The sequence below is a fragment of the Microvirga sp. genome, assembly GCF_014699075.1.
In the GTDB taxonomy this organism is placed as follows: domain Bacteria; phylum Pseudomonadota; class Alphaproteobacteria; order Rhizobiales; family Beijerinckiaceae; genus Microvirga.
In genome coordinates this window covers 55,752-167,088 of the sequence record NZ_JACXAB010000005.1, presented here as the reverse complement: position 1 = coordinate 167,088, position 111,337 = coordinate 55,752, and the positions used below count along the sequence as shown (strand labels likewise).

The 111,337-nt window shown below is 64.3% G+C and carries 115 protein-coding genes (2 of these 115 only partly in view); 60 read left to right on the top strand and 55 right to left on the bottom strand.

Translation table 11 applies throughout. The features are described 5' to 3' along the window. On the bottom strand, positions 1-189 hold the 5' portion of the coding sequence (locus IC232_RS10485) for a DUF6894 family protein (protein ID WP_190844870.1). It extends 39 nt beyond the left edge of the window; only the first 189 of its 228 coding nucleotides appear in the window; it begins with the start codon at positions 187-189; the stop codon falls past the left edge of the window. 203 nt (positions 190-392) lie between these two features. On the opposite strand from IC232_RS10485, the gene IC232_RS10480 reads away from it, so the two are divergent. After that, complete coding sequence (locus tag IC232_RS10480) at positions 393-626, top strand: hypothetical protein (protein ID WP_190844869.1); 234 nt, start codon at positions 393-395, stop codon at positions 624-626. A gap of 12 nt (positions 627-638) precedes the next feature. Here the strand turns inward: IC232_RS10480 and IC232_RS10475 are convergent, their stop codons facing one another. Next, positions 639-950, bottom strand: coding sequence for a hypothetical protein (locus tag IC232_RS10475; RefSeq protein WP_190844868.1), 312 nt, complete (start codon positions 948-950; stop codon positions 639-641). Between the two features lie 238 nt (positions 951-1,188). Between IC232_RS10475 and IC232_RS10470 the strand changes: the two genes are divergently transcribed. The 3 genes from IC232_RS10470 to IC232_RS10460 all read left to right on the top strand — a co-directional run bounded on the left by IC232_RS10470 (position 1,189) and on the right by IC232_RS10460 (position 2,273). Further along, the gene (locus IC232_RS10470) at positions 1,189-1,335 is read left to right on the top strand and encodes a hypothetical protein (protein ID WP_190844867.1); all 147 of its coding nucleotides are present in this window, start codon (positions 1,189-1,191) and stop codon (positions 1,333-1,335) included. Positions 1,336-1,432: 97 nt separating this feature from the next. Then, entirely contained in the window at positions 1,433-1,681 is a 249-nt protein-coding gene (locus IC232_RS10465) for a DUF6894 family protein (RefSeq protein ID WP_190844866.1), read from the top strand. Positions 1,682-1,892: 211 nt separating this feature from the next. Then, complete coding sequence (locus IC232_RS10460; protein WP_190844865.1) at positions 1,893-2,273, top strand: hypothetical protein; 381 nt, start codon at positions 1,893-1,895, stop codon at positions 2,271-2,273. Between the two features lie 45 nt (positions 2,274-2,318). On the opposite strand, the gene IC232_RS10455 is transcribed toward IC232_RS10460, so the two are convergent. Continuing rightward, entirely contained in the window at positions 2,319-2,615 is a 297-nt protein-coding gene (locus tag IC232_RS10455; protein ID WP_190844864.1) for a hypothetical protein, read from the bottom strand. A gap of 171 nt (positions 2,616-2,786) precedes the next feature. Between IC232_RS10455 and IC232_RS10450 the strand changes: the two genes are divergently transcribed. Beyond that, the gene (locus IC232_RS10450) at positions 2,787-3,023 is read left to right on the top strand and encodes a BrnA antitoxin family protein (protein WP_190844863.1); all 237 of its coding nucleotides are present in this window, start codon (positions 2,787-2,789) and stop codon (positions 3,021-3,023) included. Between the two features lie 18 nt (positions 3,024-3,041). Here IC232_RS10450 and IC232_RS10445 read toward each other — a convergent pair whose 3' ends face one another. Then, complete coding sequence (locus tag IC232_RS10445) at positions 3,042-3,590, bottom strand: sigma-70 family RNA polymerase sigma factor (RefSeq protein ID WP_190845053.1); 549 nt, start codon at positions 3,588-3,590, stop codon at positions 3,042-3,044. Beyond that, positions 3,580-3,819, bottom strand: coding sequence for a NepR family anti-sigma factor (locus IC232_RS10440; RefSeq protein ID WP_190844862.1), 240 nt, complete (start codon positions 3,817-3,819; stop codon positions 3,580-3,582). Before IC232_RS10440 ends, IC232_RS10445 begins: the two co-directional genes overlap by 11 nt. A gap of 246 nt (positions 3,820-4,065) precedes the next feature. Between IC232_RS10440 and IC232_RS10435 the strand changes: the two genes are divergently transcribed. From IC232_RS10435 to IC232_RS10415, 5 genes are all read left to right on the top strand, one after another. After that, positions 4,066-4,416 carry a HigA family addiction module antitoxin gene (locus IC232_RS10435; protein WP_190844861.1) on the top strand — a complete coding sequence of 117 codons (351 nt, stop codon included), beginning with the start codon at positions 4,066-4,068 and terminating at the stop codon, positions 4,414-4,416. Beyond that, positions 4,406-5,908, top strand: a complete 1,503-nt coding sequence (locus IC232_RS10430; protein ID WP_190844860.1) for an ATPase domain-containing protein — start codon at positions 4,406-4,408, stop codon at positions 5,906-5,908. Before IC232_RS10435 ends, IC232_RS10430 begins: the two co-directional genes overlap by 11 nt. Next, positions 5,905-6,993 carry a sensor histidine kinase gene (locus tag IC232_RS10425; protein WP_190844859.1) on the top strand — a complete coding sequence of 363 codons (1,089 nt, stop codon included), beginning with the start codon at positions 5,905-5,907 and terminating at the stop codon, positions 6,991-6,993. The genes IC232_RS10430 and IC232_RS10425 overlap by 4 nt, the downstream gene beginning before the upstream one ends. A gap of 201 nt (positions 6,994-7,194) precedes the next feature. Continuing rightward, the gene (locus IC232_RS10420; protein WP_190844858.1) at positions 7,195-7,941 is read left to right on the top strand and encodes a Crp/Fnr family transcriptional regulator; all 747 of its coding nucleotides are present in this window, start codon (positions 7,195-7,197) and stop codon (positions 7,939-7,941) included. Next, on the top strand, positions 7,938-8,189 hold the full coding sequence (locus IC232_RS10415) for a hypothetical protein (protein WP_190844857.1): 252 nt from the start codon (positions 7,938-7,940) through the stop codon (positions 8,187-8,189). Before IC232_RS10420 ends, IC232_RS10415 begins: the two co-directional genes overlap by 4 nt. A 33-nt stretch (positions 8,190-8,222) precedes the next feature. Here the strand turns inward: IC232_RS10415 and IC232_RS10410 are convergent, their stop codons facing one another. Next, positions 8,223-8,486, bottom strand: coding sequence for a hypothetical protein (locus tag IC232_RS10410; RefSeq protein WP_246812143.1), 264 nt, complete (start codon positions 8,484-8,486; stop codon positions 8,223-8,225). Positions 8,487-8,911: 425 nt separating this feature from the next. On the opposite strand from IC232_RS10410, the gene IC232_RS10405 reads away from it, so the two are divergent. The 4 genes from IC232_RS10405 (at position 8,912) to IC232_RS10390 (ending at position 15,933) form a co-directional block, all read left to right on the top strand. Continuing rightward, a complete protein-coding gene (locus IC232_RS10405) occupies positions 8,912-9,652 on the top strand; it encodes a Crp/Fnr family transcriptional regulator (RefSeq protein ID WP_190844856.1) in 741 nt (246 codons plus the stop codon). Then, positions 9,649-9,894, top strand: a complete 246-nt coding sequence (locus IC232_RS10400) for a hypothetical protein (protein ID WP_190844855.1) — start codon at positions 9,649-9,651, stop codon at positions 9,892-9,894. Before IC232_RS10405 ends, IC232_RS10400 begins: the two co-directional genes overlap by 4 nt. Before the next feature lie 199 nt (positions 9,895-10,093). Continuing rightward, positions 10,094-13,492, top strand: coding sequence for an ATP-binding protein (locus IC232_RS10395; RefSeq protein ID WP_190844854.1), 3,399 nt, complete (start codon positions 10,094-10,096; stop codon positions 13,490-13,492). After that, positions 13,489-15,933, top strand: coding sequence for an EAL domain-containing protein (locus IC232_RS10390; RefSeq protein ID WP_190844853.1), 2,445 nt, complete (start codon positions 13,489-13,491; stop codon positions 15,931-15,933). The genes IC232_RS10395 and IC232_RS10390 overlap by 4 nt, the downstream gene beginning before the upstream one ends. 15 nt (positions 15,934-15,948) lie before the next feature. On the opposite strand, the gene IC232_RS10385 is transcribed toward IC232_RS10390, so the two are convergent. From IC232_RS10385 to IC232_RS10360, 6 genes are all read right to left on the bottom strand, one after another. Continuing rightward, positions 15,949-16,668 carry a lysophospholipid acyltransferase family protein gene (locus IC232_RS10385; protein WP_190844852.1) on the bottom strand — a complete coding sequence of 240 codons (720 nt, stop codon included), beginning with the start codon at positions 16,666-16,668 and terminating at the stop codon, positions 15,949-15,951. A 142-nt stretch (positions 16,669-16,810) separates the two neighbouring features. Continuing rightward, entirely contained in the window at positions 16,811-17,113 is a 303-nt protein-coding gene (gene rpsU, locus IC232_RS10380; RefSeq protein ID WP_190844851.1) for a 30S ribosomal protein S21, read from the bottom strand. 85 nt (positions 17,114-17,198) lie between these two features. Then, a complete protein-coding gene (locus IC232_RS10375) occupies positions 17,199-17,393 on the bottom strand; it encodes a hypothetical protein (protein ID WP_190844850.1) in 195 nt (64 codons plus the stop codon). Between the two features lie 16 nt (positions 17,394-17,409). After that, the gene (locus tag IC232_RS10370) at positions 17,410-17,778 is read right to left on the bottom strand and encodes a DUF6481 family protein (protein ID WP_312895143.1); all 369 of its coding nucleotides are present in this window, start codon (positions 17,776-17,778) and stop codon (positions 17,410-17,412) included. 44 nt (positions 17,779-17,822) lie between these two features. Then, a complete protein-coding gene (locus tag IC232_RS10365) occupies positions 17,823-18,023 on the bottom strand; it encodes a hypothetical protein (protein ID WP_190844848.1) in 201 nt (66 codons plus the stop codon). A gap of 107 nt (positions 18,024-18,130) precedes the next feature. Next, the gene (locus tag IC232_RS10360; RefSeq protein WP_036357668.1) at positions 18,131-18,340 is read right to left on the bottom strand and encodes a cold-shock protein; all 210 of its coding nucleotides are present in this window, start codon (positions 18,338-18,340) and stop codon (positions 18,131-18,133) included. Between the two features lie 562 nt (positions 18,341-18,902). Between IC232_RS10360 and IC232_RS10355 the strand changes: the two genes are divergently transcribed. The 3 genes from IC232_RS10355 (at position 18,903) to IC232_RS10345 (ending at position 22,061) form a co-directional block, all read left to right on the top strand. Continuing rightward, positions 18,903-19,049 (top strand): hypothetical protein, encoded by a 147-nt coding sequence (locus IC232_RS10355; protein WP_190844847.1) that lies wholly within the window; start codon positions 18,903-18,905, stop codon positions 19,047-19,049. Between the two features lie 129 nt (positions 19,050-19,178). After that, positions 19,179-20,564: a Trk system potassium transporter TrkA gene (trkA, locus tag IC232_RS10350; RefSeq protein WP_190844846.1), complete on the top strand. Its 1,386-nt coding sequence runs from the start codon at positions 19,179-19,181 to the stop codon at positions 20,562-20,564. 6 nt (positions 20,565-20,570) lie between these two features. Then, positions 20,571-22,061 (top strand): TrkH family potassium uptake protein, encoded by a 1,491-nt coding sequence (locus IC232_RS10345; protein ID WP_190844845.1) that lies wholly within the window; start codon positions 20,571-20,573, stop codon positions 22,059-22,061. 24 nt (positions 22,062-22,085) lie between these two features. Here the strand turns inward: IC232_RS10345 and IC232_RS10340 are convergent, their stop codons facing one another. Beyond that, complete coding sequence (locus IC232_RS10340) at positions 22,086-22,490, bottom strand: hypothetical protein (RefSeq protein ID WP_190844844.1); 405 nt, start codon at positions 22,488-22,490, stop codon at positions 22,086-22,088. Between IC232_RS10340 and IC232_RS10335 the strand changes: the two genes are divergently transcribed. Continuing rightward, entirely contained in the window at positions 22,489-23,244 is a 756-nt protein-coding gene (locus IC232_RS10335; protein ID WP_190844843.1) for a sulfite exporter TauE/SafE family protein, read from the top strand. The two genes, IC232_RS10340 and IC232_RS10335, sit on opposite strands and share 2 nt — an antisense overlap. Positions 23,245-23,254: 10 nt before the next feature. Here IC232_RS10335 and pepT read toward each other — a convergent pair whose 3' ends face one another. Both pepT and IC232_RS10325 read right to left on the bottom strand, forming a co-directional pair. Continuing rightward, positions 23,255-24,490: a peptidase T gene (gene pepT / locus IC232_RS10330; protein WP_190844842.1), complete on the bottom strand. Its 1,236-nt coding sequence runs from the start codon at positions 24,488-24,490 to the stop codon at positions 23,255-23,257. Positions 24,491-24,630: 140 nt separating this feature from the next. Beyond that, positions 24,631-26,313, bottom strand: coding sequence for a cache domain-containing protein (locus tag IC232_RS10325; protein ID WP_312895140.1), 1,683 nt, complete (start codon positions 26,311-26,313; stop codon positions 24,631-24,633). A gap of 281 nt (positions 26,314-26,594) precedes the next feature. On the opposite strand from IC232_RS10325, the gene IC232_RS10320 reads away from it, so the two are divergent. After that, a complete protein-coding gene (locus IC232_RS10320; RefSeq protein ID WP_190844841.1) occupies positions 26,595-27,527 on the top strand; it encodes a 3-keto-5-aminohexanoate cleavage protein in 933 nt (310 codons plus the stop codon). 35 nt (positions 27,528-27,562) lie between these two features. Here the strand turns inward: IC232_RS10320 and IC232_RS10315 are convergent, their stop codons facing one another. Continuing rightward, entirely contained in the window at positions 27,563-27,955 is a 393-nt protein-coding gene (locus IC232_RS10315; protein WP_190844840.1) for a GFA family protein, read from the bottom strand. Positions 27,956-28,104: 149 nt separating this feature from the next. Here IC232_RS10315 and IC232_RS10310 point away from each other — a divergent pair, with 149 nt between their 5' ends. The 3 genes from IC232_RS10310 (at position 28,105) to IC232_RS10300 (ending at position 31,457) form a co-directional block, all read left to right on the top strand. Next, positions 28,105-29,304, top strand: coding sequence for an ABC transporter substrate-binding protein (locus IC232_RS10310; protein ID WP_190844839.1), 1,200 nt, complete (start codon positions 28,105-28,107; stop codon positions 29,302-29,304). 74 nt (positions 29,305-29,378) lie between these two features. Continuing rightward, a complete protein-coding gene (locus IC232_RS10305) occupies positions 29,379-30,155 on the top strand; it encodes an SDR family oxidoreductase (protein WP_190844838.1) in 777 nt (258 codons plus the stop codon). A gap of 129 nt (positions 30,156-30,284) precedes the next feature. Next, entirely contained in the window at positions 30,285-31,457 is a 1,173-nt protein-coding gene (locus IC232_RS10300) for an ABC transporter substrate-binding protein (protein WP_190844837.1), read from the top strand. Between the two features lie 78 nt (positions 31,458-31,535). On the opposite strand, the gene IC232_RS10295 is transcribed toward IC232_RS10300, so the two are convergent. From IC232_RS10295 to IC232_RS10240, 12 genes are all read right to left on the bottom strand, one after another. Further along, on the bottom strand, positions 31,536-33,356 hold the full coding sequence (locus IC232_RS10295; RefSeq protein ID WP_190844836.1) for an HWE histidine kinase domain-containing protein: 1,821 nt from the start codon (positions 33,354-33,356) through the stop codon (positions 31,536-31,538). Between the two features lie 365 nt (positions 33,357-33,721). Then, positions 33,722-34,411: a helix-hairpin-helix domain-containing protein gene (locus tag IC232_RS32345; protein WP_246812142.1), complete on the bottom strand. Its 690-nt coding sequence runs from the start codon at positions 34,409-34,411 to the stop codon at positions 33,722-33,724. A 338-nt stretch (positions 34,412-34,749) separates the two neighbouring features. Further along, positions 34,750-35,685 carry a DUF5996 family protein gene (locus tag IC232_RS10285; RefSeq protein WP_190844835.1) on the bottom strand — a complete coding sequence of 312 codons (936 nt, stop codon included), beginning with the start codon at positions 35,683-35,685 and terminating at the stop codon, positions 34,750-34,752. An 88-nt stretch (positions 35,686-35,773) separates the two neighbouring features. Next, on the bottom strand, positions 35,774-36,052 hold the full coding sequence (gene minE / locus IC232_RS10280; protein WP_190844834.1) for a cell division topological specificity factor MinE: 279 nt from the start codon (positions 36,050-36,052) through the stop codon (positions 35,774-35,776). After that, positions 36,049-36,858 carry a septum site-determining protein MinD gene (minD, locus tag IC232_RS10275; RefSeq protein WP_190844833.1) on the bottom strand — a complete coding sequence of 270 codons (810 nt, stop codon included), beginning with the start codon at positions 36,856-36,858 and terminating at the stop codon, positions 36,049-36,051. Before minD ends, minE begins: the two co-directional genes overlap by 4 nt. Positions 36,859-37,167: 309 nt before the next feature. Then, positions 37,168-39,345, bottom strand: a complete 2,178-nt coding sequence (locus tag IC232_RS10270; protein WP_190844832.1) for a hypothetical protein — start codon at positions 39,343-39,345, stop codon at positions 37,168-37,170. Continuing rightward, complete coding sequence (locus IC232_RS10265; RefSeq protein ID WP_190844831.1) at positions 39,336-39,761, bottom strand: hypothetical protein; 426 nt, start codon at positions 39,759-39,761, stop codon at positions 39,336-39,338. The genes IC232_RS10270 and IC232_RS10265 overlap by 10 nt, the downstream gene beginning before the upstream one ends. Positions 39,762-39,974: 213 nt before the next feature. Beyond that, positions 39,975-41,117 carry an IS630 family transposase gene (locus IC232_RS10260; RefSeq protein ID WP_190844830.1) on the bottom strand — a complete coding sequence of 381 codons (1,143 nt, stop codon included), beginning with the start codon at positions 41,115-41,117 and terminating at the stop codon, positions 39,975-39,977. Between the two features lie 39 nt (positions 41,118-41,156). Next, positions 41,157-41,564, bottom strand: a complete 408-nt coding sequence (locus IC232_RS10255; protein ID WP_190844829.1) for a hypothetical protein — start codon at positions 41,562-41,564, stop codon at positions 41,157-41,159. A gap of 151 nt (positions 41,565-41,715) precedes the next feature. Beyond that, positions 41,716-42,774: a hemerythrin domain-containing protein gene (locus IC232_RS10250; protein WP_190844828.1), complete on the bottom strand. Its 1,059-nt coding sequence runs from the start codon at positions 42,772-42,774 to the stop codon at positions 41,716-41,718. 146 nt (positions 42,775-42,920) lie between these two features. After that, complete coding sequence (locus tag IC232_RS10245) at positions 42,921-43,826, bottom strand: calcium-binding protein (protein ID WP_190844827.1); 906 nt, start codon at positions 43,824-43,826, stop codon at positions 42,921-42,923. Between the two features lie 180 nt (positions 43,827-44,006). Then, the gene (locus tag IC232_RS10240) at positions 44,007-44,144 is read right to left on the bottom strand and encodes a hypothetical protein (protein ID WP_190844826.1); all 138 of its coding nucleotides are present in this window, start codon (positions 44,142-44,144) and stop codon (positions 44,007-44,009) included. 279 nt (positions 44,145-44,423) lie between these two features. On the opposite strand from IC232_RS10240, the gene IC232_RS10235 reads away from it, so the two are divergent. After that, positions 44,424-45,428 (top strand): threo-3-hydroxy-L-aspartate ammonia-lyase, encoded by a 1,005-nt coding sequence (locus tag IC232_RS10235; protein WP_190844825.1) that lies wholly within the window; start codon positions 44,424-44,426, stop codon positions 45,426-45,428. A 111-nt stretch (positions 45,429-45,539) separates the two neighbouring features. Here IC232_RS10235 and IC232_RS10230 read toward each other — a convergent pair whose 3' ends face one another. Together IC232_RS10230 and IC232_RS10225 are read right to left on the bottom strand one after the other, a co-directional pair. Beyond that, entirely contained in the window at positions 45,540-46,211 is a 672-nt protein-coding gene (locus IC232_RS10230) for a hypothetical protein (protein WP_190844824.1), read from the bottom strand. Positions 46,212-46,270: 59 nt separating this feature from the next. Then, positions 46,271-47,053, bottom strand: a complete 783-nt coding sequence (locus IC232_RS10225) for a class I SAM-dependent methyltransferase (RefSeq protein WP_190844823.1) — start codon at positions 47,051-47,053, stop codon at positions 46,271-46,273. A 211-nt stretch (positions 47,054-47,264) separates the two neighbouring features. Here IC232_RS10225 and IC232_RS10220 point away from each other — a divergent pair, with 211 nt between their 5' ends. The 5 genes from IC232_RS10220 (at position 47,265) to IC232_RS10200 (ending at position 50,930) form a co-directional block, all read left to right on the top strand. Continuing rightward, on the top strand, positions 47,265-48,401 hold the full coding sequence (locus tag IC232_RS10220) for an ABC transporter substrate-binding protein (RefSeq protein ID WP_190844822.1): 1,137 nt from the start codon (positions 47,265-47,267) through the stop codon (positions 48,399-48,401). 5 nt (positions 48,402-48,406) lie between these two features. Then, positions 48,407-49,471 (top strand): FecCD family ABC transporter permease, encoded by a 1,065-nt coding sequence (locus tag IC232_RS10215; RefSeq protein WP_190844821.1) that lies wholly within the window; start codon positions 48,407-48,409, stop codon positions 49,469-49,471. Next, positions 49,465-50,235 (top strand): ABC transporter ATP-binding protein, encoded by a 771-nt coding sequence (locus IC232_RS10210; RefSeq protein ID WP_190844820.1) that lies wholly within the window; start codon positions 49,465-49,467, stop codon positions 50,233-50,235. The genes IC232_RS10215 and IC232_RS10210 overlap by 7 nt, the downstream gene beginning before the upstream one ends. 115 nt (positions 50,236-50,350) lie before the next feature. Next, a complete protein-coding gene (locus IC232_RS10205) occupies positions 50,351-50,611 on the top strand; it encodes a PilZ domain-containing protein (RefSeq protein WP_190844819.1) in 261 nt (86 codons plus the stop codon). Positions 50,612-50,663: 52 nt separating this feature from the next. Continuing rightward, positions 50,664-50,930: a hypothetical protein gene (locus tag IC232_RS10200; protein WP_190844818.1), complete on the top strand. Its 267-nt coding sequence runs from the start codon at positions 50,664-50,666 to the stop codon at positions 50,928-50,930. A 362-nt stretch (positions 50,931-51,292) separates the two neighbouring features. On the opposite strand, the gene IC232_RS10195 is transcribed toward IC232_RS10200, so the two are convergent. Together IC232_RS10195 and IC232_RS10190 are read right to left on the bottom strand one after the other, a co-directional pair. Further along, entirely contained in the window at positions 51,293-51,583 is a 291-nt protein-coding gene (locus tag IC232_RS10195; protein ID WP_190844817.1) for a hypothetical protein, read from the bottom strand. A 117-nt stretch (positions 51,584-51,700) separates the two neighbouring features. Further along, complete coding sequence (locus tag IC232_RS10190) at positions 51,701-51,943, bottom strand: DUF3297 family protein (protein WP_190844816.1); 243 nt, start codon at positions 51,941-51,943, stop codon at positions 51,701-51,703. A 176-nt stretch (positions 51,944-52,119) separates the two neighbouring features. On the opposite strand from IC232_RS10190, the gene kynA reads away from it, so the two are divergent. Further along, positions 52,120-52,944 (top strand): tryptophan 2,3-dioxygenase, encoded by an 825-nt coding sequence (gene kynA, locus IC232_RS10185; protein WP_210335312.1) that lies wholly within the window; start codon positions 52,120-52,122, stop codon positions 52,942-52,944. Between the two features lie 16 nt (positions 52,945-52,960). Next, the gene (locus IC232_RS10180; RefSeq protein WP_190844815.1) at positions 52,961-54,154 is read left to right on the top strand and encodes an aminotransferase class V-fold PLP-dependent enzyme; all 1,194 of its coding nucleotides are present in this window, start codon (positions 52,961-52,963) and stop codon (positions 54,152-54,154) included. 3 nt (positions 54,155-54,157) lie between these two features. On the opposite strand, the gene IC232_RS10175 is transcribed toward IC232_RS10180, so the two are convergent. The 4 genes from IC232_RS10175 to IC232_RS10160 all read right to left on the bottom strand — a co-directional run bounded on the left by IC232_RS10175 (position 54,158) and on the right by IC232_RS10160 (position 56,673). Next, the gene (locus IC232_RS10175; RefSeq protein WP_190844814.1) at positions 54,158-55,138 is read right to left on the bottom strand and encodes an aldo/keto reductase; all 981 of its coding nucleotides are present in this window, start codon (positions 55,136-55,138) and stop codon (positions 54,158-54,160) included. Positions 55,139-55,236: 98 nt separating this feature from the next. Continuing rightward, a complete protein-coding gene (locus tag IC232_RS10170; protein ID WP_190844813.1) occupies positions 55,237-55,482 on the bottom strand; it encodes a hypothetical protein in 246 nt (81 codons plus the stop codon). 77 nt (positions 55,483-55,559) lie between these two features. Beyond that, the gene (locus IC232_RS10165; RefSeq protein ID WP_190844812.1) at positions 55,560-56,342 is read right to left on the bottom strand and encodes an ADYC domain-containing protein; all 783 of its coding nucleotides are present in this window, start codon (positions 56,340-56,342) and stop codon (positions 55,560-55,562) included. Between the two features lie 70 nt (positions 56,343-56,412). Further along, positions 56,413-56,673 (bottom strand): hypothetical protein, encoded by a 261-nt coding sequence (locus tag IC232_RS10160; protein WP_190844811.1) that lies wholly within the window; start codon positions 56,671-56,673, stop codon positions 56,413-56,415. A gap of 201 nt (positions 56,674-56,874) precedes the next feature. Here IC232_RS10160 and IC232_RS10155 point away from each other — a divergent pair, with 201 nt between their 5' ends. After that, positions 56,875-57,351: an AAC(3)-I family aminoglycoside N-acetyltransferase gene (locus IC232_RS10155; RefSeq protein ID WP_190844810.1), complete on the top strand. Its 477-nt coding sequence runs from the start codon at positions 56,875-56,877 to the stop codon at positions 57,349-57,351. A gap of 23 nt (positions 57,352-57,374) precedes the next feature. On the opposite strand, the gene IC232_RS10150 is transcribed toward IC232_RS10155, so the two are convergent. After that, the gene (locus IC232_RS10150; RefSeq protein WP_190844809.1) at positions 57,375-58,553 is read right to left on the bottom strand and encodes an NAD(P)/FAD-dependent oxidoreductase; all 1,179 of its coding nucleotides are present in this window, start codon (positions 58,551-58,553) and stop codon (positions 57,375-57,377) included. A 194-nt stretch (positions 58,554-58,747) separates the two neighbouring features. Between IC232_RS10150 and IC232_RS10145 the strand changes: the two genes are divergently transcribed. Then, positions 58,748-59,185, top strand: coding sequence for a YqaA family protein (locus IC232_RS10145; RefSeq protein WP_190844808.1), 438 nt, complete (start codon positions 58,748-58,750; stop codon positions 59,183-59,185). Here IC232_RS10145 and IC232_RS10140 read toward each other — a convergent pair. Continuing rightward, positions 59,182-59,421, bottom strand: a complete 240-nt coding sequence (locus IC232_RS10140) for a hypothetical protein (RefSeq protein WP_190844807.1) — start codon at positions 59,419-59,421, stop codon at positions 59,182-59,184. The two genes, IC232_RS10145 and IC232_RS10140, sit on opposite strands and share 4 nt — an antisense overlap. An 88-nt stretch (positions 59,422-59,509) precedes the next feature. After that, positions 59,510-60,100 carry a cation transporter gene (locus tag IC232_RS10135; RefSeq protein WP_190844806.1) on the bottom strand — a complete coding sequence of 197 codons (591 nt, stop codon included), beginning with the start codon at positions 60,098-60,100 and terminating at the stop codon, positions 59,510-59,512. A gap of 416 nt (positions 60,101-60,516) precedes the next feature. On the opposite strand from IC232_RS10135, the gene ilvD reads away from it, so the two are divergent. The 4 genes from ilvD to IC232_RS10115 all read left to right on the top strand — a co-directional run bounded on the left by ilvD (position 60,517) and on the right by IC232_RS10115 (position 64,848). Further along, entirely contained in the window at positions 60,517-62,346 is a 1,830-nt protein-coding gene (gene ilvD, locus IC232_RS10130) for a dihydroxy-acid dehydratase (RefSeq protein ID WP_190844805.1), read from the top strand. A gap of 231 nt (positions 62,347-62,577) precedes the next feature. Then, entirely contained in the window at positions 62,578-62,874 is a 297-nt protein-coding gene (locus IC232_RS10125; protein WP_190844804.1) for a hypothetical protein, read from the top strand. A 137-nt stretch (positions 62,875-63,011) separates the two neighbouring features. Beyond that, positions 63,012-63,329, top strand: a complete 318-nt coding sequence (sugE, locus tag IC232_RS10120) for a quaternary ammonium compound efflux SMR transporter SugE (RefSeq protein ID WP_190844803.1) — start codon at positions 63,012-63,014, stop codon at positions 63,327-63,329. 25 nt (positions 63,330-63,354) lie between these two features. After that, positions 63,355-64,848 carry a sensor domain-containing diguanylate cyclase gene (locus IC232_RS10115; protein WP_190844802.1) on the top strand — a complete coding sequence of 498 codons (1,494 nt, stop codon included), beginning with the start codon at positions 63,355-63,357 and terminating at the stop codon, positions 64,846-64,848. A gap of 14 nt (positions 64,849-64,862) precedes the next feature. Here the strand turns inward: IC232_RS10115 and IC232_RS10110 are convergent, their stop codons facing one another. The 3 genes from IC232_RS10110 to IC232_RS10100 form a co-directional block, all read right to left on the bottom strand. Then, the gene (locus tag IC232_RS10110; protein ID WP_190844801.1) at positions 64,863-66,233 is read right to left on the bottom strand and encodes a glutamate--cysteine ligase; all 1,371 of its coding nucleotides are present in this window, start codon (positions 66,231-66,233) and stop codon (positions 64,863-64,865) included. 212 nt (positions 66,234-66,445) lie between these two features. After that, on the bottom strand, positions 66,446-67,585 hold the full coding sequence (locus tag IC232_RS10105) for a carboxylate-amine ligase (RefSeq protein ID WP_190844800.1): 1,140 nt from the start codon (positions 67,583-67,585) through the stop codon (positions 66,446-66,448). Between the two features lie 172 nt (positions 67,586-67,757). Next, positions 67,758-68,504 carry a 16S rRNA (uracil(1498)-N(3))-methyltransferase gene (locus IC232_RS10100; RefSeq protein ID WP_190844799.1) on the bottom strand — a complete coding sequence of 249 codons (747 nt, stop codon included), beginning with the start codon at positions 68,502-68,504 and terminating at the stop codon, positions 67,758-67,760. A gap of 206 nt (positions 68,505-68,710) precedes the next feature. Between IC232_RS10100 and IC232_RS10095 the strand changes: the two genes are divergently transcribed. The 7 genes from IC232_RS10095 (at position 68,711) to lpxK (ending at position 74,372) form a co-directional block, all read left to right on the top strand. Beyond that, positions 68,711-69,181, top strand: a complete 471-nt coding sequence (locus IC232_RS10095) for a hypothetical protein (protein WP_190844798.1) — start codon at positions 68,711-68,713, stop codon at positions 69,179-69,181. 18 nt (positions 69,182-69,199) lie between these two features. Then, on the top strand, positions 69,200-70,129 hold the full coding sequence (ubiA, locus tag IC232_RS10090; protein ID WP_190844797.1) for a 4-hydroxybenzoate octaprenyltransferase: 930 nt from the start codon (positions 69,200-69,202) through the stop codon (positions 70,127-70,129). 105 nt (positions 70,130-70,234) lie between these two features. Then, positions 70,235-71,041, top strand: a complete 807-nt coding sequence (locus tag IC232_RS10085) for an inositol monophosphatase family protein (protein WP_190844796.1) — start codon at positions 70,235-70,237, stop codon at positions 71,039-71,041. Between the two features lie 59 nt (positions 71,042-71,100). After that, on the top strand, positions 71,101-71,334 hold the full coding sequence (locus IC232_RS10080) for a DUF4170 domain-containing protein (protein WP_190844795.1): 234 nt from the start codon (positions 71,101-71,103) through the stop codon (positions 71,332-71,334). 10 nt (positions 71,335-71,344) lie between these two features. Then, positions 71,345-72,079, top strand: a complete 735-nt coding sequence (locus IC232_RS10075; protein WP_190844794.1) for a lysophospholipid acyltransferase family protein — start codon at positions 71,345-71,347, stop codon at positions 72,077-72,079. Next, positions 72,076-73,365 (top strand): 3-deoxy-D-manno-octulosonic acid transferase, encoded by a 1,290-nt coding sequence (locus IC232_RS10070; protein ID WP_190844793.1) that lies wholly within the window; start codon positions 72,076-72,078, stop codon positions 73,363-73,365. Before IC232_RS10075 ends, IC232_RS10070 begins: the two co-directional genes overlap by 4 nt. Next, positions 73,365-74,372: a tetraacyldisaccharide 4'-kinase gene (lpxK, locus tag IC232_RS10065; protein WP_190844792.1), complete on the top strand. Its 1,008-nt coding sequence runs from the start codon at positions 73,365-73,367 to the stop codon at positions 74,370-74,372. Before IC232_RS10070 ends, lpxK begins: the two co-directional genes overlap by 1 nt. An 8-nt stretch (positions 74,373-74,380) precedes the next feature. Here lpxK and IC232_RS10060 read toward each other — a convergent pair whose 3' ends face one another. Both IC232_RS10060 and xseA read right to left on the bottom strand, forming a co-directional pair. Beyond that, the gene (locus tag IC232_RS10060; RefSeq protein WP_190844791.1) at positions 74,381-74,602 is read right to left on the bottom strand and encodes a DUF2093 domain-containing protein; all 222 of its coding nucleotides are present in this window, start codon (positions 74,600-74,602) and stop codon (positions 74,381-74,383) included. 186 nt (positions 74,603-74,788) lie between these two features. Further along, positions 74,789-76,363, bottom strand: coding sequence for an exodeoxyribonuclease VII large subunit (xseA, locus tag IC232_RS10055; RefSeq protein WP_190844790.1), 1,575 nt, complete (start codon positions 76,361-76,363; stop codon positions 74,789-74,791). A 183-nt stretch (positions 76,364-76,546) separates the two neighbouring features. Between xseA and purD the strand changes: the two genes are divergently transcribed. The 6 genes from purD (at position 76,547) to IC232_RS10025 (ending at position 83,596) form a co-directional block, all read left to right on the top strand. Further along, positions 76,547-77,824, top strand: a complete 1,278-nt coding sequence (purD, locus tag IC232_RS10050) for a phosphoribosylamine--glycine ligase (RefSeq protein WP_190844789.1) — start codon at positions 76,547-76,549, stop codon at positions 77,822-77,824. A gap of 148 nt (positions 77,825-77,972) precedes the next feature. Then, the gene (locus tag IC232_RS10045; RefSeq protein WP_190844788.1) at positions 77,973-78,881 is read left to right on the top strand and encodes an alpha/beta hydrolase; all 909 of its coding nucleotides are present in this window, start codon (positions 77,973-77,975) and stop codon (positions 78,879-78,881) included. A gap of 91 nt (positions 78,882-78,972) precedes the next feature. Next, positions 78,973-79,407, top strand: coding sequence for a YsnF/AvaK domain-containing protein (locus IC232_RS10040; protein WP_190844787.1), 435 nt, complete (start codon positions 78,973-78,975; stop codon positions 79,405-79,407). Positions 79,408-79,573: 166 nt separating this feature from the next. Next, positions 79,574-80,512, top strand: a complete 939-nt coding sequence (locus tag IC232_RS10035; RefSeq protein ID WP_190844786.1) for a YsnF/AvaK domain-containing protein — start codon at positions 79,574-79,576, stop codon at positions 80,510-80,512. Positions 80,513-80,863: 351 nt separating this feature from the next. After that, positions 80,864-81,319 carry a hypothetical protein gene (locus IC232_RS10030; RefSeq protein WP_190844785.1) on the top strand — a complete coding sequence of 152 codons (456 nt, stop codon included), beginning with the start codon at positions 80,864-80,866 and terminating at the stop codon, positions 81,317-81,319. A gap of 48 nt (positions 81,320-81,367) precedes the next feature. Next, positions 81,368-83,596, top strand: coding sequence for a calcium-binding protein (locus tag IC232_RS10025; protein ID WP_190844784.1), 2,229 nt, complete (start codon positions 81,368-81,370; stop codon positions 83,594-83,596). An 18-nt stretch (positions 83,597-83,614) separates the two neighbouring features. Here the strand turns inward: IC232_RS10025 and IC232_RS10020 are convergent, their stop codons facing one another. Then, positions 83,615-84,091 (bottom strand): nucleoside deaminase, encoded by a 477-nt coding sequence (locus IC232_RS10020; protein ID WP_246812141.1) that lies wholly within the window; start codon positions 84,089-84,091, stop codon positions 83,615-83,617. Between the two features lie 74 nt (positions 84,092-84,165). Here IC232_RS10020 and IC232_RS10015 point away from each other — a divergent pair, with 74 nt between their 5' ends. The 6 genes from IC232_RS10015 (at position 84,166) to IC232_RS09990 (ending at position 92,309) form a co-directional block, all read left to right on the top strand. Further along, positions 84,166-86,334: a pseudouridine synthase gene (locus IC232_RS10015; protein ID WP_190844783.1), complete on the top strand. Its 2,169-nt coding sequence runs from the start codon at positions 84,166-84,168 to the stop codon at positions 86,332-86,334. Positions 86,335-86,495: 161 nt separating this feature from the next. Next, positions 86,496-87,053, top strand: a complete 558-nt coding sequence (gene rsmD / locus IC232_RS10010; protein ID WP_190844782.1) for a 16S rRNA (guanine(966)-N(2))-methyltransferase RsmD — start codon at positions 86,496-86,498, stop codon at positions 87,051-87,053. A gap of 244 nt (positions 87,054-87,297) precedes the next feature. Continuing rightward, positions 87,298-89,286: a calcium-binding protein gene (locus IC232_RS10005; protein ID WP_190844781.1), complete on the top strand. Its 1,989-nt coding sequence runs from the start codon at positions 87,298-87,300 to the stop codon at positions 89,284-89,286. Between the two features lie 280 nt (positions 89,287-89,566). Then, positions 89,567-90,607, top strand: coding sequence for a zinc-dependent alcohol dehydrogenase family protein (locus IC232_RS10000; RefSeq protein ID WP_190844780.1), 1,041 nt, complete (start codon positions 89,567-89,569; stop codon positions 90,605-90,607). Positions 90,608-90,694: 87 nt separating this feature from the next. Next, positions 90,695-91,738 (top strand): L-glyceraldehyde 3-phosphate reductase, encoded by a 1,044-nt coding sequence (gene mgrA, locus IC232_RS09995; protein ID WP_190844779.1) that lies wholly within the window; start codon positions 90,695-90,697, stop codon positions 91,736-91,738. Between the two features lie 166 nt (positions 91,739-91,904). Further along, positions 91,905-92,309, top strand: coding sequence for a PilZ domain-containing protein (locus IC232_RS09990; protein WP_190844778.1), 405 nt, complete (start codon positions 91,905-91,907; stop codon positions 92,307-92,309). Positions 92,310-92,355: 46 nt separating this feature from the next. Here IC232_RS09990 and mutL read toward each other — a convergent pair whose 3' ends face one another. The 7 genes from mutL to ileS form a co-directional block, all read right to left on the bottom strand. Continuing rightward, a complete protein-coding gene (gene mutL, locus IC232_RS09985; protein WP_190844777.1) occupies positions 92,356-94,206 on the bottom strand; it encodes a DNA mismatch repair endonuclease MutL in 1,851 nt (616 codons plus the stop codon). A gap of 331 nt (positions 94,207-94,537) precedes the next feature. Further along, the gene (locus tag IC232_RS09980; protein ID WP_190844776.1) at positions 94,538-95,854 is read right to left on the bottom strand and encodes a glucose-6-phosphate isomerase; all 1,317 of its coding nucleotides are present in this window, start codon (positions 95,852-95,854) and stop codon (positions 94,538-94,540) included. Positions 95,855-96,064: 210 nt separating this feature from the next. After that, complete coding sequence (locus tag IC232_RS09975) at positions 96,065-97,342, bottom strand: M16 family metallopeptidase (RefSeq protein WP_190844775.1); 1,278 nt, start codon at positions 97,340-97,342, stop codon at positions 96,065-96,067. Positions 97,343-97,371: 29 nt separating this feature from the next. Further along, positions 97,372-98,703 (bottom strand): M16 family metallopeptidase, encoded by a 1,332-nt coding sequence (locus IC232_RS09970; protein ID WP_190844774.1) that lies wholly within the window; start codon positions 98,701-98,703, stop codon positions 97,372-97,374. 215 nt (positions 98,704-98,918) lie between these two features. Further along, positions 98,919-99,566 carry a hypothetical protein gene (locus IC232_RS09965; RefSeq protein WP_190844773.1) on the bottom strand — a complete coding sequence of 216 codons (648 nt, stop codon included), beginning with the start codon at positions 99,564-99,566 and terminating at the stop codon, positions 98,919-98,921. A gap of 85 nt (positions 99,567-99,651) precedes the next feature. Beyond that, complete coding sequence (lspA, locus tag IC232_RS09960) at positions 99,652-100,152, bottom strand: signal peptidase II (RefSeq protein WP_190845047.1); 501 nt, start codon at positions 100,150-100,152, stop codon at positions 99,652-99,654. Between the two features lie 119 nt (positions 100,153-100,271). Continuing rightward, on the bottom strand, positions 100,272-103,271 hold the full coding sequence (ileS, locus tag IC232_RS09955; protein WP_190844772.1) for an isoleucine--tRNA ligase: 3,000 nt from the start codon (positions 103,269-103,271) through the stop codon (positions 100,272-100,274). Positions 103,272-103,562: 291 nt separating this feature from the next. Between ileS and msrB the strand changes: the two genes are divergently transcribed. Both msrB and IC232_RS09945 read left to right on the top strand, forming a co-directional pair. Then, complete coding sequence (msrB, locus tag IC232_RS09950; RefSeq protein ID WP_190844771.1) at positions 103,563-104,066, top strand: peptide-methionine (R)-S-oxide reductase MsrB; 504 nt, start codon at positions 103,563-103,565, stop codon at positions 104,064-104,066. A 10-nt stretch (positions 104,067-104,076) separates the two neighbouring features. Then, complete coding sequence (locus IC232_RS09945; protein ID WP_190844770.1) at positions 104,077-105,246, top strand: DUF3095 domain-containing protein; 1,170 nt, start codon at positions 104,077-104,079, stop codon at positions 105,244-105,246. Between the two features lie 263 nt (positions 105,247-105,509). On the opposite strand, the gene IC232_RS09940 is transcribed toward IC232_RS09945, so the two are convergent. The 3 genes from IC232_RS09940 to IC232_RS09930 all read right to left on the bottom strand — a co-directional run bounded on the left by IC232_RS09940 (position 105,510) and on the right by IC232_RS09930 (position 108,902). Next, a complete protein-coding gene (locus IC232_RS09940; protein WP_190844769.1) occupies positions 105,510-106,454 on the bottom strand; it encodes a bifunctional riboflavin kinase/FAD synthetase in 945 nt (314 codons plus the stop codon). A gap of 220 nt (positions 106,455-106,674) precedes the next feature. Then, the gene (locus IC232_RS09935; protein WP_190844768.1) at positions 106,675-107,550 is read right to left on the bottom strand and encodes a TIGR01459 family HAD-type hydrolase; all 876 of its coding nucleotides are present in this window, start codon (positions 107,548-107,550) and stop codon (positions 106,675-106,677) included. Between the two features lie 50 nt (positions 107,551-107,600). Beyond that, positions 107,601-108,902, bottom strand: coding sequence for an EAL domain-containing protein (locus tag IC232_RS09930; RefSeq protein ID WP_190844767.1), 1,302 nt, complete (start codon positions 108,900-108,902; stop codon positions 107,601-107,603). Between the two features lie 168 nt (positions 108,903-109,070). Here IC232_RS09930 and IC232_RS09925 point away from each other — a divergent pair, with 168 nt between their 5' ends. The 3 genes from IC232_RS09925 to hisS form a co-directional block, all read left to right on the top strand. Then, positions 109,071-109,292: a heavy-metal-associated domain-containing protein gene (locus IC232_RS09925; RefSeq protein ID WP_190844766.1), complete on the top strand. Its 222-nt coding sequence runs from the start codon at positions 109,071-109,073 to the stop codon at positions 109,290-109,292. Between the two features lie 101 nt (positions 109,293-109,393). Next, complete coding sequence (locus tag IC232_RS09920) at positions 109,394-110,743, top strand: aspartate aminotransferase family protein (protein ID WP_190844765.1); 1,350 nt, start codon at positions 109,394-109,396, stop codon at positions 110,741-110,743. A 360-nt stretch (positions 110,744-111,103) separates the two neighbouring features. Beyond that, positions 111,104-111,337: the 5' end (the start) of a histidine--tRNA ligase gene (hisS, locus tag IC232_RS09915; RefSeq protein ID WP_190844764.1), read on the top strand. 1,251 nt of this gene lie beyond the right edge of the window; the window shows 234 of its 1,485 coding nt (coding positions 1-234); it begins with the start codon at positions 111,104-111,106; its stop codon lies off the right edge, out of view.

Genomic DNA, 111,337 nt, shown 5'->3' with positions numbered 1-111,337 from the left:
GCTGCCGGATGGATCGACCACGTCGAGCCGCCAGCCCTGCCACGATTCGCCCAACTGGATCGCCTCGGCGCGGATGTCCGCAATGGCCTGCAGGGCGCACGCGTGCGCCTTTTCAAGGTCGAGGATCTCGACCCCCGTATCGTCCGCGATGATCTCGTGACCGTTCACCAAATGAAAGTAGCAGCGCATCAACCATCCATGGCTCGAGCCGGCGCATGCCGCCTCAAACCCCATATCTTCCGAAATCAGCGGACCGGGATCCGATGCGGGCAATTTAGCGGGGGCCGGGTCTCCGGCCATAGAACGAGATGATGAGAAGCTTGAGGGGAATAAACAGCCCGGCCGTCCGTTATTCCTCATTACCGGTCACGGCAGGATCCAGGAGTGCCATCATGAGCGAGCAGGATCTCTACATCATCCGCCCGTCCGGTGAGGGTTGGACCCTTCACCTCGCGAAAGAGACGCTTGCCCGGTTCGATGAACGGCCAAAAGCCATCGAGGCGGCTGTTGTCGTGGCCGAAGCCTCGGCCCGCCTCGGCAAGGCCGCGGGTGTCATGATGGAAGAAGGCGACCAGCGGATCGTGGTCTGGGACGCCGGACGGGACGCTTACTCGAAGGTCTCCTGAAACCGTTCGGTCTCATGCATGAGGCTTGTCGCGGACGCCCTCCTCCGGCGGAGGCGTGCGGGCCCAGACATCGGCCGCCAGGGCCAGCATCACAGCGACGGCCTCCCCCACGGCCTTGTCGCTCGTGCCGGCGCGGGCGCTCTGAAGGACCAGGCCGAGGCGCCGCCGGCTCGGCCACGGCAAGGCGGCCAGCGTGGTCTCAAGATCCAGCCGCGCGACGGGGGATACGCCGGCACGCTGTGCGATCTCGTCGACTTTCTCGGTGAGGGCACTCAGGTGCCCGGCAACGTGCCGGGACGACAATTCAGATGTGAGCAATGGCATTGGCGTAAATCAAGAACTCAAAGGACCTGCTCCCCAGCCGCCCCGTGAGCTTGTTCAACCGCTCGGACCGGCCTCCGTTCCCCTCGGCACCCGATCCAGGGGGGCAATGGGACCGGGTTCATTGTCGCATGGTTAAACCTTGGTTTAGTCACAGGGATCAAATCTGAGCAGTATTCTCGCCACAATCGCCAACAAGGATCCACCTGCTTCGATTTCAGCCGGACGATTGCGAGGGCTCATGACCCGCAGGGATCGCGTTGTGCTTTATGGCCGCCTCGGCCTCATCCTGATGGCCTTCGCCGTGATCGGCGGGGTCGTGGCCGAACCGCTTCTTCGGCCCCTGTGGTCGTCACGGCTGACTGTGGCCAACAACAGCCCGCCGTGAGGCCAGTGCCTTCGTTGAGTGGCAATTCCGGATGCGGTCCGGAACCGAACGCATTCAGCCCGATTGGCCTCTCACCACTCAAGCTTCAGGGATATCCATGCCGCGGTACTTCTTCAACGTGCATATCGGCGGCGACGCGCTCGCCGATCCCGAGGGGCAGGATCTGCGCGATGCGGATCAAGCCTGGGAGGTGGCGCGGGCGATGGCGCAAAACCTGATGAGCACCGAGTTCGAGCAGCCGGTCAACTGGGCGGCGTCCCATATCGAGGTGAAGGACGATCTGGACGAGACCATCCTGGAGTTCCCCTTCATGGAAGCTGTCTCGTTCACGCAGCAATCCCACTGAAGCCTTCGGGTTAGCCTTGAAAGCCGGGATGGCAGCTCCGCCTGCATGTCCAGTTCCGGTATCAACCCGCTCAACGGAGCCACATCCCGGTTTTCGGAACTTACGCTTGGCCCCCCGGTTCACCCAGGCGCCCCTTTTCACGATCCAAGACGCCGCTCCGGCGGAATGTTTGCGCGCATTCCCTCAAAGGCGTCGCCTGATGGAGGCCCATATGCGGAAAGCCCTCATGCTAGCAGCGGCACTGGCCCTGATCGGAACGTCGGCCTGGAGCCAGAGCCCATCGCGGGATGACGATGATGACCGATCCGGGCGGTGGTATGACAGCCGCGACCGGTGGGATGGCGACAGGGACCGCGATGACGACCGGAATGACCGTCGCCGACGCGCCATGCGCGACCACGATGGTGAAGACCATCGCGGCGGCAACGCGCATTTCTTCGTGCGCAGCGGCGACACGCAGCTTCGCGTGGTCTGCAGCGATCGGGAATCGACGCAGGCCTGCGTCGATGCCGCGTTGAGAATGTTCGACCGGGTTCAGTCGCAGCCTCGCGCGGCAACGAGCGCGCCGACGCCTCCTGCGACATCTCAGTGAATCACGGAGGCCGGTGGTGCATGGGCTATCACCGGCCTCGAAAAATTAATCTTCGCAAACGCGGTATCGCCTGACCACCGTTTCGCCGAAGCGGTTCCGCTCGCGCCGGGTCTCGTAATAGCAGTCGCGATCACCGCGCCACCGGCGGCCGCGATCCCAGTCACGATCCCTATCCCGGTCACGCCAGTCTCTATCGCGCTCCCAGCCTCGGTCGCGCTCCTGCCAGTCGCGGCCGTTATCCCAATCGCGATCCATCCTGAGCTGCGCAGACACACCCGTGGCAAAGCTGCCGGCGAGAAGGCAGCCTGCAAGAACAGCCGATAAGCCTTTGAGCTTTGTCATAGCCAATCTCGACCTCCATAGGGGACATGGAGGTCAACCGCGATGATCAGGTCTCGTTCCTGCGGCGCTCGACCCGGCTGCCCGACTTTGTTGAAACGGCAGCGGCCTTTCCGGTTTGGCACCAGCCTGCGATCTCGCCTATTGTAGATGCATCAATCAGCGGAGACGGACATGTCGAGAGTACCGGGAGGACGCAGGCCGACCGATCCCTTCAAGGCGGCCGAAGCGGCCTTCAAGAAAGCCACGACCAAGCCCATCGAGGGACCCGCGCCGGCTCCCTCCATTCCGGGCGTCAAAGAGAGCGTCACCCTGCGGATCGACCAGGATGTGCTCGAATTCTTCCAGCAGGACGGGCCGGGATGGCAGGACCGCATCAATGCGGCCCTGCGCAAGGTGGCCGGCAAGTAGGGATCGATCCGAGCGGCCTCAGGAGGTCTGCATGAACAGCGCGGCCTTGACCAGGCGGTCGGGGCCGAGATCCTCCTGGGCATCGAGGGCCAGGAGCTCCGCCAGGCGGGTGCGGGCGCGGTTGATGCGGCTCTTGATCGTGCCGAGATTGGTGCCGCAAATCTGCGCCGCCTCCTCGTAGGACACGCCCTCGGCGCCGACCAGCAGCAGCGCCTCGCGCTGCTCGACGCTGAGCTTGGCGAGAGCCACCTGCATGTCCGAGAAGTCCAGGCGCGCGCCCTGCTCCGGCATGACTGCCAGCTTGCCAGCCAGCATCCCGTCCGGGTCGTTCACCTCCCGGCGGCTCTTGCGGATATCCGTGTAAAACTGGTTGCGCAGGATGGTAAAGAGCCAGGCCTGCATGCTCGTGCCGGGCTGGAACTTGTCCAGGTTCTCCAGACCGCGCAGGAGCGCCGCCTGCACGAGATCATCGGCATAGGTGACGTTGCCGGTGAGCGAGATGGCGAAGGCGCGCAGATGCGGAATGGCCTCCAGCATGGCCTGACGGACAGGATCCTCACTCGCCATCGCGGTCACGTTCTTTCCCGTCCAGCTGCTTCAGGAGCTGGACAAACCGATCGGGCACCGGCTCGCTCATGAGCTGGGCGTAGTAGGTCTGGAGCTGCTCGCCCAGGAAGGCCGCCACATGAGACAGCAGGGCCGGCTCCGGACCGGGATCTCCGTTGATGTTGAGAAGCTCCTCAAGCGCATCCTGCCCCTCCAGAGCATTGCCGTCGTTGGGATTGTTGTTGGACATGCTTGCTCCTTCAGACACGGCCAGGGTGCCCTGCGCGCCGGTTGCGCTCGGAGGACACCCTCTGCCTTACCTGACTGAAAGGGGGCTGCCATTAACCTACGATAAGTGTGTGTGACGGTGCTCCCGTGAACCTCCGATGATGTGACCAAGCTTGACAGCGTCGGCCGGGAATCGAAAACCGCCAGGGTCCTTGTCTTTCGCCTCCTGTCACCCATAACGCTACAGTTGGCCAACAAAGGCAGGATCATGCCCCGCACCCGAGACGCTCTTCCGGTGGCTCCGCCCCACCCGGGATGGATTCTGCGTGATCGGGTTCTGCCTGGTCTCGGCCTGTCCGTCAGCCAAGCCGCCCGCGAGCTTCGCATCGCCCGCCAGACGCTCCATCGGGTTCTGGCCGGCAGGGCCGCAATCAGTCCGGAAATGGCCGCCCGCCTCGCCCGTCTCTCGGGTACGACGCCCCAGTTCTGGCTCGAGCGGCAGCAGCAGCACGACCTGTGGCACGCGGAGCAGGCACTCACAGGCATCCTCGGGCTGATCCCGACCCACACGCTTCCGGCCGCCCTGCAGGCCGAGATCGGACTTCATCATGACCGTTAAACCTCAACCCGCCACGAAAGCGCGGACCGGGGTCGAGGGCCTGGACGACATCCTCGTCGGCGGCCTGTCGCCGGGCCACGTCTACCTGCTCGAGGGCAGCCCCGGCACCGGCAAGACCACCATCGCGCTCCAGTTCCTGCTCGACGGAGCCAAGGCCGGAGAGACAGGGCTCTACGTCACCATGTCGGAGACGGAAGCCGAGCTGCGCGACGGCGCGGGGTCGCATGGCTGGAGCCTCGGCGACAGGGTGCATGTGTACGAACTCGTCCCGCCGGAAAGCCTGCTCGACGACGAGCACCAGCAAAGCCTGCTCTACTCGTCCGATCTCGAACTCGGTGAAACCACCAAGGCGGTGTTCGAGGCGATCGACCGGACCAAGCCGGTCCGCATCGTGATCGACAGCCTGTCGGAGATCCGCCTCCTGGCGCAGAGCTCCCTGCGCTACCGTCGCCAGATCCTGGCCATGAAGCACTACTTCGCGCGCCAGGGCGCAACGGTTCTGCTGCTCGACGATCTGACCACGGACACCAACGACAAGACCGTTCACAGCCTCGCCCACGGGGTGATCCGCCTGGAGGGGCTGACGCCCAATTACGGCGCCGAGCGCCGTCGCCTGCGGGTGATCAAGTATCGCGGCCAGTCGTTCCGGGGCGGATTCCACGACTACATCATCGCGCGAGGCGGCGTTCAGGTGTTTCCGCGCCTGGTCTCCGGCGAGCATAAGACCGGCTTTGCCCGCGATGTGCTGACAAGCGGCATCGGCCAACTCGACGCGCTTCTCGGCGGCGGTGTCGAGCAGGGCTCCAGCACCCTGGTGATGGGACCCGCAGGCACGGGCAAGTCCCTCCTGACCGTGCAGTTCGCCATCTCGGCGGCGCAGCGCGGCGAGAAGGCGGCCCTGTTCATCTTCGACGAGGAACTCGGCCTGCTCATCGATCGAACCAAGCTGATCGGCATCGATCTTGATGCGCTGTGCGCCGCGGGCAACCTGTTCATCGAGCAGGTCGACGCTGCGGAGCTCTCCCCCGGCGAGTTCACCGACCGGGTGCGCACCAAGATCCGCCGCCATGGCGTGAAGACGGTGGTGATCGACGGCCTCAACGGCTATCAGGCCGCCATGCCGGAAGAAGAGTTTCTGACCCTGCACATCCACGAGCTGCTGCAATACCTCAACAGGCAAGGCGTCTCGACATTCCTGACGGTCGCGCAGCACGGCCTCATAGGCGACATGAAGTCTCCCGTCGATGTCACGTATCTGGCCGACACCGTGATCCTGCTGCGCTACTTCGAGGCCTTCGGTCAGGTTCGGCGGGCGATCTCGATCATCAAGAAGCGCTTCGGTTCGCACGAGAACACCATTCGCGAGATGCGGATCACCAACAGGGGCATTTCCCTCGGTGAACCCCTGGAGGGCTTCCAGGGAATTCTGCGCGGCACGCCGATCTTCACCGACGGCGACCGCACACAACTGCTCAAAGATCGCCCCGAATGAACGATAGTCTCCACTCGCATTCGGAATGCGCGATCATCTTCGCGCCCCATGGGCGGGATGCGGCGGTTGCTGCCGACATTCTGCGCAGCGTCGGCATCGCGTCGGAGATCTGTCCCGACATGCCGGCGCTCGTGCGCGGCATCGCGCAGGGCGCGGGTTTCGCAATCGTGACCGACGAGGCGCTCCGCAATGCGGATTTGAAGGATCTCTCCCGCTGGCTCTCGGATCAGCCCCCATGGTCGGATTTCGCCTTCGTGATTCTCACCCTTCGCGGGGGCGGCATCGAGCGAAATCCAGCCCTGGCGCGCCTGTCGGAGGTGCTCGGCAACGTCGTGTTCCTGGAGCGTCCCTTTCATCCTGGGACTCTGGTGAGCGTCGCCCGCTCCGCCCTGCGCGGGCGGCGCAGGCAATACGAGGCGCGAGCCCGGCTCGAGGACTTGCATCAGGGCGAAGAGCGCCTGCGAGCCGGTCTCGACAAGGAGAAGCGCGCAGCCGAACATCAGCGGCTGCTCATCGACGAGTTGAACCATCGGGTGAAGAACACGCTGGCGACCGTGCAGTCCATCTCGGCCCAGACCTTGCGCACGGCGGACACGAAGGAGGAGGCGCGCGATGCGCTGGAGCGGCGTCTTCTCGCCCTCTCCCGGGCGCACGACGTGCTCACCCGCGAAAGCTGGGACGGAGCCGACCTCGTCGAAGTCATCGAGAAGGCTCTCGAGCCTTACCAGATTTCGGGCGAGAAGCGGTTTCGCATCACCGGCCCGCATGTGCGCGTGACGCCGCGCATGTCGCTCGCCCTCGCCATGGCGATGCACGAGCTGGCGACCAACGCGGTGAAGTATGGCGCCCTGGCCAACAAGTCCGGCACCATCGATGTATCATGGAAGGTGACGAACGGAACCGCCCCGCCCCGACTGGCCCTGCGCTGGACGGAAACCGGCGGCCCGCCCGTCGTTCCCCCGCGCCGGCGAGGCTTCGGGTCCCGTCTCATCGAGCGCAGCCTGGCCAACGATCTCGATGGCCAGGTGGAGATCGCATTCGCGCCGACGGGGGTCGTTTGCACGGTCGACGCCCCTGTGGCCTAGCCGGCTGGAGCGCGCCTGGAACCGCTGCGAAGCTTCGAGACGCATCGTCTTTGCCCGGGTGCAGCAACGTCAAGAACAAACATGAATCAATGACAGACGTTCACATACATGGTATAGTTATTTTACCATCAGCAACCGATTTCAGGCGCTGATGGCCGAGAGATCCGATGTGCTCCCGCCTGTAGAACAGGGAGCATCATCATGCATTCACCTTTCAAACTTGGCTATAATCCGCTCATCCACAAGCTGGGGAGCATCTTCACCCTCACCGAAAACGAGCGGCATGCCCTCGAAAACTTACCGATGCAGGTTGCCGTCATCAAGGCCGACCAGGACATCGTGCGCGAGGGGGATCACCCCTCCCGGTGCTGCCTGATCCTCGACGGCTTTGCCTGCACCTACAAGGTCACGGCGGAAGGCAGGCGCCAGATCGTGGCGTTCAGCATTCCAGTCGACATCGCCGATCTCCAGAGCCTGCACCTGAACGTCCTCGACAACAGCGTCGCAACCATCACCGCGTGCGGGGTGGGGTTCATCACGCACGAGGCTCTGCGCGACCTCTGCACCTCCCATCCGCGCATCGCAGCCGCGCTCTGGCGCGACACCCTTGTCGATGCGTCCATCTTCCGCGAGTGGATGATGAATGTGGCGCGGCGCGAAGGCGCCAGCCGGATGGCTCATGTGCTCTGCGAGCTTCTGGTGCGCCTCAGAGCCGTCGGCCTTGTCGAGGACCATGCCTGCGACCTGCCGATCACCCAGGTGGAGTTCGCCGATGCGCTCGGCTTCACCACGGTTCACGTCAACCGGGTGCTCCAGCAGATGCGGACCGACGGGCTGATCGAGCTGAAAGGAAAACGGCTCTTCGTTCCCGATTGGGAGCGGTTGAAGGAGGCGGGCGAATTCGACCCGACCTACCTTCACCTGGACGATGAGGAGGCGGCCGCATGAGCCTCAATCTTCAGCCGGTGCGTGTGGGCAATGGCAGCGATGAAAAAGGCATGCTGGTCTTCGATGAAGACCAGCGCCTCGTGGCGGTGCTGACCCAGCTCTCGGACCAGTATGACGGCCTGTCCGGCCACTGGTATCTGGAAGCAGGTTTCGGCCGGTTGGATGATAGGAACCAGCCCACGTTCATCGATCTCGACGCCGCGCGGGACTGGATCGGCGAGCGCCTTGCGTCGTCGGACCCGACATGACCCGGCAACTCCGTAAAGCGGCCTCCTTCCGAATTATGTGGCCGTGCCCGTCAAGGCTCGTTGAACCCAGGCTCCGGCCTCCTCGTGCGTCGCGAACATCGGTGGAGCAACACGGACATCGCATCTGCCGAACCCTGCCTCCAGGTGCCAAAGCCCCTTGCTCTTAGGGTCATGGATTTCTCCATCGAGGCGGACGATGACGGCGGCGAGCTGGCCGTCCGCGAGGATGAGAATGCCTTCGCTGTCATGGCCGTCGATAAGCACGCGCATGGGCTGATACGAAATGGTGAAGGTCATGAGTTGAGCCTATGGGCTGGGGCGCAGGCCGATACCGCGCACCAAGAAGAACAAGGCCGCACCCATAAGCCGTCTCGCACAAGCGCTCTTTCAACCAGATGGGGTTTGAGGATTAACCTATGTTTATCGCCCGATCCGGGACAAGCCCATGGAGAACTCCGCCGGAGATGCGCCAGGCTTCGTCGGAGGGTGGGAAAGCTCCCTGGCCTGACCCTACGCCTCTGATCGTTCCAGCCGTCTTCGACATCTATAACATAGATTAATTTTTCGCATTAATCTGAGTTAGCAGATGGCGCCAACACAGGTGGGCGACAAAAATGACCCTGTGTGCGACGGCTAAGTCATCGTCAGCAAACAGTCATAGGCGCTGATGCCCGAGAGATCCGCGCGCTCCCGCCTATAGAACAAGCGAAGCCCGATCCTCTATGACCTTCCACCCCGACTACAACCCGATGATCCGCAAGATCGAGAGCATCTTCATGCTCACGGATGAGGAGCGGCAGGCGCTCCAGCAATTGCCGATGCAGGTTGTGTCCATCAAGGCCGATCAGGACGTCGTACGCGAGGGCGACCGCCCCTCCCGCTCATGCCTGATCCTGAGCGGCTTTGCCTGCACCTACAAGGTCACGAGTGCGGGCAAGCGCCAGATCGTCTCCTTCAACCTGCCGGGTGACATTCCCGACCTGCAAAGCCTGCACCTGAAGGTCCTCGACAACAGCGTCAGCACCATCAGCCCGTGCAGCGTCGGGTTCATCGCCCATGAGGCCCTGCGCGATCTCTGCACACGCTACCCGCGCATCACGTCGGCGTTCTGGCGCGAGACCCTGATCGATGCGGCCATCTTCCGCGAGTGGGTGCTCAATGTGGGACGCCGCGAGGCCTATACGCGAATGGCCCATGTTCTCTGCGAGCTGCTGGTGCGCCTCAGGGCCGTCGGCCTGACCAAGGATTACACCTGCGACCTGCCGATCACCCAGGCCGAGTTCGCCGATGCGCTCGGCGTCACGAATGTGCACGTGAACCGTGTTGTCCAGCAGTTGCGGGCTGACGGCCTGATCGAACTGAGCGGCGACCGGCTGAACATTCTCGACTGGGAGAAGTTGAAGCAGGCAGGAGAGTTCGATTCAACCTACCTTCACCTGGAGGGTAAGCAGGCCGCCGCATGACCCTCGTGCTTCAGCCCGTGCGCGTTGCCAACGGCATCGACGGAGAGGGGATGCTGGTCTTCGACAGGGAGCACCGGCTCCTGGCGGTTTTGACCCATCTCTCGACAAAGAACGAGGTGGCGCCCGGACAATGGTACCTGGAGGCAGGCTTCGGGCGGCTGGAGGGCGTCAACCACCCGACATTTGCCGATCTGGACGCAGCCCAGGCCTGGATCGGTCACCGTCTCGGGAAAAGCCACTAAGGGCTTCCGGTTTTTACAAAACAGCCCGGGAGGCTCGGCGCGATGCCGCCGCGTTCGTGACCGGGTGGAGGGCTGGCCTCCCGATCCGGCCCGTGCTGCAAAGCAGCGCATTTGACACCGTCAAACGCGGCGATATGTGTGTTCCATCGGCCGTTCCAAGGCAGCTTGCCTGCCGCCATCACATGAAATCCGGGCTTGAATGAGCACCACCTCCGATCAGGCCGCCTTGACCCTTTTCCAAGGGGCCGGCGAGGTTCGTGCCCTGGCCCGCGCCTTCGACTGGTCGCGCACGCCGCTCGGCCCGGTCTCAGGCTGGCCACAGAGCCTGCGCTCGACCGTGCGCACCCTGCTGTCCTCGCAATACCCCATGATCCTGACCTGGGGTCCTGCATTCACCCAGATCTACAACGATGCCTATTCGAAGCTCATCGGAGCCGGGCATCCGGCGGCGCTCGGCCACGACATCCGCATCACCCTGGCGGCAAGCTGGGATACCCTCGGGCCGATGATCGAGCGGGTCATGGCAACCGGCACCGCCAACTGGACGCCCGCCCTGCCCCTGCTCATGGAGCGGGCCGGCTACCGGGAGGAGGCCTATTTCAGCGTCTCCCATGCGCCTGCCGAGGACGATGAGGGACGCATCGTCGGCATGCTCGCCGTGTGCAGCGAGGTGACCGCCCAGGTGGTGGGCGAGCGCCGCCTGACGCTGCTGCGCGACGTGGGCGCGGAGGCGGCGGACATCCGCAACCTGGAGACGACCGCCAAGGACATCGCGGCCGCGCTCTCGCGCGGCTTCCTCGACGTGCCGTTCGCCCTGATCTATCTGCGCGGCGACGATGGGGCCTTGTCACTCCTGGGCTCCGCCGGTCTGGACGACCGCAACGCAGGCGCCCCGAGGATCCTTCCGGCCGATGCCATGGAGCCATGGCCCGTGGCACGGGTTCTTACGGGCCGCACGGTCGAATGCCGGGTGGAGCCGATGATATCGATCACCGGAGGGCTCTGGGCCGATTCCGTGACCACCGCGCTGGCCATGCCGATCTCCGGCGGAGGCGGCGAGGAACTCGGCGTGCTGATCGCCGGTGCCAGTCCCAGCCGCGCCCTCGACGAGGGCTACCGCTCGTTCTTCAGCCTCCTGAGCGGGCAGGTCTCCACCCTGGTCCGCAACGCCAGGGCGCACGAGGAGGAGCGGCGCCGCGCCGATGCGCTGGCGGAACTCGATCGGGCCAAGACCCGGTTCTTCTCCAATGTCAGCCACGAGTTCCGGACGCCGCTCACCCTGATGCTCGGGCCGCTGGAGGATCTCCTGCGGCAGGCCGATCTGCCTGGGGACGCCCGCGCCGAAGTTCAGGTCGTTCATCGCAACGCCCTTCGCCTGCTCCGGCTGGTGAACACCCTGCTCGATTTCTCGCGGGCCGAGGCGGGCCGGATCGAGGCCGCATTCCGCGCGACGGACCTGTCGCGCCTCACAGTCGATCTGGCGAGCACCTTCTGGTCAGCCATCGAGCGGGCGGGACTTGCGTTCAGGGTCGAGTGCCCGCCTCTGTCCATGCCGGCCTATGTGGACCATGACATGTGGGAGAAGGTCGTTCTCAACCTGCTCTCCAACGCGCTCAAATACACCTTCGAGGGGCAGATCTCGGTGCGGCTGGCGGAGGTCGATGGATCGATCAGGCTCTCCGTCAGCGACACCGGCGTGGGCATTCCACCGGACAGCCAGGAGCGCATCTTCGACCGCTTCCAGCGGGTGGAGGGCGCCCGAAGCCGAACCCACGAGGGCTCCGGGATCGGCTTGGCGCTGGCGCGCGAGCTCGTGATGCTGCACGGCGGAACGGTCGGCGTCGACAGCACAATCGGCCAGGGCACGACCTTCACGGTGACGATCCCGCAAGGACACGCGCATCTTCCGCCCGAACAGGTCGACGCCGCAGGCGAGCCGGCCTCCACGCGGATCGGAGCCGATGCCTTCGTGGAGGAAGCTCTCCGCTGGCTGCCGGACACCCCTGCTCCGTTGCCTGCGAACGTGGTCCGGCTGCCGCAGCGCAGCGCCGTCAGCCAAAGCACCACGCAAAGCACCGCGAAGGCGCGCGTGCTGGTTGCCGACGACAATGCCGACATGAGGGCCTACATCACGCGGCTTCTCGACGGGACGCACGACGTTGTGGCCGTGCCCGACGGTGCCGCGGCCCTGGAGGAGCTTTTCGAGAACGGGACCGATCTGCTCGTCACCGACGTGATGATGCCGGTCATGGACGGTTTCCAGCTCGTTCAGCGCATAAGGGAAGAGCCCAGGCTGCGCACGCTGCCGATCATCATGCTGTCCGCCCGGGCCGGGGAAGAGGCCAGCGTCGAGGGGCTCGAGGCCGGCGCCGACGATTATCTCGTCAAGCCGTTCGCGGCACGCGAATTGCAGGCGCGGGTGCGCACGAACCTGGAGTTGGCGCGCCTGCGCCGCGAGGCCGACGAGCAGGCGGCGCAAGCCCGCAAGATGGATGCCATCGGGCATCTGACGGGTGGGGTGGCGCATGACTTCAACAACCTGCTGGCCGCCGTCATCGGCTCCCTGGATCTGATGGAACGACGCGTCGCCGGCGACGAGCGGGTTATGCGTCTCCTCAACAACGCCATGCAGGCCGCCCAGCGCGGAGCGCGGCTCACCGAGCAGCTTCTGGCCTTCTCCCGCAAGCAGCGCCTCGAGGTGCGTCCGACGGACGTGAACGGGGTTCTGTCCAACATGGCGGACCTCATGCACCGCACCCTGGGCGGCCGCATCGGCGTCAATACGCTGCTCGGAAAAGACCTGTGGCCGGCCATGGCCGACCCCAACCAGATCGAACTTGCCGTGCTCAATCTCGCGGTGAACGCGCGCGATGCCATGCCGGACGGCGGCCAGGTGGTTCTCCAGACGGAGAACATCGCGGCCGATGATCCGCAGCGGCCCAAGATGCTGACCCTGAGCACGGATGCCGTGCGCATCCGGGTCCAGGATACGGGTGTGGGCATGAGCCAGGAGGTTCTGATGCGGGCGACCGAGCCCTTCTTCACCACCAAGGGACCGGGACAGGGAACAGGCCTCGGGCTGGCGCAGGTCTACGGCATGATCAAGCAGATCGGCGGCGACATGCACATCGCCAGCGAACCGGGCCAGGGCACGACGGTCGACCTGTACCTGCCGAAAACTTCCGCTGGCGTGGTGCAGAAGGCTGCGCAGGAATCGTCGGAGCCGGCAATGCTCACGGGCAAAGTCCGTGTTCTGGTCATCGACGACGATGCCCAGGTCCGGGTGGCAACCGCCGCGATGCTCACTGAGCTGGGATACGACGTTGTGGAAGGCGACAGCGCCCGCTCGGGTCTCGACCGCCTGGAATCCGCCGACACGCCGTTCGATCTCATCCTCGTCGATTATGCCATGCCCGGCATGACCGGCGGCGAGATGATCGCGCAGCTGCGCCGGATCACACCGACCTTAAGAAGCCTTCTGATCAGCGGATATGCCGAGGGTGTGCCCGATGGATCGGGTCCTGTTCTGCGCAAGCCCTTCACGGTCAGCGAGCTCGGCACCGCGGTTGCGCGCGTGCTCCACGCGAAGGAGAGGTGACAGGCCTCTTGCCGGTCCATATCCGCCGCTCCCCGACAGAGTACCGAAAAGCGGAATTCGGACTTTTTCTTCATGCAGGCGGCATTCCGGCAGAAGTTAACGGAATAACCACACCTGCTGGCGGATGGTGGCGGGGATCGTCGCTCCCAGGCCTCATCGAAACCATTGTGCCCGCCTCACTGATCATAACCCTCAGCGTCGTGCTCGCGACGGCCGTGATTGTCGGCGCCGTGCTTCTGCTGGTGCGGGGCTACACCGACGATCTCGCGCGCGCCGAAGGCGATCTGGCGAACCTCGCGCTGACTCTTCAGGAGCGGACGGACGGCATCCTGCAATCCATCGAAGGCGTTCTGCGCGATTTGGTCGAGCGCATTCCGCAGGCGAGCCTCCGGGCATCGGAGTTCGACGGCTTCGCGGGGTCGCAGGCCACGAAGCTCGTTCTGGTCGGAGCCTCCTGCTCCCTGCCTCAGTTCGTGCGCATCGATCTCGTCAACGCCCGGGGCAAGCTGGTCGGCACCTCGAACCCGCGCCCGATGTCCGATCCCATTTATCTGACAGGCGCATCTTATTATCAGGCCTTCACGACGGATCCGTCGCTCGCCTCGTACCTGAGCGAGCCGATGCGGATCCGCACCACGGGCAAGAAGGTTCTGTCGCTCGCGCGCAGGATCAACGACACCGAAGGCAACCTCCTCGGCATCGTGGTCTCCACTGTCGATCTCACGCATTTCGAGACGCTCTACAAGGAGCATCTGCGCAAGCCCTCGTCGGCCGTCACGCTCTACCGGCGCGACGGTGTCGTTCTGGCGCACATCCCGAACTCAGAGCGCGCACTCGGCCGCAAGATCTGGAAGCCCGACACGCCGCTGCAGCGGATGATCGCGAAGAACAGCCCGACGCTCATTCGCGACGTGAGCTGGATCGACCGGCAGGAGCGGCTGTTCGCCCTGCACCCGCTGGCCAACCAGCCCGCCGGCATTGCGGTGAGCCGCACTGTGGCCGAGCTCATGGCCGGACAGCGCCTCGAGGCGCGCGTGATCGGGTTCATCGCCTATCTCATGGGCGTTGCGGTCGACACGGCGAGCCTCATGGGCTTGAGGCATGTGAGAACCGGAATCTTGCGGGCCGCGAGCGAGAGCTACCTGTCGCGCCACGATGTGCTGACGAGGCTTCCCAACAGGCCGTTCTTCATCGAGGAGCTGAAGCGCACATACCTCGCCTCGCAGCGAACCAGTACGGACTTCGCGCTGCATCTTCTCGACCTCAACCGCTTCAAAGACATCAACGACAATCACGGCCATGGCGCAGGCGACGAGATCATTCAGATCGTGGCGCGGCGCCTGCGCGAACGTCTGCGCAAGAGCGACTTCATCGCCCGCATCGGCGGCGACGAGTTCGCCATCATTCAAAGGCCTGTCAGGGACCGGCAGCAGGTCATGGATTTCGTCACGGCCATCCAGGCCGCCATGAAGACGCCCTGCACGGCCGGCAACACGGAAATCGACGTGGGGTTGTCCGCCGGCATCGCGTTGTCGGCTTCCGACGGCAAAACCTCGACCGAGCTCATGCGCGCGGCCGACATTGCGCTCTTCGCGGCCAAGTCCGACACCAACGGCAGCTATCGCTTCTACGACCCGAATATCCAGGATTCCCGCGCGGAACGCCGCGCGATCGAAGGAGCCCTCAAGAGCGCTCTCGACAACCGGGAGTTCGAGCTGTTCTATCAGCCGATCCTCGACCTCGCGACGAACCGCATGTGGGGCTGCGAGGCCTTGGTGCGCTGGAAGCACGCCACGAAGGGGATGATCCCGCCCCTGCAGTTCATCCCGACCGCCGAGGAGTCAGGGCTCATCGCGCCCATCGGCGACTGGATCCTGGAAGAGGCCTGCGCGACGGCCATGACCTGGAGCCTTCCGTTGAAGGTCGCGGTCAATCTTTCTCCGGTGCAGTTCAAGCGCCGGGATGTTTTCGCCAGCGTCACGAAGGCCCTGAACCTCTCCGGCCTGCCGGCCCATCGCCTCGTCCTTGAGATCACGGAATCAGTCAAGCTCACCGAGGAAGCAACCGCAGCGCTCAGGAGGCTGAAGACGCTGGGCGTCGGGATTTCGCTCGACGATTTCGGTACCGGCTATGCGTCGATGAGCTATCTCAGGAGCTTTCCGTTCGACAAGATCAAGATCGATCAGTCCTTCGTGCGCGGCATGATCGACTCGGCGGGCAGCCGCGCGATCATCAAGGCGACCATCGGTCTCGCCAACGACCTGAAGATGAGCACGACGGCCGAGGGTGTCGAGACGCAGGAGCAGCTCAATGCGCTACGCATGGCCGGCGCCTCGCAAGCCCAAGGCTACCTGATCGCCAAGCCCATGCCCCGCGAAGCCCTCGAGGCTTTCATGGCCGATGTTCAAAACCCTCAGCAGTCCGCGCGCGCTGTCGCCTGATGCCGAAGCCCGGCCTTAGGCCGCCTGCGGCCAGGAATGCTGCCTCTCCGCTTCGAGAAGCTGCTCGGCCCTGCGGGTGAATTCGGTGCCGGGCAGGCCCGGCTCGATGGGATCGAGATAGGAGACCGAGATGGTCCCTCCCCGCTTGATGGGCCGGTCCACACCCCAGAAGTGCCCCGAGTTCAAGGCCACGGGAAGAACCACCCGGTCGAGCTTCGCGTAAAGGAGCTCCACGCCGCGCTTGAACGCGATGGGCTCGGAGACGGACTTGCGGGTGCCCTCCGGAAAGATCAGCACGGAACGCCCTTGAGCCAGGGCAGCCCGGCTCTCGTCCACCATCTTCCGGACGGCCTTCGAGCCGCTCTCGCGATCGATCAGGATCATCGGCGACTTGCGCAGGAACCACGAGAAGACCGGGATGGTCAGAAGCTCCTGCTTCGCGACGATGGCCACATCCGGAAAGAGCGTCAGGAACGCCAGGGTCTCCCAGGTCGACTGGTGATTGGCGATGATCAGGCAGGGTTCGTCGGGAATGTTGTGCAGTCCGCGCTCGGCATAGGTCAGGCCGACGATCCCCTTTAGGCCGGCCAGGATGCCCCGCGCCCACAGCCGCGAAGCCAGGCGCACGCCGCGCTCGGGAGAACCGCACAGCCACAGCGCGGCCAGAACGGGCGCGAAGAGGCCGGTCCAGACAGCCAGATAAAGATCGAAGAGTTTGGAGCGGATGAACTGCATGTTGATGAAATGCTTTGGATGAATCAGCGTTCGATGCGCATCACGCTCTGCCGCGATGTCGGTTCACACGCAACAAAAAACGAAGCGGCGCATGATCACATGCGCCGCCTGCAAGACCGATGGAGAACCCTGGCGTCGGGTTTTACTCTGCAGCCTCGGTGCGAGGCGCAGCGCTCGGAGCGGCCATCGGCCGGCGGGCGCCGCCGGCGGCGCCGGGACGGGGCTTCGGCTTGGGAGCGGCGATCAGCCCTTCGCGGATGGCCTGCTTGCGGGCGGCCTTGCGGTTGCGCCGGACGGCCTCGGCCTTCTCACGGGTCTTTCGCTCGGACGGCTTTTCGTAGGCCTTCCGCGCCTTCATTTCGCGGAAGATGCCTTCGCGCTGCATCTTCTTCTTGAGAACCCTGAGGGCTTGATCGACGTTGTTGTCGCGTACCAGAACCTGCAATGGATGTCCTCTCTCTAAAATAGCTTGTTGTGCCTCGGCTTGCGCCTGGCGGATCGGATCGGCGAAGAGCTTGAGGCGCCTGGCCTTAAGCGCTTCGGATTTCGCCCTCGCGGACGGCCTTTTCGGTCATGCCCGACTTGATACGGTATGACACTTCGCCGGTCTGGTCGGCCGGCATGAGCCGTACGATCTCATAGACGTTGCCGGCATTCATCCGGGTATCGGAGAACCCAGGCTGCGCCAGCCGAACCATCTGCCGAACTTTGAACTTGTGAGTCATCGCTTGGGTTCCTCTCTTACTTGCGGGCCTTGCGGGCCGCATAGCGGGCATCGCGCGCTGCCTTGCGTTCGACTTCGAGCCTAGCGTCATCGGCAACCTTCTCGGCCGCCAACCGCTCGCTCTGCTCCGCCTGCAGCTTGTCCTGCTCGGCCTGCTCGGCCGCACGGGCTTCGCGCTCGGCCGCCATGCGGGCTTCATCGGCAAGGCGCTTGGCCTCGCGCTCAGCGGTTCTGGCATCGCGCGCGGCGCTCACCGACGCCCTGGCAGCCCGCCGCTCCGCAACCGCCGGATCGTCATGTCCCGGACGCTGCCGAAACTTTTCCGCCATGGCCTGCTTCGCGTTCTTGGCCGCATTGAGCCGTTCGCCGAGATCCTGATGCTTCATTCCGCTCATTGTTCCTATTTGCTGCCTCGTCGAAACGAGACCGATTACCGGACGCGCCGGATGGTGGCGATGTCACCGCCGGGTAGAGTGCCCTGCTCCTGCTGGGCACGCGCAATGATCCCGACTGCGCGGGGATCGCTCGCCTTTCCGGGATTGTCGACCCAGAGATAAGCCCTGCGGGCGTCGGCGTAATCCACCACGAACATCACGGATTTCGCAGGAGAGGCTTTTCGAAACGTGTTCATTGCGTCCTCGCCGGTATCGCCATCAAAGATGGCATTGCACAAACAAGAAGCCGCCCCCGTGGGAGCGGCTTCGTATCGTCAGGCGCTATATGAGGCGCCCGTCATCATTAGGCCGTCTGGATGTTGTTGACGGCAACCTTGCCGGAACGACGATCTTCGGCGGTGTCGAAGGAGACCTTCTGGCCTTCGCGAAGGCCGCGGATGCCGGCACGCTCGAGAGCGGTGGCGTGAACGAACACGTCCTTCTCGCCATTGTCCGGCTGGATGAAGCCGAAGCCTTTTTGATCGTTGTAGAACTTAACGGTGCCCGTCATCATGGCAGTATTCCTTAGAGTTTATGCATCAGTGCACGTGAGCTTGAAGGCGTGCGGAAGCACGACCTCAGGCTCGGGTTCGTCGAAGTTTGGGAGAGCGTCTGAACGTGCGCCTGGCATGCCAAGGCGTAACGGCCCGATTGTCCGGCCAAAGGTCGATGATCCTGATGTAGGGTGCTCTCCCCCCAAATACAAGCCGCCATTTTGAGAAAATGCCGATCTCGGCGTGAGCATTGTTCTTCGACAATGGCTCATTTTCTGGGAGACCCACGAGAAAAGCGCACCTTGGCGCAAGGTTTTACTTTTCTGGAGCGCGCCGATTCATCCCCCTTAGGAAAGTTTTATCTTGCCATGAGCCGGTGAATGCCCCATATGGATTGTATCCAACCGAGATGTTCGGCCTGCTCTCCCTAGCTCGTGATCGAGCCGCCGAGCCCGCTTACCGTTCCCATCGTTTGTTACCTCCGGCCCTTTCGGGCGGATTTTGCCTGTCGGTGCGCTGCGCCGACGGATTCACTCACAATATTGCCGTCCGGGCCCTGCCCAATGCGGCCACAGGTTTATCATGTCGACTGCTATTCAAACCCAGAATTCCAAGAAGTCTCATCAGCACTCCAAGGCTCCTCTGCAGGCCAAGTCTGCACCCAAGCCGCAATCGTCCGGCCTCTCCCGCGAGGAAATCCGTCAGATCGTCCTTGAGATGATCGGCTGATCGTCCGGTTCCCGGCCCCGAAACGACGAAAACGGCCCATCTGTGGGCCGCTAGAGAGGGTCTGTGTAATCCACAGGCCTGTGCCCTACATTACCCCGGAACCAAGTGTAGCCGGGGAGTGAAGCTGCCGTGAGAGTGATCGTCTGTGGTGCCGGGCAGGTCGGTTCGACCATCGCCCGCCACCTCGCCTCCGAGGGCATCGATGTGACGGTGGTGGATCTCTCACCCGAACAGGCCAGGCGGGCGGACGAGAGCTATGATGTCCGGGGGATGGTCGGCCACGCCGCCCACCCCGAGGTTCTCGAGCGGGCGGGCGCGCAGGATGCGGACATGCTCATCGCCGTGACCCGCTCCGACGAAGTCAACATGGTCGCCTGCCAGGTGGCCTACTCCCTGTTCAATGTCCGCCGGCGCATCGCCCGTGTCCGCCACCATGGCTATCTGGAGCCGATCTGGAAGGGCCTCTACGCCTCCGACCAGCTGCCCATCGACGTGATCATCTCGCCCGAGGTCGAGGTCGCCAACGGGATCGTCCGGCGTCTCAAGACGCCCGGCGCCTTCGACACCGTTCCGCTGGCCGACGGCCGGGTTCATCTCCTCGGGGTTCATTGCAACACGGGGACATGCTCCCTGATCGGACGGCGGATGAAGGAGCTTTCCACGTCGGGCGGCTCCGGCATCGTCATCGGGGTCATCGTGCGCAATGGCCAAGCCTTCGTGCCGAGGGCCGAGGATCAGGTTCAGCAGGGCGACGACGTCTATGTCATTACCGAGACATCGCACGTGGATCGCGTCATGGCCTATCTGGGCCATGAGGAGCAGGTCGCCCGCCGCATCGTGATCGTGGGCGGCGGCAATGTCGGCCTCAACCTGGCGACCCGTATCGCCCATCATGCTCCCTACGTCTCGCTCAAAATGGTCGAGCATTCGCGGGAGCGCGCCGAGTACGTCTCCCGCGAGCTCCGCGATGCCGCCGTGGTGATCCAGGGCGATGCCCTCGACAAGGAGGTGCTGCTCGAGGCCAACGTTCAGAGCGCCGATACGATCATCGCCGTGACGAACGATGACGAGACCAACATCTTCGCGTCGGTTCTGGCCAAGCGCGAGGGCTGCACGCGCGCCATCACCCTGGTGAACAAGACCTCGTACGAGCACGTGCTGCCGGCGCTCGGCATCGATGCGGTCGTAAGCCCGAGCGCCATCACGATCTCGACCATTCTGCGCCACGTGCGCCACCGCTCCGTCTCCGCCCTCTACACGCTTCGGGAGGATTTCGGCGAGGTGATCCAGGCCACGGCCCAGGAGGGCTCGCGGCTGATCAAAGGCACCCTGCGGGATGTCGGCATGCCGGACGGCATGCTGATCGGAGCCATCGTGCGCAACGGAGAAGTCATCATTCCAACCAGCTCGACCCGGGTGCATCCCGGCGACAGCATCATCGCCGTGGTGGCCTACCGGGCTCTGCGCAAGGCCGAGGCGATCCTGGCCGGTCCGTCGACCGAGACAGGACACTAGCGCATCATGCGTGCGAAATCTTCTTCAGGCGTATGGGCTCCGCCCTACATCCGTCCGGTCTTCCACCTGACGGGCCGCATGCTCTTCGCCCTTGCGGCGGCCATGCTGCTGCCCGCAGGGGTAGACGGCTTCACGGGGGACCCGGACTGGAGAGCCTTTCTCATCGGAAGCCTCATCACCTTTGTCTGCGCGGCCGCATTGACCTATGCGACCCGCTGCCGGCTGTCCGGCGGGCTGACCCTGCGCCAAGCCTTCCTCCTCACGCCGGTTGCATGGACGACCATCGCCCTGTTCGGGGCCATTCCCCTCTACATTTCCGATTACGCCCAGTTGAGGGACCACTTTACCAACGCGTTCTTCGAGTCCGTGTCCGGCCTCACGACAACCGGCGCCACGGTGATCGTCGGCCTCGACGACGCTCCCAAAGGCATTCTTCTGTGGCGGGCACTCCTGCAATGGCTGGGCGGCATCGGCATCATCGGTGTGGCCATCTCGATCCTGCCCGCCCTCGGTGTCGGCGGCATGCAGCTGTTCCGTACGGAATCCTCCGACCGGTCCGAGAAGGTGATGCCACGGGTGCGGGAGATCGCGATCGGCATCATGCTGATCTATACGGCCCTCACGGTGGCCTGCGGGCTAGCCTACTGGCTGGTGGCGATGTCGCCGTTCGATGCGCTCGCCCATGCGCTGACGACGGTCTCGACAGCGGGATTCTCAACATCCGACATCTCGATGGCACGTTGGGACAATGCCGCCCTGCACTGGATCGCCACCGTGTTCATGCTGACCGGCGCTGTGCCGTTCGTGCTGTACCTGCGGCTGTTCCAGGGACAGCAGGACGCCCTGCGCGACAGCCAGGTTCGGTTTCTCGCCATGCTCCTGGCGGCCCTGATCTTCGCGGTTGCAGCATGGTTGATCCTCGTCGCCGGGCATGGCTTTGCCGATGCTCTCCGCCTCGCCGCCTTCAACGTGGTGTCCGTGGTGACGACGACCGGCTATGCCACGGCCGATTATACGCTCTGGGGCAACCTGATGGTCGGCCTGTTCTTCGGCCTCATGTTCGTGGGCGGCTGCACGGGATCGACTTCAGGCGGGATGAAGATCTTCCGCTTTCAGGTGATGATCCGCATGCTCCAGAGCCAGTTCCTGCGCCTGCTCTATCCACGGGGCGTGTTTCCGCGCGTCTATGCGGGAAGGCTGCTGCCGGACGACGTGATCGGCTCGGTGGTGGTGTTCTTCTCGCTGTACTTCATCTGCTACAGCGCGCTCACGGTCGCCCTGATGGCGTTCGATCTGGATTTCCTGACGAGCGCCAGCGCAGCCGTGTCGGCGCTGTCGAATATCGGTCCTGGCTTGGGCCCGATCATCGGCCCGGCCGGCAACTTCGCCGCGCTCCCGAATGCGTCGAAGTGGCTCTTGTGCTTCGGTATGCTCTTAGGACGGCTGGAGCTGTTCACCGTGCTGATCCTGTTCTTCCCCCAGTTCTGGCGCGGGTAAGGCCAGACGAGAGAGACCGGACGATCAGCGCCGGGGCGCCTTCTTGGCGGCCTCCTCCATGCCGCGCGGGTTCTTCTTGACCCCCTCCCGGAGCACCTTCGCGGCGGCGTCCTGCTCCTGCTCTGGAGAGGCCGGAATCGGCGCCGTGTCGCCGCGGGCTTCCAGGCCCTGATCGTCAGGCTTTTGGCTGCCCGCCTTGGCGGCCGATTTCAGGGAGCGCAGAGCCTCGGGCTGTTGACCATCCTGCACGCGGTTGGGCATCGGGCGAACTCCTCCAAGAACGGCCCCGTGGCCGCCTCCCAAGGCAATTCCCGTCCCGCCGAGGCGTTCCATTCGCGCAGGACAATGCCTTTGACCCTGCTCCTTCGCGAAGGCTTGCTCCGCCAGATACGCATTGCGCCCCCGTCCGCCCACGGTCCAATAGGGCATGCGCGATCCCTCCCTGTGGCTCATTCTCTCCATCGGCCTGACCTTCTTCCTTGCCGGCATGGTCAAGGGCGTGACCGGCATGGGCCTGCCGACGGTGGCCATGGGTGTGCTGGGAGCGCTCATGGCACCCGTGACGGCTGCCGCCCTGCTGATCGTGCCGTCCTTCGTCACCAATGTGTGGCAGCTGGCGACCGGCCCGAGCTTCATGGCGCTGCTCCGGCGGCTATGGCCGATGACGCTCGGCATCGTGATCGGCACGGTGGCCGGCTCATTCGTTCTGGCCGATGGCAACACGCGATGGACTACGGCGGGCTTGGGCTCCGCCCTTGTGGTCTATGCGGGCTTCACCCTGCTGGCGCGGCAGCTCTCCGTGCCGGTCCAGTGGGAGTCATGGCTGTCTCCCCTGGTCGGCCTGACGACGGGCCTGGTCACGGGAGGCACGGGCGTCTTCGTCATCCCGGCCGTCCCCTACCTTCAGGCTCTCGGGCTCACCAAGGACGACCTGATCCAGGCCTTGGGGCTGTCCTTTACGGTATCGACCACTGCGCTTGCGGCCGGACTCGGATGGCGCGGAGCATTCCAGCTCGACGGCCTCGTCCTGTCGTCGCTTGCCATCGCGCCCGCGCTTGCGGGCATGTGGCTGGGTCAACTCGTCAGGCGCAGGGTCAGCCCCGAGACGTTCCGGCGATGGTTCCTCATCGGCCTGCTGCTTCTCGGGGCTGAACTCGTGCTGAAATCGGCGCTGCAGAGTTGAGGGCAGCGCTTTAGGAGCGCTCCTCCCAGACCTTCGCCAGTTCGACGATGGTCTTTACCGCCTTTTCCATGTCCTGGCTGGAGACGAACTCCAGCGGAGAATGAAAGGCGTGGCCGCCGGCGAAGATGTTGGCGCAGGGCAGGCCCATGAAGGACAGGCGCGAGCCGTCCGTGCCGCCGCGGATGCTGTCGCGCCGAGGCTCCATGCCGGCCCGGCGGACTGCCTCCACGGCGTGCTCGATGATCTCCGGATGCCGGTCGAGCACCTCCTTCATGTTGCGGTACTGCTCCGTGACCGTGAAGGTGTAGCTGGAGCCTGGATAGGCCTTCATCACCTCGCGGGTGATGTTTTCCAGCAGCGCCTCTTTCGTCTTGAGCCCCTCCTCCGTGAAGTCGCGGATGATGAGGCTGAGATTCGCCTTCTCCATCACCCCGGAGACACCCGTCGGGTGGATAAAGCCGTCACGTCCCTTCGTGGTCTCGGGCGCCATGTCCCGCGGCAGGCGCGCGACGATGTCGCCCGCGATCCGGATGGCGTTTTCCATGCGGCCGTAGGCCTGGCCCGGGTGGATCGCCACGCCCTTGATGGCGATCTCCACCGCATCGGCCGAGAAGGTTTCGTCCTCGATACTGCCGGCGGCTCCGCCGTCCATGGTGTAGCCGAAATCGGCCCCGAGCTTCTTCAGGTCGACCTTGTCGACGCCGCGGCCGATCTCCTCGTCCGTGGTGAAGAGGATGCGGATCGTGCCATGCTTGATGTCAGGGTTGTTGATCAGGAATTCGGCGGCGGCCACGATTTCGGCGACACCGGCCTTGTCGTCGGCGCCGAGCAGCGTGGTGCCGTCCGACGTGACGATGTCGTGGCCGATCATGTCCTTCAGGACCGGATGGTCGGCGACGCGGATGACCCGGGAGGAATCGCCCGGCAGGCGGATGTCGCCGCCCTGGTAGTTCCTGACGATCTGCGGCTTGACGTTCGTGCCGGAGAAGTCCGGCGCCGTGTCCATGTGCGCGCAGATGCAGATGACCGGCACGCTGTTTTTCGGGGTGTTGGACGGAATGGTCCCGTAGACGTAGCCGTGCTCGTCGAGATGCGCGTCGGAGACGCCGATGGACAGAAGCTCATCGACCAGCAGGCGGCCGAGATCTTTCTGCTTTTCGGTGGAGGGTTGGGTTTTGGAGGAGGCGTCGGACTGGGTATCGATGACGACGTAACGGAGGAAACGGTCGGTAACGCTGGCGGCCATAGATTGGAATCCAATTCGCGAAGAGACGATGGACTCTTAGCCGGGATCGGTTGCCGCGTGAATGGGGTGCTGGAAAATCGACAGGATGGCTGCCCCAGGTCGAAGGATGCCTCGACCTGGGGCTTCTTAACGTCCCGTCCTCAGGCGGCCTTCACGTCCGTGAGGAAGCTCTGCACCTCGCGGCTGAGATCGCTGGAATGCCGCGCCAGTTCCTGGGCGGCCCCAAGCACGCGGCTTGCGGCCGTGCCGGTCTGCTCGGCTCCCTGCCTCACGTCGAGGATGCTGCCGCTGACCGATGCGGTGCCCCGTGCGGCCTCCTGCACGTTTCGGGCGATCTCGCCGGTGGCGGCCCCCTGCTCCTCGATCGCGGCTGCGATGGCCACCGAGGTCTCGGACATCTGGCTGATGGTGCTGCCGATGTTCTGGATCGCGCTCACCGCCTCGCGGGTTGCGTGCTGGATCTCGACGATCTGGGCCGAGATTTCCTCCGTGGCTTTCGTGGTCTGGTTCGCCAGTTCCTTCACCTCGGAGGCCACGACCGCGAAGCCCTTGCCGGCCTCACCGGCGCGGGCCGCCTCGATGGTGGCATTGAGCGCCAGCAGGTTGGTCTGGCCCGCGATGGTGTTGATGAGCGCGATGACGGCGCCGATCTTCTCCGCCGTGCTGGCCAGGGCCTGAACGGTGACGTCCGTGCGCCGCGTCTCCTCCACGGCCGCGCCTGCGACCTTCGCCGACTGCGAGATCTGGGCGGCGATCTCGCGAGTGGAGATCGACAGCTCCTCGGTGGCCGCGGCAACGGTCTGCACGTTCAGGGATGCCTGCTCGGCCGCCGTCGCAACGGTCTGGGATTGCACGTTGGTCTGCTCGGCGGTGGACGCCATGGTCTGGGCCGTGCCCTCCATCTCGTATGCTGCGCTCGAGAGTGTCTGGGTAAGGGTTGCGACATTGGCCTCGAACTGGCGTGTCAGCTCGTCGAGACGCTGCGCACGGCGAGCCTGCGCATCGGCATCGCCCGCGTAGATCTTGTCCGCCTCGTCCTTGGCGATCAGCGTGTCCCTGAACACCTGAACCGCATGAGCCATGGCGCCCAGTTCGTCGCTGCGGTTCTGTGCCGGCACATCGATCTGCCGTTCACCGTCTGCAAGGGACCGCATCACCTGCCCGAGGGCCAGGATGGGCTGGGTCACGCCGCGGCCGATGAAGGTTGCCACCACGCCGATGAGCAGAACGATGATGGCCACGCCCGACAGGAGCTTCAGGGCCGTGCTCCATACCTTGGCGGCGGTGTCGTCCGTATAGACGCCGGAGCCGATGATCCAGCCCCAGGGCTTGAAGCCCTTCACGTAGGAGATCTTGCCGACGGGCTCCTGCGCACCGGGCTTGGGCCACAGATACGGCACGAAACCGGCGCCGCTCTCCTTCACCTTGTCCACGAAGGCGACGAACAGGCGAAGGCCCGTCGGGTCCTTGTTCTCCGTCAGGTCGGCGCCGACGAGTTCCGGCTTGATGGGATGCATCACCATCTTGGGATGCATGTCGTTGATCCAGAAATACTCCTGGGTGTCGTAGCGCAGGACCCTGATCGCATCCGCGGCGGCCTTCTGGGCAGCCTCGCGGGTCAGGCGACCGGCACGCTCCTCGGCCTCGTAGTGCGAAAGGATGCCATAGGCCGACTCGACCACATGCTGGGTCTTGACCATCTGCGCCTGGGTGATCTCCTCGCGCAGATGAAACAACGCGACCGCGATGATGGCGGCAATGCCGACCAGTGCCGTTAATGTGATGGAGTGGATCTTCGTCCCGATACCGAATTTCATGCGCATGCAGTCCCCCAGAATCTGCAACTCTTTTGTTTGTGGTGATGTTCTGCCCAATCCGACACGGAAGAACCTTCCGTCAGCTTCAGCTGAATTCTTGCGGGAGCAGAGGAAGCTATAAGTTATTGTCTTTGGTTAAGAAGCGGTTCATGCCGCGCTGAACTGCAGGCATTTTCAGCGAAAATCACGCGCTGATCCTGCGGCTCTATGGACCCGCACCGGCCGTTTCGCCTAACCTGGGGATTGTTCCCTAGGAATGAGGCGGTCTCACAACCCCGGAGGTTTCGATGAAGCGAGCGGACAAAGTCATCATCAGCTGCGCGATCACCGGGTCCATCCACACACCCAGCATGTCGCCCTACCTGCCGGTGACGCCGGAGCAGATCGCCGAGAGCGCCATCGCGGCGGCCGAAGCCGGAGCCGCGATCCTTCACCTGCACGCCCGCGATCCGCAGACCGGCCGACCGACCCAGAGCCCCGAGGTGTTCAAGCAATTCCTGCCGGCGATCAAGGACGGCAGCAACGCCATCGTGAACATCACCACGGGCGGCGGGCTCGGGATGAGCCTCGACGAGCGCCTCGCGGCGGCGAAATGGGCGCAACCCGAAATCGCCTCCATGAACATGGGATCGTTCAACTTCAACATCTCCGGCGCTGGCGGTCGCATCGCGTCGTTCAAGAACGATTGGGAGAAGCCCTATCTGGACATGACCAAGGACTTCATCCTGTCCAATACCTTCGCGCAGATCGAGCGGGGCATGACCGAACTCGGTGCGCTCGGCACACGCTTTGAGTTCGAGTGCTACGATGTGGGCCATCTCTACAATCTCGCCCATTTCGCAGACCGCGGGCTCGTGCAGCCGCCATTCTTCGTACAGGCGATCTTCGGGATCCTCGGCGGCATCGGGCCTGAGCCCGAGAACCTCATGCATATGAAGGCAACGGCCGACCGGCTCTTCGGGAACGACTACTATCTCTCCATCCTGGCCGCCGGCCGCCATCAGCTGCCGTTCGTGACCATGGGAGCCATCCTCGGCGGGCATGTGCGCGTTGGCCTGGAGGACAACCTCTATCTGGGCAAGGGCGAGCTCGCGCCGTCAAATGCCGACCAAGTGCGCAAGATCCGCCGCATCCTCGAGGAGCTCTCATTCACAATCGCGACCCCTGACGATGCGCGTCGCATGCTGCAGACGAAAGGGCCGGAGCACACGGCCTTCTGAAACGACGCGAGAGAGCCGCGCCGAGTTCGCGTGCCCTACTCCTCGGAACGGCTTGCAGATTCACGATCGCGTTCGTATCGCTTGTTGAGCGGAAACGGCGGCAGCCAGGATTCGCGACGAACGGTCCAGAGCTCGTAGGTGGGCATCAGCTGGTCAGGGGCATCCAGGGAGCCGAGGTTCACTTCGATTTCATCGGCACTGCGTGAGAAGACGGACGAGCCGCAGCGGGGGCAGAAGAACCGCCCAGAGTAGTCGCGTGTTTCGCCCTCGATCGTCACCGCATCCTGAGGGAATATCGCGGAGGCGTGAAAAAGGGCGCCGTGATGCTTTCGGCAGTCGAGGCAGTGACACAGGCCGACCCGGTAGGGACGCCCCGAGGCCACGATCCGAACATTGCCGCACAAGCAGCCTCCGGTGAAACGGTCCATGCCGCGCCTCCTCCACAATCAGGCGGTGGAATCTATCACAAATGCCAGCGCTGTCATTGCAAGAGCCTGCTCTAGACCAAGCCATGCGCGGCTTTCCAATCCTTTGCAGGCGTGCCTAAGATGGACGCCCCAACAGGGAGGAAACAACAATGAAGACGCGTTATGTTCTCAGCGCTCTGGCGGCGATAGCCATGACCGGAGCCGCGCAGGCGCAGACCTCGGTCAAGCTGGGCGTCCTGAATGACCGGTCCGGTGTTTACTCCGACCTCACCGGCGAGGGCTCGGTCATTGCGGCCCGCATGGCCGTCGAGGACTTCAAGGCAGCCGAGAAGGGCATCAAGGTCGATGTCGTGGCGGCGGACCACCAGAACAAGCCGGATATCGGCGCCAGCATCGCCCGGCAATGGTACGATCAGGAAGGCGTCGACGTGATCCTCGACGTTCCGACCTCCTCGGTGGCGCTCGCCGTGAGCGGCATCGCCCGCGAAAAGAACAAGATCCTGATCAATTCAGGCGGCGGCACATCGGATCTGACGGGATCCCAATGCTCGCCCAATACCGTCCACTGGACCTACGACACCTGGGCGCTCGCGAACGGCACCGGCGGCGCCATGGTGAAGCGCGGCGGAAACACATGGTTCTTCGTCACGGCGGACTATGCCTTCGGCCATGCCCTGGAGCGTGACACCTCAGCCCTGGTGGCCAAGGCGGGCGGCAAGGTCGTCGGCACCGTGCGGCACCCCTTCCCGGGCCAGGACTTCGCGTCCTTCCTGCTGCAGGCGCAATCCTCCGGCGCCAAGGTGATCGGCCTTGCCAATGCGGGTGGCGATTTCACCAACACCATGAAGCAGGCGGCAGAGTTCGGCATCGTCCAGGGCGGACAGAGCCTTGCGGGGCTCCTGGTCTTCATCACCGACGTTCACTCCCTCGGCCTTCAGGTGGCGCAAGGCTTGGTGATGACCGAGGCCTTCTACTGGGACCAGAACGACCAGACCCGTACCTGGTCGAAGCGCTTCGCCGACAGGAACGGCGGCAAGATGCCCACCATGGTGCACGCGGGCGTCTATGCCGGCGCGCTTCACTACCTCAAGGCTGTCGAAGCCCTGAAGGGCAAGGACACCGCGCAGGTGATGGCCAAGATGAAGGAGATGCCCACGGACGATCCGCTGTTCGGCAAGGGCATGGTTCGCCAGGACGGCCGCAAGATCCACGACATGTACCTGTTCGAGGTCAAGAAGCCAGCCGAGTCCAAGGGACCTTGGGATCTCTACAAGCAGCTCGCCACGATCCCGGCCGATCAGGCCTTCCGGCCTCTCAACGAAGGCGGCTGCCCGCTCGTGAAGGGCTGATCGCAACCGACAACGGCAGGGCCAGGTTCATCCTGGCCCCATTTCTTTGAGCCCCAGTGACGAAAGAGGCTGCGATGGATCTGGACATTCGAGGGTTGCGCGTTCTCGTGACGGCGGGCGCCGCCGGCATCGGTTTGGAAATTGCCAGAAGCTTCGTGCGCGAAGGCGCTAAGGTGCATGTGTGCGACGTGGACGACGCGGCGCTGGCCGCCCTGGCGACGAGCGATCCCGAGGTCACGCGATCCCGCGCCGATGTTGCGAACCGGCAGGATGTGAGCCGCCTGTTCGACGAAGCCCTGCAAGGGCTCGGCGGCCTCGATGTTCTCGTCAACAATGCGGGCATTGCCGGCCCGACCGCACGGGTGGATGAGGTCGATCCCGAGGATTGGGACCGGACGCTAGCGGTCAACATTACGGGCCAATTCAACTGCGCTCGCTTGGCCGTCAAACATCTGCGCGAGAGCAGGAACGCTTCCATCATCAATCTCTCGTCCGCGGCAGGCCGTTTCGGCTTTCCGCTGCGCTCCCCCTACTCCGCTGCGAAATGGGCGGCGGTCGGATTCACCAAGACGCTCGCCATGGAACTCGGTCCGCTCGGGATCCGCGTCAATGCCATCCTTCCGGGCGTGGTGGAAGGAGACCGGATACGCCGGGTGATCGGCAGCAAGGCCGAGGCGCGTGGCATCAGCTACGAGGAGATGGAGAACGAGCTCCTCCGGCATGTCTCCCTGCGAACTGCGGTAAAACCGCAGCAGATTGCCGATCAGATCGTGTTCCTGTGCTCGCCGAGGGGGCGGACGATCTCGGGTCAGGCCATCGCCATCGACGGGGATACCCAGTCCCTCGCGTGACCATGACGGGCATGGACCCTGCGATGTTCGATTCGTCCAATCTCCTGCTTGCTTTATCCATTGGCCGCCCGAGTATCCTTGTTCATCCTGTGCCATAAGGCAGAACAGAAGAACCAAGGAGGACCACCGATGCACCGCAGAATGCTGATCCTGGCCGCAGGCGCCGCCGCGCTCGTGGCCGCCGTCTCGGGCGTGCAGGCACAGGAGACGATCAAGGTCGGGCTGATCCTGCCGCTGACCGGGCCGTTCACCGCCATCGGGCGCCAGGTCGAGATGGGCGCCAGGCTGTACATGCAGCAGAAGGGCCAGACGGTCGCAGGCAAAACCATCGAGCTGATCGTCAAGGACGACGGCAGCGTCGCGGATGCCACGAAGCGCACCGCCCAGGATCTCATCGTCAACGAGAAGGTGAATGTGCTGGCAGGCTTCGGCCTCACCCCGCTGGCGCTCGCCACCGCGCCGCTCGCCACCCAGGCCAAGGTACCCCAGGTGGTCATGGCCGCCGGAACGGCAACGATCACGGAAGCCTCGCCCTTCATCACGCGCACCAGCTTCACCCTGCCGCAAGCCACCGAGCCGATGGCCGACTGGGCCGCCAAGAACGGCATCAAGCGGGTGGTGACGCTGGTGTCCGACTACGGCCCGGGCATCGACTCCGAGAAGGCCTTCTCCGGGGTGTTCACCAAGGCGGGCGGTCAGGTGGAGAACCTGCGGGTGCCGCTGGCGAACCCCGACTTCTCACCCTTCCTGCAGAAGGTGGCCGACGCCAAACCCGATGCGCTGTTCGTGTTCGTGCCCGCAGGCCAGGGGGCGCAGTTCATGAAGCAGTTCGTGGAGCGCGGCTTCGACAAGAGCGGCATCAAGCTCATCGGGCCGGGCGACGTCACGGACGACGAAGTGCTCAACGGCATGGGGGACGTGGCGCTCGGCGCCATCACCACGCATCATTACTCGGTCGCGCATGACAGCCCTGAGAACAAGGCGTTTGTGGAGGCGTTCAAGAAGGCCAACAATAACATGCGCCCCAACTTCATGGCGGTGGGCGGCTATGACGGCATGCACCTGATCTACGAGGGCCTGAAGAAGACGAACGGCCAGGGTGGGCAGGCGCTGATCGATGCCATGAAGGGCATGAGCTGGACCAGCCCGCGCGGGCCTGTCTCCATCGATCCGCAGACCCGGGACATCATCCAGAACATCTATGTGCGGAAAGTGGAGCGTCGGGACGGGGAGCTCTACAACGTGGAGTTTGCCACGATCCCGAACGTCAAGGATCCGGTCAAAGCCGCCAAGGCCAACTGACCTTGCTGCGATACAGGAAGCGCCGCACCAGATGCGGCGCTTCTGATGCGATGGTTCGCAAGCTGACCGGCTGAAGACCTAAGTGAGTGGTGCATCCACGATGCACACCACACCGGTGGACGGAAACACGATCTGGGCCGTGCCATCGAGATCCTGCGACAGGCTTCGCTCGATCAGCCGCGATCCAAATCCGCGCCGCGACGGCGGCTGGACCACAGGGCCTCCGCTTTCCTCCCACCTGAGATGCAGCCGCGGCCCGCCTTCGCCTTGCTGCACATTCCAGGCAATTGTGATCGCGCCCGTCTCGCTCGACAAAGCACCGTACTTCACCGCATTGGTGGCCAGTTCCTGCAGCGCCATGGCAAGCGCCAGCGCCATGCGGGGCGGCACGCGGACCCTTGGGCCTTCGAGGTGCAGGCGATCTTCGCCACGGCTCGAATAAGGCGCTACGGCCTGATCGACGATGTCATACAGGTCCGCGCCTTCCCAGTTCTCGCGGGTGAGAACGTCATGGGCGCGGGACAGGGCGAAGACGCGGGCCTCCAGAGACTCCTTGGCCTGCTCGGTCGAGGCCGCATTGCGCAGCGTCTGAGATGCCACCGACTGCACGGTGGCCAGGGTGTTCTTCACCCGGTGGTTCAGCTCGTTGATAAGGAGCTGCTGGTGCTCCTCGGCGACCCGCCGGTCGTGGATGTCGATGGAGACGCCGAACCAGCGCACGATCTCACCGCTCCGGGGATCACGATATGGTTCGGCCCTGACAAGGAACCAGCGATACTCGCCCTCCTTCGAGCGGATGCGATGCTCGACCTCGAAGATGCCGCCAGCTCGGCGGGCCTCCTCGAAGGCTTTCAACGTGACGGCATGGTCGTCCGGATGAACGAAATCAGACGTGACCTGTGACACGTCGGTCGCCTTCAGAGGAGCCCCCGTGTAAAGAGACCATTGCCGGTTGAAGAACTCGTGCTGTCCGTCCGCATCCGTGATCCAGATGATCTGCGGCACCGCATCGGCCAGGAGCCGCAGGCGCTCCTCGCTCTCCCGCAGGCGCTCCTCGGATTCCACCTGCTCGGTGATGTCGCCGTAGAAAACCGCCAGGCATTCATCGACCGGGTACGCGTGCATCGAGATCCAGGATGGCCGTCCATCGGGCCAGACATAACGATGCTTCAGGCGTACGGGCTTTTTGGTTGTCAAGGCGCGCCTGTACATGTCTCCGAGAGCCGGATCGGCATCGGGGTGAGCCTCCCAATAGGTTTTGCCAATGATCTGGTCACGGGGCCGACTTTCGAGGCGCAAGGCCTCCGCATTCATGTCGATGATGCGGAAGTTCCGGTCCAAGATCGCCAGGCTCTCCCCCATGCCGTCGAGGACACCGCGCAGGCGTGTCTCGCTCTCGCGCAGGGCCGCCTCAGTGGTGATCCGATCGGTGGTCTCCACCACGATGGCCAGCACACCCCCGGGCTGCCCGCTCTCGTCGATCACGGGGCTATAGTCGAGGTTCATCCACACCTGCTCGGGCACGCCCTTGCGATACAGGGTCAGTTCCTGATCCCGGAACGAGAGGGTGCCGCCCGCCATGCCGACCTTCATGACATGGGCGTTGAAATCGGCGACCTCCGGCCAGCCTTCCAGCACGTTCGATCCGAGAAGCCGCGGGTGGCGCCCTGCGGCGAAGACCGAGTAGGGATCGTTGTAGATCATCACCCCATGCTCGCCCCACAGCAGAACCATCGGGATCGGGGAGCGAAGCATCAGCCCGACCGTGGTCTTCAGGCTCTGGGGCCACCTGGAAATCGGCCCGATGGGCGTGCTGGCCCAGTCATAGCCGCGGATGAGCGCGCCGGCCTCGCCGCCATCCCGAAGGAAATCGGGGTAATGCGGGGTTCTAATGTCCATTGCCCCGACCTTTCCTCCCAACAGCCTCGGTCCGAAGGATGCGTCCGTCCGGCAGGAGGCCCTGCTGCAGGGCAGCTTGGCCGCATCCGCGACGAGCGTTGATCTCCGCTACGGTGATCGGGGCTGGAAGCCCTGGCGTGAAGGACACGTCCAGAACTGTTCGAAAAGGCATGAGCTTTTGTCTGTGGCTTGGAATGGCGACGCTTTGATGTTTTGTAGCGCCCTCCTCGGCCGGGGCAATGGGGCCAGCGGCACCTCCTTGACGCAGGCGCCGCTGTGAGGCTCCGGCAGGATGGGGCACGTGTCAGGGATGGGCGCGCTTTCGGCCGGAGCGGAGGCTCCGGGAGCGCAGCACTCCGCCGCCTCTACTGCACTTTCACCTGATCCTTGATCTTCTCGAAGACCGTGCGGCGCATGACCTTTTTCTTCACGAGATCATCGACGGATTTGTAGGGCCGACCCTTGATGATGGCGCGGCCGAGGGCGCCTGCACCCTTCAGGGAGTTCAGCTGCTCGAAGGACGCCCGGTTGAGATCGACCAGGTCAGAGGCCGGGCCCCCAGGGCGTGCGGGCTCGGCGAGACTCGCCTGAACCGTACCCGTCATCTCGATGTCCCTGGGAGACGCGGTCATCGACCGCTCGGGTTGGTTGAACGCTGCCTCAGCCGCCGTCGCACCGACAGAGGCCTGCTCGCTGGAAAGTTGCGGAGGAGTGGCCATCATGGGAGACGGAACAGGCTCCTGCGGGCCGGACGCCGACACGTAAACCGCTTCCGTCGCCGGGGTTGCCATGGATGCGGCAGGATCGGCATCGGCCACCTGCACGCGCTCGGACCTTTGCGGCAGTTCCACCAACTGCGGCTCGCCTGCCAGGATCTGCGGCGGCGCGACGGTGACCATGCCGCCCGCAGGAGCGCTGGTGCCCCCGGACAGCCACAAGGCCAGTGATCCAGCAGCCATGAGGCCAACCACCAGAAGAATGCGCAACGCCTGAAGAGCTACGTTGTCGCGCTGGTCGTAGGGATTGTGGGTTCGTGACAAGTTGCCGATCTGCATGGGTTCCTCACACCTTTACTCGTGGTGGATGCTCCACTCTTGATGAGCGTGCATGCGGCAAACGGGTTCGTCCTTCCGCATGCAGCGCTAAAGCATCGGACCCAAAAGTGGATTTGCACTTTTGGGTCCGATGCTTCCTTCATGAATGAGAGCATCGTTCGTGCGGAAAACCGGGTCCACTTTTCCGCACGATGCTCTAGCGCTAGAGGCGGGATGTGGCACAGGCGTGGCAATCTACCGGCATCTCGCCGGATCAACGGCAATTCGGGATAGGTGCGCAGATTTTCTGCGGGGTGACGCCACCTCGGCAACGTCATCACCTTTCAACAGGCATCTCCTCAGACGCTGCGCACGCGCGCGGGTGCACCGAAGTCACATTCGAGGGCAGAGCGGTCCCAGCGCCCGGCATCTGCTGCCGCTGCATATGTGGAGGTCAGAAAGTCGAGCAGCATCGCATCGGGATCGGGCCCTTGGCGCAGAACGTCGTAGCGCAGGATGAACTCACCAAGGTTGTGATCGAACTCTGCGCCTGCTGGAACAGCCGCATCGCGAAATCCCGGCGGCTCGGGATAGGCATAGGAATAGAAGGCGGCGTGAGGGTAGGCATCGCCGCCGGGCCAGAAGCCTGCGCTCGACACTTCATGGGAATAGGCTTCACGGGTGACCGCGTCCGGTAGGCCCGGCACACCGCCGGGATGAGGCAATGCTTCGCGACCGGAAAAGCGCGTGACGGCAAGATCGAAGCTGCCCCAGAAGAAGTGCACCGGCGAAACCTTGCCGAGAAAGCCGCTGCGGAACAGCTTGAACACCCGGTCCGCCTGCATCAGCATGCGCCAGAAGCGATGAGCGGCGTCTGGATCGTAGGATGCGTGCTGGTGATCTTCCGAGAACCGGATGGGGTTCTGCACCTCGTTTGGCATCTCATTGATCGAGACCTTGATGCCGATGTCGCTCAGAGCATTGAGGAGATCGGCATAAAACGCCGCGACGCTCTGCGGCCGGAGCGGAAGCATGCGCTCGTCGCCACGGCTGGTGCGCACGAGCAGGCGATGAGCGATGAAGTCGAACTCGATCTCCAGGATGTCGCGGCCGATGGGTATGGGCGAGGTGGTCAGGCCCCGTGCGGAGACGTAGAGCGGCACATGCCAGCCGTGATTGAGCCACGGCGTGAGCGCGAGCCGGATCTTGCCCACGATCTGCGTCCAGAGCTGGAGGGTCGCGGCGGTCTCGCGCCATTCAGGATAGGAGAGTTCAGGCCAGCCACCGTCATCCATGAAGCACCTCCGGGCGGAGCGGGATCGCGGACCGGGAGTATAGCTGGCGGATCGCAGGCTGCACAGCACAGCCTGCGATCACGTTTTGTTATGCGGCCGGGCGCAAGCCCGCGAGGGTCGCCGGGATCTCGATGTCGACTTCCAGGGTCGACACGGAGGCGCCACGATCCATCTTGATCTGCACCTTGTCCTGCGGCACCGCCAAGTGCTTGGCGATCACGGCCATGATCTCCTCGCGCAGGATCGCCACGAGATCGGACTCGCCGCCTCCCACGATGGTGCGCTCATGAGCGAGCAGGACCTGAAGGCGCTCGCGCGCCACCGGAGCGGACGTGGTGTTTCTCTTGAAGAAGCTGAAGAGGCTCATGCGGCCCTCCTGGCGAAGAGTTTGCTGAACAGGCCGCGCTGCTTCTGCACCTCGACGAGGGTCTCGCCCTGCAGCTTGCGCACGGCATCGAGATAAGCGCGCGCCGGCGCGGAGTTCGGGCTGCCGAGCGTCACGGGAGCACCGAGATTGGAGGAGCGCAGCACTTCGGTGCTCTCCGGAATGATCGCGAGAAGCGGGATCGACAGGATCTCGAGCACGTCCTCGACCTTCAGGATCTCGCCGCGCTGTGCGCGGGCCGCGTCATAGCGGGTGAGCAGAAGGTGCTTCTCCACCTGCTCGCCGTTCTCCGCCTTCAAGGTCTTGGAATCGAGCATACCGATGATGCGATCGGAATCGCGGATGGACGACACTTCCGGGTTGGTCACCACCACGGCGACATCCGCATGGCGCATGGCGAGCGTTGCGCCGCGCTCTATGCCGGCCGGGCTGTCGCAGATGATCCAGTCGAATTTTTCACGCAGGCCATCGATGACACGGGCAACGCCCTCGTCCGTGAGGTTGTCCTTGTCGCGGGTTTGGGAGGCCGGCAGCAGGTGCAGGGTCTCCACGCGCTTGTCGCGGATCAGCGCCTGCTCGATCTTCGCATCGCCCTTGATCACGTTGATCAGGTCATAGACCACCCGCCGCTCGGCGCCCATGATCAGGTCGAGGTTGCGCAGGCCGACATCAAAGTCGATCATCGCCACCTTCTGTCCCGACTGGGCCAGCGCCGCGCCCAGGGCCGCCGTGGAGGTCGTCTTGCCGACGCCTCCCTTGCCCGATGTCACCACAAGAACTTTCGCCATCCTTGGTTCTCCTACCCTTCAAGACTGTTGTTGCGACGGCATCACCAGCAGGTTCCCCGGAGGACCGCAGAACATGTTCGGAGAGCGGAGGCGGATCAAGCTGTCGCGATTTCTTACGCAACGGAATGAAATCTATTCGGCGCCCGTTATGGTTACCGGACGGTTAAGATTTCGGCCAAGAGGTGCAGTTTTCGGCGAAAAACAAGGGTTTCTGAGAAGAAACTGCACCTTCCGGAAGGTCAGGAGCAGCCTCTGATTCAGAAAAAAGGGCGCCCAGGGCGCCCTTTTCGTGTGCGTTGCATTCTGCTGTTAGTTTGCGGCGGCTCTCCAGCGGGAGCTGAATTTCGAGCCCACCTGCCAGCGCTTCACCTCGTTTTCCGAATCCTCGCACGGGAGTGTCATCGCGTCCCGCAGATACGAGAATTCCGCGTCAACAACGGCTGCTAGCAGGAAGCAGACCTCGTCCCGCCGCCCCAAAAGCCTGTTCTGAAGCACGAATTCGGCTCGAACAATGACCGCCTCCACCTTGCGCCTGTTCCAGTCCGCATCGCCGAAATCTTCGACAGCGTAGGATTTGGTCTCGAGTTCCCAGCGGTCGCGGATAGCCTGCTTGTACTCGCGAACGAAGCCGGGGAAGAGTTCTGCGGCCTTGCCAGTGACTCCATCGCCACGTTTGTCGCCGCTGGCCTTCACCTCGGCGATGAAGGTGTCGACGATGCCGGAGATCCGATCCTGGGCGGCTCGTGCGAAGGAGCGGTTGCGGGATTGCAGATCGCGCTCGATGTTCTCGCGCTTGGCGGCCTCGTCAAGGGCGCGCTGCTCCAGGATTGCGGCCTCCTGCTGGAGTGCTTTGCGGGCCTGCTCTTCCTTGGCCATGGTGTTGGCCACCTGATTGGCCTCAGTCTGAAGAACGGCCTTGATCTCCAGCGGATCGATCCACATCGGCGCCACCACATAGTCCAGGCGCTCGCGTTTCATCGCCTTGACGATCTCCGCAAGATCCGTGGCGGAGGCGTAGATCGCATTGCACTTGCGGGTCTGGAAGTCCGCAAAGGCATCATCGAGCGACGTCGCGGTGAAGGCGATGCTGTTGGTCGCAATGTTGAACACGGTGCCTGTCTTGCGCAGAACCGCAATCTTGTGCGCCTCGGAATCCTCTCCGACCGTGTGGCAGATACGCCCCTGGCTCGGATTGGTGAACACGATGCCGTATCCGGAACTCTTTCCATTGAGGATCTGCGTCTCGAGCGCAGCCGAGCTCAGGACCTCCTCCTGCAAGGCCTTCACGACTTCCGGGCCCGGGATGGATGCCAGGCGGCCGAAAGTGGTCTCGACCTTGCGGACAACGGATGTGACATAGCCCGGTGCCTGAGAGAGCAGGCCGATGCGCTGGAAGACGATGACGTCATAGCCTTCCATGCCGTCGATCGGGCACGCAGCCTGGGCGATCCGCACGCCTTGAACGTCCAGCTCCTGCCTCTGGATCTGGGCCATGGTCAGGCGCTCCAGATCCTTGATCCGCGCCACGTTGCGATCCTGCGCGAAGCAGATGGAAGGATTCCTGTCCTTGAAGACCAGATCGCCCTTGAGGCTCTTCACGATGCGGCCGGAAGCCGTGTTGTAGAGGAAGATCAGATCCTCGTTGTCGCCATCGATCAGGAAGCGCGTGCGCTCGGTGATGCCCAGCTGTCGGGCAAGCGCCGTCTGAGGATCCTCCGACGTCTTCGGCGTGTTCTTTTCGGTCCACGCCACCATGACCGACCGATAGTCGTCCTTCAGGTTCTTCGTATCGATGAAGCGGGAGAACTCGCTGTTGGCGCGGTTGATGCCGTTGAGGCTGCGCTCTTTCAGAGCCTTGGCGAACTGCTCGCCGAACTTGGTGAGATCGGCCGTATGCGGGGACAGGATGTTGCCGGTCACATAGGATTCGATGAAGGTGACGTTCTTGCTCGCTTCCAGAGCCGCTTCGGAGATCCGGCGGTCGAGAGCCTGCTGCCGCTCGTCGGCGAGGCTCTTCATGAACACGCCGAAAGTCGCGTCGCTCTTGAAAAAGGCTTCAAGTGCCTTCTTGCCCTTGCGCGCCTCCGCGAGATTCTGGGAATCGACGGCCGCCTTCGTGGACACGGCGGCTTTCGCGATCTCCGCGAGGTTGGGCGGGCTGCCGCCTGCGGCGGTTCTGTCCTTCAGATATTGTGAGATGTCGTTCAGGAAATCGGCGATTTCCTGCATCTCTTTGCTCTGGCCCGATCCTCCGCCGGCCGCAGCCTCGGCTTCGGCTTGCTTGAAGCGGTTGTAGAACTCGACCGGAACCCTCTGCCAGTTCGCCGATGCCGACGTCTTGCAGTAGTGATTTCCATTGTCGGCCTTGGCGCAGGTGCGGAAGCCGTCGAGGGAGAATTCCTGGGCGAGGGAGGGTGAGAGGAGGCCATAGAGGCCTCCTCCGATCAGCACCGCCGTCGTCAGGCGACGCGGAAAGCTCAGGCGCATTCGGTGCGTTCCTCGGTCGAGGGCTTGCCCTGGAAGGTGATCGTCTCCTGGAAGGTCCGGCAGGTCTTGCCGTCGGGCATCTTGTCGACCTTGGCGACCTTGATCGAGCCGGTCGCATCTTTGCTCTTCCAGGTTGTGGTTGAGCCGGCGGGCTTCCTCACCGCCGTCGTTACAGCCTGCTGGCGCTGAGCCTTCGATTGAGCGTCCATGTTGGCGAGGATTTGCCCGAGAACCGCTCCGACCAGGGCGCCGGCAATGATGCCGCCCGGCTTGCCTTTCCCGACTGCCGCTCCGACGGCCGCGCCGCCGGCGCCACCCAGGAGAGCGCCGAAAGGATTCTGCTGAGCGTGAGCGGGAGCAACGGTCCCGAGCGCCAGCGAGAAAGCAATGAGAGATGTCGTGATGAATTTACGCATACAGGCCCCTTATGTGTTTTTGTGCCTAAGTTCAGCCTACATCTTGCCACTTAGTCGACACAATAAGGAAAACCCGAGGTTGCACCGCTTTTCGTGCAAACCCGTCGTGCCGCCATGCATAGTTGAGCAGGCACCACGTATAAGCTTTAACCGCCCGAACCGGCGGCGTAGTCAGCCATCCCTAGTACATCGTTTTTGAATTCTCGAAGCAGTTCATGGGGCTGCACGCGCTTCAGGGGTGCCCAAGCCGTAGGACCATTTTGGAGCAACCGGGGTGTCGTTGCAGGCCTGGATGAAAGCGGTGATCCGCTCGCACAGCTCCTGCCGGCTGACGACGCGGATGTGGCGCAACACCGAGCGGGCCATCTTGGAGAAAAACGTCTCGACATAGTTGAGCCACGAGGCGTGCTTGGGCGTGAACACCAGCTCGAACCGCCCGGGACAGCTGTCCAGAAAGCGGTGGGTCTCCCGCGAGCGATGGGCGGAATGGTTGTCCAAGAGCAGACGGATCCGCCACTCGGCCGGATAGCTCGCATCGAGGCGGCGCAGAAAGGCCACGAACTCGCAGCTGCGATGGCGTTGTGTGAGAGCGTGATGAACGACACCTGAGACCAGGTCCACCGCAGCACTGAGGGTCACGGTGCCCAACCGCTTGTATTCATGATCCCGCTGAACCGTCGGGTGCCGGCCCCGTTGCGGCGGCCGGTCCGGGGCGGTGGGAGCAATCGCCTGCAGTCCCGGCTTCTCATCATAGGACAGGATCGCCACCCGATGCCCCTCCGGCGCGACATCCTGGAGCCGGTGTGCGGCTTGATAGACCTCAACCACCGCCGCCAGGCGCTCATCGAAGGCAGGATCACGCCGCTCCAGATAGTAACGGACCTTGTGCGGCCGAACCTCCTGCTCCTGGAGAATGGTCCGGACCGTGCTCGGCACCAGAGTGGCCAGGCAGGGGTGGCCGGCCGCAGGCCCGAGGCGACGGGCATGGCCGGCCAGAAGCCGTAAGGTCCACAGTTCATGAGGATAGCCCAAGCTCTTGGGCTGGGCACACGCTTGCCCGACCAGCCACAGCCGCGCCGCCGGCGTGATCTGGCGCGGGCGTCCGGAGCGGGGCAAGTCGTCCAGCGCGCGGATGACCCCGACCGCTGCGGCTCGCCTGGCACAGCGTCTCACCCGCTGCCGACTGAGAGCAAGCCGGGTTGCGGCTTCACGCACGCTTCGGCCCGTCGCCAACTGCTGCACGATGCCGGCGCGCTCGGCATGGTGACGGGGAGCGGTGCGCGCCTGGGCGAGCGTGCTCAGGAGAGAGTGATCTGCCGCGGTGAGAGGCAGAACGGACACAGTCGCACGGGACATCGCGCCTCCTTGTTCCAGCCCATGGGGCGCAACGGCGCGTCACACCGGGTGCAGATGGCCGTCGCTCTCGATCAGCCGCAAGGCCTCGGTGAGGGAGACCGAGCGGTGAAGACACCACCACTCGCCCGTATGGCGATACCAGGACACATCAAAACAGTCGCGGCCAGCATACTCCAGACGCGCAAACGGCGAATCGAACTCGGGCTCGAGCGCGTCCGGATCATCGCAGCGGAAGCGCTGCAGGAAGCGGTATTTGTTGCCATGCCATTTACCCAGGATGGCGACTGGGTAGTTGAACGCGGTACTGGGCCGGATCTCGGGCAGGAAGCGCGGGCGCAGCACCTCGGCCAGAAAGCGCTCGCAGGCGGCGGTAATCGCCACCTTCTCCGGTTCAGGCGGCTTCTGCCCCACCTTGGAGCGAACACGGACCCATTGCCTTCCAGCCATGATGGCTCCACCACCGTGATCCTGGCTCAAAGATACCGCGCGCCCACCGAAGCGCAATGCAATCCCTCACGAGCCTGATCGGCAGTTCAGAATCGATGTACTAGGATGGTCAGAAAAAGGCCTCATGTAGAGCGTGAGGCCTTTTGATGATTTACCGCCCGTCCCTCTTCAGTCCGCCCGAATCCGCGCCGCCTGTCTGAGCGCCTCCTGTGCCGATGGCGCCTGCGGAGGCCGCGGGGCTGCCGGCCGGCAGGGTTCCGCCCGGCTGAAGCGGTGTCGAAAGCCCCGACGGAGCCCGCGGCGTATGGGCTGAGGAGAACCAGTTGTCGTCCGAGGGACTGCCGCCGGCCGCCGGCGCGGTTCCGCTGCCTGCGCCATGCAGAAGAGCGTCATCCGCTTGGGGGGCGCCCTGCCCCGGCTGGCCGCTCATCCGGCTGGAGGAGCTTGGGGAGGTTCCAGCTGCCGATGCGGCGCCTGCTCCCGTATAGGTTCGCGCCCCGGAAGCCCCTTGGCCCATGCTGCCGCGGCGCGAGCCTTCGAGGCTGCGGTCGATGACGCCGCTCTCGAGCGGGAACGGCGGCTGCGGACGGCGCGGTGCCGGACGGATGGACCTGTTCTGCCGAGAACCCATGGAGCCGGACCGGTTCATGCTCCACAGCAGGGCTCCGGCACCCACAGCCAGCACGCCGGCGAGTGCGCCGAAAACCGTACCGGTGGGCAGGCCGTAGCGGCTCGGCATCATCGCCTGCGGCATGTGCCAGCGGCTGGATTCGTAGGACGCGATGCGCTCGCGCTCATAATCCCGCTGCAGGCTCTTGAGCTCACTCGGGGAGAAGACGCCGCGTGCGACGATCATCACGCCGTTCTCCTCCAGGGTGAAGGCATGGCGGATGGAGCCGGTGAGGTCCTTGAAATCCATGGCCCAGTCATGGCTGTCCTTGTTCGGCCGGGCAGCCAGCTCGTCGGCCTGGCGCAGGATCTCGTCCTGCTTGCGCTCCAGATCGGCCACGTAGCTGGCCGTGCGCTCATGATGGGACAGGGCGGGATAGAGCACGTTCTGCTGCGCCGCGATGTGCCGCTCCAGCTCGTCCTGGAGATCGTCGAAAAGCTCGGAGCGGCTGTTCGGGCCCGTGCCCGTGGCCTTCAGAACCTCGCGGCAAAGCTCCTCGATATTCGCGTGATCCGACACCACCATTTGCCATAGGTCCATGGGAAGCCTCCTCTTGAGCCTTTGCCTTGATCACAGTGAACGGCTTGGGCGGACGGCTGTTCCGCCAAGAAGCCGTTCGGCCGGCGGCAGGGTCGCAGGCGCTCCAGAAGGACCTGCCCTGGAGCGCCTGGACTGCTGCGCTGGCCTTAGCCGTTCGGCGAGAAGCCGAAGTCCTTTGCCCGCAGCTCGGCGATGCGGATATCCGCGAGCGTGAACACCGACGTGGTTGGGCCGAAGCCGTAGGTGATCTGCACGTCGTCGCGTACTTGGACTGTATATTTGAGCATCTGTTCAAACGTTTCGAACAGATCGTTCTCGATGGAGATCTTGTCCCAACCGGCCTTGAAGTCGGTCACGACGTCACGGCCGGGTCCATCCCCCGAGGAGAACAGGAAGAGATCGCGACCGGACCCGCCTTTGAGGATGTCGTCCCCGAAGCTGCCGAAGATCCTGTCGTTGCCGCTGCCGCCGTCCACCTTGTCGTTCCCGCCGCCGGCCGTGAGAACATCCGATCCGTCTTCGCCGTAGAGGGTGTCGTTCCCGGATTGGCCTGCCAGCTGGTCGCTTCCCGTGCCCCCTTTGATATAGTCGTTTCCGGTGCCGCCGAGGATGGAATCGTTGCCCGCTTCGCCCCGCAGGTCGTCTTTCCCGTCGCCGCCGCGGATCTCGTCGAAGCCGCCCCGGCCGAGGATCTTGTCGTTGCCGTAGCCTCCATACAGGTGATCGCCCTTGCCGCCGCCCTTGAGGTAGTCGTCCCCGAGGCCGCCCCAGAGCCAGCCTTGCCCGGATTTGAGGAACAGGGTGTCGTCGCCGTTTCCGCCGGAAAGAAAGTTGTACTGGGCCGTTCCGCGCAGATCGTTGTCGCCGTTCGTGCCGCTGAGCACGAGCGGCTTGACAGTCGACGGCAACCAGACGCCGTCCACACGGGCTTCTGCGTCATTGTCGTCCGAGACGGTTGCATAATTGGTGTTGATGAAAACGTCTGGTCCATCGGGACCGCCGGAGAGGTTCAGGGATATGGAACGCAGGGACCCGTCTGCACCAAGGATCAAGCTGACGCCTGAGACGAGATCCTCCTCGGTGAAGTTTCCGACCCGCGGCTGCTGGAGAAAGAAGTCGAGACCCGGGGTCGTGCTGGGCAGGATGAACGAGGTTCCACGGGGGTAGCTGTTAGCGATGGCCAGCGCCTCGCCTGTCAGGGTCAGGGAGCCGGTGACAAGCTGGCCTTCCTTTTAGCCGCCGACCGCTGCGCCATATCCCAGTTCCAAGAACCTCGGATCGACCGAGTCACCAGGCTCGTCATTGGGAACCAGATCATTCTGATAGGCACCCTCGACGCCTCCATAGAAGATGTAGCTTAGGGACGACATGTGATCTCCATTGCGTTAAGAGCAACACGGATGCAGAGCGGCTGCGCCAAGTCCCAAGGCAATCGATTCAAGGGGAATGGGCCTATTCTTCTGGATTGCCGGCAGAACCGTGCTCCTCGTAAGCCCCGAGCGAATGTCTCAGTCCCACGTAAGGTTGTACAGGTACTCAGAGGGGTAGCATCCCGATGGAGGCCTGCTGCCTCCCCTTGGCCGATGGGCTCGAAATCTACCTCAAAAGGTGTAAGGTTCCCGAGCTATCAGGGAGCCGACGTATCGATCATGACTTCATCGCCGCAGAACACATTCGCCCCCATCGCTCTCCCTGCCGGTCTCCCAACCTATAACGATGTGGTGGCAGCGGCGCAGCGGATCGAAGGGGTGGCTCATCGAACCCCGGTTCTCACCTCTCGCACCGCCGACGAGCGCACAGGCGGAACGCTGTTCTTCAAGGCGGAGAACCTGCAGCGCGGGGGCTCGTTCAAGTTCCGCGGCGCATACAACGCCATCGCGCAGCTGTCACCCGAAGCGAAGAAACGCGGCGTCGTCGCCTTCTCGTCCGGCAACCATGCCCAGGCCATCGCCTATGCCGGGCAGCTTCAGGGCGTTCCCACCGTCATCATCATGCCGCAGGACGCGCCGGCCATGAAGGTGGCGGCCACAAAGGGCTATGGCGGCGAAGTGGTCATGTACGACCGCTACACGGAGGACCGCGAGGCCATCGGGCGCAGGCTCTCGGACGAGCGCGGCCTCACCCTCATTCCGCCCTACGATCATCAGGACGTGATCGCCGGCCAGGGCACGGCCGCCAAGGAGCTGTTCGAAGAGCTCGGTCCTCTCGACATGCTCTTCGTCTGCACCGGCGGCGGCGGCCTGCTGGCAGGCTCGGCGCTCGCCACGAGGGCGCTCTCGCCGGAGTGCCGCATCTATGGCGTCGAGCCGGAGGCCGGCAACGACGCGCAGCAATCGTTCCGCTCAGGCTCCATCGTGAAGATCCCGGTTCCAACCACCATCGCCGACGGGGCGCAGACCACCTATGTGGGAGCCAAGACCTTCCCGCTCATGCGCGCGCTCGTCGACGACATTCTCACCGTGTCCGACGCGCAGCTCGTCGACACCATGCGTTTCTTCATCGAGCGCATGAAGATCGTGGTGGAGCCCACGGGCTGCCTGTCGGCGGCCGCGGCGTTGAATGACCTCGTGTCGTGCAAAGGCAAGCGCGTCGGCATCATCATCAGCGGCGGAAACGTGGATCCGCGGGCGCTGGCGGGCTTTCTGGCGGGGTAGAAGTCCCCTCCATCGTCATCCCCGGGCTTGTCCCGGGGATCCACGTCTTCACAGCGGGTTCAAGACGTGGATGGCCGCAACAAGTGCGGCCATGACGAGGAAAGCGTAGTGCTAGTGTCCCGCTCGCACGACCACAGCCATCCCGTCATGATCGCCGGTGGTGAGCTTGGGATCGTCGGTGAGCGCGTTGCCGAGATTGACGAAGCCGCTCACCTTGTAGACCGTGCTGCGATCAAGCCTTTGCGTGAAATCGTCCCGCGCCCGGTTGAACGAGCCGTATTGGTGCGGCGGATCGCGGAACGGATTGACCTCCTCGCGGCTGAAGGCGCCGGTGAACAGGTAAACCTGTCCGAACACATGCGGCCCGAAGATCCGGCCGTGATTGTTGCTCACCTCGAAAATGTCATTGGAGAAGGCGTCATCCCTGCCTTGCGGCAGTTGAGGGTACAGCGTCCCGTCGATGAAGCCCTGATAGCCTGCCGAATGCCCGAAGCGCACAGGATAGCCGGCGCGAGCGGCGGCAGCGATCAGGCGCGCCTTGGCGTCCTCCGCGCTCGAGGCGCCTTCATCGATGAGGATGACATTGATCGGCTCACGCAGGTTCTTGCCGCGGTAGATTTCACCGAGCCAGTCGGATGGAACCCCTTGGGCCGTCAGCATCCACTTGCCGATGGCGGGCAAGCCCTCGGGTGCTGCCACATCCATGCCCTGCTGCGCCTGGATCGGTTGCGGATCCATCATGAGGGCGCAGACGATGAGAAGGCACAAGCGAATCTGCTTCATTCGCCTCTCCTGAAGCTCCGCGTCAGGAGAGCACGATCAGCCTCCGTTGACCATCGCCTTCAGGTCTGGGCCTTCACCGCCAGAACCGCGTAACGATGCTGCGTCGCGCGCTCAAAGCCTTTGAGCAGCGACAGATTTTTCGCCTGCTCCCGATGAATCGGCTTGAGGTTATGGTCGATCATGATCTCGGCAAAACCTGCATCCCGCAGCAGGTTTGCCACCTCCCCGGCGCGAGCTCCCTTCGAGAAATACACCCGCTTCAGGATGCGCTCGTGCGTTTCGCGCATGCCATTGGGGGCATGTGGAGCTCCTGCGAGTCCCGGAACCAGCTTCTCGATGAGGCGGATCATACGCTTGACCAGCGTGTCCGATACGAAATCTCCATCGACGATGAGAAGCCGACCGCCGGGCTTCAGCAGGGAGTGCCACTCCCGGAAAGCCGCCTTCGGGTCGACCAGCGTCCATACCAGATGCCGCGTAACAAGCACGTCGTAGCTTCCCGGCTGCTCGAGGGTGCGCTCGGCATCGCCCATGACGAAGCGGATATCCGCGCCGCGCCGTGCCGCCTTCGCGCGCGCTTGGTTCAACATCGCCTCCGACCAGTCGAGACCGGTCACGTCGAAGCCGAGGCCGTGCAGCAGATGGGAGATCACGCCGGTGCCGCTGGCGAGATCGAGCGCCCGCCGCCCCTCGCCCGCTCCGAGATGGCGCAGGAACAGATCGCGCCACGCCTGCCGCTCACCTTCCGAGAAGATCTCGTGCCCCACCTGCTCATCGAATGTTGCCGCGCGTGCCGACCAGTAGTCGCGGATCTCGTCCCGGAGCGTGTAGTTCGCATTCATGAGAAGCTCGTAATGAAGATGAATTCCCGCGCTCCTCTAGGAGCAAACTTTGACGTCGTCAAACTGGAATGATTGTAAACTGCAGAATTGAATAATTTCAAACTATGGCTCTACTGATTTTAACTAGATTAATTCTAAAAGATAACGCTTGCATGACCTAGTGTTCAAACCTAGGAGAAGCCCGCTTTCTCAAATGCTTTCGAGGCGCATCATGCAACTCTCCAAACTGTTATTCGGTGCCGCCCTGGCGCTCGTCGGGTTCCTGCCCGCTCCCTCCTCTGCCGCCGACAAAGTCACCGTGACGGACATCACTGGCCGCAAGGTCGAGGTGAAGGCGCCGGTCGAGAAGGTGATCCTCGGCGAAGGCCGGCAGATGTATTTCGTCGCCACCCTCGACACGGACCAGCCGTTCAAGCGCGTCGTCGGCTGGCGCGACGACCTGCAGAAGGCGGATCTCGACGGTTACAAGGACTATCTCGCCAAGTACCCGCAGATCGAGAAGATCCCGACCTTCGGTGGCTTCAAGGAAGGCACCTTCGACGTGGAGCAGGCCGTCGCGCTCAAGCCCGACGTGATCCTGCTCAACATCGAGGCGAAGACCGCCACCGACGACGCGAAGCTCATCGAGAAGCTCGCCAAGATCGACATCCCGGTGGTGTTCGTCGACTTCCGCGAGAAGCCGTTCGAGAACACCGATGCCAGCATGCGCCTCATCGGCAAGCTGTTCGGCAAGGAAGCCCGCGCTGAAGAGTTCATCGCGTTCCGAAAAGCACAGATCGATCTCGTGACCGAGCGCCTCGCCAAGGCCAATCCCGCCAAGCCCCTCGTGATGGTGGAGCGTGCCGGCGGCTACTCGGACGATTGCTGCATGTCCTTCGGCAACGAGAACTTCGGCAAGTTCGTCGAAGTGGCCGGCGGCCAGAACATGGCTGCCAAGATCATTCCCGGCACCTTCGGCGTCGTGAACCCCGAGCAGATCATCGCGGCCAATCCCGACCACGTCATCGTCACCGGTTCGAACTGGGAACTCTATGTGCCCGGCGGCGCCTGGGTCGGCGTCGGCTCCGGCGCGGACAAGGCGAAGGCTCGTAACAAGCTCGCCGGCCTGATGAAGCGCCCCGCCTATACCGGCGTGAAGGCCGTGAAGGACAACCGCGTCCATGCCATCTGGCACCAGTTCTATAACAGCCCCTATCAGTTCATCGCCATCCAGGCGATGGCCAAGTGGCTGCATCCGGACCTGTTCAAGGACGTGGATCCCGACGCCACCATGAAGACGCTCTACGAGCGCTTCCTGCCCGTGCCCTACAAGACCGGCTACTGGGTCTCCCTCACCGACAAGGAATAAGGCTCTTGGCCCACTCTCCCGCCATCGCCATGCCGAAAGGACGCGGTGCCTACCGCGTCCTCGTGCAGCGCAAGAAGCTCGTGCTTCTTGCGCTTGCCGTCGTTCTCGTTCTCTCCGTCATCGCCGATCTGGGTTTAGGCCCCGCGCGCTACTCGATGCGCGAGGTCGTGATGGCTCTCATGGGCTCGCCGGAGGTTACAGAGCAGGTCAGCGTCGTGATCTGGGACATCCGCATGCCGGTGGCGCTCATGGCCGTGGTGGTCGGCGCGGCGCTGTCCGCAGCCGGCGCGCAGATGCAGACGATCCTCAACAATCCGCTCGCCAGCCCCTTCACGCTCGGCATCTCGGCCGCAGCGAGCTTCGGCGCTTCCGTTGCGCTCGTGTTCGGCGTCGGCTTCCTGCCCTGGGCCATCGACTACATTGTGTCGATCAACGCGCTGCTCATGGCGATGGCTGCGGCCCTGTTCATCCATTTCATGAGCCAGAAGCGCGGCGTCACCGTCGAGACCATCGTGCTCCTCGGCATCACCCTCGTCTTCACGTTCAATGCGCTGCTCGCGCTGGTGCAGTACCTCGCATCGGAACAGGCCCTGTCTGCCGTGGTGTTCTGGACCATGGGCAGCCTGACCCGCGCCACATGGCCGAAGCTCGCCATCACCACGGCGGTGGTTGTCATTTCTCTTCCGCTTTTCATGCGCCGCGCGTGGGCGCTCACCGCTCTGCGGCTTGGCGACGACAAGGCCGCGAGCTTCGGCGTCAACGTGCGCTGGGTCCGGCTCGAGACCATGATGGTCATCAGCCTGCTTGCCGCCGTGCCGGTGGCGTTCGTGGGCACCATCGGCTTCATCGGATTGGTTGGCCCGCACATCGCCCGCATGCTGGTGGGCGAGGATCAGCGCTATTTCCTGCCGGCCTCCGTTCTGTCGGGCGCCGCGATCCTGTCGCTCACTTCCGTCATCAGCAAGTCCATCGTGCCCGGCACCATCTTTCCCATCGGCATCATCACGGCGCTGGTGGGTGTGCCGTTCCTGTTCAGCCTGATCATGTCCACCCGGAGGCGCGCATGGTAACGACCCTGCAACTCAACGAAGTCGGCGTCCGCTACGGCAAGCAGGAGGTGCTCTCCGGCGTGACCACGCCCGTGCTGAAGGGCGGCGAGGTCACGGCGGTGATCGGGCCGAACGCCGCCGGCAAGTCGAGCCTGTTCCGGCGCATCGCCGGTCTGCTTGACGGGCCGGGCAGCATCCGCATCGACGACGTCGCCCTGAGGCCTGGCCCGAGCCCTGTCTGCTACATGCCGCAGGACACCTCGGTGAACACGGTGCTGACCGTCTACGAATCCGTGCTGCTCGCCCGCAAGCAGGGTGCGCCGCGCAAAGTGACGGACGAGGACCTTCAGGAAGTCGACCGCGTTCTCTTCAGCCTGCGGATCGAGCCGATTGCGTTCAAGGGCCTGAACGAACTCAGCGGCGGGCAGCGGCAGCTGGTGTCGCTCGCGCAGGTGCTTGTGCGCGAGCCCAAAATCCTCCTGCTCGATGAGCCGACGAGCGCCCTCGACCTGCACCGGCAGGTGGAGGTGCTGGCGCTCATTCGCTCGCTCGCCCGGGACCGGGGGATCTGCGTGGTGCTCGCCATCCATGATCTCAACCAGGTGCTGCGCGTCGCCGATCGTGTCATGGTGATCGATGCCGGCACCATGGTGAGTTGCGGCCCGGTGGAGACGGTGATCACCCCGACCCTGCTGCAGACCATCTATCGGGTCGATGGTCGGATCGAGCGCTGCTCGCGCCTGTGCCCGCACGTGATCATCGACGGGCCGCTCGAAGCTGCGTGAGGAGGCCGCGGTTCAACCTACGCCGCTCCCTTCAACATGATAATCGGGCACTGGATAGCCTCGCGCCAGCCCGGCTGCTTATAACGGGACCCTCTCGAATCATGGAACCTCGTGCATGAGCCTTGGACCGCCTGAACGTCGATCGGACGAGCGCTTCGCCACCACGCTGGAAGGCTGGATCCGGGATACGAAGGGCAAGGCATGCATCCAATGTTCCATATGGGACCTGTCGCAGTCGGGTGTCAGGCTGGTGATTTCCGGCTCTGCCGACATTCCCTTGGAATTCGAGCTTGAGATCCCCGACGCGGGTGCAAGGGCCATGACACAGCTGGTGTGGACGGACGGAACGCATTACGGGGCGCGTTTCACCGGCTGACCGGCAGGTCCCATCAACGCTCTCTTCACCCCTCTGTGCCATGCTGTCCCGCATGACTTACTCCCGCGATACCCAAGCCATCTCCGAACTCACCGGCCAGCCCGTCAGCACCTGGTCCGAGGAATGGCGGATCGAGACCGAAGCCCGCACCCTCCTGAAGATGTCCAAAGCGGAGCGGGATGCATTCTTCAACGGCAGGAAGGATGCGGATGGGAAGACCATTGATCGTGGGGTGATCGGCATCCGGGGCCTCAAGGCGGCCGAGGAGATCAAAGCCACGATGGAAAGGCTGCAAGCCGTTCGCAGCGAATCCAAGTAACGGACCCTATTCCTAATAATAGAAATGAAAAAGGGCCGCGCCCAGTCCTGTTGTTTGACTGTGTTCGCGACCCTTAAGACCGTATTTGCCCCTACGGTTAATCCGGAATAAACCATCACCTCTGTCCAAGCAAGGCCAAATAGTTCGCAAATAAACGATCGTTTGCGTCAGAATAGCGCGCATATTCTCTTGACACACTCAATTGACGCCATGATTTGTCACAATTTCGCCTGATTACTCTACGAATAGAGAGGTTCACGACCCTCATTTTGCCCCTACGGGTCGGACCTTGAAGCGCCCCTCCATGAGCGGGCGCTTCCTTTTTGTGGTCTGCCTCTGATTCGCTGCCTCGGGAAAACCCGTCACGAAGCGCCCTGGGGGGCGAAGAAGCAGATGATGGCCCGGGTCGTAGGCTCCTCGCAGAGGTGGAACTTCGCGTCGGGCGACATCTTGGAATGCTCGCGGCCGATAAGGCGTCCGTCCCAGAGCCGCCAGCCCTCGGATGTTTCCGTCACCGTCTCGCCACGGGCCTCGATGAGTTCGCGGCAGTCATGCTCATCGCAGCACCAGGCCGGATACCAGTCGTGGGCGTAGGATGCCTCGCCGAGCACGCAAGCTATTGCAACGATAGCCAGAGCCTTCACAGAGGCCATTCAGCGCAAGCCTTTCCCGAGGATCCAGCCTCGATTGCCGAGCTTGACCCTGATCTTGGGGCGGGTGCTATGGCACGTCCAGCCCTGCCCTAACGGCAGAATCTCGTCGGGCCAGGTTTATTCCTGCGTCTTGAGGTAAGGCTCGACCTTGCCCTTGAGCTTGATGGTCATCGGGTTGCCGAAGCGGTCCTTGGCACTCCCGGCGGTGACCCGGACCCAACCCTCGCTGACGCAATACTCGTCCACATTGGTCTTCTCGGCGCCGTTGAAGCGGATGCCGATCCCCTTCGCCAGCAGTTCCTCGTCATAGAAGGGGCTGTCCGGGTTCGAAGCCAGGCGGTCGGGAAGCGTGTCGGTCATGCGAGGGTCTCTCCAATGGGGTCGTTCAGGGGCGGCAACCTAGCGTCTCAGGGGCGGAAAGCCAATTCCGGCTGGAGCATCGTGACAAGCCAGCTCGGATGTCCTACTTTCGTTGTACGCCCCAACGGCAGGACGATAATCCGCGCGTAAGCGGAAGAGACCAGGGAGAGAAAATCTTGTCGGCAGCGACAGACGGGATCCAAACAGATTTTTCCGAAGATATGAGCTATGGAGACTATCTCCGGCTCGATACCCTCCTCTCCGCCCAGTCCCCCCTGACCTCCGAGCACGACGAGCTTCTCTTCATCACCATTCACCAGGTGATGGAGCTGTGGCTCAAGCTCCTGAACCGGGAGCTCGACACCGCTCTCGCCCATATCCGGGCCGACGAGCTCCAGCCCGCCTTCAAGTGCACGGCCCGCATCAACCGGATCCAGGAGCAGCTGATCCAGGCTTGGACGGTGCTCTCCACCATGACTCCATCGGATTACCTGAGCTTCCGACCGGCCCTTGGCAAATCTTCCGGCTTCCAGTCCTGGCAATATCGGCTCGTCGAGTTCAAGCTCGGAGCCAAGGACGCGGTGAAGATGGCGCCGCACCGGCACCGGAGCGACCTCGCCGAGCAGCTCGACGCCGCCTACCGGGCACCGGGCCTCTATGACGAGGCCCTGCGCCTCCTGGCCCGCCGCGGCTACGCGGTTCCCACAGAAGTTCTCGACCGGGACGTGACACAAGCTTACACGGCGCATCCCGGCGTTGAGGCGATCTGGGAGGAGATCTACCGCCATGCGGGCGAGCACTTCGATCTCTACGAGCTCGCCGAGGAGCTGGTCGATCTGGAGGACGCGTTCCAGCAATGGCGCTTCCGGCACATGAAGACCGTGGAGCGCATCATCGGCATGCGCAGCGGCACCGGCGGCAGCAGCGGCGTCAGCTACCTGCGCAAGGCGCTGGAAAAATACTTCTTCCCTGAACTCTGGTCCGTTCGCGGCAAGCTTTAATCAGGTTGAGTGCATCATGCTTGATCTCCGCTCCCAGTTCTCCCGCTTCCTCAGCTCAGAGCCCGACCGCCTGCATTTCGCAGCTCACAGCCATCACCCCTGGCCGGATGTGACGCGCGAAGCGCAACTGCAGGCCTGGGACGACGCCGCCCGCCTCATGGACGACAAGTGGGAGCACATTTTAGGCCCCGTGCTCGACGAGTTCCGCGGCCATGTGGCCGGGCATCTCAACCTGCCGGATCCTTCCACCATCGCGGTGGCGCCGAACACGCACGAATTCCTGAAACGCATTCTGTCCTGTTTTCCTGCCGACCGCCCGATCCGCATTCTCACCTCCGACGGCGAGTTCCACTCCTTCACGCGCCAGATCGCCAGATTGGAAGAGGAGCAGCTCGTGGACGTCACACGCGTGCCGGCCGAGCCTTTCGCGAGTTTCGAGGATCGCTTCCACGCCGCCGCGAAAGCCGGCTACGATCTCGTCTTCGTCAGCCAGGTGTTCTTCAATTCCGGTTTCGCGCTCGATGGACGCCACCTGGCGGAATGCGACCGCAATGGCGCGATGATCGTCATCGACGGCTATCACGGCTTCATGGCGCGGCCGACGGATCTCGGCAGCATCGCGGATCGCGTGTTCTACGTCGCCGGCGGCTATAAATATGCCATGGCCGGTGAAGGTGCATGCTTCATGCATTGCCCACCGGGTTGGGGCCTGCGCCCACGCGATACCGGCTGGTACGCCGCCTTCGGCAATCTCACGAACGCGCAGAGCGGACAGGTGGGCTACAGCGAGGACGGGTGGCGCTTCATGGGCTCGACCTTCGATCCGTCCGGCCTCTACCGCTTCAACGCGGTCATGCGCTGGCTCGCGGACGAGGGCATCACGCCCGGCATCATCCATGCCCATGCCAAGGCGCTGCAGCAGCATTTCCTGCGACACATCTCTGGTTCCGCATTGTTCGCAAACGCTTCGCCGGTGGTGCCGGCGGACGAGACGAGGCGCGGCAATTTCCTCACGTTCCAGACACCGGCGGCTCAAGCCATCCACAACGACCTGAAGGCGCTACGCGTGGTGACCGACGTGCGCGGCCAGCGCCTGCGCCTGGGCTTCGGCATCTATCAGACCGAGGAAGAGGCGGACGATCTCCTCCGCCGCATCGATGAGGCCGGTGCGCTGGAGTCGCTGTCCGTCAATACTTCCTCAGCCGCGTAAGGGTCAGAGCCCCACCATCTTCATGCCCGGCTCCGGGTAACGCGTCCCGGCGGCGGCGCCCGGCGGAATAATGCGGTCGATGCGTGCGAGATCCTCATCCGTGAGCCTCACGTCAAGCGCGCCCACATTCTCCTCCAGATATTTGCGGCGCTTGGTGCCGGGGATCGGCACAATGTCGTCGCCTTGCGCCAGCACCCAGGCGAGCGCGAGCTGCGACGGTGCGCAGCCTTTCTCGCGCGCCATGGCTTCGATCTCGCGCACGAGGTCGAGGTTCTTCTGGAAATTCTCGCCCTGGAAGCGCGGCGAATTGCGGCGGAAATCGTCTTCTGCCAGATCGTCCACACTCTTGATTTGTCCCGTGAGAAAACCGCGCCCCAGCGGAGAGTAAGGCACGAAGCCGATACCGAGTTCGCGCACGGTGGGCAGGATCGCGTCCTCCGGATCGCGGCTCCAGAGCGAGTATTCGGTCTGCAATGCGGCAATCGGATGAACCGCATGAGCACGGCGGATCGTCTGGGGGCCGGCCTCCGAGAGCCCGAGGTAGCGCACCTTGCCCTGACGCACGAGATCCGCCATGGCCCCGACCGTGTCCTCAATCGGCGTCTCGGGATCGACCCGGTGCTGGTAATAGAGATCGATCACGTCGACCTTGAGCCGCTTCAGGCTCGCCTCGCAGGCCTGGCGCACGTAATCGGGCTTGCCATTGATGCCGAGGCGCTCGCCATTGGGGCCGCGCACATTGCCGAACTTGGTGGCGAGCACGACCTTGTCGCGCCGATCCGCAATGGCGCGACCAACCAGCTCCTCGTTGCGGCCGACGCCGTACATGTCGGCCGTGTCGAGAAAGGTCACGCCGAGCTCGATGGCGCGATGGATGGTGACGATGGACTCCGCCTCGTCGCCGTTGCCGTAGAACTCCGACATGCCCATGCAGCCGAGACCGAGGGCGGACACCTGCAATTGGCCAAGCTGACGCTGCTGCATGGGAGATCTCCGAGTTTGACGATGGGGATGCGGCAGCGCGTGGCCGCGGATGGAGCATCAACTGGACTCGCCCTGCCCGGTTTCAAGGGCAATGATCGTCAGACAGCCGCTTCCGCCAGCATCAGGACGAGGCCGAGCGCCACGAGAATGATGCTGGGCCAATGGTGCTTGGGGTGGAACGCGCGCACCCGCCCCTGCGGCTCGAGCGTCGCGTTTGCAGCTGCGGGACCCGTCCTGTGCGCATCGCTCAAGCGCCCCTTCCAGAGCACCTGGCCTGCCGCCAGAACGACCCCGGCAATGATGAGCAGCGCACCGATCCAGACGAGGACCATGCCCGATTGCATGAAACCCTCCCGCTGTAAGCCCCACAGAGCGAAGCATAGCACGGCTTGCACCGGAGGCCCAGGAACAGCGCCAGGTGTCAGCGAACGGCCGAGGCCGAGCGGTTGAAGAGCAATGCGTCTGGATGGTGACGCATCACCTCTTCCGTGCACACTTCGGGTCCTAGGGAGGAGCGAAGCTTCGGATAGGATTTCGCCAACTCCTCGAGCGTTACATTCTCCGCAATGCGGGGATGAGCGACGCAAACGGCGCCGTCCCTGCCCCACGCGGCCTCGAACGGCAGAGGATCGACGCTATCTGGCTTCTGCATGCCGAAGCGGTCGTAGACATCGACAAGCGTGCCGTCGCGCGTAGAAGGATGGTTATCGCCGCCGTAATCGGCACGCATCATGTGAACGCAGGCGGCATGCAGATCCTGCATCGGCACGTCTGCTCGGCTATCCCACGGGCGATAGCCCATGAGGATGCACTTTCCCTCGGCGCCGCTGGTGCAGGTGAAGTCGACGCCTGTCTCCGTCTGAAGCGGCAAGCCGAGTTGCCGTCCGCGCGCATCGGGCAGGCATGCGTTATGATGGGTCCGTCGAACGAGGTCCTCGACCAGAAGCCGGTAGAGCACGACCGGGCCGCCGGGCACTCCGTCCTGCATCTCGACGGTGTCGATCAGGACATGAATTGTCTGCTCGCCTCTCCGCATGACGATGCGGGCTCCGGCTAGGGCCTCCCGCTCGAGCACCCGTCCCTCATTAAGATGAAGTCTGAACTCACCCTGGTCCGCCTCAAGGCGGCCACTCAGGGCTTTACCTGCACTGGTCGAGGCCAGGAGCAGAACGGCGCTGACGGCGATCCGCAAAGGCGTATCCATGGCACATCACTCTCCGGCTGATGCCAGGAGAACCCTCGCAGGGAAGCAACGAGGGTTCTCTGGCTCGGGCTTAGTCGAGCGTGACGCGAGCACCATCCTTCAGGATGACGCTCGTGGCTTGCACGCCCTGGCCGGCGACGGCGCCCTCACGGGCAGCACCATTGAGATTGCGGCCGTTCAGCAGGATGCCGTTCAGGTTACGGCCGTTCTCGGACACGCCGTTCAGGTTGCGGCCGTTGAACGACAGGCCAGGCTTCCGGGCATTGGCCTCCGAGGCCACGAGGAGACCCGCCGTCAGCGCAGCCGTGACGATAGTAAGAGACTTAATCATTGTGTTACCTACAGCCCCCTATGATTGAACATGTCCTTGCCGGCTCTTGTTTTGAAACTTTATATCGATAGGTGGCGCACCAAACTCAATGAACCTTGGGTTGAAAACTTTCCTCATGGAGAGGCGCTGTGTCCTAGCGCACATGCCACAGGCGAGGCCCCAGGGCCTTACCCGCTATCGCGGCCGTGCTATGCTTGAGGGATGCCCTTGCCATCAGTCACAATCCGCCGCCTCAAGCCAGGGGACGTTCGGGTTCTTCGCCGGCTGAACGTCCTGTTCGGACAGGCCTTCGCGGATCTTGAGACCTATACGGGCAATCAGCCCGAGGACGCCTACCTGAAGGGGTTGCTTGCGAAAGAGCACGTTTTCGCCGTGGTGGCGCTGGCCGGCGAAGAGGTTCTGGGTGGGCTTGTGGCCTATGAGCTCGACAAGTTCGAGCAGGCGCGGCGCGAAGTGTACATCTATGACCTCGCCGTGGATGCGGAGCATCGGCGGCAGGGCATCGCGACGGCTCTCATCGAGCATCTGCGCGGGATCGCTGCGGAGCGTGGCGCCTGGGTGATCTATGTGCAGGCGGATTACGGCGACGACCCGGCCATCGCGCTCTACGAGAAACTCGGGACTCGTGAGGACGTGCTGCACTTCGACATCGCGCCGGCAGCACCACCAACGCGCTGATCCGGAGGCAGCCGGCGGAAGCGTCAGGCCGCCTGCCCGGCGCACCAGCCCGAGGACCAGGCCCACTGGAAATTGTAGCCGCCGAGCCAGCCGGTGACGTCCACCACCTCGCCGATGAAGTAGAGCCCCGGCACCGCCTTGGCTTCCATGGTGCGGGAATCGAGCTCGCGGGTGTCGACACCGCCCAGCGTCACCTCGGCGGTGCGGTAGCCTTCCGATCCTGCTGGCTTGAAGCGCCAGCGGTTCACCGCCTCCTCGACGGCACGCAGCCGCTTGTCGGAGTAATCCGCGAGATTGGCAGGCCCCTTCTCGGTCTCGGCGATGAGCTGCGCCAGACGCTTGGGCAGGAACGCCGATAGGGCGGTCTGCAGAGCTTGGCGGCCGTTCTGCGCACGCGCCGCGCGCAGTTCCTCGAACAGGTTCACGCCCGGCAGCATGGACAGGGTGATCTCGTCGCCCTCGCGCCAATAGGAGGAGATCTGCAGGATGGAGGGGCCGCTCAACCCGCGATGGGTGAAGAGCAGCGCCTCGGGAAATTGCGTCTTGCCGCAGGCCGCTACCGCATCGACGGCAACGCCCGCGAGAGGCGTGAGCCGCTCAAGCATCGTGGGCTCCAGGGTCAGCGGCACAAGGGCAGGACGCGTCTCGACAAGCTTCAAGCCGAACTGCTGCGCGAGATCGTAGCCGAAGCCGGTGGCGCCCATCTTCGGGATGGACTTGCCGCCGCTGGCCACCACGAGGGAACGGCACTGCACCGCGCCCTGCGAGAGCCCGAGCGCAAAACCCTCGGGTGTTTTCTCGACGGACTGCACGGAGGTCGAGAGGCGAAGCTCCACATCGGCCTGCCGCATCTCGTTCAGCAGCAGATCGACGATCTGCTTCGACGAGCCGTCGCAGAAGAGCTGGCCTAAAGTCTTCTCATGATAGGCGATGCCGTAGCGCTCCACGAGGGCGATGAAGTCGCGCTGCGTATAGCGGCGCAGGGCCGAGATGGCGAAGCTCGGGTTCTGCGAGATGAAGTTGGCAGGCCCCGCGTTGAGATTGGTGAAGTTGCAGCGCCCGCCGCCGGAGATGCGGATCTTCTCGCCGGGCTTGGCCGCGTGGTCGACGACCAGCACCGAGCGTCCGCGCTTGCCGGCCTCGGCCGCGCACATCATCCCGGCGGCACCTGCGCCGATCACCACAACGTCGAACTGATCCAAGTGAAGTTGTCCTGAGAGCCTACACGGCTGCAACGAAAAGGCTCAGCCGATTGCCTCCGGCTTCGCGATGAGCCGTAGGTATTCAGGTTGAGAGGATGATGCAAGCGGCTCAAGATTGCGCCAGCGCGGGAAGCATGCCAACGCTCCCGCGTTAAACTCTAACGCCGCTTTCTCCCTCACGGTCATCCCGCCCCATGCCGCACCCTGCCGAATACGGCGCCTTGTTCGCCGCAGCCTTTCTCTCGGCCACGATTTTCCCGTTCCAGTCGGAGGCCGTGCTGTTCGCTATGCTCGTGGCCGAGCACTACACCTGGTGGGTGCTCATTCTCGTGGCGAGCGTGGGCAATATTCTCGGCTCGATCGTGAACTGGTTTTTGGGCCGCTTCTTCGCCCGTTTCGAGGATCGCCCCTGGTTTCCCGTGAAGCGCAGCCAGATGGCCAAGGCAGAAGCCTGGTATCACAAGTACGGCCGGTGGACCCTGCTGCTGAGCTGGGTACCGATCATCGGTGATCCGCTCACCATCGTGGCAGGTCTGCTGCGGGAACCCCTGCGGATCTTCATCCCGCTCGTGGCGCTCGCCAAGACCGGCCGGTATCTCGCCGTCGGGGCCTTGAGCCTGGGGTGGATCTAAGGCCCCTGCAGGCTCGACCAGATCTCTTCCAGGTGGCCGGGGTCGATGACGTCACCGGATGCCGTGCGGATGACTGCGTGCATGCCGGCGGGCGCCTCATTGGTCATGGCCCAATGGACAGCCTCGCGCAGGGAAGGGAATTCCACGATGTCGCTCGGGGCGCTCTGACCGCCATGCGAGTCCAAGGGCTCAAATTGCAGATGGGCCGGAGCATCCAAATCGGTTTGCATCACCATGTCGCCGTCCTGCTCTTGTCCGAAGGGTTCAGGCGGGACAACGTTTGCAGAGGCTGGGCCGTTTCAGCTTGGCCGGAAGCAGACAGCCTTATGCCGCCTTGTGCTCTTCCCGGGCCTCTTCCCAGACCTCCCAGGCCGCATCGGCATTGATCGCCGCGATGCCGAGACCGACGATCAGGTCCGGCCAGGCCGAGAGCGTGGCTGCCGTCACCAGCCCCGCCCCTATGATAGCCACGTTGGCAAAGGCATCGTTGCGGGCGGACAGGAACGCCGCCTTGGTGAGGCTGCCGCCCTGATGGCGAAAGCGCGCGAGCAGGAGCGCGCAGGCGAGGTTGACCGCGAGCGCCCCTGCCCCGGCGATCGACAGCGTCCAGGGCTCGGGCGGAACCGGAGCCCAGAACTTCTCCCAGGCCATCCAAAGAGTGGCGAGCCCCGGCACGAGGATGATGCCGGCGAGCCCCATTCCCACACGTGCCCGCATCCTTAAGCTGAGCCCTAAGGCCAAGAGGATGAGGAGGTTTATCGAGGCATCCTCCAGGAAATCGATGCTGTCGGCAAAGAGCGATACCGACCCGATGGCGAGCGCCACCGCGAACTCGATGCCGAAATAGCCGAGGTTGAGGGCCGCCACGGTGGCAACCACCAGACGCAGGGGTTGGCTGGACTGGTCGACCTTCATAGAGGCTTCGCTCCTGGGGGATACGGATCGGACGCCTTAGGCATAGGGGGATGTGCTTTGCAAGATACGCCACCGTCATGGCCGGACTTGTTCCGGCCATCCACGTCTTGAGAACGACGGCGCGGCAAAGACTTGGATACCCGGGACAAGTCCGGGGGTGACGGCGTGAGCGCTATCAAGAACAGGAACAGCCCTCTCAGCAACTCCATTGCGGCAAAGCAGGCGTGACCACAAGGAATGGCAAATTTTCTTGCAAATTTCGCAATTTCAGATGAACAAGGCTCTAAAGAACAGCGCATCGTGCGGAAAAGTGGACCCGGTTTTCTGCGCTCAACGATGCGCCGCTTAGGGGATTGAGCATCGGATCGATCCCAAAAGTGCAAGTCCACTTTTGGGTCCGATGCTCAGGGGAAACCATGCCAGCCTATCGTTCTCGCACCACTACCCACGGCCGCAACATGGCGGGCGCTCGCGGCCTCTGGCGGGCCACGGGCATGAAGGATTCCGATTTCGGCAAGCCGATCATCGCCGTGGTGAACTCCTTCACCCAGTTCGTGCCGGGCCACGTCCACCTGAAGGACTTAGGGCAACTTGTGGCGCGGGAGATCGAGAAGGCGGGCGGCGTCGCCAAGGAGTTCAACACCATCGCGGTGGATGACGGCATCGCCATGGGCCATGACGGCATGCTCTATTCCCTGCCCTCGCGGGAGCTGATTGCGGACTCGGTCGAGTACATGGTCAACGCCCATTGCGCCGACGCGATGGTGTGCATCTCCAACTGCGACAAGATCACCCCCGGCATGCTGATGGCCGCCATGCGCCTCAACATCCCGGTGGTCTTCGTGTCGGGCGGTCCGATGGAAGCGGGCAAGGTCGTGCTGAACGGCGTGACCAAGAAGCTCGACCTCGTGGACGCCATGGTGGCGGCCGCCGACGACAAGATCGCCGACGAGGACATCAAGGCGATCGAGCGCGCTGCCTGCCCCACCTGCGGCTCGTGCTCGGGCATGTTCACGGCCAATTCCATGAACTGCCTCACGGAGGCACTCGGCCTGTCGCTGCCCGGCAACGGCTCGACACTCGCCACCCACGCCGACCGCAAGCGCCTGTTCGTGGAAGCCGGTCACCTGATCGTCGATCTCGCCCGTCGCTATTACGAGCAGGACGATGCAAGCGTTCTCCCGCGCACCATCGCGTCGTTCGCCGCGTTTGAGAACGCCATGACCCTCGACATCGCAATGGGTGGATCGAGCAATACGGTGCTGCACCTGCTCGCCGCCGCCCACGAGGCGGAAGTCGACTTCACCATGGACGACATCGACCGCCTGTCGCGCCGGGTGCCCGTTCTGTGCAAGGTCGCGCCAGCCATCGCCAACGTGCACATGGAAGACGTGCATCGCGCCGGCGGCATCATGGGCATCCTCGGCGAACTCGACCGCGCCAGCCTGCTCGACACCTCGGTGCCGACCGTTCACGCCGAGAGCATGAAGGCAGCCCTCGACCGCTGGGACGTGCGGCGCACGAACTCCCACGTGGTGCACGAGTTCTTCAGCGCAGCCCCCGGCGGCGTGCCGACGCAGACCGCCTTCAGCCAGGCGAGCCGCTACGACAGCGTGGATACCGACCGCGCCGGTGGCGTCATTCGCGACGCGGAGCATGCCTTCTCCAAGGACGGCGGCCTCGCCGTCCTCTCCGGCAACCTGGCGCTCGACGGCTGCATCGTGAAGACCGCCGGCGTCGACGAAAGCATCCTGGTGTTCTCCGGCCCTGCGGTCGTGTTCGAGAGCCAAGACGATGCGGTGAGCGGCATCCTCAACGGCAGGGTGAAGGCCGGCGACGTGGTGGTCATCCGCTACGAGGGACCGCGCGGCGGCCCCGGCATGCAGGAGATGCTCTATCCCACGAGCTACCTGAAATCGAAGGGCCTCGGCAAAGCCTGCGCGCTCATCACCGATGGGCGCTTCTCGGGCGGCACCTCGGGCCTCTCCATCGGCCACGCCTCCCCTGAAGCGGCCGAAGGCGGCACCATCGGCCTCGTGCAGGACGGCGACCGGATCGAGATCGACATCCCGAACCGCAGCATCCGCTTGGCCGTGGACGACGCGGAGTTGGAGCGTCGCCGCGCCGATCAGCAGGCCAAGGGCTGGCAGCCGGCTCAGCCGCGCAAGCGCAAGGTGTCGGCGGCCCTCAAGGCTTATGCCATGCTCGCCACGAGTGCCGCCAAGGGCGCCGTGCGGCAGATCTGAGACGCGGGGAGCCCGGCTTCGCCTGGGCTCCTCTCCAGGTCAATGTGCGAAAACGCAGATAGCGTTCTCCATTGATATATTTTCCTTAACCTAGACCATTTTCATCTCTGAACATCCCGACAGGCTGCGGTGGCCTCGCCCGCCGCAGCCAAAGGTCTCAGGGCAGCGATCCTGCCTTGACGAAACAGTATCGCCTGGAGTCCAGTGACCCGATCAGCCGCAGGATTCCAGATGACCCGCCTTCTATGGATCGCCAGCCTCTCTTTGCTCATGGGGCCGGCCCTCGCCCAGACCACGCCGGAGGACAAGCCCCTCAGGCTCACCGTCCGCCCGTCCGGAACCGAGGCGGAGGGCAACGAGGCTTTAGAGCGGCAGCAAAAACTCCTCAGGCGCCTGGAGCGGAGCAACCATATGGTGCGCTCCATCTGCATCAACTGCGGCGACGAGTGGAAGCACCAGATCTACGCCCCGTTCGACCCTTATGCCGCCTTGGGCCGCGCCGCCCAGCCGTCGGGCGACGGTAACTAATCTCACAAGCTGACCTTTGGCCGCGCCCGGATTGTGTTGAGAAGGTTTTCCCGACCCTCTATATCCGAAGGGGCGAGGACGACCTCGCCTTCGTGACAACTGGTAGGGACGGCCCTGCCTATGACGGAGGTCCTGTCATGGCATGGACTTGGCTTACGCTTGCCGGCTTGTTCGAAATCGGCTGGGCTATCGGCCTGAAATACACCGACGGCTTTACCCGGCTGGTTCCTTCGGTTTTGACCGCCCTCAGCATGATGGTCAGCGTCCTGCTTCTCGGCTTGGCGCTCAAGACCCTGCCGGTCGGCACGGGCTATGCGGTCTGGACCGGGATCGGCACCGTTGGAACCGCCCTGCTCGGCATTCACCTTTTCGGCGAGCCGGCAACCGTGATGCGCCTGGTCTGCATCGGCCTCATCGTCTCCGGGATCCTGGGCTTGAAGTTAGCTTCGGGCTAGCTTGGACCTGTATGGTGAGTGCGTCATGACCACATTCGTTCAGGAAAGGCCGAGATCATCGGCGCGAGGCCTCCGGGTTTTCGTGCTGGTCGTCTGTCTCGTGATCCTGGGCCTCGAGGGCTGGCGCTACTGGCATGACCGGGGACATGAGTTCGATCGGATCCGGGCCGAAACCCTCAACCTTGCCAAGTCCTTGACCCAGCATGCCCAGGACACGTTTGAACTCGCGGACGCGCTCCTGGTGGATGTGGTGGACAGGGTCGAGACCGGCGGCATCCTGCCGGATGCCATCGCGCGTCTGGACGTCTTTCTGGTCGAACGGGTTCAGCCGCTCCAGCGAATCAAGGCGCTGACCATCTTTGACCAGGATGGCACTCTTCTGAGCAGTTCGCTGCCTGGACATCGCGGCCGCGTGAATATCGGCGGCCTCGCGTTATTTCAGCATCACAAATCAGCAACCAGCAGCGAGTGGTTCGTCGGGCCTTTGATTCGCGATCCCCTCGGCGGCGATTGGGTCCTGACCATCTCACGGCGCATCAACAAGCCCGATGGGAGCTTCGGCGGCGTCGTCCAGGCGAGCATCCCGCCGCGCTATTTCGGAAACTTCTTCGGCCGCTTCGATGTCGGATCGCAGGGCTCGATCACCCTCCTTCACCAGAACGGCACGATCCTGTCGCGCTATCCCTACATCGAGCGTGCGGTCGGATCGAATGTCCTGAACGATCCCCAGTTCAGGAATGCGAGAGGTTCGGGCAATTACGAGTATGCGTCTCCCATCGACGGGCAGATGCGCATCGGCGGCTATCAACGCAACCACATCTTTCCCGTTGGGGTGGTTGCCGCCGTTGGACGGGACGAGGCCCTCGCGCGTTGGAACGAGGAATTTGTGTTCCGCAGCAGCATCATCGGCCTGCTCATCCTCACGATCGGCTCGCTCGGCTGGATCCTCGCCGGTGCCCTTCGGCGACGGGAGCATGCGGAGGCGGAGCTTGCCATTCTGGCCACCACCGACGGCCTCACGGGCCTGGCCAATCGCCGAACGTTCGACAGGCGGCTGGAAGCGGAATGGCTGCGCGCCGCGCGCCAGAAGACCCCCATGTCTCTGCTGTTGATCGACGTGGATCAGTTCAAGGCCTACAACGACGTCTATGGGCATCAGGCCGGGGACGAATGCCTGCGGATCATCGCCAAAACCATTTCCGAAGCAGCCCGCCGGCCCGGCGATCTGGCGGCGCGCTACGGCGGCGAGGAACTCGCCATTCTCCTGCCTGGAGCAGACGAAGCTGACGCGGCGACGATTGCGGAGAACTTGCGCGCGAAAGTCGAATCCCTTCGCGTGCGCCACGAGGCCAATCCTCCAAGCTGCATCCTCACGATCAGCATCGGCAGCGCCACCCGGATCCCGAGCTTGGATCGCTCCCGCATCAGTCCGGACGACCTGGTCACGCTGGCGGATTCAGCCCTCTATCGCGCCAAGCAGAACGGGCGCAACCGCGTCGCCAGCGAGAAAGCAGCCTGATCAGGCCTCCTCGATCAGAACACATTCTCGCTGAAGGCAGGCTTCACCGAACCGCTCCAAGCGCCGTGATAGCGTTCCAGCAGTCGCTCAGCCTGCGTGCGGCCTGAAGCAACGATCTCCTCCGCATAGGCGAGATGACGGGTTTCATCATGTCCCATTTGATCGCGACAGGCGCGGCGCTGGAGACCTGCTCGTGAGAGGGCCAGGGCGTCCCGGGCGACATCCTGGGAGGAGCGGCCGGCGATGCTGGCCTTGAGGGCCAGCTTCGGCACCTCGGCGCGCAATTGCTCGCGCTGCTCCGCACTCCACGCCTTCACCAGTTCCCAGGCGCCATCAAGGGCCTCCTCGTCGTAGAGGATGCCGGTCCAGAAGGCCGAAAGCGCCACGATGTGCTCGAGGTTGCCCACATCCGCGCCGCGCATCTCCAGATAGCGCTTGAGGCGCACTTCCGGGAACAGGGTCGAGACGTGGTTCGCCCAATCCGAGTGCGTGGCGCGCTCGCCCGGCAGCTGCGCGAGCTTGCCGGCGAACAGATCGCGGAAGGAGGCTCCCGCCACATCGTGATAGGTCGAGCCGCGCTTGACGAAATACATCGGCACGTCGAGCGCCCAGTCCACATAACGCTCGTAGCCGAAGCCCTCGTCGAAGGCGAAGGCCATCATGCCCGTGCGGTTCCTGTCTGTGTCGAGCCAGATGTTGGAGCGCATGGACAGGTAGCCGTTGGGCTTGCCGTCCGTGAAAGGCGAGTTGGCGAAGATTGCGGTCGCAATCGGCTGCAGCGCCAGGGATACGCGCAGCTTCTTCACCATGTCGGCCTCGGAGGCGTAATCCATGTTCACCTGCACGGTGGACGTGCGGTACATCATGTCGAGACCAAGCGAGCCCACCTTCGGCATGTAGTTCGTCATGATGCGATAGCGGGCCTTGGGCATCACGGGCGTCTCGGCCCGTGTCCAGAGCGGGCTCATGCCCAGCGTGAGAAAGCCGATGCCGAGCTTGTCGCCCACGGCCTTCGCGTCGGCGAGATGCTGCGCCGTCTCACGAGCCGTCTCATGGAGGTTGGCAAGCGGGGCACCTGACAGCTCGAACTGCCCGCCGGGCTCCAGCGAGATCGCACCGCCATCCCGGTCGTCGGCAAGGCCGATGGGATGGCCGCCCTCCATAATCGGAGCCCAGCCGGTGCGCTCCTGCATGCCTTCCAGCAGCGCACGAATGCCCCGGTCGCCGTCATAGGGAACCGGCGACAGGTCAGCTCTGTAGAAAGGAACCTTCTCGTGCTCGGTGCCGAGCCGCCACAACTCACGCGGCTTCTCGCCGGAGGCAATCCACTCCACGAGTTCCGACCGCGCACCAATGGGGGTCGTATCGGATACGTCCCGCGCCATGCATCACCTCATCAATAAGCGCGTTCAAGGCGCGCCGACTTAAGCGTCGGAACTCCATAAGGGGCTTAACGCCAAGGTGCAATGCGGGACCCATGCACAAAACGATGAGGGCTGGGGCATCGGCCCCAAAAGTGGACTTGCACTTTTGGGAGCGGTCCGATGCTCAATCCATAGCTGGCGCATCGCGGAACCAGGCCGCACGATGCCCCTCATCAATGCCGGAACGCCGGCTCCCCCGTCGTTTCAGCGCTGAGCCAGTCGACCACACCGGCGAGCGCATCCCGATTCGACAGGCCACGGCCGACCGCTTCGGTGTATAGCGTCAGCTGATGGTCGGCACTGGTGCCGCGGGCGACGATCCAGCGGGCGAGATCGAGTTCCCGCTGGCAGCCGAGCTCCTTGGCATCCTCGGCTACCAGATCCAGGGTCTCGTCGAGGAGTTCGCGCACCGGTTTAGCCATGCGGGTCTTCTCGTCGACGAAGCTCCCGTGGATGCCGTAGCGCTGGGCGCGCCAGCCGTTCTCGTCGTTGATGGCGCGCGACGCGCCGGTCTGGCCGGCATTGAGATTCTTGTCGAGGCTCAGGCGGCGCACGAGACAGCGATAGAGGGCCGCAATCGCGATGGTGTCGTCGACCCTCGTGCAGCTGTCGGCCACGCGCAGCTCCAGGGTCGGATGCTTGAGCGACGGCCGGATCACCCACCAGACATAGCTGGAATTCTCGATGGCCCGGGCGGCCACCAGCGTGTCGATGTAGCGCTTGTAGTCCTGCTCGTCCTCGAACAGGTCCGGGAATCCGGTGCGCGGCAGTTCACGGTAGGCCGCCAGCCGGTAGCCGAGGAGGCCCGTCCGCTGCGCCTGCCAGAAGGGCGAGGAGGTGGAGAGCGCGAGCAGCAACGGCAGGTAGGGCTGAATCCGATTCATGATGTCCACGCGCATGCCGAGATCCGGCACCTCCACATGGACGTGCATGCCGCACAGCACGTTGCGGCTCCCGAGCATCTGCAGGTCGTGCATGACCTTGCCATAGCGCGGCTGAGCGGTTGGGCGCACGCGCGACCACACGGCGAGCGGATGGGTGCCGGAGGCCATGATGGACAGGTTGAAGCTACGGGCGACGGCCCCGACCGAAGACCTCAGGCCAGCCAGCTGGGCACGGGCATCGGCCAGCTCCAGGGAGGGCTTGGTGGCGATCTCGATCTGCGGCTCCAGCATCTCGGGCTGGATATCACCTGAAACCCGATCCCGGCAGGCGGCGAAGAACTCCTTGATCCTGCCTTTGGCGATATCCCGTCTGGGCGCATCGTTGACGAAGTACTCTTCCTCGATGCCGAACTTGAAATCCCAGCTCATTTCCTCGTGTCCTTCATTATTCTTTAGAAATGACCCTTGCACAGGCGGATCGGCCTACGCCGACAGGCCCAAACTCCGGCTCAATTGGGCCAGAATGGGGCGGATCGGCGTGAAACTGCTAAGCTTTTGAAGCTAGAGGCGGATCGGCTTGAGCCGTCGTCGGACGACGAGATCAGTGCCAATCGCCGAGCACGGACTGAACGATTGCCAGTGCGGCCACAGCGGCTGTGTCGGCACGCAGGATTCGGGGTCCCAACGATACGCAAACACATCTTTCGTGGGCAGCGACAAGCGCTCTCTCCTGATCGGTGAACCCTCCTTCGGGTCCCACAATAACAACCAGACCAGCTTGATTGTTCCCAAGCTTGGCCAGGGCCTCAACTGGGTTCGAAACAGGCGCGTCCTCATCGCAGAAGATCACCAGGCGCTCCGTCTCCAAGTCCTTGAGAAAGCGCTCTAAAGCCCGTTCCTCGCGCACCTCCGGGATCGACAGGATCCCGCATTGCTCGGCGGCCTCGACGGCGTTGCTGCGCATCCGGTCCAGGTTGACCCGCGAGCTCTGGGTCCGTTGCGTCAGGACGGGCTGGAGAATGCCCGCCCCCATCTCCACGGCCTTCTGAACCATGTAGTCGAGACGGGCGTGCTTGAGGGGCGCGAAGGCATAGATGATGTCGGGTGCAGCGCTCTGCTCGCGAACCCGCTCCACACAGACGAGATCGGCGGCCTTGCGGCCTTCCACCGCGACCTCGGCGCGCCATTCCCCGTCCCGGCCGTTGAAGATCAGGACCGGGTCCTCGCTCTTCAGGCGCAGGACATTCAGCAGGTAATTGGCCTGCCCCCGGTCGAGCCCGATCCTGGCGCCGGCCTGGAGGGGTGCGTCGACGAAGAGACGGGGAGCGTTGAAATCGTATTCAGCCATGATGACCTTGCGCTGAGCCGCCTACGCTGTATCAACTTCCTCTGTCCCCAGGGAGAGGGGTGGCCGCTTTGGTCACGGGAAATTCAGGTGTCATATGGCACAGCTTGAGGCCGAGGCGACCATTCGCCTCTTGGCTTCTTGGCCCTTCACCTGATAACAGAGCGCAGGCATGCGAGACGTCGCACGCTTTTTGAGGGAATATTGGCATGACGCATATCCGTTCGCATCTTCTGGCTGCGGTGGCCGTTGCGGGCTTCTTCATGAGCGCTCCTGCCTTCGCGCAGTCGAGCGCCTGCCAGGACGGGCAGAAGATCATGGCTGAGCGCCGGAGCCTCAGCGACCAGATCGGGAAGCTAAGCCAGGGCGGCAAAAAGATAGATGCTCGCTCTGCCTGCACGATCTTTACAAAGCTGGCTGCCAATGGCGAGGCCGGTCAGAAATGGATGACCGACAACAAGGATTGGTGTCAGATCCCCGATCAGGCTCTGGAAGGCTTCGCGCAGCAGCACAAGCAGATTCAGAAGGTCAAAGGCGAAGCCTGCGGGGCCGCCGCCAAGATGGCCGAGATGGAAAAGCGCGCCAAGCAGCAGGCCCAGCAAGCCCAGCAGGGCGGCCTGGCCGGCAAGATGGGCGGCGGCCTGACCGGCACCCTCAGCGTTCCGAAGGGCGCCCTCTAATCTGAATCCTTGAGCACTATGGACCGCCCGGCCGCGCCTTCCCTGCCCGATGCCGTCAGGGGGCATTGGGCCGAGCGGTGGGCGCCACCCTCGCTCAAGCCATACCTGCGCCTCGCCCGGATCGAGCGCCCCATCGGCTGGTGGCTGCTGCTCCTGCCCTGCTGGTGGTCGGCGGGGCTCGCGGCTCTCAACGCCGGCCAGTCCTGGCCCGATCCTTTCCATTGCGGGCTCTTCCTGATCGGCGCTGTGGCCATGCGCGGGGCAGGCTGCACCTACAACGACATCGTCGACCGGGATCTCGACACAAAGGTCGAGCGGACCCGCCAGCGTCCCCTCCCCTCAGGCCAGATCGCGCTCAAGAGTGCCCTGGCTTTCCTCGTCCTCCAGGGCCTCGTCGGCCTTCTGGTTCTGCTGCAGTTCAACGGCTTCGCCATCGCCACGGGCTTCGCGTCTCTCGGCGTGGTCGCCCTCTACCCCTTCATGAAGCGCTTCTTCTGGATGCCGCAGATCGTGCTGGGTCTCGCCTTCGCCTGGGGAGCCCTGATGGGGTGGGCCGCCGCCTTCGGTTCCTTGGACTGGGCTCCCATTCTCCTTTATCTCGGCAGCATCGCTTGGGTGGTGGGCTATGACACAATCTATGCCCTGCAGGATATCGAGGATGACGAGGTGGTTGGGATCAAGTCCTCCGCCCGCTTCTTCGGCGAGCAGGTGAAGCAGGGCGTCGGCATCTGCTACGCCCTCACCGTGATCTTTCTGGCCGCCGCATTCATGCAGGCTGGCGCGGGGCTCGTCTCCTTTGGAGGCTTGGGCCTGTTCGCCCTCCATCTGGGGTGGCAGGTCATGCGCCTCGACCGCCACGATGGCGCCGGCGCATTGCGGCTTTTCCGGTCGAACCGCGATGCAGGCCTGATCCTGTTCATGGCCATGACCTTGGACTGCCTGATTTAGATCTCTCAAGACCGTTTTAAGACATCGTCCCTATCGCTCGGGAAAAGGCCGGGAACGGTGCGTGAGATATGGTATCTCCGCCCCGGCGTTCCCATCTCAGGTTCGATGCTGTCCCCTTCTCCCCTTTCCCTGTCGTCCCTTGCTCCGGCAGTGCGCGATGCCGCCCGCCGTGCAGGAGATCTGGCCGTGCCCTATTTCCGCGCCGGCGCGCAGAGTACCGCCAAGCTGTGGTACAAAGGCGGGTCTTCCCCGGTTACCGAGGCAGATATCGCCCTCGACACCTACTTGAAGGGCCAGCTCTCCGAACTGCTTCCTGAAGCCGGTTGGCTTTCCGAGGAAACAATCGACGATCCGGCGCGGCTCGGGCGACGCTATGTGTGGATCGTCGATCCCATCGACGGCACCCGGGCCTTCGCCTCGGGCCATCCGGACTGGGCGATTTCCATTGCTCTGGTGCAGGACGGCAAGCCCGTTCTCGGAATCCTGCATGCCCCGATCCATGATCGTCTTTATGAAGCAAGGCTCGGCGAAGGCGCGTGGAGCAATGGCGTAAGGCTGCGGCTGCCCGAAACGGAGACTTTTTCGGGCGCGGTCCGGGTGGCAGGTCCCAAGCCCCTCGTCGACCGGCTTGAGCGGCAGATCAATCCCGTCGAGCGCCTGCCCAAGGTTCCGTCGCTGGCCCTCAGGCTCGCCCGGGTGGCGGACGGCTCCATCGATGTGGGCCTCGTGTCGGCTCATTCCCAGGATTGGGATATCGCCGCTGCCGATCTCATCCTGCAGGAGGCAGGCGGTCGCCTGACCGACCTAGACGGTTCGGTGCCGGTCTATAACAAGCCCAGCCCTTCTCACTCAGAGATGATTGCCGTTGCGTCACGGTTGCATCCTCGTGCTATTGGAGCCATGAGAGCCTGAAGCATCTCTGGCTCCTCAAGCCTCATCGTTACAACCCTCGACACAAGAGCCCTATCACCATGACCGACACGCCTGGCAAGCAGCTCCTGCATCTGGTTTTCGGCGGCGAGCTCACCAGCCTCGAATCCACCGAGTTCAAGGACCTGTCCAAACTCGAAATCGTCGGAGTCTTCCCGAACTACGCTTCGGCCCATGCGGCCTGGAAAGCCAAGGCGCAGGCCACCGTGGACAACGCGCAGATGCGCTACTTCATCGTCCACCTGCATCGCCTGCTGGATCCGCAGCAGGGCTGACCCGGGCACGATGGGTCTCGTCAAGCGCATCACCCGCTCCCGTGCGGTGCAGGAGGCCATGGGCTTCCTCGTAGCCGGCTACCTCAAGCTCGTGCAGCGCACGAACCGGTTTGTCATGGAGCCGGCGGATGCCTATGACCGGATCGAGATGCCCGTGATCGCCGCCATGTGGCATGGGCAGCATTTCATGATCCACTTCGCCAAGCGGCCGCAGGACCGGGCGGCGAGCCTCGTCTCCCGCTCCGGCGACGGCGAGTTCAACGCCATCGCCCTGCGCCACTTAGGCGTGCGGGCGATCCGCGGCTCGGGCGCGCGCGGCCGCGACATCCGCAAGAAGGGCGGCGCCCAGGCCCTGCGCGCCATGCTGCGGGCTTTAAGCGAAGGCGAGATGGTGGTGATGACCGCCGACATCCCGAAGATCTCCCGTGTGTGCGGCCTAGGCATCGTCACCCTGGCGCAGCTGTCCGGGCGGCCGATCGTGCCCGTGGCCGTGGTCACCAGCCGCCGCATCGACTTCAAGAGCTGGGACCGGGCCAGCATCGGCCTCCCCTTCGGCCGCGGCGCCATCGTGATGGGCGAGCCCGTCCCGGTGCCGAGAGATGCGGACGATCATGCTCTTGAACGCCTGCGGCAGAGCGTCGAGCAGGAGTTGGACCGGGTGCACGAGCGCGCCTATGCGCTGGTCGGCTCCCGGGATCCGGGAGCCAAGGCCAGTCCCATGCTTGCGGAAGGCTCCCGGGCATGAGGCTGCCGCTCACCTTCCGGACCTACCGGACCGTCGTGTCCATCCTGGAGCCCGCCGTTCTGGGTCTTCTCTACTGGCGCCAGCGCAAGGGCCGCGAGGACAAGACCCGTCTTGGCGAGCGCCAGGGTCACCCGAGCAGGCAGCGGCCCAAGGGCCACCTCATCTGGGTCCATGGGGCCAGCATCGGCGAGACCCTGTCCCTCCTGCCGGTGGTGGAGCGCATGACGCAACGCGGGCTCGCGGTTCTGGTGACGTCGGGAACCAAGACCTCGGCCGGCCTCATCGCCCGGCGGCTCCCACCCGGCGCCGTGCATCAGTTTGTGCCGCTGGATGTGCCACGTTATATAAGGCGCTTCCTGGATCACTGGCAGCCGGACTTGGCCCTCATCGCTGAATCGGAAATCTGGCCCAACACGATCATGGCGCTCTCGGAGCGGGACATCCCGCTCGTCATGGTCAACGGCCGCATGTCGGACCGCTCCTACCAGCGCTGGCAGAAGATGCCCGGCATCATCCGGGGCCTGCTGGAACGCTTCGCCCTGTGCCTGACCCAAACCGCCGAGGATGCGGAGCGGCTGGCGCGGCTCGGCGCTCCCCGCGTGGTCGTGACCGGCAACATCAAGTTCGACGCAGCCCCGCCGCCCGCCGATCCGCGCGTGGTGGCGCAGCTCTCGGGGCTGATCGCAGGCCGCCCTGTGTGGCTTGCCGCCAGCACTCACCAGGGTGAGGAAAGCGCCATCATCGCCGTTCACAGCGCCCTAGCGAAGCGCCACCCCCATCTCCTGACGATCATTGCTCCCCGCCATCCGCACCGGGGGCCTGAAGTGGCCGCCCTCGCAGGCCAGGCAGGTTTGCGGGCTGGCCGCCGCTCGCAAGGGATGCATCCCGACCGGGCGACGGATGTCTATGTGATCGACACGATAGGCGAGATGGGGCTGTTCTACCGGCTTTCTCCTATCGTCCTCATGGGGGGAACCCTCGTGCCGGTCGGCGGGCACAACCCGATTGAACCTGCCAAGCTGGGAGCCGCCATCCTGCACGGGCCCCATGTTCATTCGGCCTTGGAGATCTACGACGCGCTCGACCGGTCTCGCGGGGCCCTGATGGTGAAGGACAGCAACACCCTTGCGCGGGCGGTGAGCGAAATGCTTGGCAACGCCGCCCTGACCCGTGACATGGCCCGCGCCGCCGGCGACGCGGTGCAGGCGCTGGGCGGCGCTGTGGACCGCACCATGCAATCCGTCGAGCCCTTCATCGTGCAGGCCAAGCTGGGAGCCCGCCGCTGATGCGCGCGCCACGCTTCTGGTGGCAACCCTCTCCTTCACTGCAGGCGAACCTGCTGCGCCCGGTCGGCCTGATCTATGGTTCCGTTGCGGCAAGTCGGATGAAGCGGCGCGGCGAGCAGGTGGAACTGCCCGTCATCTGCATCGGCAACTTCACGGCGGGCGGCGCCGGCAAGACCCCCACGGCCATCGCCATTGCGGACATCCTAGACGGCGCAGGCGAGAATCCGATCTTTCTATCCCGGGGCTACGGCGGTCGTCTGGCCGGCCCGGTCCGGGTCCAGCCGCAGCACGGGGCTGCCGATGTGGGCGACGAGCCAGTTCTTCTGTCCCGCACCGCCCGAACCATCGTGTCCCGCTCCCGACCTGCCGGAGCGCGGCTCGCCTATGAGATCGGCGCGACGGTGGTCGTCATGGATGACGGGCTTCAGAACCCGTCTCTGATCAAGGACTGCGCCATCGCGGTGGTCGACGGCGCCACGGGCATCGGCAACGGCCTGCAACTGCCGGCCGGGCCGCTGCGGGCACCCATGAGGGCTCAATGGCCTCTGGTCGACGCCGTTCTGGTAATCGGGGACGGTGAGCCGGGACGGCAGGTTGCCCTGGAGGCTGACGAACACGGCAAACGCGTCTTCACTGCATCGCTCGAGCCGTCGCCGGAAGCCGCCGAGGCGCTAAAGGGCCGGAGGGTCATGGCGTTCGCTGGTATCGGGCGGCCGGAGAAGTTCTTCGACACCCTGCATGCCTGCGGGGCCATCGTGGATGTGTCCCATGCCTTTCCGGACCACCATTCCTTCAAGCCGGAGGAGGTGACGGCCTTGCGGCAGGAGGCCGAGAAGCTTGGGCTCCTGCCGGTGACGACGGAAAAGGATCTTGTGCGGATTACGGACGCTTCGGCAGCGTGGCCTGAACTGATGGCACTGCCGGTGCGGCTGCGGATCGAGAATGAGGTGGGCCTTCGCAACCTTCTCATGCGGCGCATCAACGAGCGCCGCCTGCGCATCGTTTGAAGCGCAGCCTATTTCCTGGGTGCGGCTTGCCCCGTGATGCGCATCATCACGGCCTCGGGGGAGGCATAGGGCTCCTGGTGCTCGACGCTCCAGTACTTCAGCTCGTCCAGGGGGATCTCGGCCCCCGTCACCGCGCAGCGCACATAAGCCCCGGGCTTCACCACCCGAAGATTGCTGTCGAGATATTGCACGACGGCTTCGCCGCCGCTGCGTTCGAACTTGTTCAACATGAAGGACATCGACAGATTGCGTTGCGCTTACCCCTCACATAAGCGCTGCGCCGGCAGATTGCCAACATTAGAGCATCGTGCGGACCCAGCGGGCCGCGTGCAACGATGCTCTCATTCAAGAAGGATGCATCGGACTCAATCCCAAAAAGTGGAATCCACTTTTTGGGATTGAGTCCGATGATTCACTCAGAACAAGGCGCCCTGCTCCTCCACCGCCACGATCCTCGGCTTTGCAGGTCTCGGCCGTGAGCCGAAGCGCCCGCCGGTGGCATCCGCCTTGCCGTCGGCGAATTCGAGCACCAGCGCCTGACCGTCATGCACCGCCTCGGCGGAGTTCATGGGCCGTCCTTCCGCATCGCGCACGAGCGCGAAGCCACGCTTGAGCACCGACTTGTAGCTCAGGCTGTCGAAGAGCTTGGTTACCGCCTCCAACCGGTCGGCCTTGCGGGCGAGCTGGCCCTGCAGAGCGGGCCCAAGCCGTTCGGCCACCCGCTGGGCGGTCTCGGAAGCCTGTGCGAGCCGCGTCCGCTCGGTGCGCAGCAGGGTCTCGCGCGAAACGACGAGACGCCGGCCGATCTGCTTGAGGCTCTCCTCGCGCAGCAGAATGGACCGGCAGACCGCATTGTGGGGGCGCGGCCCCACTGCATCGAGGCGGGCACGCATGCGGGCCACGTTCGCCACCGGCGACACATGGGCGAGCTGGCGCGCCACCTTGAGCAACCGCTCCTCGTGGCCGCGGGCATTGCGGGAGAGCGCCGGATAGAGCTTGGTGGCTGCCAGATCGAGCCGCTGGCGCTTGGGCGAGAACAGCGCTTCTGCGCTGGGCATGGCCCGGGTGGTGGCGCGCAGGTCCGAGCGCCGCCGCTCGACGAGCCGCAGCGCCGCTTCCACATGACGGCGGGAGAGGTCGTTGACGGCGGCCATGAGCTCGACGCGCACCGGCACCACCATCTCGGCTGCGCCCGTGGGCGTCGGCGCACGAACGTCGGCGGCATGGTCGATGAGGGTCGTGTCGGTCTCGTGGCCGACCGCAGAGACGAGCGGGATGTCGCTCTCGGCCGCGGCGCGGACCACGATCTCCTCGTTGAAGCCCCACAAATCCTCGATGGACCCGCCGCCACGGGCGACGATGAGCACATCGGGGCGAGGAATCCGCCCGCCGGGTTCAAGTGCGTTGAAGCCCCGGATAGCGGCGGCGACCTCCGCCGCGCAGGTCTCGCCCTGCACCCGCACCGGCCACACCAGCACCCGGCGCGGAAAGCGGTCCTCCAACCGGTGGAGGATGTCGCGGATCACCGCGCCGGTCGGCGAGGTGACGACGCCGACCACCTGCGGCAGGAACGGCAGGCGCCGCTTGCGCTCGGGGGCGAACAGCCCCTCGGCGTTGAGTTTCCGGCGGCGCTCCTCCAGAAGTGCCATGAGGGCGCCGATGCCGGCGGGCTCCAGGCTCTCGACGACGATCTGGTACTTGGACGAGCCCGGGAAGGTGGTGATGCGCCCGGTGGCGATGACCTCCATCCCCTCCTCGGGCCGGATCCTCAGCTTGGAAAAAGCCCCCTTCCAGATCACCGCATCGATGCGGGCATTCTGGTCCTTGATGCAGAAATAAGCATGGCCCGACGAATGCGGCCCGCGATAGCCCGACACCTCGCCCCGCAGGCGCACATGGCCGAACGCGTCCTCCAGGGTGCGCTTGAGGGCGCCCGCGAGATCGGAGACCGACCATTCCTGGGCATTCGAGGGGGCTTTGTCTGCGAACATGACGTGAACCTAATCCGCCCTCATGGGGTCTGCCAAGGGCGCGGACGCAACAGGCGGCGACAACGGCCCGCTATCCCCTGAGCATTTCGCCGCGCCCGTTGAAAGAGCCTGGGCTACGCTGTTTCCGGGTAGGCGAAAAGACCGGGAGCCGCTATGAGCCCAGGCGTCATCAGGAGGCAAGCCATGAACATTCTTCTCATCGGTTCCGGCGGACGGGAGCATGCCCTGGCCCGCAGCCTTCAGGCGAGCGCGCTCTGCGACAAGCTCCTGATCGCTCCCGGCAATCCGGGTACAGCACAGTATGGCACCAACGTGGTGCTGGACGTGACGGACCACCCCGCCGTGATCGATTTCTGCCGGGTGGTGAAGGTCGATTTCGTGGTCGTCGGGCCTGAGGCGCCCCTTGTGGCCGGGCTGGTGGACGACCTGCGGGCCGCCGGCATCAAGGCATTCGGACCGAGCAAGGCCGCCGCCCAGCTTGAAGGCTCCAAGGCCTTCACCAAGGATCTCTGCGCCGAGTTCGGCATCCCGACCGCCGCTTACCGTCGCTTCACCGATGCGGAGACGGCGAAAACCTATGTGCGCAGCTACGGCGTGCCGATCGTGGTGAAGGCGGATGGCCTGGCCGCCGGAAAGGGCGTGGTGGTGGCCCTATCCTTCGAGGAGGCGGAGGGCGCCATCGACATGATGATCGGAGGCGGCCTCGGTTCAGCCGGAGCCGAGGTGGTGATCGAGGCCTTTCTCGAAGGCGAGGAGGCGAGCTTCTTCGCCCTCTGCGACGGCACCTGGGCAATCCCCTTCGGCACGGCCCAGGACCACAAGCGCGTGTTCGACGGCGACCGCGGCCCGAATACCGGCGGCATGGGCGCCTATTCCCCCGCCGCCGTGCTGACGCCGGACCTGCAGGCGCGGGTCATGCGGGAGATCATCAAGCCCACGCTCGCGGGCATGGAGGCGCGGGGCATGCCCTATACGGGCATTCTCTATGCCGGGCTCATGCTCACGGGGGACGGGCCGCAGCTCATCGAATACAATGCCCGCCTCGGCGATCCGGAAACCCAGGTGCTGCTGCCGCGCCTGAGATCCGACCTTGTGACGGCCCTGCTCGCCGCCTGCGATGGCATGCTGAACAGCATCTCCCTGCAATGGTCCGATGCGGCAGCCCTCACCGTCGTGATGGCCGCCAAAGGCTACCCAGGCTCGGTCGAGAAGGGCTCGGAGATCAAAGGCATCGACAGGGCCGAGGAACTCAACGACGTGATCGTCTTCCATGCCGGCACGAAGCAGGACGGCGGCCGGATCGTCGCCAATGGGGGACGGGTGCTCAACGTGACGGCTCTCGGCACCACCATCGCCGAGGCTCAGCGGAAGGCCTATGAGGCCGTGGACCGGGTCGATTGGCCCGAGGGCTTCTGCCGCCGGGATATCGGCTGGCGGGCGGTGGAGCGTGAGCAGGGTTGAAAACGCCTCTACCCCTCTTGACTGATGACGTTAGGTAAGTTTTCCCTCGTTCGGGTTGCGCCTCATTTTCCAGCGCCGGCTCATCAACTTTGCGAACCTGCGCTCTAGCTTATCCTAGAGGCCATTCCACAACGCTGAGCGGCTGCCCATGAGTGATGATCTCTTTCCCGGCTTCCAGAGCCACTGGATCGACACCGAGGTCGGGCGCATCTTCGCGCGCAGCAAGGGCACCGGAAAGCCGCTGGTGCTGCTGCACGGTTTTCCCCAGACACACGCCATGTGGCACCACCTGGCACCGACGCTCGCCGAGACCCACACGGTCGTCTGCATGGATCTGCGCGGCTATGGCTGGTCCACGGCGCCCAAAGGGGATGCAAAGCACGAGACCTACTGCAAGCGCTCGATGGGGCGCGATGTGATCGAGGTCATGGAAGCCCTGGGCCACGTGCACTTCACCGTCATCGGGCATGATCGCGGCGCGCGTGTCGGCTACCGGCTCGCGCTCGATCATCCAGGCCGTGTCGAGCGCCTCGCGCTGCTGGATATCCTGCCGACCTACCATGTGTGGGAGCAGATGCGGGCCGGCGCGATACCGGAAGCGCATTGGGGCTATCTCTCCCAGGCCTATCCGACGCCTGAGGAGGAGATCGGGCGCGACCCGATCCCCTACTTCGAAGGGCTGATGCGGCTATGGTCCGCCGCAGGCGACCTCGGCGCCTTCGATCATCGAGCCTTGGAAGCCTATTGGCAGAGTTGCAACGAGCCCACTCGCATCCACGCCTTCTGCGAGGATTACCGGGCCGGCGCCACCCAGGACGTCGAAGCAGACGAGGCCGACCTTGCCGCCGGCAAGACGATTGCATGCCCGACATACGTGATCTGGAGCGACTTCTATCTCGTGAGCGGCCCGATGGGGAACGCGCAGAAGCCGCTCGACACCTGGCGCCGCAGCTTCGCACCCAAGGCCAACGGCATCGGCGTGTCGTCCGGACACTTCGTGGCAGAGGAAAATCCGAGCGCCACCCTGGAGGCGCTGCAGGCCTTCCTGCTCAGCTGAAGCCTGACACTCTGCATCGGTCTTTGCATCCGTCGCGGGAGGAACCTGTCATGCAAGCGGCACGTTCACCGCTGCAGACGGGATCCCTTTCATGGCCAAGCACATTTCGGACCAGCCGAACGCTCAGGACTCATTGTCCGACACTGAAATCATTCCCATCACGGAAGAAGAGCTGCGCCTCGACAAGCGAGAGGTCACAACCGGCAAGGTTCGTGTCCGGACCAGCGTCGACGTCGAGACGGAACTGGTCAAGGCCACGCTGGAAGGCGAGACCGTCGAGGTGACGCGCGTTCCCATCGATCGGATCGTAGAGCGCGCTCCCGAGGTTCGCACCGAGAACGACGTGACGATCATTCCTATCCTCGAGGAGGTTCTTGTCGTCGAGAAGCGTCTTGTCCTGAAGGAAGAACTGCACCTTCACAGGCGCAGGACCATTGAAGACGTTGAGACACCGGTGGAGCTTCGCAAGCAACGCGCCATTGTTGAGCGTGTATCCGTCGACGATGATACGAGCTCCAACACATGAAAGCACGCGTGAGCAGCTTGTCCTTAGGAACGAAGTCGACGAGCAGCAATTGATAAGTCAATGCGACTGATGCCGCGATGCTTTCCAGCGATCTGGCACAGGCATCCTGAAATACCGAACTGCTTAGCAACCGTGCCGCATTAGCGGCCCATGGAGATTTTGTGCAATGGCCAAGACTGTAACCTGTCTCTTCGGCAGCGACTCTCAAGCTTCTTCCATCATCAGCGAGCTGGAGCAATCGGGCATTTCGCAGGGCAAGATCTGCCTGTTCACCACCTCCGGCAACAATCGTACTTGGGACGGCACGAGCGGCTTCGACGAGAGCTCCAGCGGATCGCACCATGACCGTGTCGAGAACTACCTGACCACGAACGGCGTGCCGCACGATGATGCCCGCGCCTATGCGGAAGGCGTGCGCCGCGGCCACGCTCTCATCGCCGTGCGCTGTGACGACGACGAGGTTGACCGCGTGGTCGACATTCTTGACGACGATGATGTTCTTGATCTCGACGAGCGGCAGGATGCCTGGCGGTCGGAAGGCTGGAGCCATCAGGGTTCGGGCGTTGCAGATCTGGGAGGCACGGCCACCACGTCGGCAGGCATGCTGGGCTCCGGCATGACCGAAGGCAGCGCCATGCGCGACCACGAAAGTCTTCAGGACAACAGCCTGTACGCTCAAGGCCGCAGCTCGGATCGCGACGAGGTAATTCCTATTGCCGAGGAAGAGCTGCATGTGGGCAAGCGCGAGGTCAGCCATGGCCGGGTGCGTATTCGCTCCCACGTGACGGAGCGTCCCGTGCAGGAGCAGGTTTCCCTTAGAGAAGAGCGCGTGTCCGTCGAACGCCGTCCGGCCGACGGCACCCTGCGCACCGGCTCGGTGAACGATGGCGACCTCTTCCGCGAACGCTCCATCGAGATGGAGGAGCGCGCTGAAGAAGCTGTTGTTTCGAAGGAAGCCCGCGTGGTCGAGGAAGTGGTGGTGCGCAAGGATGCCGACCAGCGCACGGAAACGGTCTCCGACACAGTCCGCAAGACCGAGGTGGAGGTCGACGACGAGCGCAGCGCCGGCATCTCGCGCACCGGTACCACCGACAAGAACCGCTAACTCGGCTCCATGAGCTGAAACAAAGCCCGGGGCGGAACGTTCCGGGCTTTTTTCATGCGGTTCTCACCGCCTGCCCTCGAAGAACTCCCGCGTAAATGCGGCGACCTCGCACTCATACACGCCCGCATAGACCTTGGGGCGGATGGTCGATGGGGCTCGTCGAAAACCTGGATGCGATTGCCGATGGCATCGTCCTCTATTCGAACGCTGCATCATGTATGCGCCGCAAGCTTGGCGAGGTCACCTCGTCGCAACTCTCCATATGGAGGGGGGCTCAGCGAGCCGGCACGGCTAAGAGAGGGCATCCGCCACCCATACCTTTAGGACGCCGCGCTCCAGCGGTTGCTGACCATGACCACACCCGCACCCTGGGGACCTGAAATCCTCGTCAACGTTCCTGCCGGGATGCAGAGCCAGCCGAAGCTGGTGGCTCTTCAGGATGGCGGGTTCGTGAGCCTCTATGCCGCCGTCAGCCCTGACTGGCTGACCACCAGCCTGCGCGGCCAGCTTTTCGACGGCAGCGGCGAGAAGACCGGCGACGAGTTCATCATCGCGACGGGCAGCGCCGACCTCGCTCCCCAGTACCCGACCGAAACCGTCCTGACGGATGGCCGGTTCGTGGTGACCTGGCAGGAATACGTGAACCATGGCGAGGCCGGGATCGGACGGGAGATCCGGGCCCAGATCTTCAATCCGGATGTGACCCGGGACGGTGATCCTGTGGTGGTGAATGACGGCATTCCCGCGGGCGAGCAGCTTCACCCTGCCATTGCGGCCCTGAGCAATGGCGGCTTCGTCATCACCTAAGAGGACCCCAATCAATCCGATCCTTTTGCGCCGCCACGGGACGACATCATGGCCAGGGTGTTCGACGCCTCGGGCCAACCCGTCGATGCGCGTTTCGTGGCCAATGGCACGACGGACCGGACGCAGGCGTCACCCAGCGTGGCGGGGCTCGGTGACGACCGTTTCGTGGTTGTCTACACCGACAGCAGCCGCAGCCCGGACGACCCGGCTGTCCGCACGATCCGCGCGCGCATCCTACCCCATGATGGGCCGGAAGCCACCGGCGAATTTCTGGTAGCGAGCGAAACCGGCAACACCCTGGAGCAGCCTGTCGTCGTGTCCCTGTCGGACGGCCGGTTCGTGGTGGCCTGGACGGAGATGAAATCCCAGAACAGCAGCACGGTGTCGAGCATCAAGGCGCAACTCTTCTCGGAGAGCGGCAGCAAGATCGGCGGCGCGTTGACGGTTGATACGTCAGTCACCGGTGAAATCCTGGATAGCCCGTCCCTTGCACCCCTGCCAGGCGGTGGTTTCGCCGTGGCCTACCGCAATGCGGCCTGGCCGGATATAGACGTGCATCTCGTCACCTTCGATGCCGACGGCAACAGGGCTTCGGACGAGATGATTGCCAATCCGTCCACAGACGGCTCGCACTCCTCCCCCGCAATCGCAACGCTGGCCGATGGACGCTTCGTCGTCGCGTGGCAGGACGAGAGCGCCGCCTCGGTCGACTTCGCCGATATCCACGCGCAGATCTTCGACGCCGGCCTGGGTGGGCCTCCCGAGCCGATCACCGGGACGGATGAGAACGACCTCCTGAACGGTACGAACGGGGATGATCAGATCTATGCTCTTGCGGGCAATGATACGCTCAACGGCCTTGCCGGCGATGACTGGCTGGACGGCGGCACCGGGGCCGACCTCATGCGCGGCGGGCGAGGCAACGACTCCTACGTTGTCGATGACGCGGGAGACCGGATCGTAGAGGCGGCGAATGAAGGGCACGACACTGTCGTGACCACGTTCAGCTTCAGCCTCGCGGATCTGCCGAACGTGGAGGCGCTCAATGTTGGCGGCTCGGCGGACACCAATCTCACCGGCAACAATGCGGTCAACCAGCTGCTGGGCAGCACAGGCGCCAATCGGATCGACGGCGGCCGTGGAGCCTACACGATGGTGGGTTTCACCGGCAACGATACCTATGTGGTGGACGACGCCGGCGATGGGGTCTTCGAGGTGGAAAATGGCGGACTCGACACGGTCGAGAGCAGTGTAGGCTTCACCCTTGGCGATCACATCGAGACCCTGATCGGAAGCGGCACAGCTGCGATCAGCCTCACCGGCAATGTCCTGGGCAATCGCATCATCGGCAACAACGCGGCGAACACCATCGATGGTGGCCAGGGCAACGACACGCTGGCTGGCGCCGGGGGTGACGATCTCATCCGTGGCGATACGGGTGCGGACATGATCGACGGCGGGTCGGGTTTCGACATCGTGTCCTTCGCGCATGCGGCCTCGGGCGTGACGGCGAGCCTGTCGGGAGGCTCGGCAGGCGAGGCTGCCGGCGATGTCTATACCGGCATCGAAGGCTTGTCCGGCTCGGCTTTCGCCGACAGCTTCTTCGGCTCAGGTCAGGCCTGGCTGAGCGGCCATGGCGGCAACGACACCTACACGGTCTCCGGCTCGAATCAGGTGATCGAAGGGGCCGGCGGAGGATCCGACACTGTGGTCGCCGTCGCGTCCTTTGCCCTGCGGGCGGATGCGGAGGTCGAGGTGCTGCAGACCAGCGCGGCTGCGGCTGCGACTGCTCTGAACCTGACAGGCTCCGACTACGGCAACACGATCCTGGGCAATGGCGGCAGAAACCGGCTCCAAGGCCAGGGCGGCGCCGACGTGATCCGGGCAGAGTCGGGCAATGACGTGCTCTCCGGCGGGTTGGGCAACGATCAGCTGCGGGGTGGGGCCGGCAAGGACACGTTCGTCTTCGATACGCGCACGAACAAGAGCACGAACGTGGACAAGATCTATGACTTCACCTCGCGCCATGACTCGCTTCAGCTGGATAACGCGGTTTTCATCAAGCTGGGGAAAGGCTCGTCCAAGGGCGTGAAGTTCAAGGCCGACATGTTCGTGGAAGCCTCGCGTGCGCAGGATGCGCATGATCGGATCGTCTACAACAAGAAAACCGGCGTGCTGTACTACGACAAGGACGGCACCGGCGGTTCAGCTCAGGTGAAGATCGCCACGCTGACCAACAAGGCGAAGCTCTACTGGCACGACTTCTTCGTCATCTGAGATCGAGGCGGGCTCGCCTCACCGCCTCCCTTCGAAGAACTCCCGCAGCAAGGCGGCCGCCTCGCCTTCCCTGATGCCGCCATAGACCTCCGGGGCGTGGTGGCAGGTCGGCTGATCGAAGAAGCGCACGCCGCTGTCCACCGCGCCGCCCTTCGGGTCATGGGCGGCGTAATAGACCCGGCGGATGCGGGCGAAGGAGATCGCTCCGGCGCACATGGTGCAGGGCTCAAGCGTCACGTAGAGATCGCAGCCGGAGAGACGCTCGTCGTCGAGGGCCTCGCAGGCGAGTCGGATGGCGAGCATCTCGGCATGGGCGGAAGGATCGCGCAGCTCCCGCGGGCGGTTGCCGCTCGAAGCCATGATGCGCCCGTCCTTGACGACAACGGCCCCCACCGGCACCTCTCCGCGCGCTGCCGCGGCGCGGGCCTCGTCGAAGGCCACGCTCATGGGATCTGCCCCTCCCGGATCAAGCGGCTTGCGATCGGCGTTGTCCATCACTCTCGTGTCCCATTGCTATCGTTGATTCCTTGGCCCTCGCTTCTCTTGAGCACCTCTGCTATCAGGCTCCCATGACCGACAGCAACGACGATAATCGCAAGGGCCGTCCGCCGGGACGCTCCGACCGTGGCCGCCCAACGTCCGGCGGCCGCCCCCGCAAGCCCCGCGAAGGCGGCGAGCGCCCCTTCCGCGCCCGTGGCGATGATGACCGCCCGCGCAAGCCCCGTGACGCCGGAGACAAGCCTTTCCGCAGCCGCGATGGGGACAAGCCTTTCCGCCCGCGCCCTGCGGGAGACAAGCCGTTCCGCAGCCGAGACGGCGACGAGCGCCCCCGCCGTTCCGAGGGTGGCGACAAGCCGTTCCGCGCCCGCAGCACCGATGACAAGCCGTTCCGCCCTCGCGGCGAAGGTGGCGACAAGCCTTTCCGTCCGCGTCGTGAGGAGGGTGACCGCCCCTTCCGGGGCCGTGGCGGCGACGAGCGTCCGCGCCGCTTCGACCGCTCGGCAGAGGATCGCCCGCGCCGCGCCCGCGAGGAGCAGCCTGCGGTGCAGGCCGAGCCTCAGGAGCCGGTCGAGGACCGTATCGCCAAGGTGATCGCCCGTGCGGGCATCGCCTCCCGCCGCGACGTGGAGGTGATGATCGCGGAAGGCCGCGTCACCCTCAACGGCAAGGTGCTGGAGAGCCCTGCGGTCAATGTGACCGCCGCTGACACGATCACTGTGGACGGCGAGCCCTTGCCCACCAAGGAACGCACACGCCTGTGGCTGTTCCATAAGCCGCGCGGCCTCGTGACCACGGCCAAGGACCCGGAGGGACGCCCCACCGTATTCGACAACCTGCCCGAGGACCTGCCCCGCGTGGTGGCGGTGGGCCGGCTCGACATCAACACGGAAGGGCTGCTGCTGCTCACCAATGACGGTGGCCTCGCCCGCGTCATCGCCCATCCCGACACCGGCTGGCTGCGCCGCTACAAGGTGCGCGCCCACGGCGAGGTCAACCAGGCCGATCTCGACAAGCTTCGCGACGGAATCTCCATCGATGGCATCGACTACGGCCCGATCGAGGCGCGCCTCGACCGGGTGCAGGGCGACAATGCCTGGATCACCATGGGCCTACGCGAGGGCAAGAACCGCGAGATCAAGCGCATCCTCGAGCATATGGGCCTGCAGGTGAACCGCCTGATCCGCATGTCCTTCGGCCCCTTCCAGCTCGGCGATCTCGAAGTCGGCCTTGTGGAAGAGGTGCGCACCAGGGTTCTCAAGGACCAGCTCGGTGAAGCGCTCGCGGTTGAGGCCGGCGTCGATTTCGAAAGCCCGGTGCGCGAGCCGATCGCGCCTTTCGGCTCCTCGAAGAAGGAGCGCCAGGACCGTGACGAGCGCCCTGCACGGCCCGCCCGCGGCCGCGATGAGGAGCGTCCGCGCCGCCGCCGAGACGATGACGAACGGCCGTTCCGCGCCCGTGACGGCGACCGTCGCGGTCGTGATGAGGAAGAGCCGAGGAAGTTCCCCTCGCGTCTCGACGTGAAGAAGACCGTCTGGCGTGCCGGCGAAACCGATGAGGATGCACCGAGCAGGAAGGTGCCCCGCCGCGGCGCCGATCCACGCGAAGCCCGCGCCGCAGCCGGGGAGCGTCAGCGCGAACGCATGGGCGCGATCACCTCCAAGGAAGGCCGCAAGGTCCGGGTGGAGCGCCTCGTGCGCCAGCCCCAGGAAGAGGAAGCGCCCGCTCCGCGCAGGGGCCGTGGTGCAACATCCGGTGAGGATCGCCCGCGCCGTCGTGACGACCGCGATGCGGCTCCGGCGAGGCGCGAGGGCGCAAGCCGTCCGCCGCGCCGCGACGACGACCGCCCGCGCCGTTCGGCCGGCGACAGGCCGTTCCGCTCACGGGATGAAGGATCCGAGGATCGCCCACGCAGGCCTCAGGGCGACCGTCCTTTCCGCTCGCGCGAAGGCGGCGATGACCGCCCCCGCAAGCCGCAGGGGGATCGCCCATTCCGTTCCCGCGAGGGAGGCGATGACCGCCCCCGTCGCTCTGACGGAGACCGGCCTTTCCGCGCCCGTGGCGATGACGAGCGTCCCCGTCGCGGCCCTCCGCGCGGCGATGGACCGTCTCGCGGCGGACCGAGAGGCGGCGCCGGCGGCGGCTTCAAAGGCGGCCCCCGAGGTGCGTCCAAGGGCGGTGCCTCGAAGGGTGGCTTCAACAAGGGCGGTTCCAAGGGCGGCCCGCGCGGTCGCCGCTAAGACAACACAAACCTCATCCTGAGGAGCAGACGCAGCCTGCGTCTCGAAGGAGGGTCCAGTGGTCTCTGGAGACCCCTCGCCCTTCGAGACGGTCACTTGCGTGACCTCCTCAGGATGAGGCTCTTTGAGTTTTGTGAGACTCTCTTCATGAGGTTTGAACCATGAGAATCGTGGGCGGGCGCTGGCGCGGCCGCTCGCTCAAGGGGCCGAGCTCGGACGCCATCCGCCCGACCTCGGACCGCCTGCGCGAGACGCTCTTCAACATCCTCCAACATTCCTATGACGACTCCATCGAGGGCGCGCGGGTGCTCGACCTGTTCGCCGGCACCGGTGCCCTGGGTCTGGAGGCGCTTTCGCGCGGCGCCGCCTTTGCGCTTTTTGTCGATGACGGTGCGCAGGCCCGCGGCATCATCCGCGAGAACGTGGAAGCGCTCGGCGCCGGCGGCGCCACCCGCCTCTTTCGCCGCGACGCCACCCGCATGGGCGAGGCGGCTCCCAATGCGCCCTTCTCCATGGTGTTCTGCGATCCACCCTACGGCCGGGATCTCGCACCCAAGGCGCTCAGCTCCTGCGCCGAAGGCGGTTGGCTCGTGCCGGACGCGCTCGTGATCGTCGAGGAAGCGCAAGGCGTCGAGGTTTCGCTGCCCGAGCGCTTCGAGGAGATCGAGCGACGGGATTATGGGGAGACGAAGGTGGTGTTCGGGCGGTTCAAGGGGTGAGCCGATGACTTATCGGCTTCACCTTCCAACAAGACGGTTGTCCTAAAGGCATTTCCAAATAACATTGCTCCGCCGCTTCCGTGGCGCTCTGCAGTTCCGATTTGCGATGGAGGATCGCCATGGCCGCACCATTTCTCTGGGGATCCAAAATTGCGCTCCCGGCGGATATCAGCATGCCGCAGGTCACGGCGCTCAGTAACGGGAGTTCCTCGTCATAGGCAGAGCCGGATCGCCTGAGAGTTCCGTGCTGACGGCCTGGATCTACAATGCGGACGGATCCTTGCGATCGGAGCGCATCGTCGAAATACCGGACGCTGGGCCGCAGGCCCATCTGTCGGATCTTGCTCGATGGGCCAGCGAGCCCATGGCAGTCGAGCTTCCCGATGGCCGCACTGCCCTGACCTGGACCTCCTACAGGCCGAGTTCCGGCCTTGTGAACCCCTGGCTGGGGCTTTACGACGCCGATCTCTCCCCCCTTGGGAAGCCGACGGCAGTTGTTCCCCTCTCAGGATCCAACTCCAGCTTTTACTATGCCGATGCCATCACGAGCTTCGGGGAGGGTGGTATCGTCGTCAGTTACCGCCTCGGAACTAACGGTCCGGCTACTCTGAAGGTTTTCAGCTCAAGCGGAGCCAGCTTGCACGAGGAGCAACTGGGAGCCGTCTATACGCGTGCCGAGGACATTCCCGCGACTGACATGACGGCCTTGTCCAATGGACAGGTGGTGGTTGTATACCGGAAAGGCATCTCGGATATAGAGGGGCGGATCCTCACGCCCCAAGGGTCCGGTGCTCCCGGCATTTCAGAACCCTTCTCGATCTCGACCAGCGGTTCGCCCCAAAAGGAAGCAGTCAAGGTCACGGCACTTCGACACGGTGGCTTCGTCGTGACCTGGATGGAGCAAGGCCCGGCCGGGCCCCCTGATCCCAATGCCTTCATGAGGGTCTACACCTCCGACGGAGTTGCCATCTCCGACGCAAAACCCGTTTCATCCCTGGCTCTTCCGAACCTGTTGTCCGCCGGTCATTCCGATGTGCTTGCCCTGCCGGGCGGCGGCTTTGCCGTAGCTTACGAAAAGGCGACAGAAGTCGCTGGAGGTGTCGAGAGATATGAGGTTCATATCGCCATCTTCGACAAGCAGGGAGTGCGGCTGACCGACGACGTCCGTGTCAATCAAGCGACGACAACTCAATCCATCTATCTGCAGGAACTTCACCTCATGGCTGACGGACGTATCATCGTTCGTCACTCGCAGGGGATCCAGATCGTCGATCCGCGCGGCGAACCGGTTTCGTTGAACGGTACCGCCAGAAGCGATCATTACATCGGCACCGCCTTCAACGACACCTTCGACGGCGGAGCGGGTGCAGATGTTCTGAACGGTGCGGGTGGAATCGACTTCGTGTCGTTTGCAAGTTCAGGCGTCGGCGTAACGGCGAGCCTCGCAGGCGCCTCCGGTGATGGTGCCGGGGACACCTGGATCTCGATCGAGGGCATCATCGGCTCCTCCCATGCCGATACCCTGACAGGCAACGGCGCCACGATCCTCAAGGGACGTGGTGGCGACGATACTTATCATATCAGGGCAGGAGACATTCTCGAAGAAGCCTTCAATGAGGGGCGTGACACGGTGATCGTCGGCGGCAGCTATGCATTGAGCGTGGATGCGGAGATTGAGGTGCTCAGAGTCTCGGGTTTGTCCTCCAAGATGTCAGCCAACCTGACCGGCTCGGACACAGCCAACGAGATAACAGGCCACGCGGGCAAGAACACGCTCGAAGGCCAGGGCGGCAACGATGTGCTCAAGGCCGCCTCCGGCAATGACGTCCTCTATGGCGGTTCAGGGGCGGACAAGCTCTCCGGCGGCACCGGCAGCGACAAGCTCTACGGTGGCACAGGCACGGGCAGGGATGTGTTCGTGTTCGACACCAAGCCGAACAAGATCAGCAACGTGGACCGGATCTACGACTTCAACCCGAAGTACGATTCCGTTCAGCTCGAGAATAAGATCTTCACCAAGCTCGGCAAGGGCTCGGACAAGGGCGTGAAGTTCAAGGCGGATATGTTCGTGAAGAGCGATGCGGCCAAAGACAAGGAAGATCGCATCATCTACGACAGCAAGACAGGGGCGCTCTCCTACGACCAGGACGGCACTGGCGCGAAAGCTCAGGTGAAGATCGCCACCCTGCCGAAAAACCTCAAGCTGACCTACCACGACTTCTTCGTGATCTGAGCGCGCATACCCAGAGCGAAGCCGCGCATCATCTTCACGCTGTCATCCCGGGGCCGCACAGCGGAGCCCGGGATCCATATCCGCTGGCGATGCAGAATGAGGCGCGACACTTCTCGCCCTCTCCTAATACGTCGTGTTTATGGATCCCCGCCTTCGCGGGGATGACACTGGAGAGGGCCAGTCCATCGAGAAGCGATGAGTACCTGCAGCTCTCGCATTTGCCCTCCCCGTCCCCAACCGCTATACCGCCTCTTCACCCGTCGCGGAGGAAGGGCGCATCATGAAAGCGGTTCTCTTCGAGCAGTTCGGCCAGCCGCCCCGCGTGCAGAACGTGCCGGATCCCACGCCTGCTCCGGATGGCGTCGTGATCAAGGTGGAAGCGACGGGCCTGTGCCGGAGCGACTGGCATGGCTGGATGGGGCATGACCCCGACGTGGTGCTGCCGCATGTACCGGGGCACGAGCTTGCCGGTACGGTTCTTGCCGCAGGCAGCCGGGTCACGCGCTGGAAAAAGGGCGATCGCGTCACGGTGCCGTTCGTGGGTGGATGCGGGCATTGTCATGAATGCAATTCCGGCAACCATCAGGTCTGCGAGCAGCAGTTCCAGCCGGGCTTCACGGCCTGGGGATCGTTCGCGGAATATGTGGCTGTCAACTATGCCGACACGAACCTCGTGGCACTGCCCGAGGAGCTCGATTTCGCCACCGCGGCAAGCCTCGGCTGCCGCTTTGTCACATCGTTCCGCGCCATCGTCGACCAGGGCCGCGTGAAGCCCGGTGAATGGGTGGCGGTTCACGGCTGCGGCGGCGTCGGGCTATCGGCCATCATGATCGCAAGCGCCATGGGGGCGAATGTGATTGCGATTGACCTCACCGAAGAGAAGCTTGCCTTCGCGCGTGAGATGGGCGCCGTGGCAACGGTCAATGCCCGTGATGCCCGCGACGTGATCGGCGCAGTGAAGGAGATCACCAGCGGTGGCGCTCATGTGTCCATGGACGCATTGGGCAGCCCGGTCACCTGCTTCAACTCCATCGCCAACCTGCGCCGCCGCGGGCGTCACGTGCAGGTCGGGCTCATGGTGGGCGATCATGCCCGAGCAACCGTGCCGATGGCGCAGGTCATCGCCCATGAGCTGGAGATCTATGGCAGCCACGGCATGCAGGCCTTCCGCTATCAGGACATGATGGCCATGATCCTCACCGGGAAGCTCGCGCCGCAAAAGCTCGTCGGCAAGCACCTGAGCCTCGACGAAGCGCCCGCCGCCCTCATGGCGATGGACCGGTTCGAAGGGCTCGGCATCAACGTCGTCACAAGCTTCTAGTCATCAGTGACACGACGCTCGCGTTGTTGAACACGCGCCGAGCGCGCTATGTAAGTGTTCTGCCCTGTTGCTGCGCTGGAGAATTCGATGGCCTACCTGCCCGCTGAAAATCGCTATGATGACATGATCTACAACCGGTGCGGCCACAGCGGGCTCCTGCTGCCGGCGATTTCGCTCGGGCTCTGGCATAATTTCGGTGAGGACAAGTCTGCTGCGACCGCGCGGGAGATCTGCCGCACGGCCTTCGATCTCGGCATCACGCATTTCGATCTCGCCAACAATTACGGCCCTCCTCCGGGCTCGGCCGAAACGCTGTTCGGCGAAATCCTGCGGCATGACTTTCATGGCCTGCGCGACGAGATGTTGATTTCCACCAAGGCCGGCTACCGCATGTGGCCCGGCCCCTACGGCGAGTGGGGAAGCCGGAAATATGTGCTCTCCAGCCTTGACCAGAGCCTCAAGCGCTTAGGCGCCGAGTACGTGGATATCTTCTACTCCCACCGCTTCGACCCGAACACGCCCTTGGAAGAGACCATGATGGCGCTGGATTCCGCCGTGCGGCAGGGCAAGGCGCTCTATGTGGGCCTGTCGTCCTACAACAGCCAGCGCACCCGCGAGGCAGTTGCGATCCTGCGCGAACTCAAGACCCCGTGCATCATCCACCAGCCGAGCTATTCCATGCTCAACCGCTGGATCGAAGAGGACGGCCTGCTCGACACCCTCGATGATGTCGGCATGGGCTCCATCGTGTTCTCGCCGCTCGCGCAGGGCATGCTGACGACGAAGTACCTGAACGGGATCCCTGAGGAGAGCCGCGCCGCGCAAGGCAAGTCCCTGCGCACGTCCTTCTTGAGCGAGGACAACCTCTCCCGCATCCGCGGCCTCAACGGCATTGCCGAGCGGCGTGGACAGACGCTGGCCCAGATGGCGCTGGCCTGGGTGCTGCGCGGGGAGCGCGTGACCTCGGCGCTCATCGGCGCGAGCCGCCCCGAGCAGGTGGTCGACTGCGTCGGCGCGCTCAAGAACCTGTCGTTCACGCCCGAGGAACTCGCCGAGATCGACCACTTCGCCGGCGAGGGCAACCTGAATATCTGGGCGGCTTCAGCGGAGCGGAAGGGCCCGTCGCGGTGAAGCGTCGATCCCAAAAGTGGATTTGCACTTTCAGGATCGATTTGACGCTCTAGGACAGGCCGCAATCCCCAGTCTCTTCGGGGATACCTCTTTTGGGGGACTTGAGAAACCGGTTAACAAATGGTTAATGCAAAGCTTCATTGGCCATTTGTCCCAGGTCGCTTCCATGGTCTCCGTCACTGCCTCCGACAACCGCCGGCACGCCAGGCGCTTTCCTGCCCATCACCCGGCGCAGATCATGCTGGGGCCTGACGCGATGATCCCCTGCACGGTGCGGGATATCTCGACCGGCGGCGCCAGGATCGCCCTGAAGCCGCAGATGGACCTGCCGGAGACCTTCGAGCTCTTCATCGCAGCCCATGACCTGCAAGTTCGCCGGGCACGGGTGTGCTGGCGCAGGGACGGCTTCGCCGGGATCGCATTCAGCGCCGACGAGGCCGACGCTGCAATGACGGCAGAAGTGCCCCGCACGCTCACCTTCGAGGATTGCCTGGATCAGGCCGCCATGCCGGCCCATCTGGCGGCCAAACCGGCGCGCAAGAATCTCAAGCTCTGGCAGACCGGAGCCTGACCATCGCCTGGGCGCTTCCAGAGAGGAGTGCTCAATAAGGACTGGGTCAGCGGCGTCCGAACAGGCGCTCGATGTCGCTGAGCTTCAACTCCACATAAGTCGGCCGTCCGTGGTTGCACTGGCCTGACAGGGGCGTCGCTTCCATCTCGCGCAGCAGAGCATTCATCTCCTCCGGCCGCAGGCGCCGTCCGGAGCGGATCGAGCCGTGGCAGGACATGCGCGAGAGAACGGCATCGAGCCGTTCCTCCAGCGGACCTGAAGCCCCCTGGCCCCATTCGGCAAGCGCATCGGCGACATCCTGCACCAGCGCCTTGATGCGACCGCCTGCGAGCGCGGACGGCACCTCGCGCACAAGGAGCGCGCCGTGCCCGAAGGGCTCGACCACGAGGCCGAGGCCCTCCAGCGAAGCCGCTTCCGCGAGCACCCGGTCCGCATCCACAGGGTCGAGATCGACCACCTCGGGGATCAGCAGCAATTGCCGCGCAATGCCGGACGAGGCGCGCTCGCGCTTCAGGCGCTCATAGACGAGGCGCTCATGCGCTGCGTGCTGGTCGACGATGACGATGCCGTCCTGCGTCTGCGCGACGATATAGGTGCCATGCAGTTGCGCGCGCGCGGCACCGAGCGGGGATTCCTCGGTCTGCGGCTCCATCTCGGCAAGCGTTGCGCGGCTGTCGGCGGATGGCGCGGCGAGATCGGGCAGGCTCGCCTGCCGTTCTGCAAGGCCCGAGGCGGAGGCATAAGGATGCTCCGGCGCATCGAGCGGGGCCTGCCAGTTGGCGAAAGCGCCCGTGGGACGGATGGCATGGGTGCGGTGCGGGTAGGCCGGGCGCATGGGCAGCGCGCCTTGCGGACGCAGGCTCTCCAGGGTGCGCGTGCCGCCGGTGGATGAGGCCCGGAAGGCATGGCGGGTGATGGCCTCCTTCAGGGCCGCCACCACGAAGCCGCGCACGAAGTTCGGATCGCGGAAGCGCACCTCCGTCTTGGCCGGATGCACGTTCACGTCAACGCTGCGCGGATCGAGGTCGATCATGATGGCGAGCACCGGGTGCCGGTCGGAGGCCATCACATCCGCATAGGCGCCACGCACCGCGCCGAGCAGCAGCTTGTCGCGCACAGGCCGTCCGTTGACTACGAAGTGGATCGCCGTGCCGGTGCCGCGATGATAGGTCGGAAGACTGGCGAAACCGCCAAGCCGCACGCCCTCGCGCTCGACGCCGATCGCCATGGCGTTCTCGTGGAACTCAGGCCCCAGCACCCGCGAGAGGCGGCGCAGGAAGCCATGCTCGCCGGGCTCCTCCGGCGGATAGGTGAAGGCCGTGATGTGCTCGCCTGACAGGGTGAAGCGGATTGTCGGATGCGCGATGGCGAGCCGCTTGACGATCTCCGCCACGGCTTGTGCCTCCGAGCGGTCGCTCTTCAGGAATTTCAGGCGCGCGGGCGTGGCGGAGAACAGGTCCGTCACCTCGACGCGGGTGCCTTTCGGCGCAGGCGCGGGCCGCACCGGGCTCTTCACGCCCGCTTCCACCACGATGGCGCTGCCGGTCTCGGCTTCGGCCGTGCGGGATGTAATGGACAGCCGCGCCACCGCTCCGATCGACGGCAGGGCCTCGCCGCGAAAGCCCAGCGTGTTGATGGCGAACAGGTCGCCGTCCGGCAGCTTGGACGTGGCATGGCGTTCGACCGCGAGTTCCAGGTCCTCGGGCGTCATGCCCCGGCCGTCATCGACGATCCGGATCAGGCGGCGCCCGCCCGCCTCCACGGTGATCTCGATGGAGGTGGCGCCTGCATCGACGGCGTTCTCGACCAATTCCTTCACGGCCGCCGCCGGGCGCTCGACGACCTCGCCCGCAGCGATGCGGTCGACGAGGATGGGATCGAGGCGGCGGACGTGCATGAGGGCCTGCTGGTTCAAGAGTCGATGAGCGGAAGATAGGCGTTGAAGGCGACGGAAACCAGCACGCCCGATGTTATTCCCCTGCTGACTTGGAACGTCATTCCGGACGGCAAAGCCGATCCGGGATCGCTTTTAGAATGAAGCGCTGGCCTCCCTCTCCCTGAGGGAGAGGCTTGGGGTGAGGGGTTAGTGTCCTGTCCGGATAGACCTGTAACCCCTCACCCACGCCTGAAGGCGCGACCTCTCCCACCGGGAGAGGTGAACCGCAGCCACTCTCGTCCAGCGATCCCGGATCTCCGCTGCGCTTCGTCCGGGATGACGTTCAGGGGAGCTACCCCTGCGCGAGATACTGCTTCGCCAGGATCTTGCCCTCTTCCACGGCAGGCTGGTCGAACGGATCGACGCCCAGCGCATAGCCGGCCAGGATCGTCTCCAGCATGAAGTGCATGAGCAGTTCGCCCACCGCGCGCTCGTCGAGCTTTTCGATATGGATCTGGCGGGTCGGGCGGCCGTTCTTGGCCAGGGTGTCGGCGGTGGCGCGCCCCTGCGCGGCGACCAGATCGCCGATATGCTTGCCGCCGAAGCCCGCCTCGCCGGCCCGCTTGGCGAGCTTCTCGTCCATGAGCGGCCCCTTGCCCGCCACGCCCGTGGTCATGACGGTGAAGAGCTTGTCGTTGGGGCCTGCGAGATAAAGCTGGAGCTGGCTGTGCTGGTCCACGGGGCCGATGGCCGCCACCGGCTGAGTGCCGTGGCCATCCTTGCCGACGCTCTCGGCCCAGAGCTGCACCCACCAGCGGGTGAAGCGCTCGAGCCGATCCGCATAGCCCATCGCCACTGTGATGCCTTTTCCGTCGCGGGCCATGGCAACGTTGAGGGCGGCACCAAGCGCCGCCGGCGCGTCCTTGGCGGCGGCGCCGCTGCGGAAGGGCTCGGAGGCGTCAGTCGCACCCTGGCGGATCGCCGCGATGTCGAGGCCGAGCACCGCTGCGGGCAGCAGGCCCACATTGGTGAGCACCGAATAGCGCCCGCCGATGCCGGTGTGATGATCGAGAAAGCGCACGCCTTCGGGCTCCAGCAGATCGCGCAGGGCATTTCTGACGCCATCCTTGCGCGGCTCCGAAAGGCCGAGGAACACATCCTTGGGATGGGCGCTCAAGCCCGCCTTGTCGAGGGCGGTGAGCACGGCGATCGTCTGCATTAGGGTCTCGCCTGTGCCGCCGGATTTCGAGATCGATACGAACTTGGTCGAGGAGAGCGGCAGCTTATGCAGGACGCGGTCGAAGGTGATGGGGTCGAGGTTGTCGAGGAAGTGGACCCGGGGGCTCTCGGTGAAGCGCCCGGCACCGGGCACCGCATAATCCTTCAGCTGGGCCAGGGTCTGCCCGCCGAGGCTCGATCCGCCGGTGCCGAGGAACACGACATCGGTGGCATCGTCGCGCAGGAAGGTGGCCGCCTCGCGGATACTCGCCAGATCGTCCGTCGTGCGGGGCATATGGAGCAGCGGCAGCCGTCCCGAAGAATCGTCCTGCGACAGCCGCTTCATGGCCTCGCCGACAAGCCCGAGCGCCTCATCCAGCGCCGCCTGCGGTAGACCGCCCTCCCCGATCGTGGATTCAAGGGCAAGATCGATCGATTGCTGCAGGGGCATAGGCGTACTCCGACTCGTTGCAAGTTGGAGCGAAAGACTAGGGCAGAGAGGAAGCCGAGGCTAGAGCCGCGGAACTGAGCCGACGTCTCCGTGGTGAGAGGCGACCGGGTGAGACCCTCCCGTCATGGCCGGCGCAAGGCCGATGATGACGACGGAAGTGGATTCCAAGACCGACTCTTGGGACAAGCTCGCCGTCTGGAGACGGCGGGGTCACACCCCTGTCGGCCGCCCGGCGATCACCGTCAGCATCCGGCCATCGCCGAAGATGCGCTCGGCCGCCTTGCGGATGTCGGCCTGGGTCACCGCACCGACGAGGGCGTTGCGGCGGGCGATGTAATCGATGCCGAGCCCCTCGAAGGCGATCTGCGCCAGGGTGTGGGCGATCTTGGTGGAGGTGTCGAAGCCGAGCGCATAGGATCCGATGAGATAATCCTTCGCCTTCTGCAGTTCCTCGTCGGAGGGGCCTTCGCTTGTCAGCTTCGCCATCTCATCGGTGATGACATCGAGAGCCTCGACCACGCGCTCGTTCTTCGTGGCCGTATAGCCCCAGGTCATGGCGGCGGAGCGGTAGCTCACCAGCGAGGTGCCGACGCTGTAGGCGAGGCCGCGCTTCTCGCGCACTTCCTGGAACAGGCGCGACGTGAAAGCGCCGCCGCCGAGGATGTGGTTCAGCACATAGGCCGGGATGAAGCCCGGATCGCTCCAGGCGATGCCGTTCATGCCGAAGCGGATGACCGATTGCGGCACGTCGAGATCGACGACGATGCGCGAGCCGATCTTCTGCAGCGTCGCAGGCTCGATGATCCCTAAGGGCTTCGCTTCGGGAAGAGAGCCGAACACCTTGTCGAGGAGCCCCGACAGGTTGTCGGAACCGATGGCGCCAACGACCGCCACCTTGACGCGACCGCGGGCGATGATCGCCCGATGCATGGCCACGAGATCATCCCGCGTGATCGCCGCGACGCTCTCCGGCGTGCCGGAGGTGGGGCGCCCATAGGGATGACCGGCAAAGCCTTCCTCGAAGAAACGGCGGGTCGCCATCACACCGGGATCGTTCTGCTGGTACTTGAGGCCGGCAATGGTCTGGGCTCGCACGCGCTCGATGGAATCCTGGTCGAAGCGCGGCTCGGCGAGCGCCAGGCGCAGCAGATCGAAGGCTTCGTCCGCGTGCTTGACCAGTGTCTTCAGTGAGCCGCCGAGCGCGTCGTTGCCGGCGTTGAAGGACAGCTCGATGGCGCGTGCGGCCAGGCGCTCCTGGAACGCGTCGGAGTCGTACTCGCCAGCGCCCTCGTCAAGGAGACGCGCGAGCATCTGCGCGACGCCCGGCTTGGTCTCAGGATCATGGGCCGAGCCGCCCTCGAAAATGAACGAGACGGCAATGAGCGGCACCACATCGGACTCGACGTGCCAGACCTCGACGCCGCCCGGCGAGGTGAGCGCCTTCACCTGGGTCGGAGACGAGGACAGGGTTTCGACAGAAGCTGTCATTGTGACCTCAAATTCTGGGGCAGGCAGCTTCAAGAAGCCGACTTCTGCAGGTAGCCCGTCACGGACCGGCGGGGGACAAGGTAGCGCTCGGCAGCAGAAGCCAGATCGTCCTTGAGAACGGTCTCGATCTCCACCGGCCAGCGGCGCACCTCCTCGATGGTTTCGCCGATGGCGAGCGCCGAGCCGTAGATGCGGGCGAGCGAAGACTGACTGTCGGTGGAATAGATCGTCTCGGCCACGAGGCGCGTCTTGGCGCGCTCGATGGAATCCCCATCCAGCGCCTCGGACGGAATCGTCTTGAGCACCTGATCGACGGCCTCTTCCAGCGCCTGGAGCGACACGCCTTCGGCCGGGACTGCATAGACGCAGAAGCGGGTGTCTTCCATGGCGGAGGACATGTACCAGGCACCTGCATTCACCGCGATGCCGCGCTCCATGACGAGCTTGCGGTAGAGATACGACGTCGGGCCGCCGCCGATGACTTCGGCAAGCAGTTCGAGCGAATAGCAGTCGCGCTGCGAGGCGGTGCGGCAGGACGGCACGAGATAGAGCCGCTGCATGGTCGGCTGCTCGACCTTGGGGTCCGCCACGGTGATGTGACGGGCCGCCACCGGCTCCGGCTCACGCGGACGCACGCGGATCGGCCGCTTGCCCTGCGGCGCGACGCGGCCATAGGTGCCATCGGCGAGGCGCCGCACCTCGTCCTCGGTCACATCGCCGGCAACGACGAGGATGCCGTTCTCGGGCGTGTAGAAGCGGCGGTAGTAATCAAGCGCGTGATCGCGGTTGAGGGTTTCGATCTCATGCATCCAGCCGATGATCGGAATGCCGTAAGGATGATGCACGAAGAGGGAGGCGGCCATGGCCTCGGACAGCTGTGCCGAAGGGTCGGTCTCGACCCGCATGCGGCGCTCTTCCAACACCACGTCACGCTCCGGAGCGATCACCGATTCCTCCAGGAGGAGGTTCGTCATGCGATCGGCCTCGAACTCCATCATGGTCTTGAGGTTTTCGCGGGCGACGCGCTGGAAATAGGCCGTGTAGTCGAAGGAGGTGAATGCATTCTCCTGCCCGCCGAGGCCGGACACGACCTTGGAGAACTCGCCGGCCGGGTGCTTCTCCGTGCCCTTGAACATCAGATGCTCGAGGAAATGCGCGATACCCGACTGGCCGATCGGATCATCCGCCGAACCGTTGCGGTACCAGATCATGTGGGTGACCACGGGAACGCGATGGTCGGGAATAACCACCACGTCGAGGCCGTTGTCGAGGGTGAAGGAGGACAGGTTCGGGCCACTGCCTTCCGTCCGCCCGAAGGAAGCGGCGTCCGCGCGAAGAATGGGCTTAGAGGCAGTATCCATGACGTTTCAACCTTGGCGACATCAAATCGTTTCGCAGGATCAGACCTACGGGAATAGTCAAATTAGGGGGGTACGCAAGCGAAGCCGCGAAACTTTCCGGTGGGGAGACGGTTTGCGCCGCACAGCGAAACCAGGCTTGGCTTTTCAGGACCCCATAACGTTTTCAGGCGAAGCGGGGGGACCCGTTCGCCTGAAAGAGAGAGAAGAGAGGATGGCTACTGCCGGCGACGCTCTTGCTGCTGGCGGATGAAGGCCTGGGGGCTGTCGGGATCACCGTTGACCACCGGATCGGCGGAGGCCTTGAGCTTGCTGCCTCCCTGGGCCTTGAGGAGCGCTGCAGGAGGATCGCTGAGGAAGCGGCGCTCCAGGCCGTCGCCCTGGAGTTTCACGTCGTCGCCTGACGTCCCATAGGATCTCAACTCCTCCGGAGTCATGCGGCTCATATCGGCCTGCGCGCCTGTCCGGGCGGGAGCCGTCGTGGCGATGTTGTTCGGATTGCGCCCTGCGCGCACCTCCTCGATGGAGAGGCGGCGGCCTTCGCTCAGCTTGTATGCTTCGGAGTTGGTCCAAGGTGTGCGGGCATCGGCGGCCGCCTTGCGGCGGGCTGCCACATCCGGGTCCTTGGGCCAGTTGCCGTTGCGCGCCTCGGCACCGCCGCCTGGCGCGGGAGCGGGCAGGTTCATGCTCGGCGGGAGCACGAGAGGAGCACGCTCGTTATAGACGATCGGGTCCTTCTCCTTGGGAATGATGCCGATGCTGCCGAGCAGGCTCTTGACGGCCTCGCCCTCCTGCGCCGAAGCGCCGGTGGCGGCAACCAGAAGCGCCAAAGCCCCTGCGCACCCTACGATTTTCATTCCCTTCATGGCACCCACCATTAATTTCTCGTTGTGGCCGGAAGGCCTGATCGCTCATTCTGGCGAACATATGGCAGCCGGACGCTGCGAAACATTATTTCTTTGCTCGACGCCCTTCCAGCACGAAGGAGTCATAGAGCAAACCAGCTACCCCCGCAACGATAGCGGCATCGGCCACGTTGAACACGTACCAGGACCATGAGCCGATATGGAACTGGATGAAATCGAACACGGCCCCATAGGCGATCCGGTCGATGACGTTGCCGATGGCCCCGCCGACAATCAGGCCGAGCGAAACGGCCAGGAGCTTGGCCGAGGTGCGGCGGATCCAGACGCTCAAGCCAATGGCGGCCAGGATCGAGATCACGACCAGGGCCCAGCGGCCGAGATCGGAGTTCTGCTGGAACAGCCCATAGGAGATGCCGCGGTTCCAGACCACGATCAGGTTGATGAAGGGCGCGAACTCCACCGGCTCCTTCACCGGCAAGTCGAACACGAACAGGGTGTAGAGCTTGGTCGCCTGATCGAGGACGAGCGTGATCAGCGCGGCGGAGAAGCCGAGGATCGCGGCGGCCGAGAGGCCTTTGCGAGCCATGCGGCTCTTGCCGGAGTTCCTCGGGCTGCGCGGACGCGTCGCAGCGCCGGGGCGCTGCGGGCCGGCCTGAGAGGCCGACCCTGCTTCCGGGAGCGGCGCGCCCGTCTCGTTCGCCTTGCTCATTCCGCTGCCGCCTTCAGCTGGTCCCACTCCCGCAGGGCCGCCGCGTCGCGGGGCGTCACGTCCGGGTAATCCGGGTCGGTGCCCACATCCGGAGTGACCTTCCACGAGCGGGCGCATTTGCGTCCCTCGGCGAGGGTAGGCACAACGGCAACGCCCTTCACATCCTCAAGGCGGAAGGCCTCCGTTAGCCCTTCGCCCTGCACCACCCGGATGCCGGACGTGATGCAGATCTCGGCGAGGTCGAGCCCCTGCACGGCCTTGAACAGGCTCTCATCCGCAATGTGCACCACGGGAGCAGCCTCAAGGCTCGCGCCGATGCGCTTCTGCGCACGCTCGATCTCGAGCGCACCCGTGACGGCACGGCGCACGCGGCGCACCTTCGACCAGCGGTCTGCGAGCGCGTCGTCACGCCACTCCGCCGGCACGTCGGGGAATGTCTCGAGATGCACCGACTCGGCGCCGGGATAACGCTCAAGCCAAGCCTCTTCGGCCGTGAAGGCCAGGATCGGCGCAATCCAGGTCGCCACGCAGCGGAAGGTTTCGTCGATGACGGTCAGCGCGCTCTTGCGCACCTTGCTCGAGATCGGATCGCAGTAGAGCGCGTCCTTGCGGATGTCGAAGTAGAACGCCGACAGGTCCGTGGTCATGAACGAGGTCAGCAGGGCGACCACGCGCTTGTAGTCGTAGTTGCCGTAAGCCTCGCGCACTTCGCCGCCGAGTTCCACCAGACGGTGGAGCACGAAGCGCTCCAGCTCCGGCATCTCGCTGAAGGCGACCTTGTCGGCTTCGCGGAAATGCGCGAGCGAGCCCAGCATCCAGCGGATCGTGTTGCGCAGCTTGCGGTAGGTTTCAGCCGTGGTCTTGATGATCTCCGGGCCGATGCGCTGGTCGTCCCAGTAATCCACCGACGCCGTCCAGAGGCGCAGGATGTCGGCGCCGTAATCCTTGATGATGGTCTGAGGCGCGACCGTGTTGCCGAGCGACTTCGACATCTTGCGGCCCTGCTCGTCGAGCGTGAAGCCATGCGTGACGACGATGTCGTAGGGCGCGCGGCCCCGCGTGCCGCAGCTCTCGAGCAGCGACGAGTGGAACCAGCCGCGGTGCTGGTCCGAGCCTTCGAGATACATGACCTGATCGGGGCCGCCATCGACCTTGCGCGTCACCTTCAGGTCCTCGCGCTTCTCCAGCGCAAAGGCGTGCGTGCAGCCTGAGTCGAACCACACGTCGAGGATGTCGTTCACCTTCTCGAAGTCGGCGAGGTCGTAGCCGCCGGCCTTGAGGAAGCGCGAACCGTCGTCAGCGTACCACGCATCCGCGCCCTCCTTCTCGAAGGCCTCGGCGATAGCGGCGTTGACGCGCTCGTCCTTGAGGATTTCGTTGCTGCCCTTCTTCACGAAAACGGCGATCGGTACGCCCCAGGCGCGCTGGCGCGATACCACCCAGTCGGGGCGGTTGGCGATCATGCCGTTGATGCGGTTCTCGCCGGATTCCGGCACCCACTCGACGGTCTCGATGGCACTGAGCGCGCGGGTGCGCAGCGTATCGCGGGCGGGCTCTTCCGGCTGAAGGACCAGAGGCGCAGCCTGCTGAACGCCGCCCTCGTGGCCGAGCGGTTTGTCCATGGAGATGAACCATTGCGGCGTGTTGCGGAAGATCAGCGGACCCTTCGAGCGCCAGGAATGGGGATATTGGTGCTTGAGACGCCCGCGCGCGATCAGCGCGCCGACCTCGACGAGCTTCTTGATCACCGCCTCGTTGGCGCCCGCATCCTTGCCCTTGTCGTCGTAGATGCGCTCGCCCGCGAAGAACGGCACGTCGGGGAAGTAGGACGAGTCCGGCGACACCGTATGCGGCACCTCTTTCGTGCCGCAGGCAGCGAAGACGTCGCGATGCTTCACATAGGTGTTGTAGTCGTCGGCGCCGTGGCCCGGAGCCGTATGCACGAAGCCCGTACCGGCATCGTCAGTGACGTAATCGGCAGGCAGCACCGGCACGCCGAAATCCCAATAGCCGTTCGCACCCTCAAGTCCGCGGAACGGATGCGCGCAGCGCTCGAGCATCACCGGCAGCACGTCTTTCACGCGCTCATATCCGGCAACACGTGCAGCCGCGAAGACATCGGCCGCGAGCTTGTCGGCGATGACAAGACGGTCGCCCACCTTGGCCCAGTTGTCTTCCGCCGCTTCCGTGACCCTGTAGAGGCCGTAAGCGATGTTCTCGCCATAGGCGATGGCGCGGTTGGCCGGGATCGTCCAGGGAGTCGTCGTCCAGATCACCACGGACGCGCCGTCGAGATCGCCGTCGAGCGTGTTGGTGACCTTGAACTTCACCCAGATGGTCGTGGAGGTCTTCTCGTGATACTCGACCTCGGCCTCGGCAAGCGCCGTCTTCTCGACCGCTGACCACATCACCGGCTTCGAGCCGCGATAGAGCTGATCGCTCACCGCGAACTTGATGATCTCGCGAGCGATCTGCGCTTCCGCGTCGTAGCTCATGGTCAGGTACGGGTTCGTCCAGTCGCCCTCGACGCCGAGGCGCTTGAACTCCTCGCGCTGCACATCGATCCATTTTTCGGCGAAGGCGCGGCACTCGCGGCGGAACTCGACGATGTCCACATCGTCCTTGTTCTTGCCCTTGGCCCGGTACTCCTCCTCGATCTTCCACTCGATCGGCAGGCCGTGGCAGTCCCAGCCGGGCACATAGTTGGAATCGAAGCCCAGCATCCCCTGCGAGCGGACCACGAGATCCTTCAGGATCTTGTTGAGGGCGTGGCCGATATGGATATTGCCGTTGGCGTAGGGAGGTCCGTCGTGGAGCACGAAGCGCGGACGGCCTTTCTGGACCTCGCGCAGGCGCTCGTAGAGCCTCTTCTCGTTCCAGCGCTGCAGGAGCAGCGGCTCCCGCTGCGGCAGGCCGGCCCGCATGGGGAACTCAGTCTGGGGCAGGAACAGGGTTTCGGAATAGTCGCGGGCGGCGCTTGCAGGCTTATCGGTCATGACGGTCGATCAGGTCTCGTGTGGCCCGGGTCAAAGCGGGCGCATCGGGCTTCTCTTGAGGGGCGAACGGCTAGGATCCCGGACCTTCGCAGGTCATGCGAAAGCCGGGCCGATAATTCGCGCCGCGCCTATCCGGGCGGCCGGCAGGACCTGAGAAACCATGGGCATGGGGAGCCTTTTAGCAGCGCCGGGCCGGATAATAAAGCGTGGTGATTCCGGGAGGGGATCCCTATTTATGAGCCTAAACCGGCCTTACAATATGCACAGGCGACCGGCAGGAAGGATCAACCCATGGCAGACTCGACCATCACGACCGAACGGCGCTCGCGGGCAGGCTTCGACTTGACGCCCCCGGGTCCCGACCAGTTCCGCGCGCTCGTGAACAATCTCGACGACGAAGAGCGCCGCGTTCTCCTGGAGCATGGCACGGAGCGTCCCTTCTGCGGCATCTTCAACGAGGCCAAGGACAAGGGCACCTATTGCTGCCGCCTCTGCGGACTGCCGCTCTTCCATGCCGGCACCAAGTTCGAATCCGGCACCGGATGGCCGAGCTTCTTCGACCCCATCGACCGTGACCACATCGCCTTCATCCGCGACACCAGCTACGGCATGGTCCGCACCGAGATCCGCTGCGCCCGCTGCGAGGGCCATCTCGGCCACGTGTTCAACGACGGCCCTCCCCCGACCGGCGAGCGCTACTGCATGAACTCGGTTTCCATGCGCTTCGTCGCCGAGGGCGATCCGCTGCCGGACGAGCTCGGGCGCGGCGCGCCGGAGGGCGAGGTCACGGGCTAAAGGCCCCGCCATGGAGCCGCGCCGGCAGGACATCGACATCAGGGCGGGCGGCGATTTCTACGCCCGCCTGCCGGTCTTCGACCATTTCTCCGACCTGACCGACCCTGGGCGCTACATGCCCGTTCCGGACGATTGGGTGCTCGGTCTCAGCGACATCGTCCGCTCCACTTCGGCAATCGGGGCGGGACGCTACAAGGAAGTCAACACGGCTGCCGCCGCCGTGATCGCCGCGGTGGCCAACAAGCTCGGCACGAGTGAGTTCCCCTTCGTGTTCGGCGGCGACGGCGCGAGCTTCGCCCTGCCGGTCTCACAATCCGACATCGCGCGGGACGCGCTGAGCGCCGTTGCAGCCTGGGTGCGGGATGCCTTCGGCTTCGAACTCCGCATTGCCCTCGTGCCGGTCTCGGAGATCAGGGCCCAGGGCCACGATGTCCGCATCGCGCGGTTCTCCGCCTCGCCGGACGTGTCCTACGCCATGTTCGCGGGCGGCGGCCTGGCCTATGCAGAGCGGCAGATGAAGAACGGCGCCTTCGCCATCCCTCCGGCTCCATCGGGCACCCTGCCCGACCTCTCAGGTCTGAGCTGCCGCTTCGATGAGATCCGGCCGGAACGCGGCGTCATTCTCTCCCTGATCATCTTGCCCACCCCGGAAGCGGACATGCGGGCTTTCAACACGCTCATCAGCCAGGTGCTCGGCTTGGCCGAGGGCCAGGAGGCCGGTCGCCCCCTCCCGGACAAGGGACCTCCGCTCGCGTCCCCGTTCCAAGGGTTCGGGATCGAAGCGAAGACGGTCAGAACAGGCGGGTTTCACTTGTGGCCCCTGGCGCGGCTTGCGGCCGGGCGTCTCGCATCGTTCATGATTTTCCGGACAGGTCGCCATTTCGGCGGCTTCGATCCCGCTCGATACCGCCACCAGCTTGTCGAGAATACGGACTTCAGAAAGTTCGACGACGGCCTTCGAATGACGCTCGACTGCACGCCCGCCCTGGCCGACCGGCTGGAGACGATGCTGGCGGAAGCTGAGAAGCAAGGCATCGCCCGTCACGGCCTGCATCGGCAGGAGGCGGCCCTGATGACATGCTTCGTCCCCTCGCCCACCCGAGCCGACCACATCCATTTCGTCGACGGCGCCATGGGCGGCTACGCCATGGCCGCGCAGGCGATGAAACCGGCTGTCTAAACCATAATCAATCCGGACGGCGTGAGCCGATCCGGGATCGCTTTACCAGTCCAGCACTGTCATGCCGGGGCCGCGCAGCGGAGCCCGGGATCCATAACCGCTAATGATGCAGAATGAAGCGTGACGCTGTTTGCTCTGTTCCGAAACGTCGTGGTTATGGATCCCCGCCTGCGCGGGGATGACAGTGCGGAGGTTCCGGCGCTCTGGCCTGAAAACGATCCCGGATCTTCGCTGCGCTCCGTCCGGGATGACGACTTACGGGTTCACCCGATCATCGAAACCGTAGGATCTTCAGCAAGCATCCGCTTCGCCTCGACCGAATCCCGATCCATCTGGGCGATCAGCGCCTCGACGCCGTCGAACCGCTCCTCTCCCCGAATCCAGCCGATGAACTCCACGTCCATGATCTGACCGTAGAGATCGCCGGCGAAATCGAAGAGGTGCACCTCAAGGAGTGGCGCTCCGTTGTCGAAGGTCGGGCGGCGGCCGAAGCTTGCGACGCCGTCCACGAGAGTACCGCCAACCGATGCCCTTACCGCAGAGATGCCGTGCCGCAGGCGGCAATCGTCGGGCAAACGCATGTTGGCCGTCGGGTAACCCAGAACACGCCCGCGCTTGTCGCCATGGCGAACCTCGGAGCGGACGAACCAGCGATAGCCAAGGAGCCGGTTGGCCGTGGCGATGTCACCCGCCTCAAGAGCAGCCCGGATGGCGCTGGAGGAGACCGGCTCCGTGCCCTCGACGATGGCGGGCGCTATGATGCAGTCGAGCCCCCGCTCCCGGCACAATTCGCTCATGCGCTCCGGATTGCCCTCGCGCCCCCGGCCGAAATGAAAGTCGTGGCCGATCACAACACCCGACAATTCCAGGTCTTTCGCCAGCAGGTCCACGAAGCCCGCGGCCGTGAGCGCGGCGAGCGCCCCGTCGAAACGCCTCTGGAAAACGCCCGCGAGGCCGAGCCGCGCGAAGATCGCCAGCTTCACGGGCTCCGGCGTCAGGCGAAACAGCGGCCTGTCGGGTTGGAAGAAGGTGCGCGGATGCGGCTCGAACGTGACGACGGCAGCAGGCCGTCCGGAGTTCAGCGCCATGGTCAGGAGATGCCGGTGGCCGCGATGCACACCGTCGAAATTGCCGATGGCCGCAACGGCTCCCTTGAGGCTCTCGGGCACAGGCTCGCCATCGCGGCAGATCGCGAAGGGGGTGGGCATCAGGGGAGAACCTCGGAACTCATCTGGGACGGGTCAGTGCCGCGCGACCCTGTCGAAAAGCATGCAGCGGGTCAAGGGAAGAGATGAGGGCGGCTCTCGCGGTGTCATTCCCGGCCGGAGCGTCAGCGGAGGGGAAGGGAATCCACTCACACGCGTCGAGTTATGGATCCCCTTCCTGGCCTACGGCCGCCGGGGATGACACCTGCAACCTTCAGCAGCTTCACCAGGACAGCACATCCGTAAAAGCGGTCGGCCGAACCGGCTGCCGTTCCACCCAGTTCTGCACGTGATCGGAGACGAGATCGCCCTTATGCAGACCCAACTCCTCCGCGTGGATGCCGCGGGCGATCATCAGGGCGTCGATGCCGAAGCCCACGGCGCCTGCGATGTCGGTGCGGATCGCATCGCCGACGGCCAGCACCCTCTCCTTCGGGATCGGATGGCCGGCGAGATCGGACGCCACGGCCAGGGCCCGCTCATAGACCGGGCGGTGCGGCTTTCCCGCATAGAAGACCTCGCCGCCCATCTCCTCATAAGCAAGCGCGATGGTGCCCGCGCACGGCAGGATCATGTGACCGCGCTCGACCACGAGGTCGGGGTTGGCACAGACCATCAAAAGGTTGCACCGGCGCATGGCCTCGAGCTGCGGGCGGTAATCCTCGACCGTCTCCTCCTCGTCATTGTCGAAGCCGGAGCAGACCACGTACTCCGCCTCCGCGATGGAGCCGAAGCGCACGTCGAGACCATTGTAGATCGGCATGTCGCGGGGCGGCCCGATATGGTGCACCACCTTGTCGATACGCTCCTGGATCGCAAGCCGGGTCAGGTCGCCCGAGGTGACGATGGCGTCATAGGCCGAGCGGGGCACCCGAAACCCGTCGAGCTGCGTTCCCACCGAGGCGCCGGGGCGCGGGGCGTTGGACACAAGAATGACCCGGCCGCCCTTGGCACGAAAGCGCGTGAGCGCGTCGCTCGCGGACTCATAGGCTTTGACGCCGTTGTGCAGCACGCCCCAGACATCGCAGAGGATGAGATCGTAGCGTTCGGCGAGAGGCTGAAGCCCTCCGACGTGAAGGGGTCGGGACAGAGCGGTCATGGGGTCTCACTTATCAGGAGACCGGCGGGTAGGACCTTGCGCGTTCCAAGTCAACCGGCGCGCCGGAGGCGGGTTGGCGCATCCTCCAGACCGAAGGCGCGCGGGAGTTCCTGCTCGCCCTCAGCAATCTCCGGCTTGACCGGGCGCGGTGCCGCAAAAGCGAAGCCCTGCGCAAGCTGGACCCCAAGGTCGGCGAGAACCGGCACCATGTCGTCGCCCTCCACCCGTTCGGCGATCAGCCGGATGCCCTGGCGGCGCAGTGTGGGGGCGAAATCCCGCACATCGAGCTCCGGTCCCGCATAGCGTCCGTCCTCCCGCTCGGCGGCTCTGATCAGCAGATCGGCCGGCAGCTTCATGAAGCGGACACCCAGATCCGCCAGCACCTGCGCATCGAAGCGGAGATCGGCGGCACGATCGAGGGAGAACGGCACGCCGCGCTCCCGCAGGCTCGCCAGCGCGCTTTTAAGGTCGCCATCGAGATGGCGCCAGCTGTGCTGGGGCAGCTCCAGGACGATCCTGCCGAAGATTTCGGGTGAGGAATCCAGCAGCCCGGCAAGCGACCACAGGAAGCCCGGCTCGACGATGGCATGAGCCGACAGGTTCACCCCCACGATGGCCTCGCTGCCGCGGGCCATGAGATGGCGGGCGACCGCCATGGCGCGGATCAGGATCCGCCGGTCGAAATCGGCAGCACGGCCGGAGCATTCCAGGATGGGCAGGAACTCCACCGGCGCCAGCAGGGTCCCGTCCGCCAGACGCAGCCGCGCCAGCACTTCATAGAAGCGGATCTTACCCTGAGGCAATGACACGATGGGCTGCAGGTGCAGTTCGATCCGGTCCGCCTCGAAAGCCTGGGTGACGAGCCTGATCCGGCTCGTCTCATCGGCCGAGAGCCTGCGGATGGAGGGCAGCAGGGATGGCTCGGGAAAGGTCTCAGATCCGACGCCGGAGCCCTCCACAAGCGTCAGGGAAGGCTTGGTGCGCAGCACCGGAGCAGCCTGCGCGGTGCTCTCCGGCGCACCCGCGGCTTTGGCGAGGTCACGCAGGAGAACCGCCGGACCTTGCCCCGCAGTTCTGCCCGATCTCGGGGCCAGCGGAGCGGCAGGGCGGTTCGCCGGCTCGCGCTCGTTCAACCGATCCGATGCAGACTGCAAGTCCGCTTCAGCCTGCTGCTGGAGGATGAGGAGACCGCCGATCACCATCGTGATCAGAACGGCGAAGGCCGGCATGACAAGGCCCGCTTCCATCGGCACATAGGCCGAAGCCGATGCTGTCAGAAAGGCCGGTGTGAAGGCGAGCAGAGCCGCCCTCCGGCCCCGCAGGACCAGAGTTATTTTCTTCGTTATGACCATGGGTGCCCCCGCTCCCCTGGCTCGGGGCTGATGCCCGAATCAGTGTCTTAACCGAATGTGAATCACGGCGAATCGCGAGGCAAGTTTCGTATTCCCGCAATGGACATTTTTGCGCAACCGCGCGTTGCTCGCTCAGTACCGGTCAGTCAGTTTGGAAAGGGCGTATCGATGGAAGAGCCTCGCAAAGACCTGCTCATGCAGGTTGAGGGAATGACCTGCCAGGGCTGCGTCAATTCGGTCACCAAGGCGATTCAGCGGCTTGATCCCGGCGCCAAGGTTGAGGTGGATCTCGATCATGGACGCGTGCATGTGGTCACCACGGCGCAGGCCCTGGAAGTGACACAGGCCCTCAATTCCGCCGGCTATGAGGCGACAGGCATGACGATGTAGAGCGAAGGCCTGCGCCCCGCTCATGGCTTGGCGTAAAGTTCCTTTTGCTGCCTCGGGAAACGGCTGCTAGGCTCCCGGCCAACTATTTCCGGGGATTAGCCATGACCGCCCAGATTTCCAGAGCCGCCAACGACTCGCTTGCACCCAACGATCTCGAGGCCTGGTGGCTTCCGTTCACGGCCAACCGTTCGTTCAAGCAGCGCCCGCGCATGATCGCCCGCGCCAAGGACATGTACTACTACACGCCCGAGGGTCGTGAGGTGATCGACGGCGCTGCCGGCCTTTGGTGCTGCAATGCCGGCCACAACCGGGACGAGATCACCCGGGCCATCCAAGCCCAGGCCGAGGAGCTCGACTACTCGCCGGCCTTCCAGTTCGGCCATGCGGGCGGCTTTGCGCTCGCGTCGCGCCTCGCCCAGCTCGCCCCCGGCGACCTGAACCACGTGTTCTTCTGCAACTCGGGCTCCGAGGCGGTGGATACGGCCCTTAAAGTGGCCCTCGCCTATTGGAACGCCAAGGGTCATGGCAGCAAGACGCGGCTGATCGGCCGCGAGCGCGGCTATCACGGCGTCGGCTTCGGCGGCATCTCGGTGGGCGGCATCGTCAAGAATCGCCAGTTCTTCGGCTCGCTTCTCGCCGGCGTCGACCACCTGCCCCACACCTACAACCGCGAACAGCAGGCCTTCTCCCGCGGCGAGCCCGAATGGGGTGCTCATCTGGCGGACGAGCTGGAGCGCATCGTGGCCCTGCACGACGCCTCCACGATTGCGGCCGTGATCGTCGAGCCGATGGCCGGCTCCACCGGCGTGCTGGCGCCACCCAAGGGCTATCTCAAGCGCCTGCGCGAGATCTGCGACAAGCACGGCATCCTGCTGATCTTCGACGAGGTCATCACCGGCTTCGGGCGCCTCGGCACGGCCTTCGCGGCCGAGCGCTACGGCGTCGTCCCGGACATGATCACCTTCGCCAAGGGGGTGAATTCCGGCGCCGTGCCCATGGGCGGCGTGCTGGTGAGCGACCGGATCTACGACACCTTCATGAAGGGTCCGGAGCACATGATCGAGCTGTTCCACGGCTACACCTATTCCGGTCACCCGCTCGCCTGCGCGGCGGCGCTCGCCGCCCAGGACATCTACCGGGACGAGAAGCTCTTTGAACGCGCCAAGGCCCTTGAGCCAGTCTGGGCCGATGCGATCCACGGTCTCAAGAGCCTGCCGAACGTGCTCGACATCCGCACCATCGGCATCGTGGGGGCCATCGACCTCGCCTCGCGTCCCGACGCGGTGGGCGCCCGCGCCTTCGAGGCCATGGACCGCGGCTTCCAGGAGCACGGCATCATGATGCGCGTCACCGGCGACACCATCGCCCTCTCGCCGCCGCTGATCATCACCGAGGCGCAGATCGGCGAGATCGTCGAGAAGCTCACCAAGGTGATCAAGGCGGTGGCTTAGCCCACGCCCCTCTCATCGTCATCCCGGACGGCGCAGCCGATCCGGGATCGCTGACCAGGCCAGCACTGTCATTCCGGGGCCGCAGAGCGGAGCCAGGAATCCATAACCGCTGACGTCACAGAATGGGGCGCGACACCGCTCACCCTCTTCTGAGACGTCGTGGTTATGGATCCCCGCCTGCGCGGGGATGACAGTGTTGAGGTGCCGGGATCATGTCCTGAAAACGATCCCGGATCTCCGCTGTGCTTCGTCCGGGATGACGGGCGGTGTTGCGCTCATCGCAACAACCCTTGCCCCTCCCCGCCGCAGGGAGTAGGACCGCAGCACGTTTTTCCCATTCCAACGGCTGCTGTAAAATCCATGTCCAAGGCCGACACGATCAAGGCCCGCGCCCCGCGCGGCTTTGCCGACCGCACTCCCGCCGATCTCGCCGCCACCGAGCGCATGCTCGCGGCGATCCGTGAATCCTATGAGCTCTACGGCTTCGAGGGAGTCGAGACGCCGTTCGTCGAGTATACGGACTCGCTCGGCAAGTTCCTGCCCGACCAGGATCGGCCGAACGAGGGCGTGTTCTCGTTCCAGGACGACGACGAT

Bases quoted from the DNA above. Each gene is read 5' to 3' on its own strand.
- rsmD (WP_190844782.1), top strand. From the start codon at position 86,496: ATGAGAATCGTGGGCGGGCGCTGGCGCGGCCGCTCGCTCAAGGGGCCG.
- IC232_RS10110 (WP_190844801.1), bottom strand. From the start codon at position 66,233: ATGGCGCGGGACGTATCCGATACGACCCCCATTGGTGCGCGGTCGGAA.
- IC232_RS10045 (WP_190844788.1), top strand. From the start codon at position 77,973: ATGAGTGATGATCTCTTTCCCGGCTTCCAGAGCCACTGGATCGACACC.
- IC232_RS10160 (WP_190844811.1), bottom strand. From the start codon at position 56,673: ATGATTAAGTCTCTTACTATCGTCACGGCTGCGCTGACGGCGGGTCTC.
- IC232_RS10455 (WP_190844864.1), bottom strand. From the start codon at position 2,615: ATGACAAAGCTCAAAGGCTTATCGGCTGTTCTTGCAGGCTGCCTTCTC.
- IC232_RS09940 (WP_190844769.1), bottom strand. From the start codon at position 106,454: ATGCCCACCCCCTTCGCGATCTGCCGCGATGGCGAGCCTGTGCCCGAG.
- IC232_RS10250 (WP_190844828.1), bottom strand. From the start codon at position 42,774: ATGGACCTATGGCAAATGGTGGTGTCGGATCACGCGAATATCGAGGAG.
- IC232_RS10210 (WP_190844820.1), top strand. From the start codon at position 49,465: ATGGTAACGACCCTGCAACTCAACGAAGTCGGCGTCCGCTACGGCAAG.
- IC232_RS10375 (WP_190844850.1), bottom strand. From the start codon at position 17,393: ATGACTCACAAGTTCAAAGTTCGGCAGATGGTTCGGCTGGCGCAGCCT.
- IC232_RS10205 (WP_190844819.1), top strand. From the start codon at position 50,351: ATGAGCCTTGGACCGCCTGAACGTCGATCGGACGAGCGCTTCGCCACC.
- msrB (WP_190844771.1), top strand. From the start codon at position 103,563: ATGGCAGACTCGACCATCACGACCGAACGGCGCTCGCGGGCAGGCTTC.
- IC232_RS09925 (WP_190844766.1), top strand. From the start codon at position 109,071: ATGGAAGAGCCTCGCAAAGACCTGCTCATGCAGGTTGAGGGAATGACC.
- IC232_RS10355 (WP_190844847.1), top strand. From the start codon at position 18,903: ATGTCGACTGCTATTCAAACCCAGAATTCCAAGAAGTCTCATCAGCAC.
- IC232_RS09975 (WP_190844775.1), bottom strand. From the start codon at position 97,342: ATGACAGCTTCTGTCGAAACCCTGTCCTCGTCTCCGACCCAGGTGAAG.
- IC232_RS10430 (WP_190844860.1), top strand. From the start codon at position 4,406: ATGACCGTTAAACCTCAACCCGCCACGAAAGCGCGGACCGGGGTCGAG.
- IC232_RS10340 (WP_190844844.1), bottom strand. From the start codon at position 22,490: ATGCCCTATTGGACCGTGGGCGGACGGGGGCGCAATGCGTATCTGGCG.
- IC232_RS10320 (WP_190844841.1), top strand. From the start codon at position 26,595: ATGAAGCGAGCGGACAAAGTCATCATCAGCTGCGCGATCACCGGGTCC.
- IC232_RS10040 (WP_190844787.1), top strand. From the start codon at position 78,973: ATGGCCAAGCACATTTCGGACCAGCCGAACGCTCAGGACTCATTGTCC.
- IC232_RS10345 (WP_190844845.1), top strand. From the start codon at position 20,571: ATGCGTGCGAAATCTTCTTCAGGCGTATGGGCTCCGCCCTACATCCGT.
- IC232_RS10385 (WP_190844852.1), bottom strand. From the start codon at position 16,668: ATGCAGTTCATCCGCTCCAAACTCTTCGATCTTTATCTGGCTGTCTGG.
- lspA (WP_190845047.1), bottom strand. From the start codon at position 100,152: ATGGCTCGCAAAGGCCTCTCGGCCGCCGCGATCCTCGGCTTCTCCGCC.
- IC232_RS10260 (WP_190844830.1), bottom strand. From the start codon at position 41,117: ATGTCCCGTGCGACTGTGTCCGTTCTGCCTCTCACCGCGGCAGATCAC.
- IC232_RS10270 (WP_190844832.1), bottom strand. From the start codon at position 39,345: ATGCGCCTGAGCTTTCCGCGTCGCCTGACGACGGCGGTGCTGATCGGA.
- IC232_RS10180 (WP_190844815.1), top strand. From the start codon at position 52,961: ATGCTTGATCTCCGCTCCCAGTTCTCCCGCTTCCTCAGCTCAGAGCCC.
- IC232_RS10105 (WP_190844800.1), bottom strand. From the start codon at position 67,585: ATGAGCTGGGATTTCAAGTTCGGCATCGAGGAAGAGTACTTCGTCAAC.
- IC232_RS10285 (WP_190844835.1), bottom strand. From the start codon at position 35,685: ATGGATGACGGTGGCTGGCCTGAACTCTCCTATCCTGAATGGCGCGAG.
- IC232_RS09920 (WP_190844765.1), top strand. From the start codon at position 109,394: ATGACCGCCCAGATTTCCAGAGCCGCCAACGACTCGCTTGCACCCAAC.
- IC232_RS10155 (WP_190844810.1), top strand. From the start codon at position 56,875: ATGCCCTTGCCATCAGTCACAATCCGCCGCCTCAAGCCAGGGGACGTT.
- mgrA (WP_190844779.1), top strand. From the start codon at position 90,695: ATGGCCTACCTGCCCGCTGAAAATCGCTATGATGACATGATCTACAAC.
- IC232_RS09935 (WP_190844768.1), bottom strand. From the start codon at position 107,550: ATGACCGCTCTGTCCCGACCCCTTCACGTCGGAGGGCTTCAGCCTCTC.
- IC232_RS10030 (WP_190844785.1), top strand. From the start codon at position 80,864: ATGACCACACCCGCACCCTGGGGACCTGAAATCCTCGTCAACGTTCCT.
- IC232_RS10240 (WP_190844826.1), bottom strand. From the start codon at position 44,144: ATGTCGTCCCTAAGCTACATCTTCTATGGAGGCGTCGAGGGTGCCTAT.
- IC232_RS10095 (WP_190844798.1), top strand. From the start codon at position 68,711: ATGACGCATATCCGTTCGCATCTTCTGGCTGCGGTGGCCGTTGCGGGC.
- IC232_RS10115 (WP_190844802.1), top strand. From the start codon at position 63,355: ATGACCACATTCGTTCAGGAAAGGCCGAGATCATCGGCGCGAGGCCTC.
- sugE (WP_190844803.1), top strand. From the start codon at position 63,012: ATGGCATGGACTTGGCTTACGCTTGCCGGCTTGTTCGAAATCGGCTGG.
- IC232_RS10075 (WP_190844794.1), top strand. From the start codon at position 71,345: ATGGGTCTCGTCAAGCGCATCACCCGCTCCCGTGCGGTGCAGGAGGCC.
- IC232_RS10315 (WP_190844840.1), bottom strand. From the start codon at position 27,955: ATGGACCGTTTCACCGGAGGCTGCTTGTGCGGCAATGTTCGGATCGTG.
- IC232_RS10175 (WP_190844814.1), bottom strand. From the start codon at position 55,138: ATGCAGCAGCGTCAGCTTGGCCAATTGCAGGTGTCCGCCCTCGGTCTC.
- IC232_RS10440 (WP_190844862.1), bottom strand. From the start codon at position 3,819: ATGTCCAACAACAATCCCAACGACGGCAATGCTCTGGAGGGGCAGGAT.
- IC232_RS10220 (WP_190844822.1), top strand. From the start codon at position 47,265: ATGCAACTCTCCAAACTGTTATTCGGTGCCGCCCTGGCGCTCGTCGGG.
- IC232_RS10435 (WP_190844861.1), top strand. From the start codon at position 4,066: ATGCCCCGCACCCGAGACGCTCTTCCGGTGGCTCCGCCCCACCCGGGA.
- mutL (WP_190844777.1), bottom strand. From the start codon at position 94,206: ATGCACGTCCGCCGCCTCGATCCCATCCTCGTCGACCGCATCGCTGCG.
- IC232_RS10465 (WP_190844866.1), top strand. From the start codon at position 1,433: ATGCCGCGGTACTTCTTCAACGTGCATATCGGCGGCGACGCGCTCGCC.
- IC232_RS10190 (WP_190844816.1), bottom strand. From the start codon at position 51,943: ATGACCGACACGCTTCCCGACCGCCTGGCTTCGAACCCGGACAGCCCC.
- IC232_RS10335 (WP_190844843.1), top strand. From the start codon at position 22,489: ATGCGCGATCCCTCCCTGTGGCTCATTCTCTCCATCGGCCTGACCTTC.
- IC232_RS10165 (WP_190844812.1), bottom strand. From the start codon at position 56,342: ATGGATACGCCTTTGCGGATCGCCGTCAGCGCCGTTCTGCTCCTGGCC.
- IC232_RS09980 (WP_190844776.1), bottom strand. From the start codon at position 95,854: ATGCCCCTGCAGCAATCGATCGATCTTGCCCTTGAATCCACGATCGGG.
- IC232_RS10195 (WP_190844817.1), bottom strand. From the start codon at position 51,583: ATGGCCTCTGTGAAGGCTCTGGCTATCGTTGCAATAGCTTGCGTGCTC.
- IC232_RS09965 (WP_190844773.1), bottom strand. From the start codon at position 99,566: ATGAAGGGAATGAAAATCGTAGGGTGCGCAGGGGCTTTGGCGCTTCTG.
- IC232_RS10265 (WP_190844831.1), bottom strand. From the start codon at position 39,761: ATGCGTAAATTCATCACGACATCTCTCATTGCTTTCTCGCTGGCGCTC.
- IC232_RS10170 (WP_190844813.1), bottom strand. From the start codon at position 55,482: ATGCAATCGGGCATGGTCCTCGTCTGGATCGGTGCGCTGCTCATCATT.
- purD (WP_190844789.1), top strand. From the start codon at position 76,547: ATGAACATTCTTCTCATCGGTTCCGGCGGACGGGAGCATGCCCTGGCC.
- IC232_RS10235 (WP_190844825.1), top strand. From the start codon at position 44,424: ATGACTTCATCGCCGCAGAACACATTCGCCCCCATCGCTCTCCCTGCC.
- ubiA (WP_190844797.1), top strand. From the start codon at position 69,200: ATGGACCGCCCGGCCGCGCCTTCCCTGCCCGATGCCGTCAGGGGGCAT.
- minE (WP_190844834.1), bottom strand. From the start codon at position 36,052: ATGAGCCTCTTCAGCTTCTTCAAGAGAAACACCACGTCCGCTCCGGTG.
- IC232_RS10230 (WP_190844824.1), bottom strand. From the start codon at position 46,211: ATGAAGCAGATTCGCTTGTGCCTTCTCATCGTCTGCGCCCTCATGATG.
- IC232_RS10445 (WP_190845053.1), bottom strand. From the start codon at position 3,590: ATGGCGAGTGAGGATCCTGTCCGTCAGGCCATGCTGGAGGCCATTCCG.
- IC232_RS09945 (WP_190844770.1), top strand. From the start codon at position 104,077: ATGGAGCCGCGCCGGCAGGACATCGACATCAGGGCGGGCGGCGATTTC.
- IC232_RS10415 (WP_190844857.1), top strand. From the start codon at position 7,938: ATGAGCCTCAATCTTCAGCCGGTGCGTGTGGGCAATGGCAGCGATGAA.
- IC232_RS10325 (WP_312895140.1), bottom strand. From the start codon at position 26,313: ATGCGCATGAAATTCGGTATCGGGACGAAGATCCACTCCATCACATTA.
- IC232_RS10025 (WP_190844784.1), top strand. From the start codon at position 81,368: ATGGCCAGGGTGTTCGACGCCTCGGGCCAACCCGTCGATGCGCGTTTC.
- lpxK (WP_190844792.1), top strand. From the start codon at position 73,365: ATGCGCGCGCCACGCTTCTGGTGGCAACCCTCTCCTTCACTGCAGGCG.
- ileS (WP_190844772.1), bottom strand. From the start codon at position 103,271: ATGACCGATAAGCCTGCAAGCGCCGCCCGCGACTATTCCGAAACCCTG.
- IC232_RS10400 (WP_190844855.1), top strand. From the start codon at position 9,649: ATGACCCTCGTGCTTCAGCCCGTGCGCGTTGCCAACGGCATCGACGGA.
- ilvD (WP_190844805.1), top strand. From the start codon at position 60,517: ATGCCAGCCTATCGTTCTCGCACCACTACCCACGGCCGCAACATGGCG.
- IC232_RS10035 (WP_190844786.1), top strand. From the start codon at position 79,574: ATGGCCAAGACTGTAACCTGTCTCTTCGGCAGCGACTCTCAAGCTTCT.
- IC232_RS10410 (WP_246812143.1), bottom strand. From the start codon at position 8,486: ATGACCTTCACCATTTCGTATCAGCCCATGCGCGTGCTTATCGACGGC.
- IC232_RS10200 (WP_190844818.1), top strand. From the start codon at position 50,664: ATGACTTACTCCCGCGATACCCAAGCCATCTCCGAACTCACCGGCCAG.
- IC232_RS10145 (WP_190844808.1), top strand. From the start codon at position 58,748: ATGCCGCACCCTGCCGAATACGGCGCCTTGTTCGCCGCAGCCTTTCTC.
- IC232_RS10100 (WP_190844799.1), bottom strand. From the start codon at position 68,504: ATGGCTGAATACGATTTCAACGCTCCCCGTCTCTTCGTCGACGCACCC.
- IC232_RS10450 (WP_190844863.1), top strand. From the start codon at position 2,787: ATGTCGAGAGTACCGGGAGGACGCAGGCCGACCGATCCCTTCAAGGCG.
- IC232_RS10295 (WP_190844836.1), bottom strand. From the start codon at position 33,356: ATGGACATTAGAACCCCGCATTACCCCGATTTCCTTCGGGATGGCGGC.
- IC232_RS09970 (WP_190844774.1), bottom strand. From the start codon at position 98,703: ATGGATACTGCCTCTAAGCCCATTCTTCGCGCGGACGCCGCTTCCTTC.
- IC232_RS10135 (WP_190844806.1), bottom strand. From the start codon at position 60,100: ATGAAGGTCGACCAGTCCAGCCAACCCCTGCGTCTGGTGGTTGCCACC.
- IC232_RS10070 (WP_190844793.1), top strand. From the start codon at position 72,076: ATGAGGCTGCCGCTCACCTTCCGGACCTACCGGACCGTCGTGTCCATC.
- IC232_RS10255 (WP_190844829.1), bottom strand. From the start codon at position 41,564: ATGGCTGGAAGGCAATGGGTCCGTGTTCGCTCCAAGGTGGGGCAGAAG.
- IC232_RS10405 (WP_190844856.1), top strand. From the start codon at position 8,912: ATGACCTTCCACCCCGACTACAACCCGATGATCCGCAAGATCGAGAGC.
- IC232_RS10140 (WP_190844807.1), bottom strand. From the start codon at position 59,421: ATGGTGATGCAAACCGATTTGGATGCTCCGGCCCATCTGCAATTTGAG.
- IC232_RS10015 (WP_190844783.1), top strand. From the start codon at position 84,166: ATGACCGACAGCAACGACGATAATCGCAAGGGCCGTCCGCCGGGACGC.
- IC232_RS10470 (WP_190844867.1), top strand. From the start codon at position 1,189: ATGACCCGCAGGGATCGCGTTGTGCTTTATGGCCGCCTCGGCCTCATC.
- IC232_RS10360 (WP_036357668.1), bottom strand. From the start codon at position 18,340: ATGATGACGGGCACCGTTAAGTTCTACAACGATCAAAAAGGCTTCGGC.
- pepT (WP_190844842.1), bottom strand. From the start codon at position 24,490: ATGGCCGCCAGCGTTACCGACCGTTTCCTCCGTTACGTCGTCATCGAT.
- IC232_RS10000 (WP_190844780.1), top strand. From the start codon at position 89,567: ATGAAAGCGGTTCTCTTCGAGCAGTTCGGCCAGCCGCCCCGCGTGCAG.
- IC232_RS10395 (WP_190844854.1), top strand. From the start codon at position 10,094: ATGAGCACCACCTCCGATCAGGCCGCCTTGACCCTTTTCCAAGGGGCC.
- IC232_RS10425 (WP_190844859.1), top strand. From the start codon at position 5,905: ATGAACGATAGTCTCCACTCGCATTCGGAATGCGCGATCATCTTCGCG.
- minD (WP_190844833.1), bottom strand. From the start codon at position 36,858: ATGGCGAAAGTTCTTGTGGTGACATCGGGCAAGGGAGGCGTCGGCAAG.
- IC232_RS10475 (WP_190844868.1), bottom strand. From the start codon at position 950: ATGCCATTGCTCACATCTGAATTGTCGTCCCGGCACGTTGCCGGGCAC.
- IC232_RS10080 (WP_190844795.1), top strand. From the start codon at position 71,101: ATGACCGACACGCCTGGCAAGCAGCTCCTGCATCTGGTTTTCGGCGGC.
- IC232_RS10420 (WP_190844858.1), top strand. From the start codon at position 7,195: ATGCATTCACCTTTCAAACTTGGCTATAATCCGCTCATCCACAAGCTG.
- IC232_RS32345 (WP_246812142.1), bottom strand. From the start codon at position 34,411: ATGCAGATCGGCAACTTGTCACGAACCCACAATCCCTACGACCAGCGC.
- IC232_RS10085 (WP_190844796.1), top strand. From the start codon at position 70,235: ATGCTGTCCCCTTCTCCCCTTTCCCTGTCGTCCCTTGCTCCGGCAGTG.
- IC232_RS10460 (WP_190844865.1), top strand. From the start codon at position 1,893: ATGCGGAAAGCCCTCATGCTAGCAGCGGCACTGGCCCTGATCGGAACG.
- IC232_RS10370 (WP_312895143.1), bottom strand. From the start codon at position 17,778: ATGAAGCATCAGGATCTCGGCGAACGGCTCAATGCGGCCAAGAACGCG.
- xseA (WP_190844790.1), bottom strand. From the start codon at position 76,363: ATGTTCGCAGACAAAGCCCCCTCGAATGCCCAGGAATGGTCGGTCTCC.
- IC232_RS09930 (WP_190844767.1), bottom strand. From the start codon at position 108,902: ATGGTCATAACGAAGAAAATAACTCTGGTCCTGCGGGGCCGGAGGGCG.
- IC232_RS10310 (WP_190844839.1), top strand. From the start codon at position 28,105: ATGAAGACGCGTTATGTTCTCAGCGCTCTGGCGGCGATAGCCATGACC.
- IC232_RS10060 (WP_190844791.1), bottom strand. From the start codon at position 74,602: ATGTTGAACAAGTTCGAACGCAGCGGCGGCGAAGCCGTCGTGCAATAT.
- IC232_RS10300 (WP_190844837.1), top strand. From the start codon at position 30,285: ATGCACCGCAGAATGCTGATCCTGGCCGCAGGCGCCGCCGCGCTCGTG.
- IC232_RS10125 (WP_190844804.1), top strand. From the start codon at position 62,578: ATGACCCGCCTTCTATGGATCGCCAGCCTCTCTTTGCTCATGGGGCCG.
- IC232_RS10020 (WP_246812141.1), bottom strand. From the start codon at position 84,091: ATGGACAACGCCGATCGCAAGCCGCTTGATCCGGGAGGGGCAGATCCC.
- IC232_RS10225 (WP_190844823.1), bottom strand. From the start codon at position 47,053: ATGAATGCGAACTACACGCTCCGGGACGAGATCCGCGACTACTGGTCG.
- IC232_RS10305 (WP_190844838.1), top strand. From the start codon at position 29,379: ATGGATCTGGACATTCGAGGGTTGCGCGTTCTCGTGACGGCGGGCGCC.
- IC232_RS10365 (WP_190844848.1), bottom strand. From the start codon at position 18,023: ATGAACACGTTTCGAAAAGCCTCTCCTGCGAAATCCGTGATGTTCGTG.
- IC232_RS10480 (WP_190844869.1), top strand. From the start codon at position 393: ATGAGCGAGCAGGATCTCTACATCATCCGCCCGTCCGGTGAGGGTTGG.
- IC232_RS09990 (WP_190844778.1), top strand. From the start codon at position 91,905: ATGGTCTCCGTCACTGCCTCCGACAACCGCCGGCACGCCAGGCGCTTT.